Raw genomic sequence first — 110,982 nt, 5'->3', positions numbered from 1 at the left:
GTGAACGAAAGCGTGTACTTGATGTCCTGACCGGCAACAACATTCGAACCCGACACCGGATCAGAAGACTTCACCACAGCAATCTTCGGAGACAGAACCGGATGCTCCGTCGTCACCGGCGGAGGAGTGATCTCCGGACCCGTCGGCGGCTTCGCAGTACCGGTGACCTTGTTGTTGATCAGAACCCCGCCGGCAACACCGGCATTGACCTTGATCTGGTAGGTCAGAAGAACCGACTTACCGGCCTCGAGTGCACCGGTCCACGAGAGCGTCGTACCCGACAGGGTCGGAGCAGCAGCACCGTCGACACCGTCGACAGTCGCCTTGAGCGAACCGTCCACCAACGTCGCGTTGTCGAGAACCTTCGACAGATCATCGGTCAACACCACCGGATCAAGAGTCGTCTTACCGGTGTTCGTACCCGTCACCGTGTACGTGATCGTCTGACCAGCATTGACGCCAGTACCCGGCGCTGGATCCGCTGTCTTTGCGACAGTGAAACCGGGAACCGAGTGATTCGTCTCAACCGGCGGAGGAGTGATCTCCGGACCCGTCGGCGGCTTCGCAGTACCGGTGACCTTGTTGTTGATCAGAACCCCGCCGGCAACACCGTCGTTGACCTTCACGTCGTAGGTCAGGACAACCGACTTACCGGCCTCGAGCACACCAGTCCACGAGAGCGTCGTACCCGACAAAGTCGGAACAGCCACAGAAGCACCGTCAATGGTCGCCTTCAGCGAACCAGGAACGACAGCAGCATTATTGAGAACCGCACCCAGATCGTCATTGATCTGTACCGGATCAAGCTTCGTCTTGCCGGTGTTGGTGCCGGTGACGGTGTACTTGATCGACTCGCCGGCCTGAACCGTCGAACCGGAAATCGGATCGGCAGTCTTCGCCAGCGTAAAACCTGGAACCGAGTGATTCGTTTCCACCGGAGGAGGAGTGATGTCCGGACCGGTCGGCGGCTTCGCTGTACCGGTGACTTTGTTGTTCAGGACCGTTCCCGCGGCAACGCCGGCATTGACCTTCACCTGGTATGTCAGAACAACAGACTTACCGGCCGGGAGATTCGCGGACCACGACAAAGTGCTGCCCGACAGAGTCGGAGCAGCAACAGGAGCACCGTCGATGGTCGCCTTCAGCGAGCCCGGAACGATAGCAGCATTGTTGAGAACCGCACTCAGATCATCGGTGATCGTCGCGGGAGTCAGGGCCGTCTTGCCGGTGTTGGCACCGGTGACGGTGTACGTAATGGTGTCGCCGGCCTGAATCGTCGAACCGGAAACCGGATCAGCCGTCTTGGTCAGCGTGAAACCAGGCATGGGATGCGTCGTGCAGAGATTGGTTGCAGGATCACATGTTGTGGGGGGAGTTGTAGTCCCCGGAACCAGATAGTTGTTCAGAACTTTGTTGCCGCCGTCTTTGACAGTGACGGTGTATGTGACGGTCCCCTTGCCGCCGGCCGGCAACGTGCCGCCGACCTTGATCTTGTCGGCGCCGTTCAATGCGGCGGTGAGTCCGCCAGTTGCAGCACCGACCGCAACCGTTCCGTCATCAATGACGTCGGCGAGGTGATCCGTGTAGTCGATCGTCGCCGGCGCAGTACCGGGATTCTCGAAATTCAGGGTGTAGGTAATCGTGTTGCCGATGTTGACCGTCTCACCGGTAGGTGGTGACGACGACTTCTTCACGAGGACCGGGGTGTTGATGATTTTGCAGTATGCGTTGTCGCCCGGCGCCAATGCTGTCTGCGCGACTCCACCAACTTGAAGGTTCTTGGCCACACCGTTTACCTGGCAATCCCACTTCGTCGCGTAGTTCGCGGTCTTGGTTGCCGAGGTAGTGGGCTTCTCCCAGAATGTGACGGGGGTAGGTGTCGTGTCAGCGAGGAGCATCCGCCAACCGGTGGAAGCGGTGGTATCCGTAGCTCCGGTATCGGTACTCTTGAGCACCTGACCGTTCGCGGCATTTGCATCAGCGAAAGTGCCAGTGCTTGTTCCGATGGTGAAGTCGTCGCCGGGGCTGACCCGAGTGAGTTCCTTGTCGATCTTGACCCTGGGCAGCAAGATACCGAAGGCAACACCCTGTCGGGACGTGTCAGCTGTGGTGTTTCCGAAAGTGCCCGCGAAGGAAGTCGGCGCTGTCGCAGCCAGCACCACCGCACCAGGCGAGTAATTCTTACTGACGTTGTTGTCCCACCATGAATCGCATCGAACCGAAGTTGTACCTACCCCAGTCAGACCATCGGCTCCGCCGACAATGCCGTTGCACGCCCGAATCGGTGGCCAATTAGGATCACCGGACACACCCATGGTGCGATCGATCAGGCGAAAATTCTTGTCCGACTGGAATGACAGGAATTCTTTGTTGTTTGCGGCAACTGGGTCTGTCGATTCCGCATCCGCGACAACAAGTCCGTAGTTGTTGACAGGGCCGTTCGGACCATTCATGACAATGTTGTCGAGCTTGACCGTTCCGCCTGACTGGACGCGATTACCCCCAGTCATTGTTGGAACGGTTTGGTACAGAGCAGGTTTGACCGCCGACGGCACACCACTGTAGGCGACGTCCCCGAGCGCAGAAAGGCCCTGCAACGCCGGAAGCGGGTACGCAGCAACACCCGTGTGCGGCTTAGTCGTGGATCCGTCGATCGAGTTAACCAGCTTGGCGTTGAAGCTGATGGAGTAGATATCCGTCAGCTTGACTGTCATCGGCTGTCCAGCTGCTGAGGTTGCGGCAGCCTGGTTGAACGTCGACATATCGATCCAGCAGATGTTCTGCGAGAGATTGCCGGTATTGGGCGCACTGAACGCACAGCCCGTGGGCGGTTGCTCATCCGGCAGGACAGCAGCACGAGCCGGCGCCTGAGCCTGAACGGGACCGCCGAGCGTCGCGGCCGGCTGCGCTGACGCAACCACTGCCGTCGCGCCGGAGATACCGAGAATCATCGCGATGGCGGTCCATACCACCGTCCACGCTCGCACCCAGGGCGGGAGCCCTGCGGTGAATAAGGCCGACTTTGTCGGCGGTATGTCGTTAGGCATTTCTTACTCCCCAGGATGTGCCTGATCGATGTTCGGTGGACGGAGATGCGAGAGCGCTGGCGCGAACTCCCGATTGATCGGTTGGTTCGGGTCGATCCGCCTGTTTTCGGCTGATCGACCTCACACCGGACGCTGTTGCCGGTCCTGTCATTCGAGCTCCTCTTCGGAAACACCTGCGTGTTGGAAGAGCCGCCCTGAACAGGACCTTGGCCCTCGAAATCCGTGCAAATCGAGAGCAACCTTCCAGTTATCAGGATCAAGATAACAGATAACCGGGAGCTTGCCCATCGAAAGTCGGACAAAGCAGACCGATCGACGTTTTTGTTCGTAGATCGGACAAGCTTCGAGGAGCAGTGTTGTCCGAGCGGACAATTCAGCCCTCGGAGTGCGGCACCGCGGCGAACGCGATGACATTCAACGTTTCCGCTGACCAGATCGGGTGACGACCAACCTCGAGGAAGATATGGAATCTGGACAAATGCCCAATATGGATAAGGCCTGTTGGATGCGCCACAGACCCTCGAACGACGTTCGGAAACCCCGTCCTGCATGGAGTCCGATCACGCGTGCGAGCCCGTCGAAATTGATCGAATTGGTCCAGACCACACTCAGCGACGGCTGCCGGTAACGAAGCATCCCGAGGCTCCGATAATTGGATTGCGAGGCACCAACTTCGCCCGAAACCGGGCGGCCGCCTTCGATTCAAACCCAACTTCAAGTCCGTTTTGTAGCTTTTCAGGCAGAGCAGTTCTGCTCATTTTCTGCCGTAGCTATTTTCCGATCCTGCTCAGCTAGTCGAAAGTTCAGCGACCGTGGCTACCGCCCGGCAGAATTCTCGTAACTGACGAGCAACAACCGGACTAACCAGCCAAGCGTCACAAGAGTGCCAAAAAGGGCCCTTCCGCGTGCCTCGAGGCAAATGCATCGAGGGCGAAAGGGCCCGAACCGGGCACCACGGAGCCAAGGGCCCCGCCGCAAACTAGCTGCTGCCGAACCCCACACTGTTGGCGTAGCGATCGAAATCGCCCTGGGCTCCGCTGTAGACGTTGATATCAGTGTTTCCGGTGATTCCGGGGATGCGTCCGGTGCTGGTGTACTGCCAGAAAGTCCAGTTGGACCAACCGCCGGGTAGCGGCCCCGGTGCGTTCTGCCCGTTGTAATCGGCGATCCACAGCGGGTAGTGGTTGAACTCGGTGGTGTTGGCCATCTGAGTGCGCCAGAAGTTGGGATACGTGTAAATGATGGGCTGCCGCCCGGTAAGTGCCTGGACGGTGTTCAGGTAGCGATGAGTCCAGTCGATGACCTGTCCGGCGGGCAGTCCCTTCGCGTCCTCGAGATCCAGGACGGGCGGGAGGTCACCAGGTCCGTTGATACCCAGGACGATCGCCGAATAGAAGGCGGCCTGGGCTTCGGGGGACTGGCGAACGTCTGCGTAGTGGTAGGCCCCGCGCGAGACGCCGGCAGCACGCATGACCAGGCAATCCTGGATGAAGTACGGATTGACGTAGTTGAGCGACTCGGTGGCCTTGACCATCGCGAACTCGTGCCCTGACGCCTTGACCTGGAACCAGTCGATTCCGGTTCCGTCCACGTGCTGCCACGAAGAGACGTCCGGGCCGCGGGGAGCGTCGGCCGGGCCGCGGGGAGCGTCGGCCGGGCCGCGGGGAGCGTCGGCAGCGGCGAGGCCAGGTGCCGTGATCGCGATGGCAGCTGCCATCGCGATCGGGGTGAGCTTGCCCAGTGTCCTGACGATCCGTCGCTCGACCATTTCCCGAGACTAAGGTCGACTAGTCCGTTTTGTCCCCTAATTCAGGGAATGTTCACTCAACCGAGCCAATCGAGAACAGCCGCAGCGGTCCACGACTGTTGCATACTGCCGAGCGGCTCACCGGTGAAAGGCTCGTAGTATTCGGCAAAACTGCCATCGCTGGCCTGCCGCAACCCCTCCGAACGCAAGACGTGCGATCTCTCGGCCCACCCCCGACGCGCGAACGCCCACGAGAACAACCACGTGATCACCGGCCACACCGGGCCACGCCAATACTCCCGAGGACGGAAATCGCCGGAAACCGGAGACGTCGACGGTGGGACAGCAAACCGCATGTCCGGGTGACCACAGAATTTGGGCCCCTCGAAAGTGCGCAACAGAGCGCGCTCGGCATCGCGGCTCAGGCCGCCGCACAGCAACGGCGCAAACATCGCGATGGTCTCGGTATGAACCCATCGCCCGGTGCGAAGATCGAAATCCTTTGCTGCACCCGATCGTTCATCGGTGGTGGCAATCACGCCCTGCCGGAATCGATCTGCCCACCCGCGTAGATCTCGGACGTCGGAGTTCGGCCGGGAATGCTCCTCGCCGATCGTCGCCAGGACGTCGCACGCCATCGAGAAGACGGCACTGACAAACACGTCCTCGACGGCAAAACTCATGGCTGTGGCAAGCTGCGAGTCCTCGTACCGCACGGCCTTCATCTCTTCGAGAAGCCAAAGGTAGCGGTCGTATTCGTGATCCGTGGGCCGCTGAGACAGGTCCGTCACCACAGCGAGATCAGCACGCTGATACGCAGGAACTTGTCCCGCAACAACATTCGCGTACGCCAGATCCCACCGCGGAGAGTTGTCCATCCCAGATTCCCACCCGTGATAGAGCGCGATACGGCCGTTGCCGTCGAGATCGCGGGCCTCCGCCAACCACCGGTGCCACCGAACCAGATCGCTCCAGCGCCGGTCGAGGAACTCTTCTGCGACCGCACGCGTCGTACGTCCGTGCCGACGCGAATGATCGAGAATCCGCTGCACCGCGATCGCGTGAACGGGGGGTTGGGTGATTCCCGATGTAGCGGTACCCAAAGGAGCATGCGCTGCCAACGCATTGACATCCCACCGCGTCGGGCCGGGGAAGTAGCCGTCGACACCGTTCGCGAACACGATGTGCGGAATCATTCCGTTCTTCCACTGAGCCGAGAGCAAGGTATCGAGCTCTACTACCGCCCGTTCGACGCTGAGCGGCGCCAGACCTACCGCCACGAACGCGGCGTCCCAGCTCCACATGTGGGGATACAGCTTCGGGGCAGCGCTGGTCATCGTGCCCAGGTCGTTTCCGCGCAGCAGGTAGGCAGCTCGGGCGGCGAGCTGAGTCGGGGTAAATCCGCGGTCTGCCATAGATGTCTATTTTGCGACGCGTCGAGCCTTTGCGCTCACCGAGCACCTATCCGGCGCCGCAGCCGCAATAATGAAGGAAGTCCGTCAGGTGATCTCGGAGTGGAGGCCTAGTGCGCGAGAAGATCAAAGCACTGCTGTTCGACGTCCAGGGCACAGCGACCGATTTTCACAGCACACTGTGCCGAGAGGCCCGTCGAATCACCGACGCCGACGTGGACTGGCCAAGATTCGTCAATCTCTGGCGCGCTGAGTACTTCGCGAACACCTCCGAGGCCGACGATTCCACAGGCGAATGGGTGACAGTACATTCGGTGTACCGCGAGGCTCTGCGCAAGCTGTTGGCCCGCGAGAGCATCGAACTTTCCGATGCCGAACAGGAAGAACTCACCACCGCCTGGAAATTCCTGGACCCGTGGCCCGACACTGTCGCCGGCCTGACAACCCTGCGCCAGCAGTACACAATCGCTGCCTTGTCCAACGCCGACGTGAATGCCGCAGTCAGCATCTCCCGGCACGGAAATCTGCCATGGCATGCCGTCTTCACTGCCGAAATGGCCGGCGTCTTCAAACCAGATCCGAAGATCTACCACCTGGCTGCTCGATATCTCGGGTACGACCCGGCCGAGATCATGATGGTTGCCAGTCACAAATATGACATCCGGGCGGCCAAAGCTCTCGGATTCCGCACAGCCTTCATAGCTCGACCACTCGAATTCGGAGCCAGGGGCAATCCCGATGTGTCCTTCTCCGACGAGTTCGACATCAACGCCGAGGACTTTCTCGATCTGGCAGCGCAATTGGTCCACTGATCCCGTGCCTGCGCGTCGTTGCTGGTATTCCTACGTGGAGGAATATCGAAACGGACAGGCGGTTTGGAATTCATGGGCACCAAGGAAGACAGCGCTACCCGCGAACGCAAGGCCCTGCGGTACTCGCTTCTGGTCGCAACGGCGTTGGCTGTGCTCGCCGCATTCTGGGGCTGGATCTCGCAGTCCCAGGTGATCCTGCTCGACGGTGTGTACGCCCTCATCGGAATGGTGTTGACGGCGATCTCACTGCGGGTCTCGCGGATAGCCGACTCGGGCCCCACCGCACGCTTCCCGTTCGGAAAGGAGGCATTGATCCCGGTCGTCATCGCTGTCCAGGGCATGGCACTACTGGCGACGCTCGCCTACGCCGCAGTCGAGGCAGTTCGTGTCATCCTCGCGGGCGGAGCCGACGTCACCGCGGGGTCTCTGGTGGCATACGGCGCTGTCAGCGCAGTGGTGTCGATCATCATCTGGCGCTACGTCGGACAAGTCGACCGCACATCTGATCTGCTCGTCGCCGAAGCCAGGCAATGGGGAGCGTCGGCTGCCTTCAGCGCGCTGGTCGCGGTCGGTGCTGTCGTCGCAATGATCCTGGGCCGCACCGATTTTTCCGACGCCGACCGATATGTCGACTCCGTCTTGGTCCTCCTCGGCTGTGCGATGCTGGTCCCGCAACCGTACGCACTTCTGCGAACCGCACTGATCGAACTCCTCGAAGGTGCTCCCGGCGAAAACGTTCAGGCCCGCGTGCACGAAGCCATCGCCGTCGTCCGCGACGAATTCGGTTTGGACGAACCGACTCTCACCATGAGCAAGGTGGGTCGCAAGCTGTATGTCGAAGCGACGTTCATGGTCGCGCCACACAGCTGGGACATCGACGGTGAAGACGCAGTACGACGCTCGTTCGCCACCAGCCTCGCCGATCTCCCCTACGAACCGTGGCTGAACATCGAACTGACTACAGATCCGGCGCTGATGCTCTAGCGACGGAATCTGCTCTCGAACAACAGAATCACGACGGCCGGGCCCACCTCACCTTCTCGAAAAAGCCCTTGACTCGAAAGTATGTTCGAGTATGATGGGAGGTGGAACGGGGGGTTCTCATGACGATCAACATCACCGAAGATGCTGTCACCGACGTGGTCAACAACTCCGCCGTGGGTGTGCGCGGACGATTGTGGCGGCTTCACCCCAGCGACGTCCGCGAGATCGCCATCACCGCGTCAGCGGAAATCCTTCGCCTGGAAGCCATTCGATTGGCCGCTGTCGACACCCTGACGTTGAACCCGGACGAACAAGTACTCTGCTACCGCGGCACCGGACAATGGCTCGCGAACCACACCATGCTGCAGATCTCCACCGGCAGAAGAATCGCAGCCCTGGGCAAAGCGCTACGGTCGTTTCCCGAGATCGAAGACCAATTCGATGCCGGTGACCTCACTTTCGAGCACGCAGCACTGATCGTGGCGTTCTGCGAATCCCCACCCAAGGCAATGCCCGACGCCGCACTACCGTACTGCCGCGACACACTCCTCGCCGCAGCATCGGGAACCGAAGCAACCACCGTCAAACTGCGCTACGCCATCAGCGTCCTCGAGCACATGTTCGAATCCGACGACCCACCACCAAGCGAAGACACCGACCGCAACGAACTGCGCATCTCCCCCACCCTCAACGGAAGAGTCGCCGTCCGAGGCGATTTCGACGGAATGACCGGCGAAATGCTTCTCTCCGCCCTCTCCAACCTCTCCATGCCCACCCCCGCCGAAGACGGCACACCCGACAAACGACCCGCCGCCACACGCAACGCAGACGCCATGGCAGAACTCATCCGACGCTACCTCGACAACGCTGCCACCGGCATCGACGGCGGCCAACGCCCACACCTGAACGTACACATCAACGCCAAAGACCTGGCCTACCACCGTGAATGCGCCACAACGGGTGATGGCTCAACACCTGTCCCGTCCGAGGACGACGATCCCGGCATGCTCGATCTCGACTTTCACGATCTCGACAAACAAGATCTCGATGTCGGCCACATGCCCTGGATGGGACCACTGAGCGTCGGCCGCACCCGCATGATCGCCTGTGACTGCATGCTCTCCAGCGTCCTCCTCGACGGAAACGGTGCCCCACTCGATGTCACCCCACTCAAAAGGCTTGTCACCGCGGCACAACGCACCGCCCTGATCGCCCGCGACAAAGGGTGCGCCTTTCCCGGCTGCGACTGCGTCCCCGCCTGGACCGACGCCCACCACATCAAACACTGGGCCAAAGGAGGACCAACCGTCATGGACAACCTGGTCCTGCTCTGCCGAACCCACCACACCCTGATGCACCGAAAACCCGGATTCACCGGCAAATGGGAAATCCGAATGGGCACCGATCACCTGCCCTGGTTCATCCCACCACCGGGCATCGACCCCGACCGGAAACCCCGCCGCTCCACCACACGACTCTGAACCCGGAGGTCACCGAGCAAACGCCTCGGTGACCCATTCCGGCATGCTCTCAATTGCCTGCCCACTCCAAAAGATCTTCGGCGGTCCAGGTATTGATCACCCGATCGGCTTCGACACCGCACTTTTCGGCCCGGTCACAGCCGTAGCCCTGCCAAGCCAGCTGACCGGGGGCATGGGCGTCAGTGTCGATGGAGAAAAGACAATCGAGATCGCGGGCCAACTCGATCAAACGCGAAGGCGGGTCACGACGCTCCGGTCGGGAGTTGATCTCGACGGCGGTCCCTGATTCTCGGCAGGCCTCGAACACTTTCTCTGCGTCGAACTGCGACTCGGGCCGGGTTCCGCGAGCACCCTCGACAAGACGCCCGGTGCAGTGCCCGAGAATATCGACACGCGGATTTCGCACTGCAGCAAGCATTCTGCGGGTCATCGCCTCGCGTTCGGACCGCAGCTTGGAGTGGACGCTCGCCACCACGATGTCGAGTTCGTCGAGCAGATCGGGATCCTGGTCGAGTGAACCGTCCTCGAGGATGTCCACCTCGATTCCCGTGAGAATGCGGAAGGGAGCCAGTTCGGCATTCAACCCGGCTATCACGTCGAGTTGAGACCGTAGGCGCTCCGCGGACAGCCCGTTTGCAACTGTGAGGCGAGGCGAATGGTCGGTGAGGGCGCAGTAGTCATGGCCGAGTGCTGCTGCGCGTCGCATCATCTCTTCGATGGGGCTTCCACCATCGGACCAGTCGGAGTGGGTGTGGAGGTCGCCGCGCAGCGCTTGTCGCAATGGGCTGTCGCCGATGGGCTCAGCCTGCCCCCGCAGTTCCTCGAGATACTCGGGGATGCCGTCGTACGACTGAGCGATAATCGTGGCAGTCTTCGGCCCGATGCCGGTGAGGGCCTTCCAACTGTCGGCTTTCCGGCGAGACTCCTTCTGCTCGTCGGACAATCCTGAAAAGACCTCCGCAGCTCGGCGATAGGCCTTGACGCGGTGCGTTTCAGCGCGTGATCGTTCGAGCCAGTAGGCGATCTCCCGAAGCGCTTCATCCGGTTCCATGAGACCACTGTTCCGTCAGCAGCGGCTCGCGGCAACCCTTGATCCCCTTACGCTGTGAATATGGACGACCCGAGAGCACGATTTGAAGCCGCGCGGGTGGCTCACCTGGCAACGGCAGATGCGGCCGGCGTTCCGCACATCGTGCCGCTGGTATTCGTCTTGGTGGGCGGCACCGTCTATTCCTGTGTCGACCACAAACCGAAAACCACGACCGCTCTTCGCAGGCTCCGGAACATCACCGAGACGGGGCGCGCAAGCCTGCTGGTCGATCATTACGACGACGACTGGTCCGCGCTCTGGTGGGTCCGCGTCGACGGACATGCGGAGGTTCTCGACCCCGGCACCAAGGAGTCCGAGAGCGCGATCGATGCTTTGGCCGCAAAGTATCCGCAGTACGTAGATCACCGACCGCACGGACAGGTGATAGCTGTCCGCGATGTGGAGTGGTCGTCATGGTCCGCAGCAGCCTAAGGTTCTGTCCTAGTGTTCAAGGAGCGAAAGTGATTGCAACACTCTCAATTCGGACAAATTGGCGGGGGATCGATGAAACGACGGCAGTTACTTCAGCGCGCAGCCACAGGTCTGGCGCTGGTAGCGGGACCTCAGGTGATCGACATGGGTAGCAGTTCCGGAAGCAGTCAAGACGCAACAAGTCCGTTGAACGAACAGTTGTCGGTTGTTTCGCTCTCACACGTGAACGACCCGGCGACGACGCCGGTTTTTCCAGGCGACCCCGAGTTCACTCTCGACACAGCGGCCACCATCGCAGACGACGGCTACTACCTCCAGTACGTCAAGGAAGGTGAGCACACGGGCACGCATTGGGGCGCACCCGCACACTTCCAGGAAGGCGGCCTCACAGCCGACCAACTCGATCCGGCGGACCTCTTCCTCCCCGCAGTGAAGATCGACATCCGGGACAAGGCTGCCGCCGATTCGGACTATGCGCTCACGGTCGCGGACCTGCAGGAATGGGAAACGCGCAACGGCAAGATCCCCGATGGAGCGGCCGTAGTTCTCTGGACCGGGTGGGAATCGCGCTGGGGTAGCGAAGAATATGCCAACTCCGATGCCGAGGGCGTCACCCACCAGCCCGGCTTCTCGGTGGACGCGGCGCGGTGGCTGATAGACACCGGCCGTTTGGGCACCCGCGGAGCATTGGGAACCGACACGTTCGGTCCCGACCTCGGAAACGACGAAACCTACCCCGTCTCGACAATCCTGTACGACAAGCATCGAATCAGCCTGGAGAACTTGAACAATCTTGCCGCCCTGCCAACCACCGGGGCTAGCATCCTTGTCGGTGGTGCGATCAACAAGGCCGGATCGGGTTCACCGGCAACGATTTTCGCACTACTACGGCGATAACCATTTGCGACGGTCGCCGTAGACAACGACCGCGCCCTTCCCACTTCTCTTCGCCTCGTACATCGCCGCATCGGCCTGGCGAAGAAGAGTGTGCGCGCTGAGCGGTTCGTCCCCAAACTCGAACTGCGCGGACTCGAAATGCGCGACACCAACGCTCGCACCCACCGACACCGATGTGTCTGCAGTCTGATCGGACCTGAGTGCGTCGACGATCCGGCGAGCCACGACGACGGCGTCGTCGATCGTGCCCTGCAGGAGCACTGTGAACTCGTCGCCACCGAATCGGGCGACAAACGCACCCTCGGGAACCGCTTCGCGCAGACGTGCTGTGAGAGCAACCAGTAACCGGTCGCCGGCCGGGTGCCCGTATCGATCGTTGATCTGTTTGAAGTCGTCCAGATCGACAAGCATCAGCACCCAATCGGAGTTCGTCTGGCGATAGTCGTCGATGGCGCTCGCAAAGTGTTCGTCGAACGCGGCCCGGTTTGCAAGCTCGGTGAGTGGGTCGTGATGTGCTCGGTACCTCAGCTCGTCCTGGGCAGCGGAGATCTGTTGAAGGAGCGCGTCGTTCTCGAGGAGCGTGAGTATTTGGCGCACCAGCGCGAGAACCAACACGCCGACGCCGAGTATCACGACCACGGCATCGAGGTTGCCGACGATCAGCGCCTGAACAGTCACGATCGTCGCGATCACCGCGATCAACAGATACGGCAGCAGCAACTGAGTCCGATCGCTTCGCCACCGCTGCGGCGCGTTGCGGTTCCGAGGCTCGGTTCGCTTCGTCAGCGCCGCCAAGGCGATCAACGGCGGCCCCGCGATGAACCCGGCATCGGCGATGGTCGGCATACTCTCGGCGCCGATCGCCACCAAGTACGCGTACAGGCTGTCCGATAGGGAGAGCATCACCAACCCGCACCCGAGGAACGTCAGCGGTTCACGGATCTCTGCTACGGCCTTCGGTCCGATGACCATCAGCAAGACCATGGCGATCAGAACGAAGTCGGTGATCGGATACATCACCGCGACAAGAAACCCGAGAGATCCCGTCGGACCGGTATGAACGACGGCGCCCAGGGCCGTTGTCCACGTGAGGATGAACAATCCACCGACAACGACAAGGCCGTCGAGCGTCAGCACGAGCCAGAGATGGATCGGACCGATCGCCTCACGCCGGGGCGACTGACGCACCAACGACAGAAGCGCCGGCACGGCGAACACCGGGAACATGAAGAAACCGATATCCGCGATCGACGGCGACGGAAGTGGAACGTGGAGAACCGAGCGGTAGAACGCCCAGAAGAACATCCCGAGAGTCCAGCCGGCCATACCCAGAGCCATCAGAGTTCGCCAACGACGCTCGACGCCGTGATAGCGCCGCGATGTCCACCAACAGACCGCAGTTGCGGTGGCTCCGCCGACGAGCTGGGCGATATCGTCCACCAGAACCGAAGTTCGTGGGCTGAGCAGCCCGGATCCGGCGAGAGCGATGACCGCGACAACGACGCCGAGAACCAGCCACGTGCGTCGCGCTCGGAACTGCGTCATCGAAGAACCCATCGGTGTTCAAGGCGTCACCACCGATCGTCTTGCAGCCGGCATCGTTGCGGCCGGAATGTTCGTGGTGACGAATGCCCGTACGAACCTACCCGATTTGGTAGCGGATTGTTAACTGGACGAACGATCAGGAAGGCTCGTACGCCGCGGCGCTGTATTCCGCTCGGGTCCTACGCCGCTGCGAGGTCCATTTCGCGATCACCCCTTGCGACGGGCTGAACAGGTACACCAGAGCGAACACGATGCCCTGCGTCATGACGACCATGCCACCGGAAGCCGTGTCGAGGTAGTAGCTGACGTAGATACCGGCAATCGCGCAGACTGCGGAAACGACGGGAGCTATCACCAGCATCCGCGAAAACTTGTCGGTGAGGAGGTAGGCCGTCGCGCCGGGGATGATCAGCATCGCCACCACCAGCACGACGCCGACGGCTTGCAACGCCACAACGGACGTGAGTGCGAGGACGCCGAGTAGCAGCGCACCCAGGCGCTTGGGCGAAAGACCTATCGCGTTCGCATGGATCGGGTCGAAGGCGAACAACGTCAGATCACGACGCTTGATCAACAGAATGCTCAACGCCAACGCGCCAAGTATCGCGACCTGCAGAAGATCTGACGAGCTCACCCCCAGCAGGTTGCCGAAAATGATGTGGTTGAGATCGGTCTGGCTGGGGGTCACCGAGATGAGAACCAAACCGAACGCAAAGAGAGTCGTGAAGACGATACCGATCGCGGCGTCTTCCTTGACGCGACTGGTGTTACGGATCAGTCCGATCAGCGCTACGGCGATCAACCCGAAGATCAAGGCCCCGATAGCAAATGGTGCGCCGACGACGTAAGCGAGGACAACACCCGGCAGCACGGCGTGCGAGACGGCGTCGCCCATCAACGACCACCCGATGAGCACCAACCAACAACTGAGCACCGCGCAGACAACCGCTGCCACAACCGCAACGGCCAACGCGCGCACCATGAATCCGTACTGGAGAGGATCAAGTAGGAGTTCTACGAGGTTCATCGATCAGGTCCTGTCCATCACGTCGAGACCGAAAGCCAGGGCGAGGTTTTCCGGTTGCAGCACGGTGTCCGGGTCGGAATGCACCAGGACCTTGCGCATGAGCAGTACCGCCTCGTCGCAGAGTTTCGGCACAGCGTGGAGATCGTGGGTCGAGACCAAGATCGACCGGCCGTCGGAAGCCAACTCTCGTAGCAGCGTAGAAATCGTTGCCTCGGAACGCTTGTCGACGCCCGCAAACGGCTCGTCCAGCAACAGTATCGACGCGTCCTGCGCGATGCCGCGTGCGACGAACGCGCGCTTCTTCTGACCACCCGAGAGCTGACCGATCTGACGATCCGCAAATTCGGTGAGTTCCACCCGCTCGAGGGCCTCTGCCACCGCCTCGCGATCTGCACGCCGCGGACGTCGCAAGAACCCGAGGTGGCCGTACCTGCCCATCATCACGACGTCACGGACGCTGATCGGGAAGGTCCAGTCGACGTCTTCACTCTGCGGCACGTATCCGACGCGGCCGCTCTTGCGCGCAGTGGCTGCGTCGAGACCGGCGATTCTGACAGAACCGTTGTCCGGCTTGATCATCCCCATGATCACTTTGAACAGAGTCGACTTTCCTGAACCGTTCATACCGATCAGTCCGCAGACGCTACCCGAGTTCAACGTCAGATCGACGTGGTCCAGTGCGTGGACCTCGCCGTAGTGAACGCTGACGTTTTCGACGCGAATGGCATCGTTCATGATTTACCGCCGGTCAGACCGCCGAGGATGACATCGGTGTCGTGGCGAATCATGTCCAGGTAGGTGGGCACGGGACCGTCGGCTTCGGACAGCGAATCGACGTACAGCGTTCCGCCGAACTTCGCGCCGGTCGCCCCGACAACCTGCTGCATGGGGGCATCCGAGACCGTCGACTCGCAGAAGACGGCGGGAACGGAATTGGCTCGGACGAAGTCGATCGCGGCGATGATCTGCTGCGGCGTCGCCTGCTGCTCGGCATTGACCGGCCAGATATACGCCTCGCTGAGTCCCGCGTCCCTGGCCAGATAGGAGAACGCACCCTCGCAACTGACAAGTGCGCGCTGACCTGCGGGCAATGCCGCCAGGCCACTGACCAGGCCGTCCTGCACTGCTTGCAGTTCCGTCTTGTACTTCGCGCCGTTCTCCGCAAATGCCGAGGCGTTGTCCGGGTCGAGGTCGCTGAAAGCAGTCACCATGTTGTCGACGTAGATCTGTGTATTCAACGGAGACATCCATGCATGCGGATTGGGCTTGCCCGCATACGCGTCGCCGGCGATCGGAATGCCTTCGACGCCGTCGCTGACCACGACGTGTGGCACGTCCAGTCCGTTGACGAATTTCGCGAACCACGCCTCGAGGTTCATGCCGTTGTCGAGGATCAGATCGGCTTCGCTCGCCCGCCGAATGTCTCCGGGCGTCGGCTCGTAGCCGTGAATTTCGGCCCCCGCCTTGGTGATCGACTCGACGCGAAGATGATCGCCGGCAACGTTCTGGGCGATGTCCGACAGCACGGTGAACGTGGTGAGCACCACCGGGCGGTCGTCGTCGGAGCCAGAACTCACCGCAGAACAGCTGGACAGAAGCAGGGCGGCGAGGGCGGCAATTCCCAGGCGGCGGAAGTTCTTCGCGTCGCGTGTCGTCATGGTCGAACTCTAATATGTGGGTAAACAAATACACAAGTTCGTCTAGCCGAACAATCCTCACTCGATAGGCTCGCACCATGCGTCCTACTGCCTTGATCACCGGTTCCAGTCGCGGCCTCGGAGCTGCCATCGCACGCGAACTGGCGCCGACACACGACCTGCTGCTCGGTGCACGATCCGCACAGGCCCTCGAGCCGATCTGCGCCGAACTGCCCGGATCGACGCCCCTACCCCTCGACCTCACGGACTACGACGCCGTCGCCGCCGCCGCCTCGTCCATCACGACGCTCGACGTGCTGGTACACAACGCCGGCGTGGCCGACATCGGAACCATCGAGGAATCCTCGGTCGATCAGTGGCGACGCACCCTCGAGGCAAACGTCATCGCCGTCGCCGAACTCACGCGGGTTCTCCTGCCCGCGCTTCGTGCGGCTGGAGGTCACGTCGTGCTGATCAATTCGGGTGCCGGACTGCGCGCCAACGCCGGTTGGGGCTCGTATGCGGCCAGCAAGTTCGCCCTGCGCGCTTTCGGAGATGCGTTGCGCCTGGAAGAGCCGGCACTGCGGGTCACCTCCATTCACCCCGGACGGATCGACACCGACATGCAGCGCGACATCGTCGCGGGTGAGGGCGACGAGTACGACCCTGAGCGCTTCCTGAAAGCCTCCACTGTGGCGCGTGCCGTACTCACTGCCGTCGAAACACCGTCCGACGCACACCCCACGGAGATCGTGCTTCGACCTACCGGCCGGTAAATCCCCAGTTCGGCGGTAACGGAATGGTGACGATGGCCATCCGGATATCGCTTTTCCGGGCACTGGCCCGATACTGACATCAGTTGTCGGACAAAGAGACTGGACTTGTCTCAGGAGTTCATCGAGAGGTGGTGTGCGATGCATGATCATACGGATACATGGGGGATCCCCAGCCAGACTTTCCTTCAGTGGTACCTGGTGGCGGCTGCCGTCGCGATCGGACTCTCGCTGTACAGCCGAATGACTGCGCGCCGGTCACCGGTGGTCGTCGACGCTGTCCGTCGGCCGCTCACTCCTCCCGAGATCGGTGCCTTGACCAGTGACTACCAAGCGGTGCTGGCGTCGATGGCTATTCTGCGCAGCGCCGAGCTGATCAGCACCGAAGGCAAGACCAAGCTGGCACTCACTGCGGAGGACAAGAATCGTCTCGACTGGTTCACCCGTACGGTGCACAAGCGACTCGGCAACGGAAAGGTCCCGCTGCGGCAGGTGCGTCTGATGGGACGGCTGAACATCGCACTCGCACAACTACGTACGACGTTGATCGACGAGGGATATTTGCAACGCCAGCAGGACGGTCTGACCGCTGCCCTTCGGACCGTTCCGATCGTGGCGGTCATTGCTCTCGGCGTAGTCCGTCTCGTCGCCGGAATCGCCGGCGGTAAGCCGGTCGGGTTCCTGCTCCTCACCATCATCGTTCTCGCTCTGATGATTCCACTTCTTTGCATCAAGCGTCGTCGGACAGCTTTGGGAGACAGCGAGCTTCGACGCCTCAAGCACGAAAACTCGTACCTCTCACCGAAACTGCGGCCCGCGTACACGAGCTACGGTCCCTCGCTCGCCGGGCTGTCGGCGGCGCTCTTCGGTGCGGGCGCTCTGGTTCTGATCGATCCGGCGCTGGCGGGAGCGGTAGCTGCGGGCGCCGCGTACAGCCCGGGTGGCGGAAGTTCGAGCTACTACAGTTGTGGCTCCTCATCCGGATCATCCGGCTCGGACGGCGGTGGCGGCAGTGGGAGCAGTTGCGGCGGCGGGGGGTGTGGGGGATGAGCACGCATGCAGCCGACACCTGGGGGATCCCCAGCGAGGATTTCCTCTACGGCTACATAGCCGTTTCGGCCACGCTCATGGTTCTCACTCTGGGGTGGCGTCTGATGATCCGGGCACGCCGGCACGGGTACTCAACCGAGCACGGGTATTCCGCCGAGCAACTGACGCCTCCGGAAGTCGGAATGCTCACCGGCGAGTCACGCGCCATCGCAGCATCATTGGCAATCCTGCGTAGCGCTGACCTGATCACCACCGACGGCGCTGTCCTGCGCCCGTTGGGCCCTGGCGACGAGACCCTGGACTGGTACACCCTCACCGTGTACCAGCGCCTGGCCCAGCAGGCTCTACCCCATCGTCGGCGCCAACTCGCCGAGCGTATGACGGTGGAAACAGCTCGCCTACGAAACTCTTTGGCGGACCGGGGATACCTGACCTCCGACAGCGCCAGGCGTTCAATCTTTCTCTCCACAGTTCCGCTGAAGATCCTGGTGGCCGTGGGTATCGTCCGCATTGCTTTCGGACTGCACAACGACAAGCCCGTCGAGTTTCTGATTCTCGCCGTACTCGTCACCGGATTCAGCATCCCGCTGCTCGGGCTCAACTTCGATCGAACCACCTCTGGCAAGGCGGCACGTTCGGAACTGACCACGGCACACGCCTACCTGTCCCCGCGCAACAAGCCTGCCTTCTCCGCCTACGGACCACGTTTGGCGGGAATGTCCGCTGCTCTCTTCGCCGGTTCGGCGATGCTGATGATCAATCCCGCCTTGGCCTCCGCCGCCGGAATCGGTGCCGACGGCAGCGGAAGTAGCGGGGGTTCGGACGGTGGCGGTTCAGACGGGGGAGGCGGCAGCTGCAGCGGGGGTGGCGGATGTGGCGGCGGCGGTGGATGCGGGGGATAGCCGCGCCCGGGCGAGCATAAGCGCTGCGGCCTCGGTAGTGATGCCACGTTCCTCGCTCAACGAGTACACCTCGTCCAAGGTTCGACCGATCCCGCGGGTTCGTTCGACGACGTCGTCTTCGTTCCACCCCAAGACTTCTCGCCCCACGAGGTGAAAGGCTCCGCCTGCGTTCGCGACGAAATCAGGGGCACAGAGAACCCCGCGGTCTCGCAGAACCTCACCGGCAGCGGCATCGGTCAAGATGTTGTTTGCTGCGCCCGCCACGGCCAGAGTCGGAATCGACGCAGCCGCAGCGAAATCGATGATGCCTCCCATCGCGCAGGGGGCAAAGAGGTCACACGGTGTTCGGAGGACCTCGCCGGCAGGAACGACCGTGTGCCCCGCGAGAGAAGCCGCCTCGAGGCGCTGCGGGTCCGTATCGGCAACCAGCAGACGTGCCCCAGCCTGCGCCGCGAGACGGACGACGTCGCCGCCGACGGCGCCGAGCCCCTGTACCAGTACCGTTCGGCCGTCGAGTGTTCCGAGTCCTCGGCGACGCGCCGTGGCCTTCATCGCTTCGAACACACCCAGAGCGGTGGCGTGCGCGCTGGAACCGGCGCCACCGTTGTCAACCGAACGACCGAAGACGTATCTGGTGGTGCGACTGAGCTGATCCATGTCGGAAGAGTTGGTGTTGACGTCGGGACCGGTCCAGTAGTTTCCTTCGAGCTTGTCGATGTTCTCGGCGTGCATGTCGAGGATACGAGACCAGGTTGCGGCGTCGATCTGATTGCGCGGTGCGGGCAGTGCGATCACCGACTTCCCGCCACCCATCGGCAGGTCGGAGACAGCCATCTTCAAAGTCATCGCACCCGCGAGCTTCCCGGCGTCCGCCAGAGCGTGGCCGATCGAGGGATAGTGAGCGGCCCGCGTGCCACCCGACGCCGGTCCCAGACGGGTGGAGTCGATTCGAATCACGAATGTCGTGTCGGTCTCCCGATCATGGCGAGTGACGGTCAGTTCACCGTCCCAGCGCAGTTCGTCGTCGATACTCATTGAATCTCCTTTCCTGTCTACGGGTCAGTTGTGGGCGTGCAGTGGTGTTCCCGCGAGTGCGAGCATGGCCTCGCCCAACGCTTCGTTCTGACTGGGGTGCGCGTGGATGAAACGCCCCACTTCATCGGGAAGTGCTTCCCAGGCAACGGCCAACTGCGCCTCACCGATCAGTTCGCCGACGCGGTCTCCCACCAGGTGAACTCCGACAACAGGGCCTTTCGTTCCGCTTCGAATCACTTTGATTCCGCCGGTAGTTCGCAGGATCTGACTCTTGCCGTTACCTGCCAGGTCGTAGATGACGGTGGAGACGTCGGCGTACTGCGTGCGCGCCGCCTCTTCGTCGAGTCCGACCGATGCAACTTCGGGATGTGAGTACGTCACGCGAGAAATCAGATGTTCGGCGACCGGTATCGGATCCTTGCCGGCAATCTGTTCGGCCACAAAGATTCCCTGCTGGAAGCCTCGGTGCGCCAATGCAAGACCGGGCACGATGTCACCGACCGCGTACACACCGTCCACGGACGCACGGAGTCGTTCGTCGGCGACGACAAATTCATTCTCGAGACTGATTCCATTTTCTGCGAAACCGATACCGCTCGTGCGGGGCCCGCGGCCGACGGCGACCAGCAATACGTCGGTATCGAGTATTGTTCCGTCGCCCAGTTCGATGCGGACGGAATCGGCTGCTTCTTTCGCGGAATCGACCTTTGTGTCTGTCTTACAGACGATTCCACGTTTCCGGTATGCCCGCTCCAGCTGCTTCGACGACCACGGATCCTCGGCGGCGATCAGTCGGGGGAGTGCCTCGACGATCGTTACTTCGGCGCCGAACGAGCGCCAGAGGCTTGCGAACTCGACGCCGATGACACCGCCACCGAGTACCGTTGCGCTGGTGGGCACCCGGTCGAGTTCGAGTGCCTGGTCGCTGGTGACGATCCGTCGGCCGAGTTCTATGCCGGGGAGTTCCCGCGGATACGAGCCGGTGGCCAGAACGAGTGATGTTCCGGTGTAGCGGGTTCCGTCGACGTCGATGCTTCGCCCACCGACATACGTCCCGTATCCGTTGACGATGGTGATCTTGTGTTGCGCCAACAAACCTTGCAGACCGCTGTACAGCCGCTCGACTGTCCCGTTCCTGTAGTCGTGCACCTGCGCGATGTCGATGCCGTCAAAAGATGCCCGGACTCCGAATTGCTCACTGGTGCGTGCTGAGTCGGCGACCTCGGCGGAATGCAGCAGCGCCTTGGTCGGGATGCATCCGCGGTGCAGGCACGTTCCGCCGACCTTGTCCGCCTCGATCAGCGTGACCGACAACCCGAGTTGGGCGGCGCGGATCGCGCAGGCATAGCCTCCCGATCCTCCACCGAGGATCACGACGTCGCTGTGGGGTTCTGCAGTTGTCATCAGAGCCTTCCCAGGACGCGGATCGGGTTCTCGATGTAGTCACCGAACAGCCTCAGGAATCCGCCGGCTTCGCCCCCGTCACAGACGCGGTGGTCGAAGCTCAACGAGATCTGAGTGACCTTACGAACGGTCAACTCGCCGTTCACGACCCACGGCTTGTCGATGATGCGTCCGATCCCCAGAATTGCCGCCTCGGGGTGATTGATGATCGGAGTCGATCCGTCGACCCCGAATACCCCGTAGTTGTTGAGCGTGAACGTGCCGCCGGTCAGGCGGGCGGGTTCGAGCTTGCCGTCGCGGGCAAGGCCGGTGGTCACCCGAAGTGCCTGTGCGAGTTCGACTGTGCTCAGTGAATCGGCATTACGAATGACCGGTACCATCAATCCTTTCGGTGTCTGCGCGGCGATGCCCAAGTGGGTGCGGGCGTGTCGTACGATCTCGCCTCGAGCCGTGTCGACCGACGAGTTCAGTTCGGGGTACTGCGCCAATGCGGCGGTGGTCAGCCGAGCCAGGAGCGCCATCAGGCTGATCTTGTCGGAATCGGGCAGTGACTTGTTGATCTCGGCTCGCGCCGCCAAGAGTTCGGTGGCGTCGACGTCGACCCAGGTTGTCGCGTCAGGGATCTCGCGGCGGCTGGTGGACAGCTTGTCGGCAACTACCTTGCGTAGCCCCTTGATCGGAATTCTTTGGTCGGTCGCGTGTGACGTTTCCGTTTCCGGGCCGAAGTTTGCCCCGGCCTCGACGTCGGCGCGCGTGATGACTCCGCCAGCGCCCGATCCGGAAATCGTGGCTAGGTCGATACTGTTGTCAGAGGCCAGTTTACGAACAATCGGCGAGATCACACGTACCGACGGAGCCGCTCTGCGTCGGCGTCTCGGTGCATCCTCGCTGGTGCCGTAGCCGATCAGGACGTTGCCCGAACCGGCGCGTTCCTCTTCGCGGTAGCGCTCGTGGTTGGCCGAAACGACCGCGTCGACACTCTCGCCACCACTCACAGTGATCAGCGGTGTGCCCACCTTCAGGGTGTCCCCGTCTTTGCCGTGTAGTTCGATCACGGTCCCGGCGAACGGGATGGGCACATCCACAGCAGCTTTCGCGGTCTCGACCTCGACGACGATCTGATCGATGGTGACCACGTCGCCGACCTTGACGTGCCACTCCGCGATGTCGGCCTCCGCCAATCCTTCGCCGAGGTCGGGGAGCATGAATACCTGATTGGTCATGCCGTCACCGCCCAACGGGTGTCGGGAGTGTCGTTCCACTGCAGACGGTCGACGGCGTCCAGGACACGGTCGACGCTGGGCAGGTGGTGACGCTCGAGCTTGGGAGCGGGGTAGGGGATGTCGAAGCCGCTGACCCGGAGCACCGGGGCATGGAGATGGTGGAAACACCGTTCCTGCACGCGGGCAGCAATTTCTGCACCCACACCGGCAAAACCTTGCGCTTCCTGGATGACGATGCAGCGTCCGGTCTTTCGCACCGATGCGGTGACCGTCTCGTCGTCGAACGGCACTATCGAGCGGATGTCGATCACCTCGATGTCCCGGCCCTCGGCTGCAGCGGCCTCGGCGGACTTCAGTGCAACATCCACGGACGGACCGTAGGCGATGAGCGTCGCGTCACGACCGGGGCGACGGACGACGGCGCGACCGATCGGCTCACGTGCGGTCAGTTCGACATCTGCTCGCGCGAAGTACAGCTTCTTGGGCTCGAGGAAGATCACCGGGTCGGGGTCCTCTATCGCCGAACGTAGCAGCGAGTACGCGTCTTCCACCGTGGACGGCGCCACAACCTTCAGGCCGGGTGTGTGCGCGTAGTAGCCCTCACTGGAATCACAGTGATGCTCCACCCCGCCGATACCGCCGGCAAAAGGAACACGGATGACCATCGGAATCGACAGCGCGCCCTTGGTGCGGTTGCGAATCTTTGCGACATGGGAGGCGATCTGCTCGAATGCCGGATAGGCAAACGCGTCGAACTGCATTTCCACGACCGGACGAAAACCGGCCATGGCCATGCCGATTGCGAATCCGATGATGCCGGACTCGGCGAGGGGAGTGTCGAAGCATCGGTCGTCGCCGAAGTCGCGGGTGAGGCCGTCGGTGACGCGGAAAACGCCGCCCAGGGTGCCGACGTCCTCACCGAAGACGACAACGTTGTCGTCCGCAGCCAGAGAGTCGCGTAGCGCGGTGTTGAGGGCCTGAGCCATCGTGAGCATGGGCATGGTCAGTGTCCCCCTGTGTCAGCGGCTTCGGCGGCAAGTTCGGTTTCGAGTTGGGCTTGTTGCTCTCGCAATTGCGGTGTCTGCTCGGCGAAGACGTACCGGAACAGATCGAGCGGATCGTGCGGGCGGTCGACATTCATGCCGGCGCGCAGTGTGGCGGCCTCTGCCTCGGCCTCTTCGGTCAGTGATTCGACGAAGGCGTCGTCGATCAGATCGTGTGCGCACAGATACTTTTCGAGTCGCGGCAAGGGGTCTCGCCCGAGCCAGGCTTCCACCTCGGCGCTGTCGCGGTAGCGGGTGGCGTCGTCAGCATTGGTGTGTGCGTCGATGCGATAAGTGTGTGCCTCGACGATCACCGGTCCGTTTCCGCTGCGGACGAAGCGTGCCGCCTCGTCCATGACGGCCATCATCGCAACGGGATCGTTGCCGTCGACCTGCTCGCTGCCGATCCCGTAGCCGACGCCCTTGTGCGCCAACGTCGGTGCTGCACTTTGACGTGACAACGGCACGCTGATCGCAAATCCGTTGTTCTGCACCAGAAAGATCACCGGCGCTTTGAAGACGGCGGCGAAGTTCAGCGCCTCGTGGAAATCGCCCTCACTGGTGGCGCCGTCACCACAGAGCGCCAAGGCGACGGTGTTCAAGCCCCGTCGAGACTCCCCGTAGGCCACTCCGGCTGCATGCAGCAATTGCGTTGCCAGCGGGGTGCACTGCGGCGCACTGCGCAGTGCGACCGGGTCGTATCCGCAGTGCCAGTCGCCGGCGAGCATGCTCAGAATCTGCACCGGATCGACACCCCGGGCGGCCAACGCCATCGAATCCCGGTAGGTGGGGAAGAGCCAGTCACTCGGCTCCAGACTCATCGCTGCCGCGATCTGACATGCCTCCTGCCCTCGCGAGGACGGATACACGGCCAGGCGCCCCTGTTTGGTCAGCGCCGTCGCCTGCTGGTCGAAACGCCTGCCCAGGAACATCTTTCGATACATCGCGATCAGGCGATCGTCGCTCGGTTTTGCGTACCGGGCCTCGCTGCGCGTCAGTTCTCCGGCAGGGTCGAGGTACTGCACCGCGGAATCGGCCGGCAGGAACTTCTGATACCGCAGTTCCCCCAAGGGTTCGACAAGTGTCACTTCTACCTCCAGAAGACGTTGTGTCCATCAGTATTCGCACTTCGGCGACGTAATGGCAGCAAGCGTCGAGGATTCAAGACAAACGGCCTATCATGAGGATTCGGGCAGCAATATGTCCATCAACCGACTCGACTACCGAACCAGGAATGGACAGATGGCCACCGAACCGCACGCTCTCGATGCGATCGACCGTCGCATCATCGCCGAACTGACCGCAGACAGTCGCATCTCCATGCGTGCACTGGCCGAAAAGGCGCACATATCTCGCGCTCACGCCTACGTCCGCATCGAAAGGCTCGAGGACGCCGGAATCATCACCGGATTCACGACGCGGATCGCCCACGAGAAGGCCGGACTCGGCTCCTCGGCATACGTGGCACTCTCGATCAGGCAGCACTCGTGGCGAGGTCTGGCGGCGTCCTTGAAGGCCCTGCCGTTTGTCGAGCACTTCTCCCTCCTCGGCGGCGACTTCGACGTTCTGGTGCTGGTTCGAGCCCCGGACAACCAGGAACTACGCCACACCGTTCTCGAAGAACTCCAGGGACTCGACGGGGTTCTCTCGACCAAAACGTGGCTGATCTTCGAAGAAGGCAACGGTCCGGGACCCAACTGGTTGCCCGGCTGATCCGTCTATAGTCGCCGTTAGCAGTTGCACACGGGAGGTGACTCGAATGACCCTGCACGGCCTGGGAATCGGTTGGCGCCCCGAGGTCTCCGGAATCATCGCGCAACTCGACGGCCTGGCATTCTGCGAAGTCATTGCCGAATCCGTCGGAAACGAGATACCGCCGCACCTCGGCTCGCTCGGAGTTCCGGTGATCCCGCACGGAATCTCGCTCTCACTTGGCGGGGCCGAGGCGGTAGATCAGGCACGGATCGATCACCTTGCGCGTGCATCCCAGCTACTGGGCGCTCCCTTGGCGAGCGAGCACATCGCATTCGTGCGTGCAGGCGGCATCGAGGCCGGCCACCTGCTCCCACTTCCGCGCACCTACGAAGCCGTCGACGCCCTGGTACGCAACATCACCCGGACTCAGGACGGTCTACCGGTGCCGTTCGCCGTCGAAAACGTTGCCGCCCTGTTCGACTGGCCGGACGACGAGTTGACCGAAGGGGAGTTTCTCGCGGAGATCGTCGAGCGCACCGGAGCCCTGCTGGTTCTCGACATCGCGAACGTCTACGCCAACGCTCTCAATCGCGGGCGTGATCCGTGGACCGAACTGAGCCGGTTGCCGCTCGAACGAATCGCCTACTGCCACATCGCCGGTGGCAGTCTCGGCGACGGTAAATACCACGACACGCACACCGATCCGGTACCCGGAGCAGTGCTGGAACTACTCGCGCAATTCACCGCGGCCGGTCACCATCCCGCGATCATGCTCGAGCGAGACGGCAACTATCCGCCGGCAGTGGAATTGCTCGACGAGCTCGATGCCATCGCCGACGCAGCTGGTCTGGATCGCATAACCGCGGGCACCGACTGGTCACGCACATGAGCACGCTCGGTGAGCGTCAAGAGGCGCTTATTCGCGCACTGGTGGCGGGTGGCGAACTACCCGAAGGCTTCGACAAAGACGATGCCGCCGTTGTCTCGGCGGCACTGCTCCGAAAGCGCGCCGGAGAAGTGGCGCACCACCTTCCGGTCGTGCGCCACACTCTCGGCGATCGTTATCTTCAGTTGTTCACAGCGTGGGCGGACGGACGGCCGAAGTCGTCTTCGCATGCGGATGCCCAGGCCTTTGTCGCCCATCTTCAGGACATCGGCGAACTGCCTCGCCCGCCCTGGTATCAGAGGTTTCGAAAGCTCTCACGCAAGTGAGACAACAGCTTCGCTGGTGTACATGAGGAACGTCATCGATTCCTGGAAGTACAGCTCGACGGAGTTCGCATCGTGCGAGAGATAGCCGATGGACAGGTCCTGGCCCAGATGCAGTTCGTAGTCACCACCACGCGTCGACAGCAGGAAAGCGCCGTCGATGGCCGGGGCCCAGATGATCTCGCCGTCGAGAACGCGTCGCAGGTGCTCGCGGATGGGGTAGCCGTGATCGGAGGTCTCGTTGATCGCGGTGAACGCGTCGGCGTTCAGGAGCAATGAGTACGGTCCGTTGACACCGGCCAGGCGCAGCGACGTGATCGCCTGGCTGATGGCCTCCGGGTAATCCTTGGCATCGATGGGCAGCTTCAATTCCGGGTTGGAACCGCTCGCCCGCACGCCGGTAATGCTGGCTGCGGGGTATCCCTCGAAGATGGCGCGGTCCTCGGCGAAAGCGATCTGCTTGGCCGCGTCCTTGACGGGCTGCCAGTCGGAGTCCTTGGCGCCGCGCTCGACGTCGTCGATAGCCTGTCGGCTGATGGTGAACGGAACCCGCAGTTCGATGACCGGCTGGGACTGACGAGCATGTGCGATGACGCCGTCGGCCAAGGGATTGATCGGCACCTGATGCCCGAGTGGGATGGCCGCGAGATCGTCACCCGACGGTCCCTCCACATCCACGACACGACGACCGGCGACGTGACGCTTGAAGGTACGGCTCGCCTCTTCTTCGATCTCGGCCCAGGCTGCTGCCGAAATGGGTGCTAGGTCGCGGTGCAGGTTTGTCATTGCTGGGCACTCCTTTTGAGGCTGCCGATTCCGAGAGAACCGTCAGAGATGGGCGCTGTGAACGTCGCTTCGGGAACGAGCCTGGTCGGCAAGTCCGGGGGATCGTCGAGAAAGTCCGCCGTCGGAACAAAGAAATTGATTCCGGTGACGGCGGTGGAGAAATCGAGAATGCGGTCGTAATTGCCGACGGGATTCCCGATGAACATGTTGGTGAGCATCTGCTCGGTGACCGTCGGCGACGCCGAGTAACCGATGAAATAGGTACCCATCTCAGCGGAGCCGACGTGGCCGAACGGCATGTTGTCGCGCAGAATCTGGATCTGCTCACCGGATTCGTCTTCGATGACGGTGAGTGCGGTGTGGGAGTTGGCCGGCTTGGTGTCGTCGTCCATCTCGAGATCTTCGAGCTTGGAGCGTCCGATGACGTTCTCCTGCTCCTCGACGGGCAGGGAGTTCCACTCCGACATGTCGTGGAGGTACTTCTGGACGATGACGTAACTGCTGCCTGCGAAATCCGGATCCTCGTCACCGACGGTGACCGCGACGTAAGCGGCCTGCCCGGACGGGTTCTCGGTACCGTCGACAAAACCCATGAGGTCGCGTTGCTCGAAATACTTGAACCCGTGGACTTCGTCGATCACCGACGCGGCCCCGGCCAACCTGTTGGTCACGACCGTGGCGAACTCGAAGCACAGGTCCATCTGACGGGCCCGGATGTGAAACAACAGATCGCCCGGCGTGCGCGGGGCGTGGTGTTTGTCACCGGTCAACTCGACGAACGGATGCAATTCCGCCGGCCGTGGACCGTCGAAAAGTCGGTCCCACGCATCCGAACCGATGCCGACGACGGCAGCCAAGCCACCGGCGGGAACCCGGAATCCGATCGAGCGTTGCAGCCCGGAAATATCCGCCAGAACGTCGTGAACTGCCTGCTCACCACCCTCGTCGATGGTGAAAACCAGGAAGATCGCAGCTTCCGTGAGCGGGGTCAGCAACGGCTGCGATATCGCGGGAAGGGCCACTTCGGCCTCGTCGATCTCACTCGTTTCCGCCATGCAGACCAGTATGGACGATTCCGGCAGTCCCGGCATCAGTAGTGGGTAAGTCGCGTCAGGGTGTTGCGGCCTGGGCGCCCGCGTCGAAGCCGGCCGGAATCTCGAAGATCTTTCCGTCGAACCCGGCGCGGTAGAGATGCCCGGCCGCGAAACCGGAATTGCCACGCCCGTAGGTCAACACACTCGACGCCTGCAGGCCGCTGGTGAGCGAGCAGTACTGGCCGGGTCCGTCGATCCGCCACACCTCACCACTGATGTCCGTGGGAACAATTGCGCGATCTCGCGAGTCCAAGGTCAAACCATCTGGGGCAGAGAAGGTTTCGAGACCGCCGAGATCGACCAACGACTCCGAATATCCCGGATTGTCCACGGAGATGCGGCTGACACCCGGGTTTGCGAACGTGCGCGAGACGTAGAGCCAGCGATTATCGGCGCTCAGGGCAGCGCCGTTTGCACTCGGGAAGGTTGCCCACGCCGGGTCGACGGAACCATTCGGGCTGACCTTTCCGATCAGCGAACCGAAATCGTTGGTGGCGTAGATCGTCCCGTCGTGCGCGACGGCGAGGCCGTTTGCAGCGCTCAGACCACCGGCTATCGGCGTCACGGCGCCCGAGTTCACGTCCACCCGCGCGACCGACGCAGCACGCGTCAGATCGCCGATCAGCACGCCGGCGTTTGCTCCGGTTCCCACCAGCAGTGAACCGTCCGGGCTCCACGCGAGTGCGCCCGCACCGCCGGGAACCGTAGCGATCGGAACTGCGGCCTGACCAGGCCCGTCGACGCGGAAGATCCGCCCACTCACCAGGTCGGTCGTATACAGGCGCCCTTGCCCGTCCACGGTGACACCCTCGAGGGCCGCGCCCGGAATCTGGGCGCTGAGTATGGCGGGCGACGATCCAGGGCAGGGCGGAGCGGCCGCGGCACCGGACACGCCCAGAGCCAGAAGCGAACCGGCAACAAGAGCACCGGTGATACCTACCCGAATACCGCGATCGAAGATCCTGGTGCGCATCTGCGCAACGCTAGACCCTCTGTCCGATTTCGCCTAGAGACTCCGAAGGAAAGAGATCAAAAGTTCATTGACCTCGACAGCGCGTTCTTGTTGTACGAAGTGCCCCGCACCGCCGAGAAGATGTACACCCCGCAGGTCCGGGACGGTGTCCTTCATGCGGTCCAATGCCTTGGGACCGCTCATCGCGATGACCGGGTCTTCCGCGCCCGCAACGAAGAGCGTCGGGACCTCGACGTGCGCGCCGTCCAGATCCGCGCTGCGTTCCCAATTGGCGTCATACGCTCGGTACCAGTTCAAGCCACCGGTGAAACCTGTTGCAGTAAAGGTCTTTACATAGACATCCAAATCATCCTCGGTGAGCCACGACCACGGCAACGCCGGCGCCTCGGGAAGTACGTCGAGATAGCCGTTTCCTTCGGAGGGGTTCTTCCACACATCGAGGTACCGGTAAGCCCCGGACAAGGCATGGAAGAGCCGCTGTAGGAATTCACGTGGACGGGCGTCGAGTTCGCGCTCCGCGACACCCGGTTCCTGAAAATAGTGAATGTGCAGAAAGTGCTTGCGCGCCAAGGCGGCGTAGATCGTGGAGGGCTTGGCCGGGAATCTGTCCGGCGCATAGGGAACCGCCAAGGAGACCAGTCCCGCAACGCGATCGGGGTGACGAAGCGCTGTCGTCCACGCGACCGGAGCGCCGAAATCGTGTCCGACGAACACCGCTTTGTCGATTCCGAGAGCGTCGAGTAGGTCGATCAGTCGGTTCGCGACGGCGTCGTTGGTGTAGTCCTCGATCGCGTCGGGGCGGGTAGTGCCGCCGTAACCGGGCATGTCGAGTGCAATCGACCGAAAACCCGCTTCCGCCAACGCTGCTGACTGATGGCGATAGCTGTATCCGAGGCCGGGAAAGCCGTGGCACATGACCACAGCTGTCCCGGAACCGGAATCGTTGATCTGCCAACAGAGTCCGTCGACGTCGATCGTCTTGACCGTCATGTCAGGCGGTGATCATGTCTTCCTGGTTCCAGAATGCGCGCATCGACAGGATCTTGCCGTCGTCGTCGAAGGTCATGACGTCGATGGGCGCGATGGTCAGGGTCTGCTCGCCGAGCTTGGTGATCAACGAGAAGTGGAATGCCGCTTCGTTTCCGGCGATGCGGAGGGTCTGAAGGTGAGCTTCCTGGTCGAAATTCTCGATCACGGAGTAGAACTCGAGGATGGACTCGCGGGTGGTCCGCACGTCGGTACCAACCGGGTCTTCAACCGTTGCACCCTCGGCGTACAGGGCCACAACCTGGGCAGCAGTGCCCGTCGCAACGGTCTCGATGTAGGCGTCGACGGTCTTGCGGATTACCTCTGCGGACGGTGCCATGGTCTACCCCTCGTAGTTAGAACAGGTTCTAATTCTGAGGATAACCTACGACTCTGATCCACGGGTCAGGTTTCGAGCACCTTGCGCAGCCGAGCCTTCTTCCGGTTCTCCCGCACGATCCAGACGACATCGGCGTCGTCCGACGCCTCCAGGGAGACGAATGCCGGCAGGGCATTCTCCGGATCCGCCGCAACCGCGACACTCCAGCAGTATCCGAGCGCCTGCCGGAGAGTCCGTGTGTCGGCGTCACGACGGGAATCAGCCGGTTGCGAGACGATCCACTCGGTAGCGTCTCGGCACACCTGAACGGCCAGCGCAGCGTTGGTCTTGTCCTTCAGCAACCGTGGCTCGCAGATCCCCGCAGCCGCTGCGCGCAGCGTCAATGGATGGGCGGACCGCGACCACTGCTCGATGATCGCCCGGAACAATTCCGGATCCGTGTCACCTACCGCCTGAACGGCCATCGCGGCAGCTTCACGTGCACGCCACGACGCACTGGTGGTCGCCTCCGTCAAGCTGCGGAGAACGGATCTCTCGTGCGAGCGAACAAGGATGAATCCGAGCCCGACGATCCCACAGCAGCGGATGTATTCGTCCTCGGACTCCGCCGCCAGCAGGATGTCGTCGTCATCGGCGCCGCGCGCGAACTCGAGCATGAGCGCGAGGTTCGCGCGCGGGCCGGGCAATCCTGAACGCTCCGTCAGGTAACTCCACAGTTCGTCACCGTCCAGATCCGCGAACGTCATGGGAGTCCTGCTTTCTCGAGTGCGGGTGCACCCATCATTTCACCGAAAGCCCTCTCACGACGGGAGTTCGAAGCTCACTTGCTTCCGTCGTCGCGCATAGAGGAATCCACCGACAAACGCGAGCACCAGCACCCCGGTCATCACCACGGCCAGAATGTTGCCGCCCAGTAGGAGCGGAAGGTTTCCGGCAATGGCGATCGCGAATCCGATCAGCCCGACAAGGCCCAAGCTCGGGGCAAGTTTGGTGTGCCAGAATCGCTGATCGACCTTCGTACGATGAAAGAAGACGAGCACCGCAAGGCACGTGAGCAACATGAGAGCCACGATCCCCACCGTTGCAACGCCGGCGAACCACGCGAAGATCTGTGTCACCGGATCCAGACCGATGACGATGCAAGCTCCGAGAAGTACCAGAGCACAGCAGGATTGCACCACTGACGCGATGTGCGGCGAACCATGCACGCGGTGCGTCCGCCCACCTGCGCCCGGCAGAACGCCGGTGTTCGACAGAACGAAGATGTATCTGGCCAAGACATTGTGGAGAGACAGAACTGCGGCAAAGAGACTGGACACCAACAGAATTTGAATCAGGTGTGCTGTCACCGTTCCGGCAAAGTCGGTGGCAGTGGTGATCAGCATGCCGTCGGGGTCAGTACCCGCAATGTCCACTGCACCCTTGTCGCCCCAGGCTGTCACAACCGCCCAACTGGAGAGAGCGTAGAAGCCGCCGATGAGTATCAAGGCGGCGTATGTCGCTCGCGGGATAGTCCGCGCGGGATCCTTCGCTTCGTCACGGAAGATCGCCGTCGACTCGAACCCGATGTAACCGGCAAGCGCGAATACCAATGCGACGCCGGGGGATCCGGAGAATATTTCCGACGGAGAGAACATTGCTGTCGACGGGCCTTCCGGACCACCGTCGGCGATGATGAAAGCGTCGAGTACGACTACGATCCCGACCTCTGCGATCAACAGGATGCCGAGCACCTTGCCCGACAATTCGATATGACGAAATCCGAGGACGGCTACCAGAGCCAACGAGGTGAGCGAGAAGATCCACCACGGCACCTCCGGACCACCGTAGGAGGTGATCAACGAACTCATTGCCGGGCCGAGGTAGCCGTATACGGCCAATTGCACTGTGCTGTAACTGACGAGGGCCAACATCGCACTGCCGACGCCGGCACCACGGCCGAGACCATGTCCGATGTAGAGATAGAACGCTCCGGTTCCCGGGATGTAACGCGACATCGCGGTGAATCCGACGGCGAAGAGCAGAAGTACACCGGTTGTCACGGCGAAGGTCATGGGGAAGCCCGCACCGTTGCCACCGGAAATACCCAGCGGCACAAGACCACTGATCACAGTCAGGGGAGCAGCTGCGGCAACGACCATGAGGACTATCGAGCCGGTACCCAGCGAGCCTCGAAGAGTTCGGTCATCGCCGGATGCATCACGTGAAGCATTGACGGAAGTATGGGTCATACGTGCGATGTTAGAACCATTGAAGTCTCTTCGGGACCCAATTCACAAAACTTTTACTTGCGAAAAACGGGACGAGCCGTCCGTTCGTCGGGTTTTTGTCAGCCTTCTTCCTGCAGCGCCAGCCGCTTGAGCTCGTCTTTTGCGTGCAGAATGTGGCGTTCCATCGCCTCGGCCGCACGAGCACTGTCGCCTCGTTTGATCGCGTCGAAGATCTCCTTGTGCTCCACCCTCGAAGCCTCGACCTGATCCTCGAACACGAGATGATCGACGGGGACAAACATTTCGCCGCGAGCCTCGACCACAGCTGCCTCCAGCCTGCTGTTTCCCGCCGCCCTGGCGATACCGCCGTGGAACCTGGCGTCGCAAGCCCGGAACGACCCCCGACTCCCGGAAACCCCCAATTGCTCAATGGATTCGAGCAACTCGAGAAGATGACCATCGGTTCGCCGGACCGCCGCTAAGCTTGCCGTGCGCATTTCCAGCCCGATACGGAGGTCGACGATTTCGTCGATATCTGCTTCTCGCGCTTTCAACTGCCCAACCCAGTCTTCATAAGGCCTGGTCAACTCCGAAACGAACGATCCACCCGTTGCACCGCGTCGCACCTCGATGTATCCCATTGCCTGAAGGATTCGGATGGCTTCTCGCACACTGACTCGACCGACTTCGAGTTGCTGAGACAGTTCACGCTCGGACGGGAGGCGGTCACCGGGACTGAGTGCTCCGCTGTGAATGAGCAGTCGCAACCGTCGAGCGATATCCTCCCCCAACGTCGGTGCGCTGACCATGAATTCGATGGCCGGCAGCTTGTCGATCTGCACGTCTCGTACCCCCTACTCGGTGCCTGGACCGACTCTTCAGCTTCGTCCTCGTACGCTTCGTCACGGGCTGCGAAATCGAACGCGCCATTCGCAACTGTCCTTGAATAGATACAGCAGCAATAGATACAGCAGCGCGCGGCACTTCGAACCCGTTACTCCAACTTTACAAGCCAAACCCTAGCGAAAAGCCATTCAATGGTTCTATGCTCGCTCCTATGACCCAATTCACGATGACGGCGGAGGCACTCCCCGCCATGCCCCTGATCGGAGTCACCGGCCGCGTCGACCGCGGCGGGCCGTCACTACCCAACGTCGTCGGCGACGCGTTGATGGAAATGTTCTTCACCGATTTTCCGTCGAAGATCCGCGCCGCCGGTGGTCAACCGATCCTGCTGAGCATCCACAGTGATCCGCGCCGAATCGTCGAGCATCTCGACGCCCTCGTCCTCAGCGGTGGTTCCGACGTGGACCCCCGACGATACGGCCGCACCCCCGGCCCCAACTCGTCACCCATCGACCCCGCTCGGGACGAATTCGAGTTCGCCCTGGTCGATGCAGCCTGGGAAATCGGACTGCCAATCCTGGGAGTGTGCCGAGGACACCAAGTCGTCAACGTCGCCCGCGGCGGCACACTGGTTGCCGACCTTCCGACCGACGCCGGTGAGGCGCACAGCTTCTTCGGCTATCCGCGTTCCTACCGACCACAACAGGTCGCCCTGGAATCCGGATCCATCCCATACAGTCTGTACGGCAACAGCATTCACGTGAACAGCCTTCACCACCAAGCCGTGGACACCCCGGGGAGCGGGCTTCGGATCGTCGGACGCGCGCTCGACGGCGTCGCCGAAGCCATCCAGGCCGCCGATCGCCCCGTGGTGGGCGTGCAGTGGCACCCCGAATTCTTCGTCGAAATCGACCCGCTCTTCTCGTGGCTCGTCGACGCTGCAACCTCCCGTCGGACCAATTCTTCTCACCAGATCGATCATCACAGAATGGAAGACAACAATGTCACGTACGCATGAGAACAAGGTTGCCCTGATCACCGGTGCAGGCTCCGGAATCGGCCGCGGCATCGCGCTGCGCCTCGCCTCCGACGGTGCCCGCGTCGCGGTCGTGGACCTTCACATCGAAAGTGCAAAGGAGACCGTCGCACTTATCGAATCGCAGTACGGCACACCCGCGCTCGCCCTTGAGGCCGATGTGCGCGACCGCGCCGCCGTGAGCGCCGCTTTCGAAGCCACCGTCGCCGAATGGGGACGCTTCGACTACCTCGTCAACAACGCCGGCCTGATCACGATGAGTTCTCTCGAGAACCTCACCGACGAAGAGTGGGACCTCGTCCTCGACGTCAATCTCAAGGGCATGTTCATCGTCACGCAGATCGCCACCCCGTACTTCCGCGACGGCAACAGCGGCGCTGTGGTGAACTTGTCGACGGTGGAAGCGGACGTGGTCGTGTCCTCCCAGGGCTTCGCACAGGTCCACTACAACGCGTCGAAGGGTGGAGTGAAGATGCTGACGAAGGCTCTGGCCGTCGAACTCTCGCGGTACAACGTACGAGTCAACGCGATCGCCCCCGGGCCGGTCCCCACCGCCTTCCTGCCTGGCATCGACGTCTCCTCCGGCGAAGTTCTCGACTTCATGAAGTCCAGGCTCCTGGTGCCGCGCGTCGGCCGCCCCGAGGACATGGGTGCTGCAGTCTCCTTCCTGCTCTCCGACGACGCCTCCTACATCAGTGGAGTCCAGCTGCCCGTCGACGGCGGATGGCTTGCCCGATGAAAGGCCGGCTCACCACGGCCGAGCTCGCCGAGTCCGACATCGACACCGTCCTCATCGCCGGTATCGACCTCTACGGACGGTTGATCGGCAAACGAGTCCCGACGCGAATTTTCCTCGCGAACATCGACGAGGGCCTGCATGTGTGCACCTGTGTGTATGCCTGGGATGCCAGCCAACGCATGGACAAACTCGTTGTCGACTACGCCGGCGGACACACCGGCTGGCATGACTTCCGTCTGCGACCCGATCTGGGGACACTTCGACGTGCGTCGTGGCTCGAGTCCACTGCCATCGTCATCGCTGACTCGGTCGACGAACATACCGGCGAGATGGTCCCGATCGCACCGCGCACGATCCTGCGCAAACAGATCGACAAGCTCGAAGCTGACGGCCACACCGTCTACGCGGCAACGGAACTCGAGTTCCACCTCTACCGAGGTACCCCCGACGCATTGCGGCGCAGCGGCTATCGGGATCTCGAACCCACCACCCTGGTGCCCTCGGATTACACCATCACCGCCGGCAACGCGATGGAACCTTTCTTCCGCAAGGTACGAACCGCGTTGGAGGAGAGCGCGATTCCCGTGGAGGTCTCTCAGGTCGAATACGGCCTGGGCCAGTGGGAGATCAACCTCGAATACGGAACCGCCCTCGAGATGGCCGACCGCCATGTGCTATTCAAGCAGGTCGTCCACGACGTCGCTGCGGCAGAAGGGCTCACTGCTACCTTCATGGCACGTCCGAGCACCGACGGCATGGGCTCGTCGTGTCATATTCACGCGTCCATGCGGAGCGACGACACCTTCCCATTCCACGACGAAAGCGCAGAAAACACCGCGAGCGCCGAGCTGCTGCACGCCGTCGGCGGAGTTCTCGAGCACTGCCCGGAACTCATGCTGTTCTACACGCCGACCATCAACTCGATGCGCCGCACCAGAGCCAGCCACGATTTCTCGGGGAACGGCTTGACCTGGGGTTTCGACAACAGGACTACCACCTGCCGACTCATCACCGGTGCACCGTCCGCCAACCGTCTCGAAATGAGACTGCCAGGGGCGGACGCAAATCCGTATCTCGCACTCGCCGCCGTTCTGGCGTCGATGAACGACGGTCTGACACGAAAGCTCGATCCCGGCGCACCGGTACGACGCGACGGGTACAGCGACACAGACACACTCGAGAAGGTGAAGCAACAACCGCTGCCCGGCACACTGGACGAAGCGGCGCGTGCGCTCGAGGCCAGTGAGTTCGCACTCGCGGCGTTCGGCGCCGAGGTCGTATCGCACTATGCGGCGGTCGCCAAGGACGAATGGGATTCCTTCATGTCCGCGGTCACCGACTGGGAACGCGAACGCTACCTCGACAACATCTGACCTACAAACGATTTCGCCACGAAGGACAGTCATGACCACTTCATGCTCACTCGTGCCCCAGAACAACACGATCGACGGAAACGTCGAAACACCGGCTATCGACCTCGGCGAATTTCTCACCGATCCCGACACCGGAGAGAAACTGCAAGCCCAACTCTCGTCCTCCACCGAACAGGTGGAGAGGGCGATCACCGCCGCGACAGAACTTCACCGATCGGGTGTCTGGACCCGTCGATCGGTCGCCGACCGGGTGCGCCTACTCGAGAGAACGGCTGAACTTGTCGAAGAACGGACTGCGGCGATCGCTCGTGAGGACTCCAAGAACAACGGCCTTCCGCTTTCGATCAGCACACTTTTCGCTGGCGGACTTCCCGATCTGTTCCGCAGTGCTGCAACGCATCTGAAGAACTCCTCCGGGTTCGAGCAGCTGGCGTCAGGTGCACATTTACATCGGCTGGCGTGGGGCCCGACCGCTGTGATCGCACCGTGGAACGCACCGAGCTTCATCACCGCCAAGAAGACTGCATTCGCTTTGGCCGCAGGTGCTCCGGTCATCGCCAAGCCCTCCAACTGGGCACCGTCGGGTCCCAACGTGCTTGCCGAGGCGATCTCACGTGCCATCGCCGAAGTCGACGCGCCGAAAGCTCTGTTTCAACTCGTTCACGGAGGCGGGGACGTCGGGCATCTACTGGCCTCCGATCGACGAATCCGAGCACTGGCGTTCACCGGCGGCCGAGCAGCCGGTAGTTCCATCGCCGCTGCAGCTTCTACCGATTTCAAGGCTCTTCAACTCGAGCTCGGCAGCAACAACCCCGTGATCATCCGCGCCGACGCCGACATCGATCTGACTGCCACCGCACTCGTCGACGGGTTCACCAAACTCAACGGGCAATGGTGTGAGAGTCCGGGAAGCGTCTTCGTGCCGCCGCACCTTCACGACCGGCTTGTCGACGCAATACTCGACCGCACGGCCGAAATCGCACTCGGCCGAACCGATGACGCCAACACCACGATGGGTCCGCAGGCGAACGAGCCTCAACTCCAACGGATGCGGGATACCGTCGAGTTCCTCCGTGGCGTGGGCGGCACGGCCGTCTCGAGCACCCCCGTGCCTGACGATTCCGGATGGTTCTTCCCACCGACAGTGGTGCACGGAATCTCGTCGGAGCAGACCAAATCGGAGACCTTCGGGCCGATCCTGACGGTGCACCGAGCATCAACCGACGAGGAAGCTCTGCTTGAGGCCAACGCTCTCGATACCGGCCTGGCCGGATACGTGTTCGGCGCCGACGTCGACGCCGCTCGTGAACTTGCGACCCGAATCGATTGCGGTGAGAACAAGATCAACAGCACCAGCCTCCTGGACCTAGACGACCACTCGACCCAGAGTTTCTGGGGCGGAAGCGGTATCGGCGCACACGGCGACGCAGAGCTTCTCGACTTCTTCCGGGGATCGAGAATCATCGGGGTCGATGCGCCCGGACTTCCTCTCTAGGCGGAGGAGGTCGAGGAAATGGGTGAAGCGGCTCGGGTGGGCACCGATACGAGTCGGGTGGGCACCATGGTGGTCGAATGCCACGATACCGCGGCGGTTCTCGCACGTATTTCGTCGCTGGGGTGGAAGCTCGGCGTCGAGGTCGTCAGCCTGTCTACGTGGGTGTCCGTGACATCGCCGGGAGTCACCGGAATGTCGATCGCGTACCGTTGCCCGGCAACGATCTCCGACGCCATGTTGATCAAGCGTCTCAACAAGATCATCGGGATAGTTCGCATCAAGACGGACCACGGCCCGTTCGTTCCGGTGACACCACAGGTCGGCCTACACGTCACCGCGACTTTCCAACGCGTCGATCCAGTGGCGCTGGTGGCGTACCGGCACGGCGCAACTGTGTGCAGTCAAGCGAACAATGTTCTGTCGGTACAACTCACCACCACCCGATCGATCGCGGACACATTCGTATCTGATCTGGCACAGGTCGCAGAGCGTCCGCTGCGGGGTGAGATCTCGCTGCAGGAGATTCATCTTGCATGACGTCGAAGTGCACCACGGCGATGTGCGGCTACGGACGTTGGCCAGTAGCCGCACATCATCGTGTGATCAGTGAGCAGGGAGGAGGGACGTCTCCTGCTGCACACCGTCTTCTGCGCCGATCTGGACGATGTTTCGCGGCAGGAACACGGCTGCGATCGCGCCGAGAACTGCTGCAGCAGCACCGATCAGGAACGCGATACGCATGCCCTCGTCGGTGTAGAAGACAGCGCCCTCCATCGCCATCGCGATGTGCGAGTTCAAGACCGTGAAGGCGATGACGGGAAGCACTGCGGGGAAGATGCTCTGGAAGACCGCAACCATGCTCGCCGTGGTTGCCTGCAACTGCGGCGGCACTGCCTCGATGAGCAGGTTCGGGATGGAGGCGTAGCCCATACCCATACCGACACCGAAGATTCCGGCAAAGATGATGAGCAGAGGCTTGTTGTCGTGAATGGTGGCCGTCAACGTGAATCCGACTGCCATGAGGATCATTCCGATGATCATCAGCAGACGGGGCCGGATGTTGCGCCCCACGAGGAAGCCCACGATCAAACCACCGACCACCACCATGCCGCCAAGGGGCGCCTGGAAGATCGCGAATCCCTCTGCCGTCACGCCGAATCCGTATCCCAGGCCGAGAACTGCTGGGGTCATCACCATCATCGGCAGCAAGATCGTGAAGACTCCCGACGCGCCGTAGCAGAACCCGGCACCGACGGCGGTGAGCATCACCGAACGCTTGCCGAAGTAGCGCAGGTCGATCAAGGGCTCGCGGATGGCTCGGGCAGAGGCAACCCAAGCCACCAACAGTGCGACGCCGCCGATCAGGTAGGCCAGTGTCGAACCGTTCTTCCAGCCCCAGGTCGGTCCGAAGCTGACGCCGATCAGAATTCCGGCGATGCCCGACCCGAGCAGTACCGCACCGATCAGGTCCAGCGAAGAGCGAAGTCGGACAGTCGATTCCGCCGTCGAAGCGAAGATCATGCCGCCGAGGAGAACCAGCCCGACGACAAAGAACCAGAAGATGCTCCGGAACCCGTGGTTGTCGATCAACCAACCGGTGAGGAACGGCGCCGGGATCGCAATCAAACCCATACCGGAAGTCGCGATACTGACGGCCAAGGCAACAGTTTTCGGCGGAAAAACATCTCGAATGAGGGAGTAACTCAGGAACAGGCAGGGAACCAGCAGACCCGTCAGCGACCGGCCCAGAATCAGGATCGCGTAGCTCGGCGCTATCGCCGAAATGAAGGATCCGACCGCCGCGCCGGCGACAGCCAAGAGCAGGACTTTTCGTTTGCCGTACATGTCGGCGAGCTTGCCGAGCAGAGGAGACGCGACCGCCCCCAGCAGCAAGAACGACGTGAGCAGCCAAGCTCCCTGCGTCGTTTGATAGTGCACCGAGATCGCAGGGAGAGCAGTGGAGATCATCATGTAGCTCACTGCGAGCATCTCGAGAAGTAGAACAATCGACGCCAGGGAGAACACCAGTCGCGGAGTCCACCGCTCCGGTATCGATGTCGGTTCGGGCAAACTGGGAGACGAACCGTCGCTGTGGACATGAGACGCCATGGCTGGAAGATCCTTTCGGGAACACCTACGAATTCGATTGACCCTCTGTCGAATACCGTCGACGGGGGCCTAGCCGGGAAGTGCAATGGAACGACAGCTACCGATCTCGGTAACGTGTTACCTGCATCACAGCCCTCGCGTCGACCGCGCGCTACAGAATGTTCCGCGGAGCGGGACAATCAGGACAACGACTGATTGGCGACGGTGCACCAAAAGGACTGCGGCGGTTCGATTGTGAGCAAAGGCAACTACTCTGCGGAGTCGACGCGCGATTAACCCGGGCTGAAAAGCAGTGACTCACGCTTGCCCACACCACCACAGACAGAAATGTCAACGCCAGCGCCAGCAGTCCGACTACCCCCACTCCTGCAGCTACGCGCTCGTACGCCGCTCCAGCTACTGCCCCGACTGACATCCACGTGCACACCCAGGCCATCGCAGACGGCACTTGCGCAACGGCAAACCTCCGATAGCTCGTCCCGACGGATCCCACCAGACGCGGTGTTACGGTCCGGACTCCAGCCATCCACTGACACAGAACAATCGCTGCAGCGCCATGCCGTTCCACCAGGCTCAGAGCCCGTAACTCCATCGATTGAGAGAGTTCCATCAACCGCGACCATGCCCGCGACCGGTCGGCCCCACGGGCTCCCGTTCCCGCGAGTGGACTCACTCTCCTGAACCGGCGAGCACGTCGGCCTCGCACGTAGGCAATATGCCCTCCGGCAATTTCACCGGCGATCGCGACAAGACACGCTGCGACTGGGTGAACGGCACCCGTGCTTCCGAGATACCCGAAAGCAAGGACCGCCGTCACACCAGGAAGAATGATCCCGACCAACGTGCCCACTTCCGCCATGATCAGCATCCCACCCGCCGCGAGCAACCAAACCGGGGGCAGCCCGGTCAAGAGGTCAGCAGAAATTCGCACGAGTCATCGGCTGCCCACATCGGTACACAACCGCCGGCGGTGCGTTACGCCAAATAACCGGTCCACACGAGACGTCGGTGAACTTTTCGTTCAGTGCAATTCGGAATCCCTGGGCTCTCGGTAGCCAGCGCGCGTGGGGGTAAGCGAGAAGGCTCGCCTGCCCGCCATCCGTGAGCAGGGTCGCAATTTGATCCAGAATCAGACACTGCTTTCCGAGATCGATGAGCGACCACGGGAGCGCACAGACGATTGCGTCAACGCGTTCTACTCCAGCGGATTTCAACAGGGCGATCAGATCACAGGCGTCGCCCCAAATCGCCTCGATGCTTGGCCTCGTCCGACACAGATGCCTCACCAGTTCACGATCAACCTCGACCGCGATATGACGGCCGCTCCTCGGTATTCGTGAGGAGATGGCGTCCGAGACAGAACCTGTCCCCGGACCCAACTCGACGATCACAGGCGCGCCGACCGCTGGTACGACCGCCGCCAGTTCCGCTGCGACGGAGGGAGAACTCGGCGCGACCGCGCCCATGGTAAACGGCTTCCGGAGAACAGCTTTAGTGAATTGCCAACCTATGTTCTGGTTCGATGTCATCGCGTCAACAATCCTCAGAACGAGCCGCGCCCACATCGTCCCCTGGGGTTGAAATTCACACGATTCGCTCGGGGCTTGCCCCTAAGGGCCGATACCTAAGGGATTGAAACACTCTCTCAGGGCATCGCCTAAGGGTCACAAAATAATTCATCAATAGTGACTCCGTAATACCCGGCGCTCCCCTGCTCGAACAGATCGAAGTGAGGTGGTGTTCGCGTGCCGCGAAGCGATGACACTCGTTCTCCAAGTGGAGTATTCAGATTGTTCGAAGATCGCAGCTTGAATCGGAAACTGGATCGGAGATTCGATCCGGGCGATCACCCACGACGCCTGTGAAGACTGGCAGCACATCTGTGGCGCCCAGATACGCACCCAGATACGACTGTGCGCCGTTTCGGTAGCGGTAACTACCAAAACGGCGCACAGGGGCCGAAGGCCCTACAGAACTATGTTGACCATCTTGCCCGGCACAACGATCACCTTGCGGGGTGCGTTGCCCTCGAGCAGAGCGACGATCTTCTCGTCGGCCAGCGCAATCTCTTCGACAGCCTTGCGATCGGCATCCGCCGGGACGCTGATGCGGCTACGAACCTTGCCGTTGACCTGGATCGGGTACTCGACGGTATCCTCGACGAGCCACTTCTCCTCGACTGCCGGGAAGGGTCCGTGCGCAAGGGATTCCGTGTGACCCAGACGCGACCACAGCTCTTCCGCGAGGTGCGGCGCCAGGGGAGCGAGCATCAGCACCAGCGGCTCGACAGCAGCACGCGGCGCACCGCCCGGGAACGCCTTGGTGAGGTGGTTGTTGTACTCGATCAGCTTCGCGGCGGCCGTGTTGTCGCGCAGCGCCGTGTAATCCTCGATGACACCGGAAATCGCCTTGTTGAGCGCACGCAAAGTCTCTTCACCAGGAGCTTCGTCGGTGACACGGGGCTTGCCGGTCTCCTCGTCGATGACGACGCGCCACACTCGCTGCAGGAATCGCGCAGCACCGACGACGTCCTTGGTAGCCCACGGACGCGAGGTGTCCAGCGGACCCATCGACATCTCGTACACACGCAGAGTGTCTGCACCGAACTCGGCGCAGATCTCGTCCGGCGCAACGGCATTCTTCAGGCTCTTGCCCATCTTGCCGTACTCGCGGTTGACCTCGGCGCCTTCGTAGAAGAACTTGCCGTCACGCTCGACGACCTCCTCTGCCGGCACGTAGACGCCGCGGGCATCGGTGTACGCGAATGCCTGGATGTAGCCCTGGTTGTACAGGCGGCGGTACGGCTCGCTCGAGGACACGTAGCCCAGGTCGAACAGAACCTTGTGCCAGAAGCGCGAGTACAGCAGGTGCAGCACTGCGTGCTCGACGCCGCCGACGTACAGGTCGACTCCACCGGGATCGTTGGGGCCGTGCAGTTCCGGACGCGGGCCCGTCCAGTACGCCTCGTTCTGCGGGTCGCAGAAGGCGTCCTGGTTGGTGGGGTCGATGTAGCGCAGCTGGTACCACGAGCTACCTGCCCACTGCGGCATGACGTTGGTGTCGCGGTGGTAGGTCTGCAGACCGTCACCGAGATCGAGCTCGACGTTGACCCAGTCGGTCGCCTTGTTCAGCGGGGGAGAGGGCTCGGAGTTGGCGTCGTCCGGATCGAAGGACACGGGTGCGTAGTCCTCGACCTCCGGAAGCACCACGGGCAGAGCCGAATCCGGCAGAGCGTGTGCGTTGCCGTCCGCGTCGTAGACGATCGGGAAGGGCTCGCCCCAGTAACGCTGACGCGCGAAAAGCCAGTCGCGCAGCTTGTACTGGATGGTGCCCTTGCCCTGGCCGCTCTCCTCGAGGCGACTGATGACGGTCGCCTTGGCCTCGGCAACGTCCAGCCCGTCGAGGTAGTCGGAGTTCACCAGCGGGCCGTCACCGGAGTACGCAGCCTCCGAAACATTGCCACCGGCAATAACTTCGAGAATATCCAGACCGAACGCGTTCGCGAACTCCCAGTCACGGTGATCGTGTCCCGGAACTGCCATGATCGCACCGGTGCCGTAACCCGTCAGAACGTAGTCGGCGATGAAGATCGGAACCTTGTGTCCGTTGACCGGATTGACGGCGTAGGAACCGAGGAAGACGCCCGTCTTCTCCTTGTTTTCCTGGCGCTCCAGGTCGGTCTTGGCGGCAATCGACTTACGGTATGCAGCAACAGCTTCCGCTGGAGTCGTGGCACCGCCAGTCCAGCGCGCGTCGACACCTTCGGGCCACTCGTCCGCGACGAGCTTGTCCACCAAGTCGTGCTCAGGAGCCAGCGTCACGTAGGTGGCGCCGAACAGCGTGTCCGGACGGGTAGTGAACACATCGACGCCGTACTCGCCTGCCGCAAAGGTAACTTCGGCACCGTACGAGCGTCCGATCCAGTTGCGCTGCATGGCCTTGACCTTGTCCGGCCAATCCAGGTACTCGAGGTCGTCGACCAGGCGATCGGAGTACGCGGTGATGCGCATCATCCACTGCTGGAGATGCTTACGGAAGACTGGGAAGTTTCCGCGGTCACTACGACCGTCGGCGGTGACTTCCTCGTTGGCCAGGACGGTACCCAAACCGGGGCACCAGTTGACCATCGAATCCGACTGGTAGACAAGGCGGTACGAGTCCAGAACCTTGGCCTTCGCGGCCACGTCCAACGAAGCCCACTCGCGTCCGTCTTCCAGAGCGCGCTCACCGGAATCGAACTCGGCTTCCAACTCGGAGATACGACGCGCCTTGCCGGCTTCCTTGTCGTACCAGGCGCCATGGATCTGCAGGAAGATCCACTGCGTCCAGTGGTAGAAGTCGACATCCGTCGTCGCGAGACTACGACGCTCGTCGTGGCCCAGACCCAGGCGTCGCAGCTGGCGCTTCATGTTGGCGATGTTGGACTCGGTGGTGGTCCGTGGGTGGGTACCCGTCTGCACGGCGTACTGCTCGGCCGGGAGACCGAAGGCGTCGTAACCGAGGGTGTGCAGGACATTGCGGCCCTGCATGCGATGGAAGCGCGCGAAGACGTCCGTAGCGATGTATCCGAGCGGGTGACCGACATGCAGGCCCGAACCCGAGGGGTACGGGAACATGTCCTGCACGAAGAGCTTGTCGGCGGGAACACCGTCGGGCGAGGAGAGCGGACCGACCGGATTGGGCGCGTTGAACGTGCCTTCCTCACTCCAGCGGTCCTGCCAGTGCTGCTCGATCTGGCCGGCGAGCTCCGCGGTGTAGCGGTGCTGCGGAGTTGCGTCGGCTGGTGAATCGGGGGACTGCGGAGACTCGGTCACTGTGGTCGCTATCTACTTGGCTGACGGAAATACCGATAACCAGGGTAGAGCCTGCACGACCCGGGCATACCATCAACTCCACTCGCGCCTATCCTGTATGGGTGATCGTTGTCGCTGTGGTGCTATTCGTGCTCGCTGTCGCCGTCGGTGGAGTTGCTGTCGCCGGACTGATCGGCAAACTCCCGCGCAACCGCTGGGCCGGTGTCCGCACCGAGGATTCCCTGCGGAGCGAGGAGTCGTTCGCCCTCGCCAACAAGGTGGCCGGTCCGACCATGCTCGCGGCCGCTGGAATGTTGGTCATCGGCGGAGTCGCAGCACTGACCATCGGCGGAGTCTTCGGCATTGCCGTCGCGATCATCGCCGTCGTCGTCGCCGTCCTCACTGCCGGTTTCGGTGGAGGCATCGGCACCCGCGCAGCCGCCGCGCTCCCGCAGCAGAGCGGATGCGGTAACGACTGCAACTGCGGCGGACACTCCGAGCCTGCCGCCGACGAGCCGGTGGCGGAGACCCCCGAGGCCAAGGCGAACGCTGCCGCTTGCGGCACCGCTTCCTGCGGTGCCTGCGCGCTCAAGGATGCTTGCCAGCCGGCTCATTGATTCACGTGAAACATCGCGTGGTCGACCCGGCCGGGGTCGTATTCGGGCTAGTCGTTCCGCTGTTGTGTGCGGTCTTCGGCTTCGTCCTGACAAAAATTTGGGAGCCCCGCCTCCCGGAACAGATCGCGACTCACTGGACCACCACCTCGCCGGACGGATTCTCCACCCCGTCGGCCAACGCCTGGACCATTGCACTTCTGACGCTGCTCTTCGGTGGCGGTCTCAGTGCGATTGCTGCTCTTGCTCCCGCGATGCTGATGATGCGTCGCTTCATGTTGGTTGTCGGGCTGAGCGTGGTCGGGCTCATCACGACAGTGAACTTCGCTTTGCTCTACACCCAACTCGATGTCGCCGATCCGTCCACGACGTCACTCCCGCTGTGGTCTCTCGGTGTCGGCTTTGCAGTCGGCGGGGTGCTGGGGTGGATCGGCGCCTCCTTCCTGCGTGACTACCGCGTCCGCACTCTTGCCACGATCGAACCCTCGGCCGGGTTGCCGCGAAGCCGCTGCGCTCTCCCCATCTCCGACGACGTCGGATTCAGCACCAAGGGGTCGGTGATCCTCGCTGCGATCACTCTGTCGCCCGGAGTCGTCATGGCGTTGGCGACGCGGTCACTCTGGCCGCTGTTCATCTTCGGGGCACTCGGCCTGCTTGTCGTCAGCTTGGTTCGCTTCCGGGTGATCGTCGACGAACGGGAGATCCGGGTGATCAACATGGGGATGGCTGCGATGACCTACGACATCGACGAAGTTGTCGGAGCTGACATCGCGGAGATCAAACCGTTCGCGGACTTCGGCGGCTGGGGACTCAAGACCAAGGGTCGTCGCAACTACGGCGTCGTCACCCGCACCGGACCAGCGGTGGTCATCACGTTCGCTTGTGGCGACCGACTCACGATCACGACACCCGAAGCCGAAGACATCGCCGGGTCACTCAATCGATTGGCCGACGCCCGGACTCGCTAACCGCCGAGCCTGAACCGATCGCTTCCTGAGTCTTCTCGAGATACCCACACGCCGCAGCCCTGGCTTTGGTGACATCGCGTTCGGCGATGGCTTCGGCAACTCCCTGATGATGCGAAGACGTCAGCGACGGCGGATGCACCCCTTCGGTCACCTCGTAGGTGGCTCGAACTGTTTCGAGGATTCCGGCAAACAGATCTTTCAGCACGGGATTGTGGGCGGCATCGACAACGGCAATGTGAAACGCGAGATCGACGTCGACGAAGTTCTCCGCTGGGACATCACGCTTGGCGGCCAGTTCACGAAGTATCCGAACGTCGTCGTCGCTGCGACGCTCACACGCCAACCGGACCGCTTCCATCTCGAGCGCACGACGCACTTCGAAGACGTATTTCATCTCGTCGACGGACGCGTGTTTGCCGAGCAGTCCGCCGATGTCGGTCCGAGCGCGCACGAAGGTCCCTGATCCGCGACGGATCTCCAGGACTCCCGTCGAGGTCAATGTCTTGATCGCTTCGCGCACGGTGTTCCGGCCGACGCCGAGAACACTCATCAGCTCCGGCTCGGTCGGAACACGATTGCCCACTGTCCAGACGCCGTCGGAGATCTGCGCGCGCATCCAGTCGAGGGATTGCTCGTACGCGGACTCTTTGCGAACAACGGTCATCAGCTCATCCTCACAGCATTAGCGGCGATCATTCCACTCACCTACGATACGTAGGACGACCCATGTATTTTCGCACTCTGTCTTCAGGAGGGGCTTCCCACGTCCGCCACAGCTGTCGCCACCGAAGAACGCACACGCCGCACCAATCGACACTTCTACGGCGTGGGCTACGTCCTCACCGTGATCCTCTTGGGCGCGAACATGCCCACCTCCGTCTACGGGCTGTACCGGACCGAGTTCGGATTCACGCCCACCATCCAGACGCTGATCTACGGCGTCTACGTCGCCGGCCTCGTTCCGGCATTGCTGTTCTTCGGACCGCTGTCCGACGCCCTCGGCCGACGCACCGTGCTCCTTACTGCACTCGGTCTGAGCGTCGTCGGCACGCTCGTTCTGGCATTTGCCGACGCGACGGTGTGGTTGTTCGTCGGCCGGATTGCCCAGGGAATCGCGGTGGGCGCGGCCAGTGCGGCGGGCAGCGCCGCATTGGTGGAGCAGGAACCGAAGTTCGATCACCGACGTGCAGCGCTCGTATCGACGGTGACGGGCGCGTTGGGCGGTGCGCTCGGACCACTCGTGTCCGGTGCAATCGCCCAGTACCTTCCACAACCGCTGCGGTTGCCGTATCTGATCTTCCTCGTCGCGTTCATCCCGGCACTGATCGTGCTGCTGCTACTTCCGCGGATCGGGGACGTCACACGCCCGAAGCGGTTCTTCCAGATGCCACATGTTCCCGCCGCCATTCGCGAGACTTTCTGGCTCAGCTCGCTCGCCGTCGCGCTGTCGTGGGGCGCGGTCGGGCTCTTCCAGTCGGTGGTCCCGTCGTGGATGACCAGCCTGCTGAACATCGACAACCTTCTACTCGGCGGCGGGGCGGCCGCACTGGTGATGATCTGCTCGGTGGTCGCGCAACTCGGCGGAAGCCGCATGGACCCGCGCACGTCCGTCACCGCCGGCCTGGGAATCCTCGCTCTGGGAATGATCGGCCTCCTCGTGGTCGACCTCGTCCCGAGCCTGGCACTGCTTGGCGTCATCACCGTCGTGGTCGGCGCCGGGCACGGTCTGGCGTTTGCCGGCGGCATGAAGCGCGTCAACGCCGCCGCCCGGACCCACGCCCGCGAGAGCCACGGCGGAGTTCTGGCCGCGTTCTTCACCGTCAGCTACGCGGGACTGGCGATCCCGTCGATCATCGCGGGTATCGCCATCACCCTCCAGGGAATGCAGACGGCCATCATCGAGCTGTCGATCATCGGGACGCTGCTGTGCCTGGCGGTGATGGGCTTCAACCTTCGTGGGGCTCGAGAGCCCGCTGAAGCTCGCCGTTATCCTTAGCCAGGTGAAGTTTCTCAGTAGGTTCTACATCGACGGGTTCATCCTCGGCATCATCATCGCCGGCGTGCTCGGAAGTGTGTTCCCGGTATCGGGTACCGCGGAGAGCATTCTGAACTGGGCCACCAAGATCGCCATCGGCTTCTTGTTCCTGCTCTACGGCGCGCGACTCTCGCCGCAGGAAGCCTGGAAGGGCGTCAAGCACTGGCGACTGCACACCGTCGTCCTCGCCGCGACGTTCGTGCTGTTCCCATTGATCGGCCTAGCACTGCGATTCCTGTCGCCGACGCTGATCAGCGACGAGCTCTACACCGGCATCCTCTACATGTGCCTGGTGCCGTCGACGGTTCAGTCTTCGATCGCGTTCACCTCGATCGCCAAGGGGAACGTCGCGGGCGCGATCGTCAGTGCGTCGTTCTCCAACCTGATCGGCGTCTTCGTCACACCGCTGCTGGTGGTTCTGCTGATGAACACCACCGGCCAGGCGACGGTCGACTTCTCGTCGATCCTCGACATCGTCGTGCAGTTGCTGATCCCGTTCATCGTCGGTCAGCTGATCCGCCCGCTGGTGATCGGATGGCTGCAGAAGTACGCCGAACCCACCAAGTACGTCGATCGCGGATCGATCCTCCTCGTTGTCTTCGCCGCCTTCAGCGAAAGCATGAAAGAGGGGATCTGGAGCACCATCACGATCTGGCAGATCGTGATCCTCACAATCGTGTGCTGCCTGATTCTCGCGCTGGTTCTCGGCGTGACCACTCTCGCGGGGCGCAAGCTCGGGTTCGATCTTCCCGATCAGATCGTCATCATCTTCTGCGGGTCGAAGAAGTCCTTGGCAACGGGCCTACCGATGGCGGCTGTACTGTTCGCGGGCCAGCCCGTCGGCCTGATCGTGTTGCCGCTGATGATCTTCCATCAGATCCAACTGATCGTCTGTGCTGCGATGGCGCAACGCTTCGCGAATCGGGATCCGGTGAGCGTCAGCTAGCGAGCAACTCGCCTCGGGTCGCGTCGACGCAGCCACAACCGCCCTGCAGTTCAGCACAATCGATGGACAGCGCATGGCGGACCGATGCCAGGTCGACGCAGTTCACGCCGGTGCATTCGAGTGATCCGTCGGCATGCCGCAGCAAAGAATCGTGGCAGTGATCGACATCCGAAACACAATCCGCGCACTGGATCTGACGCTCAGCGATCATTGCTGCCACCTCTCTCGAAAACGATGACACAGGAATATCATCGACCTCCGACAAGTCAGTTTCGTTCCACCTCGATGGGGTGGCTGGCCAGCATCGCCACGGGTAGCGGCTGGCGTCGTAGCACCCGTGCCCAGACATCGACTCGGGGCGGCGTCAGCACATCCGACGGCAGCGAGCTGATCACCATCCAGTCTTCACGCTCGAGCTCCGAATCCAGCTGGCCCAGAGTCCAACCCGAGTAGCCGGCAAAAATGCGGATCCCTTCGACCAGAGGAGCAATGACCTCCGGGTCCGAGTCCAGATCCACCATGACTACCTTGCCGTCCACCCGCCGCAGGCCGGCGACGCCGTCGATCCGCGCACCGTTGCGAGCGATGCCCAGGCAAAGCGCCGAGTCACGCTTGACTGGTCCACCGATGTACAGGGCCGAAGGATGCGCGGTCAGCGGTGACCACTGCGGCAACACGTTCTGCACGGCCGTCTCACTCGGCCGATTGACGACGACGCCCAGGCTCCCGGCGTCGTTGTGCTCGATCATGTAGATGACGGTGCGGCGAAATGCGGGTTCCGTGAGATCGGTCGACGACACCAACAAACTGCCCGGACGAACCTCCGGTTCTATCCAGGCCATTCGATCCTCGGGTTCTTCTGCGTGCGCCACAAGGACATCATCTCACCGACAACTGCGCGCGGAGGAACGAGACACAAGCGTGTTCAGGTCAGACCCGCCACATCGGCAAGTAGTGCCAAATGCCGCTCGAAAATCTCGCTCGCGTCGGTGAACGTATCGCTTCCGTACTGCCCGAACACCTCGAAGTTCACCGAACCGAACAGCGATACCCAGACGAGAGTTGCGCGCACCGCGGCGTCCGGCGGCAGGTCGGTACCCAGTTCATTCCGCACTCCCTCGAGGTCCGCTGCCAACGTGTCACTCAGGCCCGGACCCTCTCGCACCGTCAGTGAACCCGCGCGATGGGCGGCGTCGATGATCCCGATCAGCCGGGTCACGACGAGGGTGCCGGGGCCGGTGGTCTGCTCGCCCGGAGCGTCGTAGCCGGGGACGGGGCTGCCGAACAACAGACCGTAGCGGGCCGGCTCCCGGATCGCCCAGCTGCGAACGGCGCGCCCGAGAGCAATGAACTGTCCGCGAAAATCCTCTGCTGCAACGGCATTCACGGCGGCGTCCACTTCCGCGCCCAGTTCCGTGTACCCGTCGACCACCAGCAAGGTCAGCAGTTCGTCCCGACTGGCGACATAGCGGTATACCGCTGAGGACACGACTCCCAGGTCACGCGCGACGGCCCGCAGAGACAAAGCGGCAGCGCCGACGGCAGCAAGATGCTCGCGTCCGATACGGGTGATGTCCTGCAGCGTCTGTTCGCGCGCCCGCTCACGGGGAGTTCCAACCATGAGTCCATCTTGCCCCATTCCCGAGAGCAGCATCAACAAAAGAGAGCACTGCTCTTGACAGCGTTCGGGTGCAGGTGCATTCTTGAAAACGAGAGCAGTGCTCTCAGTTCACTCGAAACAAGAAGGAGCACACCATGTCGAACCTCGAAATCGTCACCGGAGCAGGACCCGTCGGATCCGCCGTCGCACTACAGCTCGCCGAGCAGGGAATCAACGTCCGCATCCTGACCAGGTCCGGCAGCGGGCCCGAGCACCCGCTGATCGACCGCCGACGCGTCGACGTCTCGGATGCCGAGGCCCTGCGCTCGGTCAGCGAGGGCGCCACGGCCATCTACCACTGCATCCACGCCGCCTACAACGCAGCCGATTGGGAGCGGGAACTCCCGGCGGCCGAGAAGGTTGTGCTCGACGCAGCCGCATCCATCGGAGCCGTCGTGGTCTTCCCCGAAAGCCTCTACGCCTACAACTCCGACACCCTGATGACCGAATCCGATCCACGCAACGCCACCGGCGGCAAGCGCGGAGTGCGCACCGCGCTGCTGCGTGCTCGCGAGGCCTCTGCAACACCCACCGTCAGCGTCGTGGCCTCGGACTTCTTCGGTCCCCGCGTCCGCACTGCCCACGCCGGCGAGCGCATGGTTCCGAAAGTCATGGCAGGTAAGAAGATTCGTGTCATCGGTTCCGCAGATCAGCCGCACTCCTTCACCTACATCCCCGATCTCGCAGCAGCGATGATCGCGGCGGCACACAACCCCGAACTTTGGAACTCCGTCCTCCACGCACCCACCGGCCCCGCGCTCACTCAGCGCAAGATCGCCGAGGCCTTCGCCCGCGCCGCCGGGGCATCCCCCGCCAAGGTGGGTGTACTCCCCGCCTGGGTGCTCGACGCCGTCGGCAAGATCAACACCGACAGCCGCGAACTCGCGGAGATGAACTACCAGTTCACCAAGCCGTTCGTCATGGACTCGGGCGCCAGCGAAGTGCTGCTCGGACTCTCGCCGACGCCGCTCGATCAGGCCGCCGAAGAGACCGTCGCGTGGTGGCGCGAGGAACAGTCTCGCGCCGCTGCCGCGTGAAGTGGCTGCACACGCTACGCAGGTGCGTACCGCCAGGAAAGTCCGCCGTCACCGAGTCCCGCTACCCAGCCACCACCGAAAGGCCGACCCGTTTCCAGGGAATCTACGAGATCGGCGAGCATCGCGCTGATCGAAGTCCACTGAGGTCCGGCGGCGTCCGCGTTCTCACGGGCATACTCGGTCACACAGCCTGACAGCTCCCCTTGCCTTGTGTCGCAGAATAATTCGTATCCGTCGCGGCAGGCGAAGGTCGTGTAGTCCGGAAGAAACTTTCCGATCGGGGTTCCTGCCGGTTGAGCACGGTCCGACAATGAGGGAACACTCTCCGGGACATCTCGCAGCTCGTACGCTGCCGGGGCTCTGCGGTGATTGGCCAACAGCTCGTCCAGATTGAGCATGTCGTGTTGGGGAAGGAACTGCATCCAGGCGCCGGGGGCGAAGCCGTTCTGGACCGAGTAGAGGTCTTTCAATTCGGTTGGCCATGCGATTCCGCTCAGTGCCTCGACCCGGTCGATTTCCGATTGCGCGGCTCCGGGCGCGAACGCATCCAGTGCTTGCGGAAATCCGTTTTCGGAAAACCAGGCGGCGATCCGTTCCCATTGCCGGCGCACTGATGTTGGTTCGGTCACGCTGTGAGCGTGGATACCCTCAGTCGCTTTCTTTTGCACGCCTCCTGGCCGTGGGGGGATCGTGAGGTGCCTGTCATCGCTGTAGACGTCCCGTACTTCGACCTTGTCGCCTGACTTGAAGAGATGAATCGGCTCGAATTCCGCGACGGGCCAGATCTGGATGAAAGCTTCAGGGTCGGCTTGATCAAAGTCCCTGCCGCGCACCGAGGCTCGGATGCGGTAGAGGCCAATCGGTAGGCGCTCGAGGAATCCGAACTCGTGGACCCGTTCGCCTGTCAATCGAAGTGGTGGTAGACCAGCGACAACGCTCTCGAGCGTGCCTTCTTCGATGGTCTCCCAATCATCGAGAGCGGGAATTCCCGGGTCCACATCCAGCGTGTCGACGGTGATCCGGACCGGGCCGGCGGTCGAACTCAACGCCAAGCGAGCGACAACGGGACTCAAACCGATGACCTTGCCGTAAGTGTGGACATACGGTTCACGAGGTCGCGGACCGAGAACCAGAACCGGAACTTCGAAATCGACTTTCGCCGTGGTAGCCATGTCGTCATTCTCCAGCAGTCAGCCTTGACGCAAGAACGGAACGGGTGTTCACTTCTTCACATGGCCTATCGCCGCACTCCGGCAGTACAGGAAAGATTGGACGCCCAACGCGCCCGACTGCTCGAGGCCGCCACGACGGCAGTGGCAACCCACGGCTATGCGGGATGTTCCATCGCCGCGGTGGCCAAGAACGCCGGCGTCGGCACCGGGACGCTGTATCGACATTTCGACGGCAAGGGCGAATTGTTCGCCGAAGTGTTCCAATCAGTCTGCAGCCGTGAGGTATCCGCAGCTCGGGACGCCGGAGACAGCGCCCGACATCTGGAAGGCAACCACCGCTCCGCTGTATCAGCGTCGGTTCGGACCTTCGCCGAACGTGCCATGCGCGCACCGGTTCTCGCCTATGCACTGCTGGTGGAACCGGTAGATCCTCTCGTCGACGAACAGCGGTTGATGTTTCGCGAATCGTTCCGCGATTGCCTGGCCACCGCAATTCGCTCAGCAGTCGAATCCGGTGAGATACCGCCACAGGACGCCACTCTGACGGCAGCGTGCATCGTCGGGGCAATCGGCGAGGCCCTGATCCTTCCACTGCGCGGCGGCACCACCGATCCCGCTGCGATCGACGCCATTCTCGCCTTCACCCTTCGATCGTTAGGGAGCTTCGATGACACCCACGCATGGAGTCACCAATCAGGTTCCTCCCCTGATCGATTACGACGCAGCCGAATACGCGCCGATCCTCGAGGCACTCCACCGTGAAGGCGCATCGGATGCACTCGAAGAGGTTCATCGAGTAGGGATCCGCGCCGGAAGCGCGCAGGCCCAGGAGTGGGGCGATCTGGCCGAGGAGCACCCACCCGTCCTGAGAACCCACGACCGCTACGGCAACCGTATCGACGAGGTCCGCTACGACCCCGCCTATCACCAACTCATGAGCACCGCAGTGGAATTGGGACTGCACGGCGCTCCGTGGGTTGACCCGAATCCACACGCACACCTCGTCCGCGCCGCGAAGATGGCCGTGTGGGGTCAAACCGACGCCGGTCACGGCTGTCCCATCTCCATGACGTACGCCGTGATCCCCGCGCTGCGGCACAACGCGGATCTGGCCGCGCAGTACGAACCCCTCCTGACCACGCGGCACTACGATTCGGCGCTGAAAGCTCCCCTCACCAAACCCGGATTGATCGCCGGTATGTCGATGACAGAAAAACAGGGCGGTTCGGATGTTCGTGCCGGAACCACAAGGGCAGTGCCACAATCCGACGGCAGCTACCTGCTGACGGGCCACAAGTGGTTCACCTCCGCGCCGATGTCGGACGTGTTCCTCGTCCTCGCCCAGGCACCGGGTGGTCTGTCGTGCTTCTTCCTGCCTCGGGTCCTGCCGGACGGCTCGCTCAACAACATGTACCTGCAGCGTCTGAAGGACAAGTTGGGCAATCATTCCAACGCGAGTAGTGAGGTCGAGTACCGCGACGCTCTCGCGTGGATGGTCGGCGAAGAAGGCCGGGGCGTGCGCACCATCATCGAGATGGTCAACATGACCCGGTTGGACTGCACGATCGGCACGGCCACCGGCATGCGCGTCGGCACCATGCAGGCAGTTCACCACGCGACGCATCGAAGTGCTTTCGGCGCCAACCTGATCGACCAACCCTTGATGCGAAACGTTCTGGCAGATCTGGCGGTGGAATCGGAAGCGTCGACCACCGTCGCGATGTGGCTGGCCGCTCTGACCGACCGCGCAACCGCAGGCGATGCCCACGCCAGCGCACTACGACGCATTTCGTTGGCCGTGAGTAAGTACTTCGTCTGCAAGCGCGGACCGATCCACGCTGCCGAGGCACTCGAGTGTCTGGGCGGAAACGGATACGTGGAGGAATCCCGGATGCCGCGCCTCTATCGCGAGGCTCCGCTGCTTTCGGTGTGGGAGGGTTCCGGCAACGTCGCGGCGCTCGACACACTGCGGGCGATGGCCAAGCAACCCGAAACACTGCAGGTGTTCTTCGACGAGCTGAAACGAGCCAGTGGAGTGGACGGCCACTTCGATCAGGCCGTGCGGGATCTCCAGGTGGCATTCGGCGATTTCGACGACATCGAATACCGGGCACGAAAGATCGTCGGCGACATGGCGCTCGCTCTGCAGGCCTCGCTGTTGCTCCGCTACGGGCACCCCGCGGTGGCCGACGCGTTCTGCGCGAGTCGGCTCGGAAACAGCTGGGGGAGTGTGTTCGGAACGCTGCCGAGGGGTGTCGACGTCGCGCCGATCCTCGAGCGGGCCACCGTCAAGATCGGCGCCTGACCCACCCACTACAGTTTCCGCTTATGAACCGAGCCTCGAACCGCCGCGAGGCCTGGCAGCGCGTACTGCACACCCTGCGTGAATCACCCGGCCTCGGAAGGCTGGCGCTCGTCCGCTTTTCCAGCCAGTTCGGCGACGGAATGTTCCAGGCCGCGCTCGGCGGCGCAATCCTCTTCAACCCGGAACGCGAAACCGATCCGGTGGCGATAGCGGCCGGCTTTGCCGTACTGCTCCTTCCTTATTCGGTGATCGGCCCCTTTGCCGGCGCTCTGCTGGATCGTTGGGACCGCCGCCTGGTGCTCCTGTGGGCGAGCGTGCTCCGCGGGCTCTTCATCCTGACCACTGCGGTGCTGCTGGTCGCCGGCGGCGGTGACACTCTGTTGTTGACCTGTGCGCTTGCTGCAATCGGAGTCAGTCGCTTCGTCGGGGCAGGCGTATCCGCAGCCCTGCCGAAGGTCGTCCGACAATCGTGGCTGGTGGCAACCAATTCCGTTCTCACAACGGCTGGTTCGGTGGTAGCCGCTCTTGGTGCTTCGGCAGCGGTGGCGATCATCGGCATGATCGGCGCGGGGGATCGAGCGTCAGGCGCCGCCGTGGCCATCGCAGCACTGGGATCGGTGATCGCGGCCCTCGCCGCGGCCAGGTTCACGGCCCGCTCACTTGGTCCGGTCGCCGACGAAGTGGTCCGCGCCAGTGCCGTCCGTTCGGTGACGGCCGGACTGCGCACCGGGGCAACCGCTGTCTGGGAGGCGCCCGGCGTCACCACGGCGATGATCGGAATCGGAGCGCACCGCATCTGCTTCGGCATCAACACCCTCATCATGGTGCTGGTCCTACGCGACACCTCGAACGGCTCCCAATTACCCGGAGGGATGGCCGGATTCGGTGTCGCCGTCGGCGCCACGGCAATCGGAATGCTGATCGCGGCATTGATCACACCGTTCCTCATCCCGCGGATCGGTCGCTCACGGACGATCACCTACGCCCTGGTGTGCGCGGTTCTCGTCCAGCTCGTCTTCGTGACCACGCTGACTCAGGGGTCGCTGCTGATTGCCGCTTTCCTGCTCGGCATCGCCGGCCAGTCCGTGAAACTCAGCGGCGACGCGGCCATGCAGATCGACATCGACGACGACCGTCGTGGTCAGGTATTCGCCCTGCAGGACACCGTGTTCAACGTCGCGTTCATCGGTGCGATCGCGGCAGCGTCGACGGTGATCGCACCCGATGGCAAGAGCGTCGGCCTGGCCGTTGCCGGTGCGGGTGTCTATGCCGCCGGATTGTCAGCGGTGCTGATCAACCGCAAGAAACGAGAAACTAGCCCTGCTGGGTAGCCCACCACTTCAGCAGTTCGGCCTCGGCCTCGTCACGCTCGAGCGGGCCGCGATCCAGACGTAATTCCTTGAGGAACGTCCATGCCTTGCCCACCTGCGGGCCGGCCGGGATGTTGAGCAGTTCCATGATGGCGTTGCCGTCGAGGTCCGGACGCACGCGAGCAAGGTCTTCCTGCTCGGCGATGCGCGCGATCCGCTCTTCGATGTCGTCGTACGTGGCCTGCAGCTGCGCGGCGCGACGCTTGTTGCGTGTGGTGCAGTCGGCCCGCACGAGCTTGTGCAAGCGGGGGAGCAGCTCGCCCGCGTCGGTGACGTACCGCCGCACCGCCGAGTCGGTCCACTGTCCCTTGCCGTAGCCGTGAAAACGCAAGTGCAGGAACACGAGCTGTGAGACGTCGTCGACCATCTGCTTCGAGAACTTCAGTGCCCGCATGCGCTTGCGCACCAGCTTGGCGCCGACCACCTCGTGGTGGTGGAAGCTGACCCCACCGCCAGGCTCGTTACGCTTGGTATCCGGCTTTCCGATGTCGTGAAGCAGTGCTGCCCAACGCAATACGAGGTCCGGATCGCCTTCTTCGAGATCGATCGCCTGCTGGAGCACCGTGAGGGAGTGCTGGTAGACGTCCTTGTGCTGGTGATGCTCGTCGATCTCGAGCTTCATCTGCGGAACCTCGGGCAGCACGTATGCAGCCAGTCCGGAGTCGACCATCATGTTGATGCCGTCCACCGGGTACATGCCCAGCATCAGTTTGTTCAGCTCCACCTGCACACGCTCGGCGGTGATTCGCTCGATCTGCGACGCCATCTCCTTGATGGCCTCGAAAACACGATTGTTCAACGTGAAACCAAGCTGCGAGACGAACCGGGCAGCACGCAGCATCCGCAGCGGATCGTCGTTGAACGAGTTTTCCGGCGCCGACGGCGTATCGAGCTCTCCGGCCAACAGCGCGTCCATGCCGTTCAGCGGATCGACAAACGTGTAGGAACCGTCCGCGCCGATCTTCATCGCCATCGCGTTGACGGTGAAATCGCGGCGCACCAGATCGTCGGCCAACGTCGTGCCGTACTCGACTATCGGATTACGAGAGACGCGATCGTAAGCGTCGGCCCGGAAGGTCGTGATCTCGATCTCCTGGCCGTGCTTGATGGCGCTGATGGTCCCGAACTCGATGCCCGTGTCCCACTGCTTGTCCACCCAGCCCTTGAGCAGAGCCTGAACCTTCTCCGGCCTGGCGTCCGTCGTGAAGTCCAGATCGCCACTGAAGCGGCCGAGGATCGCGTCGCGAACACTGCCACCCACCAGGAACAGCTCGTGACCGGCCGCAGCAAAACGCTCACCGAGCGGGTTCAACACGTCGGACAACGTGCCGAGCGTTGCAGTGGCGTCGGCAAGCAGTCGTAGGCGGCGATCAGCGTCGGAGGTAGGGACAGTCACGTGAAAGGAGCTTACTTAAGGTGCGCAAATAGCAGAACGCGCATACGAACGCGATAGACCGCTTTGCGCGGGTTACCGGGCAACGCTGCAACGCCAACTAGTATCGATGAGGTGTCTGGTGCCGAACGAACAAACAGGAGTCGCCGCAACCCGCGGCGTCGACCTGCCGTCGGCAACCCCGATAAACCTTTGATGCGAACCGTCCGTGAAACTTCTGCGGGCGGCTTGGTCGTCGACGGCTGGGGCGGACCCCCGGAACGTCTCTGCGCTGCACTGATCGGCCGAACCGACCGCCGCGGACGCCTGCTCTGGTCGCTACCGAAGGGCCATATCGAACAAGGTGAGACCGCTGAGCAGACCGCGATGCGTGAGGTCGAAGAAGAAACCGGTATCCAGGGAACCGTCCTGGCACCGCTGGGCAGCATCGACTACTGGTTCGTGACCGAAGGTCGACGCGTCCACAAGACCGTGCACCACTACCTCCTCCGCTTTCTCGGCGGTGAACTCTCCGACGAGGACATCGAGGTCACCGAAGTCGCCTGGGTGCCGCTGACGGAATTGCACTCGCGCCTCGCATACGCCGACGAGCGCAAACTCGCAGAACTCGCGTCCCAGATGATCGCCGAGATGCCGCGAACGGAAATACGGCAAGAACAGCGCCCGAAGGAACCGGACGCCGGATGAGAATGGCACTGCGGCGGGCCGGTGTGGCCGCTCTGGTGATGGCCGCTGTCGGTTTCGGGCCTGCAACGACGGCCGTCGCATGGGCAGCGCCGTCCAGCCAGCCCAGTGAGCGCGCCCCGGCGCGAAACACCAACGATGCCAAATTTCTGCAGCTGACCATCGACTCCACCGCACCGACCACGGTGACGACCACCAGCGACCGCAACGTCGTGGTCAAGGGCACGGTGAAGAACGTCGGTGACCGTCCCGTCGAGGACGTCGGAGTGAGGCTGCAACGCGCTCCCGCGATCGACTCCAGTTCGGACGTGCGCGCAGCACTCGATTTCGACCAGGCCGTTTTCGACACGGTCGGCGAATTCGACACCGTTGCCACCACCCTCGACACCGGCCAGTCCAAGCAGTTCACGCTCACCCTGCCGCTCCGGAGCACTACCGGGTTGTCTCTCGACATCACCGAACCGGGCGTCTACCCGATGCTCGTCAACGTGAACGGCACCCCGGAGTACGGCGGTGCCGCCCGACTCGACGACGCACGCTTCCTGCTCCCCGTCCTCGGTGTGCCGGCCGCAGCCGAATCGAACGCCACAGCCGGAACCCCCAGTTCGTCCGCCACGGCGGTCGTTCCCCCCGACACGTCCGCCCCGATCGGCGTCACGCTCATGTGGCCGCTGGCCGACGCGCCACGACTCGTCGGCGGAATCCCCGGCGCGGTCAACGAGCCCGTACGCCTGATCGACGACGAACTTGCCACCGAACTTTCCGACGGCGGCCGTCTGGACGCGTTGGTCGATGCGGTGGAGAACGCCACCAAGCCCGAGAGCGATTCCGATCGCCGCGTCACGGATGCGCTCTGCCTGGCAATCGACCCCGACCTTCTGATCACCGTCGAGAACATGACTCGCGGATACCTCGTGGCCGACAACTCGTCCGACCCCACCGGGCCGTCGCACGAAGGCCGCGGCAGCGACGCCGCCAACCAGTGGCTCGGCCGGGTGAAGACGCTCGCGTCCTCGATGTGCACGACGGCGGTTCCGTTCGCGCAGTCCGATCTCGCCGCGGTCACCTCGGTGGCCAATCCGGAGTTGACGGCTACCGCGCTCACACGGCCGGCGGACATCGTCGACAACATCCTCGGTGTGACCTCACTGCGAGATTTCGTCTGGCCGGATTCGGGTGTCCTCGACTCGGCCACCGCAGAGGTGCTGAGCGTGAATCCCACCACAGCGATGGTGGCTGACACCTCCGTCGACTCGGCAGCCCCGCAACTGTCGTCGCGGATAACCGGCTCACTCGACGCGCTTGCGTTCGACACCTCGGCAGCCGCAGCCTTGGCCGCCACCGGCTCGGAGCCGCAGGTCCCGTCGTACATCCCCGACGACACCGCGCCGACCATCGACATCGAATCGCGCAGCGCCCGGCGCCAGGACGCGCTGGGAGCGATGGCGTGGGCCGCGCTGACGCCGACTTCTCTGCCGCGCAATCAGATCTTCGCGCCGCCGCAACTGTGGACCGCGGACAGCAACGACGCCACGGCGGTGCTCTCGATGCTCGCGACCCTCATCCGGTCCGGGCTCGCCTCACCTCAGGCCCTGCCGGCACTGCTCGGCAGGCAACCGGGCGCGACGGACGCCGCCACTCTCGACTACCCGGACCGGGCTACCCAGGACGGTCCGCAAACGTCCGTCGTCGAGACCGCAACCACCCAACTTCCGCGTATCGACGGGCTCGAAGCTTCGCTCGTGGACGATCCGGCGGCTTCGCTCACCCCCCGGGGATTCACGGCGCCACTCCGCGAAGATCTGCTCCGTTCGATGACCTTGGCCGATCGCCGCAACGTCGACTCCGCGTCGGTCAATCGGGCGGAGCGGGCCGCGACCATCCGCGCCGACAACGTCACCGAAGCCGTCGACGGGATGTACCGGGCCGTCAGTGTGGTGTCTCCGGGCGGCGTCTACACCCTCGCGTCGGGGCAGAGTCCGCTCCTGCTGGTGGCGCGCAACGAGCTGCCCATCGCCATCAACGTCGACCTGCGTGTGGAAGCCCCACCCGAGATGCAGATCAGTGACATCGGTCCCAAACAGCTTCCGCCGCGAGGTAGCCGACAGTTGACTGTGCCCGCGGAAATGAACGATTCTCGCAAGCTGGAAGTCAACTTCTCGCTGACCACGACAGATGGCCGCCAATTGGGTACGCCGACCAGCGTGACCGTACGGTCGAATGCGTACGGTCGTCCCCTGGCCGCCGTGACGGCGACAGCGGGAGGGTTGCTGCTGTTCCTGGCAGGGCGACGGCTGTGGCATCGATTCAAGGGTCAGCCGGACCCAGCAGATGAAGGGTACGAACGCTCATGACCGGGAATCCACCCGAGGAGGGTCGCCGCTCGGCGATCACCCGCAAGAGTGCCACGACCCGCTCGCATCCTCGGATGCCACCGTGGGAGCGCGGTTACCCGATCCAGCCGGTCAACCCGGACGCACGTTTCGACGACGCACCCACCATGACCATCCCGGTGATCCGCGACTACCCCCGGTACCGCGAAGCCGAGATGGAGTTTGCCGACCGGGCGACGACCACGTCGGACGAGTTCGACACCGACGCCCATGTCCAGGTCGGGGAACGCAAGGAGACGAACTCTCGACTCCTCGCGGCAACGGGTTCCATCGCGATCGCGACGCTGACGAGCCGTATCACGGGATTCGCCAAGCAGTTGATGATCCTGATGGTCCTCGGCCCGGCCATCGCCAGTTCATTCACCGTGGCCAGCCAGATTCCGAACATGATCGCGGAACTGGTTCTGGGCGCCGTGCTGACCGCCATCGTCGTCCCCGTGTTGGTTCGCGCCGAGCGGGAGGACGCCGATCACGGCGAAGCGTTTGTCCGACGCCTCTTCACGGCGTCGCTCGTTCTACTCGGCATGGCCGCGCTGCTCGCGACCCTGGCAGCACCCGTACTCACCAAATACGTCTTCCTGTCCGAAGACGGCAAGGTCAGCACCGACCTGACCACGGCGCTGTCTTATCTGCTTCTGCCGGCGATCCTGTTCTACGGGCTGTCGGCGCTGTTCACAGCGTTTCTGAACACCAGACAGATCTTCAAGCCCGGAGCCTGGGCTCCCGTACTCAACAATGTCGTCGTCCTCGTGGTGCTCGTGGTCTATCGCCTGACTCCGGGTGAGATCTCGCTTGATCCGGTCTCGATGGGCGATGCAAAGCTGCTCACCCTCGGCATCGGCATCACCATCGGCGTCATCGTGCAGGCAGCCAGCCTGATCCCCGCGCTTCGCCGCGAGAAGATCTCGCTCAAACCGCTGTGGGGTCTCGACGACCGCCTGCGCCAGTTCGGCGGCATGGCCGTCGCCATCGTCTTGTACGTCCTGATCAGCCAGATGGGCATGATCTTCGCGACCAAGATCTCCTCCCACGCCGACGAAGCCGGCCCTGCCATCTACAGCCAGGCCTGGTTGCTCCTGCAGCTCCCGTACGGCGTGCTCGGAGTGACGGTTCTGACGGCGATCATGCCGCGCCTGAGCCGCAACGCTGCTGCCGACGACACCCCGGCCGTCGTGGACGATCTTTCGGTCGCAACGCGTCTGACCATGATCACGCTGGTTCCGATCATCATGTTCCTGACCTTCATGGGTCCGCAGGTCGGTGAAGCGCTCTACGGTTACGGCCGCTTCGGACCCGAACAGGCCGAACGACTCGGCACCGCTGTGAGCTGGTCGGCATTCACGTTGATTCCGTACGCACTGGTCCTGATCCAACTTCGAGTGTTCTACGCCCGCGAACAAGCCTGGACGCCGACGTGGATCGTTCTCGGCATCACTGCAGTGAAAATCGCTTTCTCGGCGCTCGCTCCGGTCTTCGCGTCCAACAGCGATCAGGTCGTGATCCTGCTCGGTGCGGCCAACGGTCTCGGATACATCACCGGCGCCGTCATCGGCGGGTACCTCCTGCACCGCAGCCTCGGAAACCTGCAGATGGCCAACGTGGGCAAGACAGTCTGGTCCGTCGTACTCGCCTCGCTGGCCGGTTCGCTGACCATGCTCGCGGTCGACCGCGTCCTCGGATTCGATCAACTCACCGAGCGTTTCGGCGGACCCGGCTCGATGGTTCGCGTCGCCGTCGGCGGCATCCTGATGCTCGCGATCACCTTCACGATTCTCTACTTCAAGAAGGTTCCGGAGGTTCTGTCGGTAACGGTTGCGGTCTCCCGCAAGATTCGTTCACTGACAGGTCGCGCCGAACCGGACACACGTAACAACACCGACGACGACGTCACCGAGCTGATTCCTGCAATCAGAACGGAATCAAACGAGCAAGAACGACCGGGTGCGCTCCCGTACCCTGGTCATGGGCGTACAGGATCGCAACCCGCGCGTATTCGGGGACGGGCTATCGATGGAGAAGGAGCGAGGGTGAGCGACGACAACGTTTCCGGCAACAAGAGTGCCGGGACTTCTGCCGTGAAAGCGTCCGAACAGAAGTCAACGGCATCGTCGGGCACACCTGCATCCACGAGTTCCTCCGCATCTGCCGGCCAGAAGCCACAGCAGGGTCAGAAGCCACAGCAGCCCGCACAGCGACCGCAGCAGGGCCAAAGCCCGCAGGGTCAAAAGCCGCAGCCGCCGGTGCAGAAGGCCGCTCCGCCGGTACCTCCGGTCAGTGTGTCCAAGACACCTTCGGCGCCCGTGTCGAAGACACCTTCAGTGCCTGTCTCGAAGACACCCGCGCCGAAGACGCCTGCTCCGGACAAGAAGGCACCCGAATCTCAGAAGACGGCTGCCGCTCAGACACCACCGCCCGCTGCACCTCGCACACCTTCCGCCGGATCCGCATCACGACCGGCCCAGCGACCGATGCCACGTGGACCGAAGCTCATCCCGGGCGCATCTGTCGCCGGCGGACGCTACCGTCTGCTCGCGCCGCACGGCGGAACCCGCGGACTGCAGTTCTGGGAAGCTCTCGACGTCAAGCTCGACCGTGAAGTAGCCCTGACGTTCGTCGACGCCGATCAGCGCGGTGACGACGACAGCCAGTCCGGACCGCAGGCAGTTCTCTCACGCACTCTGCGCCTGGGACGAATCAACTCGCCCGGTCTGGCTCGCGTCCTCGACGTCGTCCGCGGAAGCTCGGGCGGCATCGTCGTCGCCGAATGGACTCCCGGCCGCTCGCTGCGTGAGATGGCCGAGACGACGCCGTCGCCGATCGGTGCAGCCCGCGCCATCCGCGCCCTCGCGGCGGCTGCCGAAGCTGCTCACCGCACCGGCGGTGCGCTGTCCATCGATCACCCGGACCGCGTTCGCATCAGCATCAACGGTGACGCCGTACTGGCGTTCCCGGCGACGCTTGCCGACGCCGATTCCACCAGCGACGTCCGCGGTCTCGGCGCCATGCTGTACTCGCTCATCACGGCTCGCTGGCCGCTGGCCGAACCGTCCGCCGGTCCCGTCGGTGGTTTGCTTCCCGCCGGCCGCGGCGCCGACGGGAACATCGTCGAGCCTCGGGTCGTCCGTCCGGAGGTTCCGTTCGACATCTCGGCCGTTGCGGTTCGAGCGTTGCAGTCGGAGAGTGGAATCCGCACTGCTGCCACCGTGCAGCACATCCTCGATCAGGCGTCCGTCGTCAACGACAAGACGGAAATGATTCCGGCACTTCGTCTCGGCCACCGCGAACAGGGTGCGTCGGGTCATGCACTGAACGACCCCGAAGCCATCGAGGCCGAGAAGAAGAAGTCGACGCGGATGCTCGCGGCACTGACGGCGCTCGGTGTCTTCACCGTGATCGTCCTGATTCTCCTTGTGGTGTGGGTAGCGAGCTTCCTCTCGGGTGGCAGTAACGACACCCCGCTCAGCGAGCAGAGTTTCGGACTGACCACCGAAGCCACTGCGCCCGAGAACAATTCACCGGCGCCCGCACCGGCGGCAGCAACCGTTCCGGTAGCTTCCTCGGCCGTAACGGTGTTCTCGCCCCAGGGAACGCCGGATCAGCCGGCAACAGCGAAGAACGCCATCGACGGCAATCCGGCCACCGCATGGTCGTCGGATTCGTACTTCCAGCCGTTCCCGTCGCTGAAGAACGGTGTCGGCCTGATGGTGACGCTTGCCGATGCCGCCAACCTGAAGAACGTTGCGATCACGTCTGATTCGCCGGGAACCGTCGTTGAAATCCGTTCTGCCCCTTCTGCGAATACTTCGCTGGATCAGACCAAGGAAATCGGATCGGGTGTCCTGAAGAACGGCGTGACCGACATTCCAGTCACGTCGGACGGCTCGGGTCAGTATGTCCTGGTTTGGATTACGCAGCTCAGCACCGAATCCGGACAAAACCAGACATCCATCTCGGAGATTGCATTCACTGCTGCAAAGTGATCGCCCTTGGCCCTTCTGAAACCTACCGACTGGGCTAATATCCGCCCGTGCACAGTTATCGGGGGGGCACCGGGGGCGGAGCCGGAAAATTCGAATCCAGAAGTTTCGAGAACAAGAATCTCGAGGCGACGGATTTCGAATTGTTGACTGCTCATGTCGAGGGCGATCGGCATGCGTTCCGTGAACTACTGACCAGGCATCAGGATCATCTATGGCACGTTGCCCGGCGAACGAGCTACTCGGACGAGGATGCGGCCGACGCTCTCCAGGAGGGTCTGCTGTCCGCGCACCGCAAGGCGGCGAAGTTTCGCGGTGACGCGGCGGTGCGCAGCTGGCTCCACACCATCGTGGTCAATGCCTGCCTCGACCGGATCCGACGCAACAAATCGCGGGCCGCGTTTTCTCTGTCTTCCGAGAATGCGGAGGAACCCCGCGATCACCGCGATTACGCGGCAGGAGTGGACATGAGCCTGACCGTCGAACAGGCACTGGCATCGCTGCCCCCTGAGCAGCGTGCTGCCGTCGTCGCCGTCGATGTCGAGGGGTATCCGGTGGCCGAGGCCGCCGAGAGGTTGGGAGTACCCGTAGGGACCGTGAAGAGTCGCTGCGCCCGCGCGCGTAAGCGCCTCGCCACCCAGTTGGAAGACTTTCGCGAAGGCGGGAACCATTCGTGAACCGGACGCGTCCTATCTTGTAAGCGTCCACACCGACTGCCGAGGGAGGGTTCATGACAGATCCGTCTGTTCGTGTTCCGTCGCCTCCGTATTCGGAAGACCTACTAGCGGATCTTCACGCCGGGGTTCTCGATCCCGAAACCAGTGCAGCCCTGTGGCCGCTGGTGCACGCAGACCCCGACGCCCATGCATTTGTCACTACTCTCGACAGCGTCACGGCATCACTCGCGACACTGAACTCGCGCGAGGCCTCTCACGAACGGATTCCGAATTCGCTTGCCGAGCGAATCAATTCGGCACTGGATCTACAGTCCAGCCAGGTCGAGCCGCCAGCACAGACTACCGTCGTGCCGTTCCGGCGACGCCCACAAGCGTGGGTTCTCGGTGCCGCAGCAGCCGTGTTGGCGGCCTTCGTGATCGTTGTTATCGGAACCCGAGATTCCGAACCTGCCGAAAGTGTTGTCGCTCAACCGAGCACACCGGCGACATCTGCTGTCGACGATCCAGATTCGGCGTCCCTGCTCACACTCGTCGGATCCAAAAACCTTGGACCACTGGATGATCCATCCAAACTTGCCGGATGCCTACGCGCCAACGACATCGACGAGGGCCGGCCTCTGCTCGGTTCCGGCGAGATTCGCATCGACGGGGCGCCGGCGATAGTCCTACTCTTCACGGGATCGCAGCCGCGTCAGATCACTGCACTGACTGTCGGCATCAACTGCAGCGACGGGAATCCGAATACGTTGTCGGTCAAGAACATCGGCTGACGTCGACGGTCAGCGCGGCGATGCCGCCGGGAGTAAGAGCTCGAGAATTCTCCCACGCAATGCGTCCGTATCATCCTCGACCGCTATCAGACTCGAAAACATCGCTGCCCCGGCCGCCAATACCAGCACGGCCTTGGCATCGAGCAGTGCCGATTCAGGATCTTCGGCGTTCTGAAGGAACAGTTGCGTACTCGGTCCACTGAACCCGCGCCACAATTCGTTGCGCAGGTCGTCGTGGTCGCGCAGGGCCGCCAGCAATCCTGGCGACGCGGCGCGAACCTCGGGACGGGAGAAGAGCTGAGCACTTCCCTCCACCACCCAACGGATCCAGCCGTCGCGATCGGTGCCCTCGAACGGTGTCAGGTCCGGTGTCGCCCCCAGGATCGACCCGAGAACAAGATGTGCCTTCGACGGCCATCGCCGCGACATCGAGGCTCGGCTGACTCCTGCCCGTGCCGCGATCGCCCGGAGACTGAGTTGATCCCAACCGACCTCGAGGAGCATCGCTCGGGTGACCTCGAGGACTGTGTCGTCGATGCGTGGGTCTCGTGGGCGACCTGATCCTGTGGCATTCATCGTGTCGAATTGTCGGACAGATTAGGAGTAGGCGCTATATCGTCGTAGTTACGAGTCCACTGGCATCGTAAAGATCAGGCCGCCGCAGGAAGTTGAAAATGACCACAGCGCCCACACCGTCGATATTCGAACCCGCACGTCTCGGCCCTCTGACCTTGCGCAACCGCATCGTCAAAGCTGCAACGTTCGAGGGCGTCATGCCCCGGGGAGCGGTCTCGGACGATTTGATCAACTTCCACGCCGAGGTGGCCCGCGGCGGGGCCGCGATGACCACTGTCGCCTACTGCGCCGTCTCACCAGGTGGACGAGTCCACCGCGACACCCTTGTCATGGACGAGCGCGCGCTGCCGGGACTACGCAGACTGACCGACGCCGTCCACGCCGAAGGCGCACTTGCTGCGGCGCAGATCGGCCACGCGGGACTGGTCGCCAACACGCTCTCCAACAAGACGAAGACTCTGGCGCCGTCGACCCGGCTGAGTCCGCCCGCGATGGGCCTCGTCAAGGGCGCGACACTCGCCGAACTCGACGGTGTCGTCTCCGACTTCGAACGGACCGCTCGCGTCGCCGTGGACGCAGGATTCGACGCCATCGAGGTCCATCTCGGCCACAACTACCTCCTCAGTTCGTTCATGAGCCCCAATCTGAACAAGCGCCACGATCGATACGGTGGCAGCGTCGCCAAGCGCGCCGAGTATCCGCGTCGAGTCGTCGAAGCGGTGCGACGGGCCGCTGGATCCAGCGTGGCGGTCACCGCGAAATTCAACATGTCCGATGGGGTGCCGAAAGGTCTGTGGCTCGACCAGAGCCTGCCGATCGCCCAGATCCTCGAAGCCGACGGCCATCTGGACGCGATGCAATTGACCGGTGGCAGTTCACTTCTCAACGGAATGTACTTCTTCCGCGGTGAGGTCCCACTGGCTGAGTTTGTCGCCTCCCAACCCAAACTCGTCGGGTACGGGCTGAAGTTCTACGGTCCCAAACTCTTTCCGACGTACCCGTTCGAGGAGGGCTTCTTCCTGCCCTTCGCCCGTCAGTTCCGACAGGCGCTGAGGATGCCACTGATCCTGCTCGGCGGCATCAACCGCGTCGACACCATCGAGCACGCACTGGATGAAGGATTCGAATTCGTCGCCATGGCGCGCGCGCTCCTCAGGGACCCACAACTGGTCAACAAATTCCGAGCCAAGAGCGTCGACGAGGGGTTGTGTATCCACTGCAACAAGTGCATGCCCACCATCTACACCGGCACACGCTGTGTGGTTCGGGACGCGCTGGTGGTTCGGGAGGCAGCGCGCCCCGCCCAGTGAGTCCCACACTGTGAGCTGCCGGCTGTGAGCCACTTTCCAGCCGAGTGCGGGAACAACACCCCTTATCCTGGTGTTGATCGGTACGGCTCTCCAAGAAGCGGAGGGTCTGCACTCACTATTGGAAGGCTCGCATGACCACCCAGCTGGAAAACACGCCCGCGGTCCATGACGTCATCATTGTCGGTTCCGGACCGGCCGGCTACACCGCTGGTGTCTACACCGCGCGCGCTGAGCTCCAGCCCCTGCTCTTCGAGGGAACCCAGTTCGGTGGCGCCCTCATGACCACCACCGAGGTCGAGAACTTCCCCGGATTCCGCGAAGGAATCATGGGCCCCGATCTGATGGAACAGATGCGTGAGCAGGCACTTCGCTTCGACACCGACATCCGCACCGAGGACGTCGAAGAGATCGATCTCAGCGGCCCGATCAAGACGGTCGTCGCGAACGGCGAAACGTACGCCGCGCACGCGATCATCCTCGCCATGGGCGCGGCAGCCCGTTACCTCGGCATTCCCGGTGAAGAACGCCTCCTCGGCCGCGGCGTCAGCGCCTGCGCCACCTGCGACGGCTTCTTCTTTCGTGACCAGGACATCGTCGTGGTCGGCGGCGGCGACTCCGCGATGGAAGAGGCAACCTTCCTGACCCGCTTCGCTCGCTCGGTCACCCTGGTGCACCGCCGCGAGGAATTCCGCGCCTCACGGATCATGCTCGAGCGCGCCAAGGCCAACGAGAAGATCCGCTTCCTGACCAACGCGGAGCCCGTCGAGGTCCTCGGCGAGAACAGCGTCACCGGGCTCGTCGTTCGTGACACCGTCACGGGTGAGACCTCCACACTCGAGATCACCGGCATGTTCGTCGCCATCGGCCATGACCCGCGCAGTGAGCTCGTCAAGGGCCAGGTCGATCTCGACGACGCCGGATACGTGCGCGTCGCTCCCGGTTCCACCGCGACCTCCGTCGACGGCGTCTTCGCTGCCGGTGACCTGGTCGATCACACGTACCGCCAGGCGATCACCGCTGCCGGCACCGGATGCTCCGCAGCAATCGACGCCGAACGCTGGCTGGCCGACCGCGGCGACATCACCGCCAACACGCTCGACGCTGCCGGCCATACGGTCGACGTCGTCGGCGCTCCCTGATTCATCAAGCTGTCGTACCCAACCCTCGAGGAGTAACAGTGTCGAATACCGTCACCATCACCGACGATTCCTTCAAGCAGGACGTCCTGGGCAGCGACAAGCCCGTTCTGGTCGATTTCTGGGCAACCTGGTGCGGCCCGTGCAAGATGGTCGCCCCGGTCCTCGAGGAGATCGCCGGTGAGAACAGCGAGAAGCTGACCGTCGCGAAGCTCGACATCGACGCCAACCCGGCGGCCGCCCGCGATTTCCAGGTCATGTCGATCCCGACGATGATCCTGTTCAAGGACGGCAAGCCGATCAAGACGATCGTCGGCGCCAAGGGCAAGGCCGCACTGCTCAAGGACCTCGCAGACGTTCTCTGACGGCTGGATGAGCATCGTGGATTCTCGCAATCCACAGAATTTCTGAGATAATCGATCGATGTGCCTGATCGGGTCTACGACCAGGCACATCGATCGAATTCGTTAACCGATCCGAGAGGCTTTCACGCATGCACAGACTCCGACACGGCGATCACGGCCCGGCCGTCGCCGAGATTCGGGGCACATTGACGAAGCTGGGATACCTCCATCACGGAACTTCCGGTATTCGACGTGAAAGCGCCGACGGTGCCCACTGGGTTGCACCCGACGCCATCTTCGATCATCAACTCGACAGCGCCGTTCGCGCCTTCCAGCAGCAGCGTGGGCTACTTGTCGACGGCATCGTGGGCCCGGCCACCTATCGGTCACTTCGCGAGGCCTCGTACCGCCTGGGCGCCCGTACGTTGATTTACCAGCTTTCTGCGCCGCTGTACGGCGACGACGTCGCAGCTCTGCAGGCCAAATTGCAGGACCTCGGCTTCTACGCAGGTCGGGTCGACGGTTTCTTCGGCCCGCAGACCCACGAATCTCTCTCGTCTTTCCAGCGTGAAATCGGGATTGCCGCCGACGGTATCTGCGGACCGCAGACACTCCGTTCGCTGGAACTTCTGGGAACCCGCGTCACCGGTGGTTCCCCACATGCGATCAGCGAAGAGGAACTGGTGCGGCGCAAGGGCCCGCAACTGGGCGGCAAGCGCATCGTCATCGATCCAGGCCTCGGTGGTCCGTCCACCGGCACCATCGTCAACGGCATCTCCGAAGCCGACATCCTGTGGGATCTGGCTATGCGCCTCGAGGGGCGGATGGCAGCAACCGGGATGGAAACCTTCCTCTCCCGCCCGCACAACGCCGATCCGAGCGAGGCCGAGCGCGCGCTGACGTCCAACGCATTCGACGCCGATCTGATGATCTCCCTGCGCTGCGACAGCAACTCGAGCCCGTCGGCGAACGGCGTCGCGAGCTTCCACTTCGGAAATTCGCACGGTTCGGTCTCGATGATCGGGCAGGTGTTGACCGGTTTCGTTCAGCGCGAGATCGTTGCGCGAACTCCGTTGCGGGACTGCAGAACTCACGGTCGAACGTGGGAGTTGTTGCGCCTGACCAACATGCCGACGGTACAGATCGATCTCGGCTACCTGTCCAACGCGTCCGACGTTGCGGTACTGACGAATCCGCGGATGCGTGACACCATCGCCGAGGCCATCTTGATCTCGGTCAAGCGGCTGTACCTACTGGGTCAAGACGATCAGCCGACCGGCACCTTCACCTTCGCCGAGCTTCTCGCAGAAGAACTTTCGGTAGCCGACCGCATTTCGTAGGTCCTGCGGTCGGCACCTGCTCACACTCTGGCGAGTTCGCTGATCTCCACCATTTCGAGAGCTGCGGCCTTCAGTAGACGGTCGAGGGCTTCTTCGACGTCGACTTTCCATTCGTGATCTCGATTGAGTTCGAGACGAAGGCGCGGATAACGATGGTGCGGAGCCACGACCTCGAAACCGTAGTCCTCGAGGAACTCGGCACTGATCATGCATTCTGCGGGTGAACATTCCAGAGCTGCCGTTGCACTGGCCACGTCGGAAGCTGGCCCCAAGTCGCCGCTACGGATACCGAATGCCTCGAGCGCACGAACTCCTCGTCGAACCAGATCTGTCACGACAGCGGCCAGCAGGCTCGGCCCTAGTTCTTCCTCTATGCCCGAGGGCTCGAGGCGAAGGCTTGTGAGAAGCACTGCGTCCGAGCTGACCGGGCTGGTGGGAAACAGTTGCGCGCGCGGGATCATGCGGGGAGGGGCGTACAACGCACTGCCGAGCGGCTTTCCGTCGCGGACGGCGACCTGTCCGCACGAACCCCACTCGAGCATGACCATCGACAGCCAGGCTTCCTTCTCGAATTCCTGATCACAGAATCCTCGGGCGTCATGAAGCGCGCCCGGGTCCATCTCCCAGAACACGCATCGGCGCGCATGGGCGGAAAGCTGATCGAGGCTGTCGAGTGTGAGAGAGGTGATGACGTGAGTCGACACTGACTAACTCACTCTCCGTAGGTCCCCGAAGCGGTTTTGATGTTCGCCCGCCGCTTTTTTCTTCTCCAGGATAGGCCAGCTGTACCGAGTCGGCAGTGGCGCGAGAGTTGATCGCTCTAATGTATTGCTGTTCAACATCTTTCGTCCCGGTTCAAGATTTCGAGAAGGTCGGACCGCCTAAATTCGTCACAGTGACGAAAATAGGTGGTGTGCCCGGTCATCGTCATTACGTCACCAAACGGGCATCCGAGTTCACTACGTCGATTTCTGCGCTTCCATCATTCCGACGATGCGTTGTAGGTCGTCGACCGAACCGAATTCGACCACAATCTTTCCCTTCCGCTTGCCCAGACTGACTGTCACCCGAGTGTCGAACGAGTCCGACAATCGCTCGGCCACATCCTGCAGACCCGGCATCACGATGGGCTTGCGCTTCTGTGGGGGAGCGATCTCATTATCCGCCCGGTTGGCCAGAGTGACTGCTTCCTCCGTCGCGCGAACAGACATTCCTTCCGCGACGATGCGCGCCGCCATGACCTCCTGAGCGTCGGCACCCGCCTCGAGGGACAGCAGTGCACGAGCATGGCCGGCCGAAAGTACACCGGCCGCAACGCGACGCTGAACCGCCACCGGCAGCTTCAGCAGACGAATCATGTTGGTCACGACGGGACGCGAACGTCCGATCCGATTGGCCAATTCTTCGTGGGTGACTTCGAACTCCTCGAGCAGTTGCTGATACGCCGCTGCCTCCTCGAGGGGGTTCAACTGCACTCGATGGATGTTCTCGAGGAGCGCGTCGCGCAGCATCGAGTCGTCATCTGTTTCACGAATGATCGCCGGAATTTTCTCCAGCCCGGCTTCCTGGCTCGCGCGCCAGCGACGCTCACCCATGACAAGTTGGTACTTGTCACCGTGACGACGGACCACGATCGGCTGCATCAAGCCGAACTCGCGGATCGAGTGAACCAACTCCGCGAGTGCTTCCTCGTCGAAAACGCTGCGAGGCTGCTTCGGGTTCGTCTCGATCAGGCTCGGTTCGATCTCGAGATAGACCGCGCCGGTCGGCTCGAGTTCGGTCTCCGGCTCAGCTTCTACCGGAGCCTTCGCAGCCGACGCCTTGGTGGCTTTCGGCGTTTTCGGGGCCGCTTTGGTCGGTGGGGGAGGGGAGGGGTTGCGCTTGTCGACGCCGATTACGACGTCCGCTGCAGCCGATCCCAGACCCGGCGCCGTGGCCGGCCCAGTGGGGATGAGAGCAGCCAAGCCGCGGCCCAATCCACCTTTGCGTGCTTGACTCATCTCACTGCTCCTGGGTCGTCGTGGTGGCAGAGCGGGCGGCAAGTTCACGGCCGGCGTCGAGGTAACTCATGGCGCCACGCGAACCCGGGTCGTAGTCGAGAACTGTCATCCCGTATCCGGGAGCCTCGGACACCTTCACGCTGCGCGGAATCACAGCGCGCAGAACGGCCTCACCGAAGTGCTTGCGTACTTCTTCGGCGACCTGGTCGGCCAGCTTGGTGCGCCCGTCGTACATCGTCAGAAGGACGGTGGAGACATGCAGATCCGGGTTGAGATGAGCCTGGACGAGTTCGATGTTGCGGAGCAACTGACCGACCCCCTCGAGGGCGTAGTACTCGCACTGGATCGGGATCAGAACTTCCTTGGCAGCGACCATCGCGTTGACGGTCAGCAGTCCCAGCGAGGGCGGGCAGTCGATGAGGACGAAGTCGACGTCAAGCTCTGCGAGCACCTTGTCGTTGAGCGCGCCTTTGAGTCGATTCTCGCGGGCAACCATGGAGACCAATTCGATCTCGGCGCCCGCCAGATCGATCGTTGCCGGGATGCAGAGAAGGCGCTCACTGTGCGGGCTGGTCTGGATCGCCTCCGGGGCCTTCACTTCGCCTATGAGCAACTCGTAGCTCGACGGGGTGCCCGAGGTATGGACGACGCCCAGAGCGGTGCTGGCGTTGCCCTGAGGGTCCAAATCGACCACAAGGACAGTGAGCCCTTGAAGAGCGAGCGCCGACGCAAGGTTCACCGTGGTCGTCGTCTTGCCGACGCCACCCTTCTGGTTCGCGATGGTGATCACGCGGCGGAACGCCGGCTTCGGCAGCGTCACCGAATGGGGATGAAGCACTTGGCTCGCTCGATGCGCGGCCGCCCCGATGGGGGTCTCCTCCGAGGAGATCGCCGCGTAGGGGGCGGTGAAATTGTCGTCGTCGTTGACGATCTGATCCGCACCCGCACTCGTGTGCTGCTTCGGTGTTTCACGTGAAACGGCGGATTCAGATCGACCCGACATTGACTGCTCCTTCGATTGGGAATCGATCACTAGGTGCTCTCATCATCTGTACATTGCTCTCGATTGCATGCGTGTAAATCATCAACGCTGGCGGCGCTTCGGGAGACGTTCGGCCTTCACCACAACAGTGGGGGTGCGGAGAATCTTGGCTCCGCATTCGAGTATTTCCAACTTACCTGCGCCCAACTTGGTGAGCGCCGTACGGTCTCGCTCGATCTCCTCGGCGGCACTCGAACCCTTGAGTGCCAACATCCGGCCGTGCTCGTGAATGAGTGGGAGGGACCAACGTGCCAACTTCTCGAGGGGCGCCACAGCTCGCGAGGTGACAACGTCCGCGCCGCCTGCTTCCTTCACGACGCCGGATTCCTCGGCACGCCCTCGAACAACCAAGACGTCCAAACCGTTGGACTCGATGAACTCCGCGAGGTACACCGAGCGTCGAAGCAACGGTTCGACCAGAGTCACCTTCAAGTCCGGGCGGGCGATTGCGAGAGGGATACCGGGTAGGCCGGCGCCGCTTCCAACGTCCACAACCGACTCGCCTTCGGCAATCAACTCACCGATGACGGCGCAATTGAGAAGGTGACGCTCCCACAGTCGAGGGACTTCACGGGGACCAATGAGCCCGCGCTCGACACCATCCGTCGCCAGGGATTGGTAATACCGTTCCGCGATCTCATATCTGTCACCGAACACTGCGCGCGCAGTCTCTTGTTCGTCCCAGTCAACCGACGCCGCACCATTCTGTTCCACGTGAAACATCCTCCCGCGTAAACCGCGAAATCAACAATCAAGACCGAAATCATTATCCGCTCTGGAGCCGACATGTGTTCGCTTCTGCACACCGACTCGCTGTGAGTCTGCCGACTCGTTCATTCTTTGGGAAGTATTCGGCCCAAAATTCAAGCGGGGGAGGGGAGGGGTTCACGTTCCACGTGAAACATTGCGCTGAAAATTCTTCCAATTCTGACGCGTTTCACGTGAAACATGGCCGGGCGATCGAATGCAGATAGGAGCGCAATTCTTAGTATCATCACAGTGACGAAACTGCCATGGGTAGTTACATGGATGGAATTCTGACCCAAAATGGGCAATTTTCAACGAAAAAGTGGTTGTAGAAAATTGCCGCCGTCGGACAGCCGAACGGACTCGGTCGGTCTGACGCAATCTGTTGTGCGACGCGGATGAGCTTCGAGTCCAAGTCCCGGACAGCATCGTTATCTCATCGCCGGTTGTTGCGAGCCATACATCCGTCGGCTTGACACTCCTGTTGCGGAACACCGGAGACTTGTCATCACAAAACGAGAATCAATCCAAGGAGCTTCGCACCTACCGATGCGCATCCGAGAGTTCACCCTCTCCGCTGGACTGATGGTGAACGCACTCCGCAGCATTGGGCTCGCCCTCGACTCCGTTCGCAGATGCATTGAGCAATCCGCACCACATAAATTTCTTCATCGAACTGCACCGTCGTTCCATGCCGGCTCGACACTGGGTGGGACTCGAACACGAGATCCGCCACTTGGCATCTCCGGAACGATCGTCGACTCCGGCGCACGACGAACCGTTCGCGACATTCGAAATATCCGAAGACGATCCGATCTCGGCGATCTAGGCGCCGAAGCCCCACAGATCGCGATGATCGAGCAAGCAAACGGTGACGGGCTGAAGTTGGTTCACGGCCGCATCCGTCAGGTTGGGGTTCGCGCTGACGATGGCACACCAGAAGCCATTGGGTCGTGATCGCCATCCAGTAGACATCCAATACCAATCTGGGATGGAGATCGAGGGCTCGGGGCAACATCCATCGATCCGGTTTCACGTGAAACGAAGGGCCGACTATTTCCGCTGGGGGAGGGGAGGGGCTCACATGTAGTACGCCGTGTTGTCGATCGATTATCCGAACGTGCACAGTGTGCCGCCGACAGCCAATGAGGCAATGAGGCAATGAGGCAATGAGGCAATGAGGCAAGCTGAGCATGACTGCTCTCCCGGATCGCCATGCCAGTGCAAGTGGAATGAATACGACGGCGACAACTCCCAGCGGCAACAACCAGCAGAGCCAATACTCCACCCCGCCCGGGCGGGAAAGACTGGACTTCCATTCTCTGCTGCAGTTCGAAGACCACGGGCCAACAACTCAGGCCGCACACGAGCATCCCGCTCAAAGCACTCAACATCGCCGCCCGCCTGCGAGATATGTTCGGGATCGAAGTCTCGGTCGCTACCCATTTTCGTATAACACCGTTGCAGCAGGATATGTGGGCCGAGTTGGAACCTGGCCACCTTTACCCCCTGGTACACGGCGGTCTCCGCGTCACCCCGTACACCGTCGGACAAGCTGGACAGAAAGGCCCGCGCCGGCACGACGGCAGCGAACCTCCGGTTGAGGCCCGGATCAGCCCGCCGGGGCCTCGAACACCATCCTGACCTCGGTCACTTGGTAGTTCGCCCGCTTGAACGCCGCGGCCATGGGTGTGTTGGGTACGTCCGTGGTCGCGGTGATGCGATTGGCGCCATCGGCTGCGTGAAAGCGGGTGATCTCGCAGAGGATGTCGTCCACGTAGCGGCACCCGCGTAGCTCGGGCACTACTCCGAGGTATCCGACGTTGCGGTGGTAGGGCGTCGCGGACGGGATCGCGAAGCCGACCAGCGTCCCGTCCATGGTCTCCGCCAGCCGCCACCACGATCGTTCGCCGGGGCACGACCGGTAGAACTCGAGATCGTCCCGGGCCTGGCTGACGATGTCCGTAGCCGCGATGCCTCGTTGCGTGGCGACGTCCAGGCTGCCGACAGCGACCCGCTGGAACACCGCGAGGAACTCCTCATCGGTGGCGGGACGGAAAGTCAGACGCTCGGAGGGGGCGGGCACACCGGCCGCAGGCGTCCACTCGAAACGCGGCCGCTCGATGATCTCGGTTAGTCCGGCCGCCTGGGCCGCCTCACGACGCCAGGACACGGCGTCTGCGACGGCGGAATTCGCGTCCTGCCCGGCGGTCGGCACGACCAGCACATACTCAGGTTTCGCATGGAACTCGGTGTGCGCCCGCGACATGAGTTCGGCGGCAAGCGCAGCACGATCCGGCACGTCAGCCAGCACGTGCAGGAAATCAAGGGCGAGCGGACGCTCACTGTCCTCACGCCCCACCACAGGGCACGCGCGACGATCCTGGAGCCGTCAACGGCGAACCAACTCCATTCCGGACGAAGCCGTCCGGCCGCCACCTCTTCCCGGAGCGAGTCAGTGTCGACGAACTCGACCGGATCGTTCATCGCGAACCCCACGGGCTCTTCCAGCTCGGCCCGTGTCGCGGGTCGTATCAGCAAGATTGCTTCCCTTCACGACGCTTCATTGACGACAGGTTCCGAAATAGAGATAGGCCGTGTCGACAACGATAGGCACCTGACCTTCACCGTGCCGCCGGATTCGGTTTCACGTGAAACACTCTCGGACACAAAAGCGGGCCCCGGAAAATCCGGGGCCCGCATTCGATCAAGGGGGGAGTGTCAGTCCTTGAGGACAACCACTCGACGAGACGGCTCAGCGCCTTCGCTCTCGCTGGAAACACCGGCGACCTTGGCGACGGCGTCGTGCACGATCTTGCGTTCGAACGGCGTCATCGGAGCAAGCTCTTCGCGTTCGCCGGTCTCGAGAACACGCTGTGCAGCTTCCGCACCGAGAGCACTGAGTGCCTCGCGCCGGCCCGCACGCCACCCGGCGATGTCGAGCATCAAGCGGCTGCGCTCTCCGGTCGACTGCTGAACTGCCAGACGAGTCAGCTCCTGGAGAGCATCCAGAACCTCACCCTTGCGTCCCACGAGCTTGGTCAGGTCGTCGCCGCCGTCGATGCTGACGATCGCCCGATCGCCCTCGACGTCAAGGTCGATGTCTCCGTCGAAATCGAGAACGTCGAGCAACTGCTCGAGGTAGTCGCCGGCGATCTCGCCCTCTTCGATCAGGTCGTCATCGGAATCGTCGATGTCTACATCCACATCGGTAACCGGCGCAGTGGTCTCGGTGCTCACGTCTGCGTTCTCTCCATCCACAACGATGTCAGCTTCACTGGACATTGGTCGTTCTCTTTCCTGGATCAGCGCCGTTTATTGCGCTTGGGGGAGTTGCCGCGGTTGCTCTGTGGCCGGTTCTGTTTCGGTTTCGACGTGGAACCACCACTGGAACCCGAGGGCCTCGGCTGTGGCTTCTTGAGCGAAACTTCCGGGGCGTCACCGTCGTCGTCGGCTGAATCCGCGGTCTTCAGCGCAGCCGGAGATCCCTTCTTCTTGCTGGGATCAGGACGGGCACCGGGCTTGGGCGCATTGTCGTTGCGGCGAGTGATCGCTTCCTGCTTCTTGGCTTCTTCTTCCGCGTCGATCTTGCGGAAGACGAGGTGCTGCTGACCGTAGGTCCAGATGTTGTTCGACACCCAGTACAGGAGGATCGCGATCGGAAGGAACGGTCCACCGACCAGAACACCGAGCGGGAAGACGTACAGGGCGAGCTTGTTCATGATCGCGGACTGCGGGTTCGCGGCAGCTGCTTCGCTCTGACGGGCAACAGAAGCGCGTGAGTTGAAGTGCGTCGCGATGCTGGCGATGATCATCAGCGGAGCGGCCACGAGAATGATGTTCAGCCGTGACGGAAGCTCGGGAACGTTCTCGGTGACGTAGGCCTGAAGCTGCGCAACCGGCGTCGTGATCGCGGCCGAGATGGGCGCGCCGAACAGACGAGCATCCAGGAACGACTGGACGTCAGTGGCCGAGAAGACGTAGTTCGGGGTGTTGAGGTTGTCCTCGGCGCTCATGCCCAGCTGGCCCATGCCGGTGCCGGTGCGGTTGAACGAGCGCAGGACGTGGAACAGACCGATGAACACCGGAGCCTGAGCCAAGACCGGGAGACAGCCCATGATCGGGTTGAATCCGTGCTCCTTCTGGAGCTTCTGCATCTCGACGGCCTGGCGCTGGCGGTCGCCCGAATACTTCTTCTGCAATGCCTTGATCTGTGGCTGCAGTTCCTGCATCTGACGCGTCGTGCGGACCTGCTTCACGAACGGCTTGTACAGAACCGCACGCAAGGTGAACACCAGGAACACCACGGAAAGCGCCCAGGCTATTCCGTTGTCCGGGCCGAGAATGAACCCGAAGACCTTGTGCCAGACCCACAGAATCGCGGATACCGGATAGTAGATGAAATTGAGCACGGCTCTAAGTACTCCTCTGTTCGTCCGTCGGACTGTGACACGCTGCGCGTGCTTCCGGACAGCTATGGCGGCTACCCGCATCACGGTCACGACGGGCAGGGACAGGGTCCCACCCTCCAGAATGCCAGGGGGCACACTTCGCCAACCGCACCACAGTCAAGAAAAGGCCTTTGATCGCCCCGTGAGTGCGCAGCGCTTCGACTGCGTATTCACTGCAGGTGGGGGTGAACCGGCAGGTCGGCATCCTCAAGGGCGACACATACGTCCGGTACAACTCGATACAGAAGATGAGAACAGTGGCGGGAGCGCGACGCACAGCCTTCAACACCGTGATAACACGGGAGGCTCTGGGAGTCTCGATCTGCTCAGAGAGCGGAGTACTCATGGCTCTTCACTTACCGACACCAATAGGTTCATTTTGGTCAGGCCCCCGCGCAACTGCTTGGCCAGTTCGGCTGAACTGGCGGTAGCTGCACCCGGAAGTGCGCGGATAACCACGTCTGTCTCCGGTGAAACCTGTCCGACGAAATCTGCACAGATATGACGAAGCCGGCGTGCGACTCGATGTCGAATCACCGCCGGCCCGACAGCCTTGCTCACGATCAGCCCGAACCGGGGACCGTGATTTGTTACTACCAGCGCCTCTACTTGCTCGCGATCGAACGCGTGCACGACAAGGTCGCGTCTTCCCATACGACGTCCACGTCGCACCGCCACGGAGAAATCCGCGTGGCGACGCAACCGGAACGGCTCAGGCAACACCCCGAGCTCCTGAACTCGAAATCAGATCAGGCGGTGAGGGAATCGCGGCCCTTACGGCGACGCGCCGAAACGATTGCACGACCCGCACGGGTACGCATACGAAGACGGAAGCCGTGAACACGCGCGCGGCGGCGATTATTCGGCTGGAACGTCCGCTTGCCCTTGGCCACGGTCAACACTCCTCGAAGTTCATTGACGCCTCCCGGCGTCATTCAGTGATCGACGCCTTACGGCGCCTTTGGATACAACAGGTACAGAACAATCAGCTTCACTCGTTGTGGCTTGGAAGACCGTTCCGACCTGACATATGTAGCCAGCACGAAGCGATCACCACCAGCGGGTGACCGTTCGAGGTTACTTACCACCGTTGCCAAGGTCAAACCAGCCCGATTCAGGGCCCTCCCGCGGCAACTGCGGCGACACGCCGACACTTCCATTATTCCGAAGATTCCGTTCGCGGTGTGCATACGGCCGTGACCTCGAGCGAGGCGGCAAGTGTGACCTTGGCAACAGTTCCGCTACGGAACGCAGGTGACCCGAAGGCAACCCGGACAGTTCCACCCGCGCACGCTCTCGACAAGGCCTCATCAGCACATACGGGCACGAGCACCGGACGCGACCCCGAATCCCGAGTTTCCACATTCATCCACAGGGCTGTGAGTGTTGACGCATCCCCGACACCAAGTGGCGAACGCCTCGAGTTCCGACAAAGTTGCAGGTAGATCAATTTCTCGGTCACTTTGACGAATTTGGTTGACGAAAAAACCGACTCAGTGCAGGTTTGTCCACATCTGTGGATAATTGTGTGGAAACACAGCCCAGGTGGCATATTCGTAGCCTGTTACGGGGTTCTCACCCCGGGTGGTAATCCACCGAATCATTCGACGCCGCAGCCATACGCTCGGCAGCTGCAGCACACCCACTGTCGGCGAAACACGGGAAGGAACCACGTGAACGACGATCCCAACGCGCTCGCACGGGTCTGGGTCGACGTGGTTGCAGAACTCACGAGTGATGACCCCGGAAGTAATCTTCCGGCTTTGAGCAGCAAGCAGAAGGCATTTGTCCGTCTGGTGAGGCCTCTCACACTTGCTCAGGGTTTTGCACTCCTCTCGGTTCCATCGCCATTTGCTCAAGAGACGATCGAGCGCGATCTACGCGAGCCGATCCTGCAGGCACTCGGACGCCACCTCGGTGGCCAGGTCGAGGGACTCGGTGTCCGCATTGCACTCGAAGACGATGCCGACGCACCCGCCGAACCGGTCGAGGAGCGCACGGGCAGCCGTCAGTTCGAGTCGGTCAACTCATCGGGCGCATACCGTCGGCGCAGATTCACCGAAGGCGACGGCGAACCTTCGGACTCCGAGACTGCCGAGACCGAAGAAGTCGACGACGACCGCGAAGCACTCGCGAGCGTTCACGAATCGTGGCCGTCGTACTTCACGAAGCCGCCCGCTACTCCTTCTGCTTCGGGGTCCGGCGCCAACAGCCTCAACGCGAAGTACACCTTCGACACTTTTGTGATCGGATCGTCCAACCGATTCGCTCATGCCGCTGCCGTCGCGATCGCGGAGGCGCCGGCGCGTGCCTACAACCCCTTGTTCATCTGGGGAGCTTCGGGCCTGGGCAAGACGCACCTTCTTCACGCCGCCGGCCACTACGCACAGCGACTGTTCCCCGGCATGCGGGTCAAGTACGTCTCGACCGAAGAATTCACCAACGACTTCATCAACAGTCTTCGTGACGACCGCAAGGTCGCGTTCAAGCGTCGCTACCGGGAAACGGATGTCCTGCTGGTCGACGACATCCAGTTCATCGAAGGCAAGGAAGGTATTCAGGAGGAGTTCTTCCATACCTTCAACACCTTGCACAACGCGAACAAGCAGATCGTCGTTTCCTCGGACCGTCCGCCCAAACAGTTGGCAACCCTCGAGGAGCGTCTGCGGACGCGCTTCGAATGGGGCCTGATCACCGACGTTCAGCCGCCTGAGCTCGAGACGCGTATCGCGATTCTGAGCAAGAAGGCGAGGATGGATCGCCTCGAGGTCCCGCACGACGTCCTCGAGTTGATCGCCAGCCGTATCGAGCGCAACATTCGTGAACTCGAGGGCGCGTTGATCCGCGTCACCGCTTTTGCCTCGCTCAACCGCCAGCCGTTGGATCTGACGTTGGCCGAGGTGGTCCTGCGCGATCTGATGCCCGATTCGTCGAGCCTCGAGATCAACGCGGCGACGATCATGGCGGTGACGGCCGAATACTTCAACATGTCGATCGACGACCTGTGTGGGCCGGGTAAGGCCCGGCCACTCGCTCAGGCCCGCCAGATCTCGATGTATTTGTGCCGTGAGCTCACTGATTTGTCCTTGCCGAAGATCGGTCAGACGTTCGGCCGTGACCACACGACGGTCATGTACGCCGACAAGAAGATCCGTAAGGAAATGACGGAACGCCGCAAGGTGTACGACCAGGTTCAGGAGTTGACCGCAAGGATCAAGCAGCGCTCCAAGCGTTGACCTGCACTTATTTCGATCGATGCCGCTCGAGGCAGAGGTTCCCTCGAGCGGCATCGGTGTATTCGAAGGGTTCCACGTGCGGTCCCCTCGAGGGCGGTTGTCCACCTCGAGGGACGACACGCCGGAGTCAGACACGCCGATGAGAACAAACTCTTCGTTTCTTGTGAAAAGTATTCACATCTGTGGATAAGTGTGTTGATAACTCCGAAAGTCTGTGGAGTTCTCGAGGAGGAATCCGAAAACTTTCAGAGAGTGCACAGAGGGGGTCGATTGGTCCTCGAGTCTGTCCTCGAGAAGTGCACAGGCCCTCGAGGGGACCTACCAGCGTCGACAACCGTTGCTCCACAGATTGCACAGGACTTATTACTACTACTGAGAATTTCCTAGGAAAAGCTCTTTGAAAATAGTTCTGGGGACAACTCCTGTTGAGAACCTCGCCTCAGGCTGCGCTCGCCGCGGCTTCGGCTTTCCACTTGCGCCCTCGAGGGCATACGGTGGGCATCGCTTGGTCTGTGTCAGACTTCAAGTGAGCTGATGCAGATCCGCAGCAGACGAACATGCCTACCGAGAGGAATAACCCGGCGATGGAGCTTGGAAGCCTGAAGTTTCGCGTTTCCCGGGAAGAGTTCGCTGATTCAGTAGCGTGGGTTGCTCGTAGCCTGCCCTCGAGGCCGCCCGTGCCGGTTCTCGGCGGAGTTCTTCTCGACGCAACCGAAGCCGGCCTCACCGTTTCCGGGTTCGACTACGAGGTATCCGCGCAGGTCCGCGTCTCGGCAGATGTCACAACTGCAGGTCAGGCACTCGTCTCCGGTCGCCTCCTCGCAGATATCACCAAGTCGCTTCCCAACAAGCCGGTCGATGTGACCCTCGAGGGCACTCGCGTGCTCATCTCGTGCGGAAGCGCCAAGTTCTCCCTGCCCACGATGCCGGTCGAGGACTACCCCCAGCTTCCGACGCTTCCGCAGCAGTCCGGGTCCATTCCCGTCGACCTGTTCTCCGAAGCCATCAGCCAGGTAGCTGTTGCAGCCGGCAAGGACGACACCCTTCCGATGCTCACGGGTATCCGTGTCGAGATCGAACAGAATTCGATCGTCCTCGCCGCTACCGACCGCTTCCGTCTCGCCGTACGTGAACTCGAGTGGACTCCGGCCAATCCCGACGTCCAGGCTGCTGTTCTCATCCCGGCCAAGACTTTGTCCGAGTCCGCGAAAACGCTTGCCGGCAATGCAAATTCGCCGGTCGAGTTGGCTCTCGGCTCCGGTACGACCATCGGAAACGACGGACTCCTCGGCATCGTCAACGACGGACGCCGCACCACGACGCGCCTCCTCGACGCCGAGTTCCCGAAGTTCCGTCAGTTGCTGCCTGCTCAGCACACCGCGATGGCAACGGTCGAGGTCACGCCTCTCATCGAAGCCATCAAGCGTGTAGCACTCGTCGCCGAGCGTGGCGCACAGGTTCGCATGCAGTTCTCCGCTGACGGCCTGCTCCTCTCTGCGGGTGGCGACGACGCCGGCCGCGCGGAAGAGACGCTCAACGCGTCGTTCCAGGGCGAAGCACTCACCATTGCGTTCAACCCCGGTTACCTGATCGACGGGTTGAACTCGCTTCACAGCGAAAACGTTCTGTTCGGCTTCACCACTCCCAGCCGTCCGGCTGTTCTTCGCCCCGCGGCCGAGGAAGAGCCCACGGCAGACGAGTCCGGTAACTTCGCTGCGCCCTCGAGCGAGTACACGTACCTGCTGATGCCGGTTCGCCTTCCGGGCTGAGTGGAACCCCGCACTTCAGTTCGCGCCTGACCAGGGAGAACAGTATGAAGATCGGACTCGTAGGTCTCGGCAAGATGGGCTTCAACATGCGTGAGCGCTTGCGCGCGCATGGCCTCGAGGTGATCGGATACGACCCTCGACCGGAAGTCACCGATGTCGGGTCACTTGCCGAACTCGCTGCTTCCCTCGAGGGACCTCGAGTCGTCTGGGTGATGGTTCCGGCCGGTGAAATCACCCAGAGCACCATTGCCGAACTGGCGGATGCCCTCGAGGGCGGTGATCTGGTCATCGACGGTGGGAACTCGCGTTACACCGACGACGCTGTCCATGCCGAGCTTCTGGGCGCCCGTGGGATCGGTTTCCTCGACTGCGGTGTCTCCGGTGGCATCTGGGGCCGTGAGAACGGCTACGGCCTGATGGTGGGCGGATCCGAGCCTGACGTCGAGAAGGCAATGCCGATCTTCGACGCCCTTCGCCCCGACGGTGAGGCTGCAGACGGCTTTGTCCACGCCGGTCCCGTCGGTGCTGGTCATTACGCGAAGATGGTGCACAACGGCATCGAATACGGCCTGATGCAGGCGTATGCCGAGGGGTACGAGCTCCTCGAGGCGGAAAGCCTGATCGCGGACGTTCCCGGCGTGCTCCGAGCTTGGTCGAAGGGGACCGTCGTACGTTCGTGGTTGCTCGATCTGCTTGTCGACGCCCTCGAGGAAGATCCGGAGCTTGCGCAGATCACAGGCTATACCGAGGATTCCGGCGAGGGCCGCTGGACGGTCGAGGAAGCTATCAAGCACGCTGTGCCCGCTCCCGTCATCTCCGCTGCTCTGTTCGCGAGATTTGCTTCACGACAGGATGATTCACCGGCCATGAAGGCTGTGTCCGCCTTGCGCAATCAGTTCGGCGGTCACGCGGTCAAGAGCGCTTCGCCCAAGAATTCGGCTTCTGGAAGCTAAGTGTTCGTTCGTAGATTTTCGCTGCGGGACTTCCGATCCTGGGATTCGCTGACGCTTGACCTCACACCGGGAACAACCGTTTTCCTCGGTTCGAACGGGCACGGTAAAACCAACGTCCTCGAGTCACTCGGGTATCTGTCGACGCTGTCGTCTCATCGAGTGTCCACGGACGCACCGATGATCCGCAGCGGTTCCGCCAGTGCTTTTGCCGGTGCAACGGTGGTCAACAACGGACGCGAACTGACCATCGACGTCGAACTGATCGAGGGAAAGTCCAACCGCGCCAGGATAAATCAGTCTCCGACGCGTCGCCCACGCGAAGTGTTGGGGATTTTGCAGTCGGTGATGTTCGCGCCGGAAGATCTGTCGTTGGTTCGCGGAGATCCTGGCGATCGTCGACGCTATCTCGACGAGTTGTTGACGTCCCGGATACCCCGAATGGCTGCTGTCCGTGCGGATTACGACAAAGTTCTGCGTCAGCGCTCAGCCCTACTCAAAACTGCCGGTGCGGCTTTGCGTCGCGGTTCTCGTGGTGGCGAGTCCGACAACGTCCTCTCCACCCTCGAGGTGTGGGACGGGCATCTGGCCGCTCACGGCGCACAATTGTTGGCCGGGCGCCTCGAGTTGGTCCATGATCTGGCGCCGCATCTGGCGGAGTCGTATCGTTCCATCGCACCCGAATCGCGGCCGGCGTCGATTCGATACAAGAGCAGTCTGGGGTCCTCGTTGGATCCCGAATTCACCGATCCTGCAAGGATTTCCGGTATCGACGACGTTGCATACCTCGAGGAGAGATTCCATCTCGAGTTGGCGCAGATGAGGTCGAAGGAAATCGATCGCGGAGTGTGTCTGGTCGGTCCGCATCGGGACGACCTGGAGCTGATTCTCGGCGACAGTCCGGCGAAAGGTTTTGCCAGCCATGGTGAATCGTGGTCTTTTGCGCTTTCGCTGAGACTGGCAGGTTTTGCTCTGTTGCGCGCGGACGGCAGCGACCCGGTCCTGATGCTCGACGATGTCTTCGCGGAATTGGACCGTCGTCGGCGTCGTGCGCTCGCCACCGTTGCCGCCACCGCAGAACAGGTACTGATCACAGCTGCTGTTCCCGAGGACGTACCGGACGAACTCGAGGCGGCCAAGTTCGGCGTCGAAGCCTCCGATACCGGAGACGGTCGGATATCCCGGATAGTGCCCGTAGGCTCGACGGATCAGGAGGTCGAGTTCGATGACTGAAGACAGCAGCGCGGCTCCGGAGCCCGAGCTCAAGGGGATCGATCTGGCGCGCCGTGCCCTCGAGGAGGCACGCGCGACAGCCAAAGCCAACGGCAAGGCCGTCGGGCAGGGGCGCTCGTCGCCCAAATACGGAAGTGGCCGTCCGCGTCGACGCAGCGGTTGGTCCGGCCCCGGCCCGGATGCGCGGGACCCTCAGCCGTTCGGTGCTCTCACCAGCGCTATCTCCAAATCGCGTGGGTGGTCCCCCAAGGTGTCCGAGGGCACGGTCCTCGGTCGGTGGCCGCAGGTCGTCGGAGAAGACATCTCCGCGCACGCCGAGCCGATCTCTCTGAAAGAAGGTGTTCTCAGCATCTCCGCCGAGTCGACGGCGTGGGCTACCCAGTTGCGCATGATGCAGTCCCAGATTCTGGCCAAGATCGCTGCTGCCGTCGGTGACGGCGTCGTGAAGACACTGCGGATCACCGGTCCGAGTGCGCCTAGCTGGCGCAAGGGAGAAAGGCATGTGAAAGGCCGCGGACCTCGCGATACGTACGGCTGAGGAAAACTCAACCAGGCCCTGGTTCTACCTATTACTTCGTGTTACAGTTAAAACTCGCTAGTGAGTGAACTGTGTCACAAGGCTGTCGTTCCCCACCGATCGGCAGGCATGAAGGAGTAGCTAGATGTCGCAGAAGATATCGACACCCGCTTCGTCGTTCGCCGAGCCGGATCACATCCTGTTGCAGGCTCGCAATGTCGAGTTCGACTGGTCCGATCTGCCCATGCACTGGATTCCGGGCGATCCGTTCAGCACACACGTTCTCAACGTGCTCCATCTGCTCCTCCCTGCCGGTGAGGAATGGTTTGTCGAGACCTTCAAGGAAGCTCTTCCCCTCATCGAGGACGAGAAGCTCCGTGAAGACGTCGTCGGATTCATCGGCCAAGAGGCGATGCACTCCAACGCGCACTCGGGCGTCCTGGTCCATCTCAAGGAGAACGGCCTCGATCCGACGCCGTACACCCAGCAGATGGAATGGACCTTTTCGAAACTGCTCGGACCGCGTCCGATGACAGGACTGCGTGCCGAGAATCACCTGGTGGAGCGCTTGGCGATCATCGCGGCAATCGAACACATCACGGCTTTTCTCGGCGACTGGGTGCTCAACGCCAAGGGACTCGACAAAGCCGGTATGCACCCGACCATGCTCGATCTGCTCCGCTGGCACGGTGCCGAGGAGGTAGAACACCGCTCCGTCGCGTACGACGTGATGCGCTACTTCGACAAGCGCGAGACACGCCGCATCCGAACCCAGATCGTCGTCACGCCGGTACTGGTGTGGCTGTGGATTCGTGGCACCAGGTTCCTGATGCGCAACGATCCCGAACTTGCCGCTCAGGCCCCCAGCCGTCGACGCCCCCACCTGTCCGATTTCATCGCGGCGGGTAAGCGAGGCACAGTTCCCACGTCGTTCGAGCTGGCCAAGCGGATGTCGACCTACTTCAGCAAGTCGTACCACCCCAGTAAAGAGGGCTCGACCGCCCAGGCGGTGCAATACCTGGCGTCGTCACCCGCAGCCCAGGCGGCCGCACGGTGATTTCACTCTCGAGGGTCAAGGACGTCATCTCCGGTCACGACGGGTTGCCGCGTTTTCCGGCTCCACCCGATCTGTCCGGGAAGAACCGTCCCGACCGCGCCATGCGCATCACGGAGTTGTTGGCGGACAAGTACCTTCGCGTGTTGACGGCCTACGACTACAACCCCGATATCGCGGGCCACAACCCCGACACGGCCATGAACATGGTGGTCAGCAAGCGTGAGGTGGTGGCGACTGACGAGAACGTCGTTCGCCTGCGCTTCGAATCCGCGGACGGCTCACCGATTCCGCCGTGGCATCCGGGTTCGCACCTGGACTTCCATCTACCTTCGGGTCTGCGGCGTCAGTATTCGCTGTGCGGTGACCCGGCCGATCGCACGGGATACAGCGTCGCGGTGCGCCGAATCCCCGACGGCGGTGGCGGTTCCATCGAGATGCACGCTCTCCAGCCTGGTGAGCACGTCACGGTACGCGGACCACGCAACGGCTTCCCGTTTGTCGGAGAAGGCAGCGCGTTGTTCGTCGCCGGCGGCATCGGTATCACGCCGATCATCGCAATGGTCCGTGCGGCAAGAGAATTGGGGATGAACTGGTACTTCGTGTACTCGGGCCGCTCCCGTGAATCCATGCCGTTCCTCGACGAGATCGCAACCTGGGATCCCGAGCGTGTCTTCGTGCGCCCGGACGACGAGTTCGGATTGCCCACCACCACAGACCTTCTCGGACGAGCGCCGGTCGGCGGCGCCGTGTACTGCTGTGGCCCGACGCCGATGCTCGATGCCGTCCGCCGCGGTTTCCGCGATACACCCTCCACCGCTTTGCATTTCGAGCGGTTCGGGGCTCCGCCGGTGATCGACGGCAAGGAATTCGAAGTGCAGCTTGTCAATTCGGGTCAGGTACTCACCGTGCCCGCCGACGAGTCCGCGCTCGACGTCATCAAGAAGACATTGCCCGGTGTCGGGTACTCGTGTCAGCAGGGTTTCTGCGGAACCTGTCGTGTGAAGGTACTCGCGGGTAAACCCGATCACCGCGAAAGGCGTCTGACCGACACCGAACAGGAAACGGAGATGCTCATCTGCGTATCCCGTTCCGACGGTGGACGTCTCGTTCTCGATCTCTAGATATTTCCCGACTCCGAAGGGTTCGACAATGTCGAAGCACTCTCCTGTCCATGCCGTGACCGCGCGTCGCGTGACCAACGGTTCCGTCAGCCTGGCCGTGTTCGAGCAGGGCAAGGCGGACGGCGAGACCATCGTCCTGGTGCATGGTTGGCCCGACACCCATGAATTGTGGAACCGCATCGTGCCTTTGCTGGCAGATGACTTCCGCGTCGTCAGCTACGACAGCCGCGGGGCCGGTGAGAGCACGATCCCCTCGAGGGTGCAGGACTACCAACTGAGCGCACTGGCCGGCGATCTTTTTGCCGTCATCGACGCGGTCAGCCCGGGCAAGCCGGTGCACGTCCTGGCACATGACTGGGGATCTGTGGAAACGTGGGAAGCGGTCTGCGAGCCGGGTGCCGAGGAGAAGATCGCGTCGTTCTCGTCCATCTCGGGCCCCAATCTCGATCATCTCGGCAAGTGGATCCGGGCGAGCGTGTCCAAGCGTCGTTTCCTCGGCCCAGCGGCGCAGGGAATTGCGTCGGCCTACACCGTTCTGTTCCAGATTCCCGGGCTGTGCACCCTCCCGTTGCGTCTGTGGTTCTCCAAGCACTGGCCGGCATTTCTGGGCTTCTTCGACGGTCTGGACCCCCGTGTGGTCAACACCGCGCCCACCATCGCCGACGACATGGTGAACGGACTCAAGCTTTATCGCGCGAACATCCGGCCGTCTCTCGGCAAGCCGCGGGATCGGTACACGGACGTGCCTGTTCAGCTCATTCTGAACAAGTACGACAAAGCCGTTCGTCCGGTGGGATACGAAGACACCGAAAAATGGGTCTCCGACCTGCAGCGACGTGAAATTGCCGCGGGACACTGGTCGCCGTTTTCACATCCGGGCGAGGTTGCCGAACATGCGCGGGCATTTATCGCGAGCCTGAGAGAGCGTCGCTCGGAGAAGCAAAGTTCCTAGCGTTTCACCTTCAGGGGATCGTAAAAATTCGTCTGCGGCGCAGCCAGGGGTGTCATTGGCCGCTTCTAGTCGGTGCTTACCAGTAAGATGGTCAACGGTAACTAGCGGCAACATTCTCGAACCCGCTCCGACGACACCCGCAAGGGCTTGCTGACGGCTGCGCTCGAGTATTGACGGAGAAGGAGAGCTACCCACCCGTGGCTGCCCAGAAGTCAGATACAAGCACTTCCAGCAAGGACTACAACGCGTCGTCCATCACCGTCCTCGAAGGACTCGAGGCGGTACGTAAGCGTCCAGGCATGTACATCGGTTCCACCGGTGAACGCGGTCTGCACCACCTCATTTGGGAGGTCGTCGACAACTCGGTCGACGAGGCGATGGCCGGACACGCCACCAAGGTCGAGGTCACCCTCCTCGAAGACGGCGGAATCCGCGTCATCGACGACGGCCGTGGCATCCCGGTCGGCATGCACGCCTCCGGAGTTCCCACCGTCGAGGTCGTGCTTACCCAGCTGCACGCCGGCGGCAAGTTCGACTCCGACTCCTATGCCGTCTCCGGTGGTCTGCACGGCGTCGGTATCTCGGTGGTCAACGCGCTCTCCACCAGGCTCGACGTCGACATCAAGGTCGACGGCTACCGGTGGCAGCAGACGTACACCGATTCCAAGCCGGGAGAGCTCGTACAGGGCGACCCGACGAAGGAGACCGGCACCACCGTCAGTTTCTGGGCCGATCCCGAGATCTTCGAGACCACCCGCTACAACTTCGAGACCGTTGCGCGTCGTCTGCAGGAAATGGCCTTCCTCAACAAGGGCCTGACCATCACGCTGACCGACGAGCGCGCCGAGGTCATCGACGACGAAGCTGCCGAGGTGGCCGAGGCTCCCAAGTCTGCTGCCGAAGAAGCCGAAGAAGCTGCTCAGGCAGCGCCGCGTAAGTCCAAGACCCGTATCTACCACTACCCCGGTGGACTCGAGGACTATGTCCGGCACATCAACAAGAGCAAGACCCCGATCCACAACTCGGTCGTCGGATTCACCGCCAAGGGCACCGGCCACGAGCTCGAGGTCGCAATGCAGTGGAACTCCGGCTACTCGGAGTCCGTGCACACCTTCGCCAACACGATCAACACCCACGAGGGTGGTACCCACGAAGAGGGCTTCCGCGCCGCACTGACCGCAACGGTCAACAAGTACGCGCTCGAGAAGAAGCTGCTCAAGGACAAGGATCCCAAGCTCACAGGTGACGACATCCGTGAGGGACTCGCGGCCATCATCTCGGTGAAGGTCGGTGAACCCCAGTTCGAGGGTCAGACCAAGACCAAGCTCGGCAACACCGAGGTCAAGTCCTTCGTGCAGAAGGCGTGCAACGAGCACCTCGCGCACTGGTTCGAGGCGAACCCCGCCGACGCGAAAACCATTGTGAACAAGGCTGTTTCGTCGGCGCAGGCCCGCGTCGCCGCACGTAAGGCGCGTGAGCTGGTCCGTCGTAAGAGCGCGACCGACCTCGGTGGCCTGCCAGGCAAGCTCGCCGATTGCCGCTCCAACGATCCGGAGAAGTCCGAGATCTACATCGTGGAGGGCGACTCCGCAGGCGGCTCGGCCAAGTCCGGCCGAGACTCGATGTACCAGGCGATCCTCCCGCTTCGCGGAAAGATCATCAACGTCGAGAAGGCGCGGATCGATCGCGTCCTCAAGAACACCGAAGTCCAGTCGATCATCACCGCGTTCGGCACGGGCATCCACGACGAGTTCGACATCGCCAAGCTGCGCTATCACAAGATCGTGCTCATGGCCGACGCCGACGTCGACGGTCAGCACATCGCAACGCTGCTGCTCACGCTGCTGTTCCGCTTCATGCGGCCGCTCGTCGAGCACGGCAAGGTCTACCTCGCGCAGCCGCCGCTGTACAAGCTCAAGTGGCAGAAGGGTGCGCAGCCGGAATTCGCGTACTCCGACCGCGAGCGCGACGCGATGGTCAAGGCCGGCCTCGAGTCCGGCAAGAAGATCAACAAGGACGACGGCATCCAGCGCTACAAAGGCCTCGGCGAGATGAACGCCAAGGAGCTGTGGGAAACCACGATGGACCCGACGGTGCGCGTTCTGCGTCTCGTCACGCTCGACGACGCGGCTGCTGCCGACGAGCTGTTCAGCGTGCTGATGGGCGAAGACGTCGAAGCACGACGCAGCTTCATCACCCGCAATGCCCGGGACGTTCGTTTCCTCGACGTGTAGGCCTGCGGCCCTGTGAGCGGTTGAGGAGTCCCCGGACTCCTTTTCCGCGCACAGGGGCTTGCCCCCTCTTTTAAGAAAGTGAGCTCATGACCGACACCACGTTGCCACCGGACGGTCCGCAACACGACCGGATCGAACCGGTCGACATCCAGCAGGAAATGCAGAACAGCTACATCGACTACGCCATGAGCGTCATCGTCGGTCGCGCTCTGCCGGATGTCCGCGACGGACTCAAGCCGGTGCACCGCCGCGTGCTCTACGCGATGTACGACAACGGATATCGCCCCGACCGCGGATACGTGAAGTCTGCCCGACCGGTCGCCGAGACCATGGGTAACTACCACCCCCACGGCGACTCCTCGATCTACGACACGTTGGTCCGTATGGCCCAGCCGTGGTCGCTGCGTTACCCGCTCGTCGACGGTCAGGGAAACTTCGGATCCCGCGGCAACGACGGCGCAGCCGCCATGCGTTACACCGAGTGCAGGCTCACGCCGCTCGCGATGGAAATGCTGCGCGAAATCGACCACGAGACAGTCGATTTCACACCGAACTACGACGGTAAGACGCAGGAACCGACGGTTCTGCCCAGCCGTATCCCGAACCTTCTGATCAACGGTTCCAACGGCATCGCCGTCGGTATGGCCACCAACATTCCGCCGCACAACCTGCGTGAAGTTGCCGAGGCCATCTACTGGGCGCTCGAGAACTTCGAGGCGGACGAGGAAGCCACCCTCGCGGCCGTCATGGAGCGCATCAAGGGACCCGACTTCCCGACGCACGGGCTCATCGTCGGTGGACAGGGCATCCAGGACGCCTACACCACCGGCCGTGGCTCCGTTCGTATGCGCGGCGTCGTCGAGATCGAAGAAGATGCCAAGGGCCGCACCACGATCGTCATCACCGAGCTGCCCTACCAGGTCAACCCGGACAACCTGATCACTTCCATCGCGGAGCAGGTTCGTGACGCCAAGATCGGTGGCATCTCCGACATCCACGACGAGTCCTCGGACCGCGTCGGCATGCGCATCGTCGTCACCGTCAAGCGTGACGCCGTTGCCAAGGTCGTGCTGAACAACCTTTACAAGCACACCCAGCTGCAGACCAGCTTCGGCTGCAACATGCTCTCCATCGTCGACGGAGTGCCGCGCACGCTGCGCCTCGACCAGATGATCCGTCTGTACACGACGCATCAGCTCGAGGTCATCGTTCGTCGTACCAGGTACCTGCTTCGCAAGGCACAGGAGCGCGCCCACATCCTGCGCGGTCTGGTCAAGGCCCTCGACGCTCTGGACGAGGTCATCGCCTTGATCCGTGCGTCGCAGACCGTCGACATCGCTCGCGCCGGATTGATGGAACTCCTCGACGTCGACGAGATCCAGGCCGATGCCATCCTCGGCATGCAGCTGCGTCGTCTGGCCGCCCTCGAGCGTCAGAAGATCGTCGACGAGTTGGCCGAGATCGAACTCGAAATCGCGGACCTCGAAGACATTCTGGCTCGCCCGGAGCGTCAGCGCGCGATCGTTCGTGACGAGCTCAAGGAAATCGTCGACAAGTACGGCGACGACCGTCGTACCCGCATCATCGCCGCCGACGGAGACGTCAACGACGAGGATCTGATCGCACGCGAAGACGTCGTCGTCACGATCACCGAGACCGGTTACGCCAAGCGCACCAAGACCGACCTGTACCGCTCGCAGAAGCGCGGCGGCAAGGGTGTTCAGGGTGCCGGCCTCAAGCAGGACGACATCGTCTCGCACTTCTTCGTCACGTCGACGCACGACTGGCTGCTGTTCTTCACCACGAAGGGCCGCGTCTACCGCGCCAAGGCTTACGAACTGCCCGAGGCGAGCCGTACAGCTCGCGGTCAGCACGTTGCCAACCTCCTGGCCTTCCAGCCGGACGAGCGCATCCAGTCCGTCATCCAGATCAAGACCTACGAAGACGCGCCCTACCTGGTGCTCGCCACTCGCAACGGTCTGGTCAAGAAGTCCAAGCTCACCGACTTCGATTCCAACCGCAGCGGTGGCATCGTCGCCATCAACCTGCGCGGTGAAGACGAACTGGTCGGCGCTGTCCTCTGCTCCGCCGAAGACGACCTCCTTCTCGTCTCGGCACAGGGCCAGTCGATCCGCTTCTCGGCCACCGACGAGGCACTGCGTCCGATGGGCCGCGCCACTTCCGGTGTCCAGGGCATGCGTTTCAACGGTGACGACGAGCTGCTCTCGCTCAACGTCGTTCGTGAAGGAACGTTCCTCCTGGTCGCCACGTCGGGCGGTTACTCCAAGCGAACCGGCATGGAGGACTACCCGGTGCAGGGTCGCGGCGGCAAGGGCGTGCTCACGATTCAGTACGACAAGAAACGTGGCACTCTGGTCGGTGCGCTCATCGTCGACGACGACGACGAGCTGTACGCGATCACCTCGGGCGGCGGCGTCATCAGGACGGCTGCCAAGCAGGTTCGTAAGGCGGGACGCCAGACCAAGGGCGTGCGTCTGATGAACCTCGGCGAAGGCGACACACTGCTCGCGATTGCGCGCAACGCCGACGAGCCCGAAGAGCTCGCTGCAGAGACCACCGACAACGCAGACAATGCCGATGGAGCTAAGGAGTCCTAGTGAGCACTCCCAACCAGCCGGGCAGTGACCAGAAGAGCGAAAGCACTTCAGGTTCGACGCCACCGAAGCCGGAGCAGGCAACTGCTCCGGCGGGGCCGCAGACCTCGAAACCTGCAGCTCCAGCGGACGGCGGACCCAAAGCTTCCGAGGCAGCTCCGGCGCCCAAGGCGCCGGAGCCGCCTCGCGGCCCGTCGGCTCAGAAGCCGGCGGGTGGGGCTTCCGACGCCGCGGGTGCGGCCAAGGGTCAAGCTCCTTCCGCTCCTTCTGTGGCTCCGGCTGCGCCGGTAACTCCGGCAAAGGGTGACGGTCAGGCTCCGCCGCAACCGGTTGCCAATCAGGCTCGTGGCAGCCAGGCGCCGCCGTGGCAACGCGGACCCCAGCCGTCGGGTCAGCCGCAGGGGCAGCCAGCTCAGAACCCCGCTGCTCAGAACCCGGCGTCCAAGGCCCCGGCGTCGAAGGCTCAGCCACCGCAGAATCAGGCTCCGCAAAGTCAGCCGCAGACCAACATCACGCGCCCAGCCGGCGCTGGTGCTCCTGCGGGTCGACCGGCAGCTCCTGCCGGGGGTAAGCCGCCTGCGGGTCCGCAGCGTCCTGCAGCGGCAGGCCCGGCGCAGGGTGGTCCGGCCAATAACCCCGCGCAGGGTGGTGCGCCGAAGGGACAGCCGCAATCGGGTCGCCCCGCTGCCGGTGCACAGACGGGTCGTCCTGCCGGCAACCCGTCGGCACGTCCCGTCGTGACGGGAACGGCGGCTGCCGCAGCTACCGGTGGCGTCGCCGGCGCGGCAGCAGCCAAGGCTGTTGCACCCTCGGGCGCAAATCCCAAGGCTGCAAACGCCACGGTCGCCAATCCCACGGTCGCTAATCCGAAAGCAAAAGCCGCCGCGATCGACGGGCCGACTCGGCACATCGATCGCAAGGATCTACCGAAGGACATGCCTGACCTCTCCGAGGCCAAGCATCCGTTGCCTGCTGCGGTGAAGGGTGAGAAAACTCACGCCGTATCGGCTTCGGTCGTGGACGGTGCGCCACTGCGCGCAACGGTCCAGATCCGTCGTATCGACCCGTGGTCCACGCTCAAGATCACATCCGTGATCTCGGTGTCGCTGTTCTTCGTGTGGATGGTGGCCGTCGGACTGCTCTACGTCGTTCTCGACGGCATGGGCGTCTGGGATCGCCTGAACAACGCGTTCACCGACATCGTTGCCGACGGCGGCTCCGACGGTCTGGTGACGGCCGGCCAGGTGTTCGGCTACGCCGCGCTGATCGGCATCGCGAACATGGTGCTTTTCACGGCACTCGTCACGATCGGATCGTTCATCTACAACCTCTGCAGCGACCTGGTTGGCGGCGTAGAGGTAACTCTCGCCGACCGCGACTGACCTGCGAAAACATTGCTCCGCCGGGCCCGTTTTGGTGTCAGCGGCCCGGTGGGGTAATCTTTGGAATCGGTTCAGGGGCCTATAGCTCAGGTGGTTAGAGCGCTTTACTGATAATGAAGAGGTCGGAGGTTCAAGTCCTCCTAGGCCCACTCCCATGTGCCGAAGAAGGGTTGCTGGAATGAAGGTTTTCCTGCTTGTCGGGGCCGGAATTCTGGTAGCTCTCGGGGTGTCCAAGCTGATCAAAAGTCAGCGCGGAGACAAGGTTTGGCACGATTTGGAAACAGGATAGAACCTAGGTACTCTGACTCCGGTCAGAAAACCGAACGGGGCCTTAGCTCAGTTGGTAGAGCGCTGCCTTTGCAAGGCAGATGTCAGGAGTTCGAATCTCCTAGGCTCCACAGTAAGAAAACACCCTCCCGGGATCCGGGAGGGTGTTTTTGTATGCCGACGTACCCGATCTCTGCTCGCCCCGGCTGGTGCCCGACTTGCCCGACTGGTGTGCCCCCATCTTTGAGCGAACGGCACTTTCGGCGCACTGAAGGCGATGAACATGCCGTTCGCTCGGAGTGGGGTGGCCAGAACCGCGCCCACTATGGACCGTTCGTCCCGAATTCTCCGGAAAGTCTAGTGGTCATAACCAGCCGGGCGTAGCGTGAGGAGAACCCAATTTCAGGAGGTTCGTAGTGCTTCACAACGACATTCCCAGCCACGGTGAAATTGCCGCACTCGCGGAGGTGGAGGGGCCCACCTGCATCACCATCGTTACTCCGACTGAAGATGCGCCGCAGGATTACGACAAAGCGCGCATAGCCTTCAAGGACCAGGTCCGCTCGGCACTCGCATCGGTGGAGGATCCGGCCGAGCGCAAGCAGTTCGAGGCCGAATACGCAGAGCTCGACGACGACGACGATTTCTGGCGCTTCCAGTCGCGCTCATTGGTCACGTACGCGACGCCGGAGCGTCTGGTGACCTTCCGCCTCCCCAACCGTCTGCAGGCGCTCGAAACGGTCAGCGATCGGTTTCATCTCAAGCCGCTGCTCCGTTCGGTGACGTTCCCCCAGACGGCGTTTGTTCTCGCTCTGGCAGAGGGTTCGGTGCGACTGATCGAGATCGCCGCCGATCAACCGGCCGACGAGGTTCGTGTTCAGGGAATGCCGAAGAACGCTGCGGATCACGCGGGCAAGTCGTCGATCAACAGTCGCACCGAGGCGGGTCGGCTCTCGGGTTCGGACAGCCGAAAGCTGCGCGTCAATCAGTACGCCCGTGCAGTCGATCACGAGGTCCGCGGTGTGCTCGCCGGCCGTGACGTCCCCTTGATTCTGGCCGCTGCGGAACCCATCGCGTCGGTGTATCGCTCCGTGAATTCGTACCGCCACCTGGTCGACAAAACCGTCGATGGAAACCCGGAAGCCTTGTCGACGCAGGAAGTGGCGGACGGTTCGCGTCCGGCGCTCGACGACTTCCATGCCGAGCAGCTGGCGGCGGTGCGGGACACCTTCAATGTGCGCACGGAACAGGGACGCACTCAGACGGACGTCGCCGACGTGGCAACAGCCGCGACGTACGGACAGGTCGACACCGTTTTCATCGACATCGATTCCGTCGTACCCGGAAGTCTCGATCCCCAGACGGGCGCTCTCACGACCGGTGAGTCGACCAACGGAAGCACCTACGGGGTCGTTGACGAGATCGCTCGTCGTGCGCTCCTGACGGGTGCGCGGGTGCTCGCTGTTCGCGCGGAGGACATTCCGGGCGGCGGCGCAGTTGCCGCGATTTTGCGCTTCGCCCCGTAAACAGACTGGACGCGTGTGCGCTTCGTGACCTGATTCGGGCACGGGGCGCATACGATTCCGGCATGAAACGTGTGTGGGAACGGCTGCGCCTCTACTGCAAGACGCTGCACCCGGTCGGGCTTGCCTTTGCTCTGGTCTTCTTCACCTGGTCGATGAGTCCGTCCCTGTTGCCGCGCGCGTGGTACCTGCAGGGCGTTGCGACGGGCATCTCGCTCGCGATGGGATACGGCGTCGGCGTGACGGTCGCCTGGATGATCCGCAAGTGCGGCGTCGAACCGCAGTGGTCGGATCGCACCAAGAAGATCGGCTGGCGAATCCTGTTGGTCGCGGCCGTCATTCTGGTGCCGACGTTCTTGGTCCTCGGTTCGTGGTGGCAGCAGATCGTTCGCGATCTCGTGGAAGCTCCACGCACCAATCAGGCGAATTATCTTCTGGTGCTGATGATTTCGCTCGGAATCTGGTTCATCCTGCTCGAGGCAGGCCGTGGTCTTCGTTTCACCACCAACAAGCTCACCGCCGTCGCACTACGGTTCGTTCCCCTCGAGGCGGCGAAGGTCGGCAGCTTGATCGTCATCTTCGCCCTCGGCATTTTCATCGTGAACGGTGCGCTGTACAACGGGCTGATCGCCTTCGCGAACTGGAGTTTCTCCGGTGCGGATCACGAAACACCGGACGGCATCGAACAGCCCATGATTGCAGAGCGCAGCGGTTCGCCGATGTCCGCTGAGGCTTGGGATTCTCTCGGCCAGGAGGGGCGCACCTTCATGGGTAGCGGTCCCACTGCAGCCGAGATCTCTGCATTGACCGGACGTGAAGCGAAGCAACCGATCCGGGTGTATGCCGGACGTGAATCCTCGGACTCGATCAACGGTGTCGCACAGCGGGTCGTAGACGAGTTGGAGCGCACCGGCGGATTCGACCGCGGAACTCTCGCAGTTGTCACGACCACCGGTCGCGGTTGGGTGAACGAGGACGTCGCGTCGGCGTTCGAGTACGTCGAGGGCGGGGACACGGCGATCGCGTCGATGCAGTACTCGTTCCTTCCGAGTCCGTTGGCCTTCATCGCAGACCGCGAGACGCCGATGATCGCCGGGCGGGCACTCTTCAACGCGGTCTACGCCAAGTGGATCGACCTGCCCGTGGAGACGCGTCCCGAACTGGTTGTCTTCGGTGAGAGCCTCGGCTCCTACGGTGGTCAGGCAGCATTTGCCGGCGCCCAAGACATGATGACGCGCGTCGACGGCGCACTGTGGGTCGGAACCCCCAACTTCACTGCTCAGTGGCAGGAAATCACGGACAGTCGTGACTCGGGCTCACCGGAGATTCTGCCGGTGATCGACGGTGGCCAGGCAATTCGGTTTGCCGGTGATCCGGAAGATCTGGAGCTGAAGTCGGACTGGGACGACGATCGCATCGTGTACTGGCAGCACGCCAGCGACCCGATCACGTGGTGGTCCTTCGACCTGCTGCTCAACAAGCCGGATTGGCTCAAAGAACCGCTGGGTCGCGACGTGGATCCGGGAATGACATGGGTTCCTCTCGTGACCTTCTGGCAGGTAACCCTCGACATGGTCTTCTCGGCTGACGTCCCGTCCGGGCACGGTCACAATTACGGCGAGGATGCAGCGGACATGTGGGCCAAGATCCTGCACCCCGAGGCCTGGACCTCTGCTGATACCGACAAGCTTCGTGCGCTGCTGACCACCAATCTGGAGCCCACGAAGTAGTCGTAAACGGTTGTATTTCAGCCTGTTAAGGCGAAAACCTCACGAAAAAGTGTTACGTGAGGTATGTGTTACTCTGCGTTCGCTGTGTGCCAAGCCACAGCGCAAGCGAACGTGGGGAGATCGAGACGTGAAGAGCAGAGCATGGTGGGCGGCCGGGGTCTCCGTCGCGGCACTGGTCATGGGTGCTGTGACGGCCCCTGCCGCAACGGCGGAGCCGGCGGATTTCTACACGCCGCCGTCGGAGCTTCCGGCAGGTGCCAACGGAGATCTCATCAAGAGTGAGCCGTCACCACTGCTGCTGAGCGTGCCCGGATCGAACGGTGCGTGGCCGGCAACCGCCACCAAGATCATGTACCGAAGCGAGGACGCCAAGGGCGCCCCCGTTGCCGTGACGGGCACCTATCTCGAACCGTCGAACCCGTGGACCGGGCAGGGGGCGCGTCCACTGGTTGCCGCAGCGGTGGGAACGCACGGGCAGGGCGATCAATGCGCTCCGTCCAAGCTGTTCAACACCGGTATCGAGTACCAGTTCCCGACGGACGTCATGGTCGGCTACGAGTCCATCTGGGTGAACACGTTGCTGCTCAACGGCATTGCCGTCGTTGTCACCGATTACGAGGGCCTCGGAACTCCGGGCGATCACACCTACGTCAACCGTGAAGCCGAAGCACACGCGGTTCTGGACTCGGTGCGAGCCGCTCAGCAACTCCCGAACACGAGCATTCCCGCCGACGGCCCCGTCGGACTGTGGGGTTACTCGCAAGGTGGTGGAGCTGCTGCTGCCGCAACGGAATTGAAGCCGTCGTACGCTCCGGAGCTTGATCTCAAGGGCACCTACGCAGGTGCACCGCCCGCCGATCTGGCGGCGACGCTGCAGCAGGTCGACGGCACGTTCCTCACCGGAGTGATCGGCTACGCGCTCAACGGGATCCTTGCCCAGTACCCCGAGGTTCAGCCGCTGCTCGACGCCGAGATCAACGATCGCGGCCGACAGATGTTGGCCGCCACCAAGAACCAGTGCGTCGCCGAAAGTGGATTGCAGTTCGGCTTCCAGCAGTCGTCGAGCTTCACCAATTCCGGTGAATCACTCTCCGCAGTTCTGGCGCGTCTACCCATGGCGCAGGCAATCCTCGACGAGCAGAAGATCGGCAAGCTGACGCCGGAGTCGCCCGTGCTCATTCAGCATGGCCGCTCCGACGACATCGTTCCGTTCGGCCAGGGGCAGCAACTGGCGCGAGACTGGTGCGGCAAGGGCGCGACGGTGCAGTTCTCCGTCAACGAACTGCCCCCGATCATTCCGGGACTGGCAATCAATCACGCGACGCCGTACCTGGTGGGTACCCCCGAATCCATCGGATACATGATCGATCGCTTCAACAACGTCCCGGCACCGTCCAACTGCTGAACGTGAACATCGAAAAGCCCCGGAACACAATCTGTTCCGGGGCTTTTCGTATGTCGACTAAGCGGTCTTCTCGGCCGAGTTCTCCTCGAGGCGAGGGGGTGCGGAAGCGACCGGCGGATGCTCGCGTCGGCGGCTCTTGAAGAACACCGCGCCACCGATCACCGCGACACCGGCGATGACGAACACCGTGACGCGCTTGCGGCCGCGAGGCTTCTCGGTGCGTTCCGTGGATTTCGTGGGGATGGCCTTTGCGCGCTCGACGCCCTTCTTGGCGAGGACTTTGCCCTGACGGCCCAGGAACAACCCGACCTGCCCAGCGCCGCGAGCGACCGACGTCGCGACCACCGCGGCGATACGGCGAGCGTTGTCGGCTGCCTCGGACTCCTTGATGCGAGCCGCTGTCTCTTCGAGGTAGGCGGCAGTCTCGTCGAAGGTGTCCTCGACGCGGGCGCGCGCGTGATCGAAGGTGTCGGGCAACTGCGTGCTGAGGGACTCGGTCACTCGTGTCATGACTTCACTGTGCCATAACAGTGGGGCGAGGACAGGGAGACTTTTGCGGGGCGACATCCGCGAGAACGCCGGCAATGGCACGATGGTGGTGTGACTTCAACTCATCAGACCGCAACCGCAACGCTGCACACGAACCGCGGCGACATCAAGATCGCTCTGTTCGGCAACCATGCGCCGAAGACCGTCGAGAACTTCGTCGGCCTCGCCGACGGCTCGAAGGAGTACACCACCGCAAACGCCGCCGGCACCAAGACCGGCCCGTTCTACGACGGTGCCATCTTCCACCGCGTCATCGACGGCTTCATGATCCAGGGTGGCGACCCCACCGGAACCGGCACCGGCGGCCCGGGCTACAAGTTCGGTGACGAGTTCCACCCGGAACTGCAGTTCGACCGTTCCTACCTGCTGGCCATGGCCAACGCAGGCCCGGGAACCAACGGCTCGCAGTTCTTCATCACCACCGGCCCGACGCCGCACCTGAACCGTCGCCACACCATCTTCGGTGAGGTTCTCGACGACGATTCCAAGAAGGTTGTCGACGCTATCTCCTCCACCGCCGTCGATCGTGGCGATCGTCCGGTCGAGCCCGTCGTGATCAACAGCATCACCATCTCCTGAACAGGTAAAACAAGCAGATGACGAACCCCGGTTGGGGCGGCGGTGCGAGTGAGGGCATCCCGCCCCAACCGCGGTGCGTCCGCCATCCAGATCGACCCACCGCACTTTCCTGCAATCGTTGTGGACGTCCGGCGTGCCCGGACTGCCTCCGAGAGGCGGCGGTGGGATACCAATGTGTTGACTGTGTAGCTGCCGGCCAACGCGATGTCCGCCCCGTTCGGGGCGTCGCCGGAAACACCGTGAGCCCCGCCCGTGCGATCCCGATCGTGACGTACACCTTGATGGGGCTCAACGTCCTGGCGTTCCTCGCCACCTTCGCGCAGTCGCGAAGCATCATGAACAATCAGGTCGGCTCGTCGATCTTCGCGAACTGGGCACTCAATCCGGGTCTGGTCGCCAGCGGTGACTGGTTCCGGCTCATCGGCTCCGGGTTCTTGCACTTCGGCATCTTGCACCTCGCGGTCAACATGTACGCCCTCTACATCCTGGGGCGCGACACCGAAATCGTGATGGGCCGCTCCCGGTACGTCGGCATCTACCTGGTTTCGCTCCTCGGCGGTTCCGCCTCGGTGATGGCGTTCCAGCCGGTGTTCTCCTCGCTCACGGCCCTGTCCTGGACCGCTGGAGCGTCGGGTGCAATCTTCGGCATCATGGGCGCACAGGCCGTCCTTCTACTGCGTTTGCGTCGAAGCCCGGTCCCGATCATCTCGGTGATCGCGATCAATGTGATCATCAGCATTTCGCTGCCCGGGATCTCGTTCTGGGGTCACGCGGGAGGTCTGGTGGCAGGTGCTGCAACGGCCGCTGCCTTCCTGTACGCCCCACAGTGGTTGGGCGCCGGTGAGAACCGCGTGAAGGCGGTGCGGATCGGCTGGATCGCTTTTGGTGCCGTCACAGTGGTGACGTTGGGAGTCATCGTGCTCCGCGTCGTCCAACTGCGCGAACAGCTGGGAATCAGCTAGCAAGAATCCTAGGGCCCAGCGGTTCTATGGATCAGCCGCCGATGATGGACTCGCAGGCGAATGTGATCTCGAAGCTCGACGTCTCCGTCGGGTTGCCCTTGTCCCGGGCGCCGATTCCCTCGCCCGTCACAACGAAGGTATTGCCGTCCTGCTTGGCACTGGCAGATCCGCCGGGCAGTCCCGGTGCGTATCCGGCGGTGTACGGCAGACCGTTCGATCCACCCTCGCTTCCGGCGATTCCAGCAGTCTGAACCGTGCCGGATTCATCGACGATGGCCGAGACGGTCAACATGCCGTAGGTGGGATTTTCCGCGTCGAGCAGTGTCATAACTGTCGTGCCGCCGTCCTTTGCGCACTTCGTCTCGAATTTGGCGTCGAGAGTCTTCCCGCCGACGGTGGCCGAGGATGTAGCGGACGAGGCGCCGGCAGCGCTCTTGTCGGAGTTGGTCTTGTCGGAGTCGCTGCCGCAGGCGGAGGCGAATAGGGCGACCGCCGCGATGGTGGCAGCGAGTGCGGTGGAGGACCGGCGGGTCATCGTGGTCCGAACCAACTTCGTCATGTTCTGTCCTTCAAGTCATGCGGTGCGTCCGCACTTGCTCTGGCTGTTTCGGCGACAACACTAGCCAGTGACTTGGTGCTCGTAGCTTTAAACCCCCAGCTCAGACGGGTTTGCCGCCTTCGACTGTTCAGGGACGTTCGTCGGGCTGCCCGGGATCATCTGCCGGATCTTTGGGAGCAATCGCACATGCAGAGACGGCTTCTGTAGAGATTGTCCACATAGGTTGGGCTCAGTCGTGCTTCTACTGTGGCTTGAGTCACTTCGTAGATAGCAACGCTGACCTTTTCCGAGGAGTACCCCTGCAATGACCTCCACCGATAGCACCACCACTGACGGTGGGGTTGCGCCGAGCGAGATCGAAACTCGCGTGGTCAAGAAGGTAGCGCGCCGGCTGATTCCCTTCCTGATCCTGCTCTATTTCGTGAACTATCTGGATCGTACGAACATCGCTTTCGCCAAGCTCACCATGAGCGCCGACCTCGGTATGACCGAGACGATGTTCGGGCTCGCATCCGGTCTCTTCTTCGTCGGCTATCTGCTGTTCGAGGTGCCGAGCAACCTGGCCCTGCACCGCTTCGGCGCCCGGCTGTGGATCGCGCGGATCATGCTCACCTGGGGCATCCTCGCCGCTGCGCTGGCATTCGTGCCGAATGTCGGCAGCCTCTATTTCCTCCGCATACTGCTGGGAATCGCCGAGGCCGGCTTCTTCCCCGGAGTTCTTCTCTACCTGACCTTCTGGTTCCCGAAGAAGTACCGCGTGCGCCTGATGGGTCTGTTCCTGCTGACGCTTCCGCTCTCGTCGGCGCTCGGTGCCCCGCTTTCGGCGGCCATCATCCAGTACGGCGACGGACTGTTCGGCCTCGCCGGATGGCGCGTGATGTACCTGATCGAGGGTCTGCCCGCCGTGATCTTGGCGTTTGTCGTCTGGTTCTACCTCACCGACCGTCCCGCCGACGCGAAGTGGTTGACCCTCGAGGAGCGCACCTGGCTGATGAAGTCCATGGCGGACGAGGAGAAAGAACTCGGCGACGCCGGTCACCAGTCGGCCGGTAAGACCCTGCGCGATCCCCGCGTCATCGGTTTCGGTCTGGTCTACTTCGGAATCACATACGGGCTTTACGCTTTGAGCTTCTTCCTGCCCAGCATCGTCGCGGGATTCAAGCAGACGTTCGACACCGATTTCTCGCTCGTCGAGACAGGCCTGATCGTGGCCGTCCCCTACGCGATCGGCGCTGTCGCGATGGTGCTGTGGAGCCGCCATTCCGACAAGACCGGTGAACGAATGTGGCACGTTGCAGCCCCGACGCTCCTGGGCGCGGTATCCATTCCGGTTGCGCTGTACCTGGATTCACCGTTCACCGTCATGATCGCGGTCTCGCTCACTGCTGTCGGCGTCCTCTGTGCTCTCCCCGTCTTCTGGTACCTGCCCACCACGTTCCTGACGGGAGCCAGTGCGGCCGCGGGTATCGCCATGATCAACTCGATCGGCAATGCGTCGGGCTTCGGTGCTCCGTACATCACCGGCTGGCTCACCGATGTGACCGGAAATGCCAAGGCAGGACTGTGGGTGGTGGGCGCCGTGATGCTCTGTGCCGCAATCCTTGTGGTGGCACTGGCAAAGCGATCGAGTAAGCCCGCTCAGATCTGACCGAGTTTCCCGGCACTGGCACGCAGCCGGATCAGGAGCGCAAGATCGAGCGCCTGGTCCGGCTGACGCCACTGTGTACCGATCAACCTGTCGATCGACTCGAGCCGTTGGTACAGGGTGTTGGCGTGAATCGCGAGCGCGGCGGCGGTCGCGGAGTGCTTGCAGTTGTGCGACAGGTACGACGCGAGGGTGTCCAAGAGCGGAACGCCGCGTCGTTGTTCCTCCTCGAGGAGAGGACCGAGGGACCGCTGCGTCAGCGATTCGAGTTCTTCGCGGCCGGTGCGGCTGAGGAGAATTCGGTAGATGCCGAGTGAACTTGCCGGTTCCACGTGGGAGGCCCGACCGAGAGTCTCGAGGACGTCGACGGTGTGCTGTGCCTCGACATACGCCCGCGCCAGACCTTCCGCTCCCACCGCGGGATCGGCGATTCCCACTGTCGGGTTCTCCGCCGGCTGAACCCACGCCGCCGCAACCTCTGCCGGTGACATTCCTGGAATCAAAGCGATGACCCGTGAACCATGCTCGGCAACAACAGTTCCCGAGGGAAATGCAATTTCCTCGATACTGCGACGCGCACGGTCGACGGCGTCGGCCGGGCGGGCCACCACGACGGTGTACGAGCGGTCGGGGTTGAGTCCAGCCAGGCGGAACTGACCGGTGACCTCGGCCGGCGTCGGCGCTGGCCTGGTGATCAGATCGACCAGAAATGCGTCGCGTGCTCGGCGAGTGGCTTCCCTGGCCGCCCGTTCGCCGACCAGTGCCAGCGCAATGGCGGGAGCAGACCTTTCGAGTGCCAATCTCATGGCGGCGGTGGGTTCATGACGCGAGAGTAGGAACAGAACTCCGAGTTGGTCACCGGCACTGCGCACTTCGGTGGCGAACAGGAACTGCTCACCGACGATCAGCGTCACTTCCTGCTCGCGTCGGTCAGCGGCAAAGATGTCGAAAACCCGATTAACGCTCTCGCTCACCCGTTGCAGTCCCGGTGGGATCTCGGATGTTCCGGTCACGAAGAACACCGGCGAACCCGTCGACGCCGAGGTTTCCTCCACGAGTTCACGGACTCCACCGCCGCGCAGGACAACTTGTGTGAGCGATCGGTCCCAGGTCAGTGTCTGTTCGAGAAGTGCTGTGCGCTTAGCAAGTTCGGTGTTCGCGGCGTTCACTTCCGCAACCGTCGCGCGATAGCGTTCGAGAGAACGGGCATTCTCGATGGCCACCGAGGCATGGGCTGCGAGTGCGGACAGCAACGCAACTTCTTCGTTGCCGAATCGGCGCTCTTGACGTTTGCACGCGCACAGGGCACCCAGGATCTTGCCGTTCAATGTCAGCGGCACAGCCAGCAGGCCGCGCATGTTCTCGGCTCGCGCTGCGTCGTCGGCCGGTCCGATATGTGCAAACGAGGGATCGTTTCGGTAGTCGGGAGACCAAGCAGGAGAAGAGTTCTCGACCACGCGACCGATCAGACCTTCGCGGAAGGGAACCGTGAGGCCGAGCAATTGGGAGGTGTACGCACCGCTCGTGACTTCGATGATCAAGATGTCGTCGTGAATGAGAGCAAGGTACGAAAGGTCCACGCCGAGTAGTCGTTTGGCCTGATCCACGATCTCCTGCAGGAGGGCGTGGTGATCGTGCATCGTGGTCAGCAGCGACGCGATGTCGTTGAGTGCCCCGAGTTCGGTGGCGCGCTGTCGGCGCTGAGCCAGGAGACTTCGTAGTTGAAGTGCCGATCGGGCTTCTCGCTCGATTTCGGCGGCGACCTCGGGGCCTGACCCAGCGGCCAACTGATCGCGGTGTTCGATCAGTTCCTCGGTGGATGCCTCGGCCAGGAGAAGCTGTAGCCAGTTCTCGTGCATCCGCGCTCCCTTGTCAGACCAACTTGTCAGACCAACTTGTCAGACCAACTTGTCAGACCAACTCGTCAGACCAATGATGAGTATGGAGAGAATGTCCATACGGTTTCCGGTTTCTCGGAGTAAATCTACATGGGGTGGTGTAGCGGCCGTCACTATCGTGGAGACATGACACTCCTCGAGGCGCTCGGCTCGCAGATCGATGCGGATCGACTGATCACCGACCCCGACATCATGGCGAGCTACATCCACGACGACGCCGAGTGGGCTCCCTACGAGATCCCTGTCGCGGTGGTCCGTCCGCGCACAGCCGAGCAGGTACAGACAGTTGTGCAGGCATGTATCGCCCACGGTGCGCCCGTCGTCACGCGCGGCGCCGGCACCGGTCTGTCGGGCGGAGCCAACGCAGTCGCCGGCGGCGTCGTGATCGCATTCGACGCGATGAACGCCATCAAGGAGATCAACACCCTCGAACGTTTGGCCGTGGTCGAACCCGGAGTGGTCAACGATCACCTCCGCGACGCCTGCGCCGAGCACGGCCTCTGGTATCCGCCCGATCCAGCCAGCGCGCCCTGGTCGACGATCGGAGGCAACGTCGCGACAAATGCCGGCGGCCTGTGTTGCGTCAAGTACGGCGTCACCAAGGACTACGTACTGGGCATGCAGGTGGTCACCGGAACCGGTGAGCTGGTTCGGCTCGGGCGTCGAACTGCCAAGGGAGTGGCTGGGTTTGATCTCTCGGCGCTCATGGTCGGCTCCGAAGGCACTCTCGGGGTGATCACCGAGGTGACCGTCAAGCTTCGTCCTCAGCGCGATCCCGAACGCACCATCGTCGGATACTTCGACTCCATCGTTGCTGCGGGCAAGGCCGTCGAGGCCGTCGCCGCAGACGGGCTCACGCCGTCGGCCCTCGAGCTGATCGATCGGCAGTGTCTCCTTGCCGTCGACGCCTGGAAGAACATGGGCCTCTCGGCTGACGCCGAGGTGGTCCTGCTCGGCCGCATCGACACACCTGGCGAGATCGGCGACGCCGAAGCCGAGCGAATGTTGGCCTGCTTCAACCGCTCTGGAGCTACCTGGAGCGCCAGATCCACCGACCAGGAAGAAGCCGACGCCCTGTTCTCCGCCCGGCGTCTGGCATACCCCGCCCTCGAGCGGCTCGGCCCGGTGCTCACCGAGGACATCTGCGTCCCCAAGGCGGCGGTCCCGGAGATGTTGGCGCGCATCGAGGCCATTTCGGCCCGGCACGACACGCACATCGCGAACATCGCGCACGCGGGTGACGGCAACCTGCACCCGCTGCTGATCACGCCACACGACGACGAAGCGGCGCGGAGGCGCGCTCAGGCCGCTTTTGCCGAGATCATCGACAACGCCCTCGAGTTGGGCGGAACCGTCACCGGTGAGCACGGCGTCGGCCTACTGAAAATGGGTGGCCTGGCCCAAGAACTGTCACCGGCCGTCGTCGCGATGCATCACGCGATCAAGGGCGCACTCGACCCTCACGGAATCATGAACCCGGGCAAGGTGATCTGAAAGGCTGGCTCCGTAACCGAATCGGTTTCCGGAGTTACGCCGTCGAAATGACGAGTTCCTACGCTCGAGTTGAACCGTTTGGCGAACTCGACGTATGGAGTGATGAATGTTCTCTTCCGATTTGACGCTGGCAAGTGTTGTTCCGCGGCGCGTGGAGACGGTCGAGGCCGTCCGGGCGGCAATCGCTCTCGACGGCGCCGCGGTCTTCGGTGGCCTGCACACCGAGGAAGATGCCGTTGCCTTCGCGTCGAAGTTGCTCGGTGAGAAGTGCATTCGCGTCGGCCGCCAGTTCGAGGCGAGCGCCAAAAGTCAGGATGCCGAAGCAGCTGTCGTCGACACGCAACCGGTGGACGAACGCGGCCGCAAGCGCTCGTTCGGTATCTCCGGCGAGCGGATGACCGCCCACAACGACGGTTTCGCGTTCGGCGATTACGCTCCCGACTATCTGTTTCTGTGGTGCAAGCGCCCGGCGTACCCGAGTGGCGGCGACTCGTTTCTCATCGACGCGGTCAAACTGACCCAATTGCTCGCCTTCGATCCCGCAACAGCGGAGCTGGCCGAATTCTGTTGGAGCACAGACATCGACCATTCGGAACCGAACTTCCCGCAGAACACATTCGCGCCGATCGCCCGGACGGTGCCGAGTGGACGCAACCAGGTTCGGTATCACCCATATCTCGCGCCGATCGCCGGCGAATCGGAAGAAGCGCAGTGGCCGCTGGTGAAGCAGTGGAGTGAGGCCGTGATTCACGTGCGAGACAGCGGGCCGATGTTCCGCGCCGAAGCCGGCGAGATGATCTGCATCGACAACTACCGGGTGCTTCACGGCCGCGACGGGTACACCGACCCCGGCCGTGAGCTGTACTCGATCTGGGGATGGTCGAGCGACGCAGTCGCGGTGCCGCAGCAGGCTCTCGACATCGTGCAGCCGGACCTCGCGGCACTGGCCATGTAACCCGCGCTTATTTCTCGGGCGGCACCAAACCGTGAACGGCGAGCACGTCCAGGACGTCCTCCGGTGACGTGCCGAGATCCCAGCGTCCGAAGATCAACAGCTTCTCCGTGTCGGTGGGACGGTCGACGATGTCGATCT

At 62.5% G+C, this 110,982-nt stretch carries 96 protein-coding genes, 2 tRNA genes and 1 pseudogene; 54 read left to right on the top strand and 45 right to left on the bottom strand.

The window, feature by feature from the left end:
• The 3 genes from ACYP01_RS28775 to ggh form a co-directional block, all read right to left on the bottom strand.
• A partial coding sequence (locus ACYP01_RS28775) for a DUF7927 domain-containing protein (protein ID WP_459683446.1) occupies positions 1 to 3,047 on the bottom strand: 3,047 nt, incomplete at its 3' end.
• Positions 3,048 to 4,026: 979 nt separating this feature from the next.
• Positions 4,027 to 4,815 carry a glycoside hydrolase family 25 protein gene (locus ACYP01_RS28770; RefSeq protein WP_459683444.1) on the bottom strand — a complete coding sequence of 263 codons (789 nt, stop codon included), beginning with the start codon at positions 4,813 to 4,815 and terminating at the stop codon, positions 4,027 to 4,029.
• A gap of 56 nt (positions 4,816 to 4,871) precedes the next feature.
• The gene (gene ggh / locus ACYP01_RS28765) at positions 4,872 to 6,209 is read right to left on the bottom strand and encodes a glucosylglycerate hydrolase (RefSeq protein ID WP_019746148.1); all 1,338 of its coding nucleotides are present in this window, start codon (positions 6,207 to 6,209) and stop codon (positions 4,872 to 4,874) included.
• A gap of 110 nt (positions 6,210 to 6,319) precedes the next feature.
• Between ggh and ACYP01_RS28760 the strand changes: the two genes are divergently transcribed.
• From ACYP01_RS28760 to ACYP01_RS28750, 3 genes are all read left to right on the top strand, one after another.
• Positions 6,320 to 7,018 (top strand): haloacid dehalogenase type II, encoded by a 699-nt coding sequence (locus tag ACYP01_RS28760; RefSeq protein WP_007735269.1) that lies wholly within the window; start codon positions 6,320 to 6,322, stop codon positions 7,016 to 7,018.
• A gap of 72 nt (positions 7,019 to 7,090) precedes the next feature.
• The gene (locus ACYP01_RS28755; protein WP_459683441.1) at positions 7,091 to 8,002 is read left to right on the top strand and encodes a cation transporter; all 912 of its coding nucleotides are present in this window, start codon (positions 7,091 to 7,093) and stop codon (positions 8,000 to 8,002) included.
• Between the two features lie 119 nt (positions 8,003 to 8,121).
• Entirely contained in the window at positions 8,122 to 9,483 is a 1,362-nt protein-coding gene (locus ACYP01_RS28750; protein WP_459683439.1) for an HNH endonuclease signature motif containing protein, read from the top strand.
• A 49-nt stretch (positions 9,484 to 9,532) separates the two neighbouring features.
• On the opposite strand, the gene ACYP01_RS28745 is transcribed toward ACYP01_RS28750, so the two are convergent.
• Entirely contained in the window at positions 9,533 to 10,534 is a 1,002-nt protein-coding gene (locus tag ACYP01_RS28745; RefSeq protein WP_003942580.1) for a PHP domain-containing protein, read from the bottom strand.
• Between the two features lie 60 nt (positions 10,535 to 10,594).
• On the opposite strand from ACYP01_RS28745, the gene ACYP01_RS28740 reads away from it, so the two are divergent.
• Both ACYP01_RS28740 and ACYP01_RS28735 read left to right on the top strand, forming a co-directional pair.
• On the top strand, positions 10,595 to 11,005 hold the full coding sequence (locus ACYP01_RS28740; RefSeq protein WP_030537452.1) for a TIGR03668 family PPOX class F420-dependent oxidoreductase: 411 nt from the start codon (positions 10,595 to 10,597) through the stop codon (positions 11,003 to 11,005).
• Positions 11,006 to 11,149: 144 nt separating this feature from the next.
• Positions 11,150 to 11,902, top strand: a complete 753-nt coding sequence (locus tag ACYP01_RS28735) for a cyclase family protein (RefSeq protein WP_007729041.1) — start codon at positions 11,150 to 11,152, stop codon at positions 11,900 to 11,902.
• Here ACYP01_RS28735 and ACYP01_RS28730 read toward each other — a convergent pair.
• The 4 genes from ACYP01_RS28730 to ACYP01_RS28715 all read right to left on the bottom strand — a co-directional run bounded on the left by ACYP01_RS28730 (position 11,891) and on the right by ACYP01_RS28715 (position 16,132).
• A complete protein-coding gene (locus ACYP01_RS28730) occupies positions 11,891 to 13,447 on the bottom strand; it encodes a diguanylate cyclase domain-containing protein (RefSeq protein WP_459683436.1) in 1,557 nt (518 codons plus the stop codon). The genes ACYP01_RS28735 and ACYP01_RS28730 overlap by 12 nt on opposite strands.
• A gap of 136 nt (positions 13,448 to 13,583) precedes the next feature.
• Positions 13,584 to 14,474 carry a metal ABC transporter permease gene (locus ACYP01_RS28725; RefSeq protein WP_003942568.1) on the bottom strand — a complete coding sequence of 297 codons (891 nt, stop codon included), beginning with the start codon at positions 14,472 to 14,474 and terminating at the stop codon, positions 13,584 to 13,586.
• Between the two features lie 3 nt (positions 14,475 to 14,477).
• Complete coding sequence (locus ACYP01_RS28720) at positions 14,478 to 15,209, bottom strand: metal ABC transporter ATP-binding protein (RefSeq protein WP_277377755.1); 732 nt, start codon at positions 15,207 to 15,209, stop codon at positions 14,478 to 14,480.
• Positions 15,206 to 16,132: a metal ABC transporter substrate-binding protein gene (locus ACYP01_RS28715; RefSeq protein WP_030537457.1), complete on the bottom strand. Its 927-nt coding sequence runs from the start codon at positions 16,130 to 16,132 to the stop codon at positions 15,206 to 15,208. Before ACYP01_RS28715 ends, ACYP01_RS28720 begins: the two co-directional genes overlap by 4 nt.
• Positions 16,133 to 16,209: 77 nt before the next feature.
• Here ACYP01_RS28715 and ACYP01_RS28710 point away from each other — a divergent pair, with 77 nt between their 5' ends.
• The 3 genes from ACYP01_RS28710 to ACYP01_RS28700 all read left to right on the top strand — a co-directional run bounded on the left by ACYP01_RS28710 (position 16,210) and on the right by ACYP01_RS28700 (position 18,836).
• Positions 16,210 to 16,887, top strand: coding sequence for an SDR family oxidoreductase (locus tag ACYP01_RS28710; RefSeq protein WP_007729052.1), 678 nt, complete (start codon positions 16,210 to 16,212; stop codon positions 16,885 to 16,887).
• Between the two features lie 138 nt (positions 16,888 to 17,025).
• Positions 17,026 to 17,934 (top strand): TIGR04222 domain-containing membrane protein, encoded by a 909-nt coding sequence (locus ACYP01_RS28705; RefSeq protein ID WP_459683432.1) that lies wholly within the window; start codon positions 17,026 to 17,028, stop codon positions 17,932 to 17,934.
• A complete protein-coding gene (locus ACYP01_RS28700; protein ID WP_459683430.1) occupies positions 17,931 to 18,836 on the top strand; it encodes a TIGR04222 domain-containing membrane protein in 906 nt (301 codons plus the stop codon). The genes ACYP01_RS28705 and ACYP01_RS28700 overlap by 4 nt, the downstream gene beginning before the upstream one ends.
• Here ACYP01_RS28700 and ACYP01_RS28695 read toward each other — a convergent pair.
• From ACYP01_RS28695 to pdhA, 5 genes are read right to left on the bottom strand one after another with little or no spacing between them, the layout of a single operon-like run.
• Entirely contained in the window at positions 18,768 to 19,871 is a 1,104-nt protein-coding gene (locus ACYP01_RS28695; RefSeq protein ID WP_459683428.1) for a Glu/Leu/Phe/Val dehydrogenase family protein, read from the bottom strand. The genes ACYP01_RS28700 and ACYP01_RS28695 overlap by 69 nt on opposite strands.
• A gap of 24 nt (positions 19,872 to 19,895) precedes the next feature.
• Positions 19,896 to 21,275 (bottom strand): dihydrolipoyl dehydrogenase, encoded by a 1,380-nt coding sequence (gene lpdA, locus ACYP01_RS28690; protein WP_459683426.1) that lies wholly within the window; start codon positions 21,273 to 21,275, stop codon positions 19,896 to 19,898.
• A complete protein-coding gene (locus ACYP01_RS28685; RefSeq protein WP_459683424.1) occupies positions 21,275 to 22,498 on the bottom strand; it encodes a dihydrolipoamide acetyltransferase family protein in 1,224 nt (407 codons plus the stop codon). Before ACYP01_RS28685 ends, lpdA begins: the two co-directional genes overlap by 1 nt.
• Entirely contained in the window at positions 22,495 to 23,499 is a 1,005-nt protein-coding gene (locus tag ACYP01_RS28680) for an alpha-ketoacid dehydrogenase subunit beta (protein ID WP_459683422.1), read from the bottom strand. The genes ACYP01_RS28685 and ACYP01_RS28680 overlap by 4 nt, the downstream gene beginning before the upstream one ends.
• A 2-nt stretch (positions 23,500 to 23,501) precedes the next feature.
• On the bottom strand, positions 23,502 to 24,629 hold the full coding sequence (gene pdhA, locus ACYP01_RS28675; protein ID WP_459683420.1) for a pyruvate dehydrogenase (acetyl-transferring) E1 component subunit alpha: 1,128 nt from the start codon (positions 24,627 to 24,629) through the stop codon (positions 23,502 to 23,504).
• A gap of 154 nt (positions 24,630 to 24,783) precedes the next feature.
• Between pdhA and ACYP01_RS28670 the strand changes: the two genes are divergently transcribed.
• Genes ACYP01_RS28670 through ACYP01_RS28660 form a run of 3 tightly spaced genes read left to right on the top strand, consistent with a single transcriptional unit; the run spans position 24,784 to position 26,448 of the window.
• Positions 24,784 to 25,254: an Lrp/AsnC family transcriptional regulator gene (locus tag ACYP01_RS28670; RefSeq protein ID WP_064113143.1), complete on the top strand. Its 471-nt coding sequence runs from the start codon at positions 24,784 to 24,786 to the stop codon at positions 25,252 to 25,254.
• A 46-nt stretch (positions 25,255 to 25,300) separates the two neighbouring features.
• Positions 25,301 to 26,125 (top strand): MbnB/TglH/ChrH family RiPP precursor modification enzyme, encoded by an 825-nt coding sequence (locus ACYP01_RS28665; protein ID WP_459683419.1) that lies wholly within the window; start codon positions 25,301 to 25,303, stop codon positions 26,123 to 26,125.
• Positions 26,122 to 26,448 (top strand): hypothetical protein, encoded by a 327-nt coding sequence (locus ACYP01_RS28660; RefSeq protein ID WP_459683417.1) that lies wholly within the window; start codon positions 26,122 to 26,124, stop codon positions 26,446 to 26,448. The genes ACYP01_RS28665 and ACYP01_RS28660 overlap by 4 nt, the downstream gene beginning before the upstream one ends.
• Here the strand turns inward: ACYP01_RS28660 and ACYP01_RS28655 are convergent.
• The 8 genes from ACYP01_RS28655 to ACYP01_RS28620 all read right to left on the bottom strand — a co-directional run bounded on the left by ACYP01_RS28655 (position 26,437) and on the right by ACYP01_RS28620 (position 33,716).
• Positions 26,437 to 27,231 carry a family 1 encapsulin nanocompartment shell protein gene (locus ACYP01_RS28655; protein WP_459683415.1) on the bottom strand — a complete coding sequence of 265 codons (795 nt, stop codon included), beginning with the start codon at positions 27,229 to 27,231 and terminating at the stop codon, positions 26,437 to 26,439. The two genes, ACYP01_RS28660 and ACYP01_RS28655, sit on opposite strands and share 12 nt — an antisense overlap.
• Positions 27,228 to 28,286, bottom strand: a complete 1,059-nt coding sequence (locus ACYP01_RS28650) for a Dyp-type peroxidase (RefSeq protein WP_459683413.1) — start codon at positions 28,284 to 28,286, stop codon at positions 27,228 to 27,230. The genes ACYP01_RS28655 and ACYP01_RS28650 overlap by 4 nt, the downstream gene beginning before the upstream one ends.
• Before the next feature lie 55 nt (positions 28,287 to 28,341).
• Entirely contained in the window at positions 28,342 to 29,298 is a 957-nt protein-coding gene (locus ACYP01_RS28645) for an SMP-30/gluconolactonase/LRE family protein (protein ID WP_118605317.1), read from the bottom strand.
• 33 nt (positions 29,299 to 29,331) lie between these two features.
• Positions 29,332 to 30,288 (bottom strand): alpha/beta fold hydrolase, encoded by a 957-nt coding sequence (locus ACYP01_RS28640; protein WP_459683410.1) that lies wholly within the window; start codon positions 30,286 to 30,288, stop codon positions 29,332 to 29,334.
• Position 30,289: 1 nt separating this feature from the next.
• Positions 30,290 to 30,664 (bottom strand): nuclear transport factor 2 family protein, encoded by a 375-nt coding sequence (locus ACYP01_RS28635; protein ID WP_003942502.1) that lies wholly within the window; start codon positions 30,662 to 30,664, stop codon positions 30,290 to 30,292.
• Between the two features lie 65 nt (positions 30,665 to 30,729).
• Complete coding sequence (locus tag ACYP01_RS28630) at positions 30,730 to 31,410, bottom strand: hypothetical protein (protein WP_459683408.1); 681 nt, start codon at positions 31,408 to 31,410, stop codon at positions 30,730 to 30,732.
• A gap of 54 nt (positions 31,411 to 31,464) precedes the next feature.
• On the bottom strand, positions 31,465 to 32,895 hold the full coding sequence (locus ACYP01_RS28625) for an APC family permease (RefSeq protein ID WP_459683406.1): 1,431 nt from the start codon (positions 32,893 to 32,895) through the stop codon (positions 31,465 to 31,467).
• Positions 32,896 to 32,993: 98 nt separating this feature from the next.
• Positions 32,994 to 33,716: a FadR/GntR family transcriptional regulator gene (locus tag ACYP01_RS28620; RefSeq protein ID WP_133728195.1), complete on the bottom strand. Its 723-nt coding sequence runs from the start codon at positions 33,714 to 33,716 to the stop codon at positions 32,994 to 32,996.
• A 215-nt stretch (positions 33,717 to 33,931) separates the two neighbouring features.
• On the opposite strand from ACYP01_RS28620, the gene ACYP01_RS28615 reads away from it, so the two are divergent.
• The 5 genes from ACYP01_RS28615 to ACYP01_RS28595 are packed head-to-tail and all read left to right on the top strand — an operon-like array spanning position 33,932 to position 38,900.
• The gene (locus ACYP01_RS28615; protein ID WP_225320216.1) at positions 33,932 to 34,738 is read left to right on the top strand and encodes a gamma-glutamyl-gamma-aminobutyrate hydrolase family protein; all 807 of its coding nucleotides are present in this window, start codon (positions 33,932 to 33,934) and stop codon (positions 34,736 to 34,738) included.
• Positions 34,722 to 35,495, top strand: a complete 774-nt coding sequence (locus ACYP01_RS28610) for an SDR family NAD(P)-dependent oxidoreductase (protein ID WP_021332597.1) — start codon at positions 34,722 to 34,724, stop codon at positions 35,493 to 35,495. Before ACYP01_RS28615 ends, ACYP01_RS28610 begins: the two co-directional genes overlap by 17 nt.
• Positions 35,492 to 36,868: a glutamine synthetase family protein gene (locus tag ACYP01_RS28605; RefSeq protein ID WP_459683402.1), complete on the top strand. Its 1,377-nt coding sequence runs from the start codon at positions 35,492 to 35,494 to the stop codon at positions 36,866 to 36,868. Before ACYP01_RS28610 ends, ACYP01_RS28605 begins: the two co-directional genes overlap by 4 nt.
• Before the next feature lie 31 nt (positions 36,869 to 36,899).
• A complete protein-coding gene (locus ACYP01_RS28600; RefSeq protein ID WP_459683400.1) occupies positions 36,900 to 38,363 on the top strand; it encodes an aldehyde dehydrogenase family protein in 1,464 nt (487 codons plus the stop codon).
• Between the two features lie 18 nt (positions 38,364 to 38,381).
• Entirely contained in the window at positions 38,382 to 38,900 is a 519-nt protein-coding gene (locus ACYP01_RS28595) for a hypothetical protein (protein ID WP_007729094.1), read from the top strand.
• A 66-nt stretch (positions 38,901 to 38,966) separates the two neighbouring features.
• Here ACYP01_RS28595 and ACYP01_RS28590 read toward each other — a convergent pair whose 3' ends face one another.
• From ACYP01_RS28590 to leuS, 3 genes are all read right to left on the bottom strand, one after another.
• Positions 38,967 to 40,472, bottom strand: a complete 1,506-nt coding sequence (locus tag ACYP01_RS28590) for an MFS transporter (RefSeq protein ID WP_058037563.1) — start codon at positions 40,470 to 40,472, stop codon at positions 38,967 to 38,969.
• A 151-nt stretch (positions 40,473 to 40,623) separates the two neighbouring features.
• On the bottom strand, positions 40,624 to 41,331 hold the full coding sequence (locus tag ACYP01_RS28585; protein WP_223304400.1) for a DedA family protein: 708 nt from the start codon (positions 41,329 to 41,331) through the stop codon (positions 40,624 to 40,626).
• A gap of 1,108 nt (positions 41,332 to 42,439) precedes the next feature.
• Positions 42,440 to 45,286 (bottom strand): leucine--tRNA ligase, encoded by a 2,847-nt coding sequence (gene leuS / locus ACYP01_RS28580; protein ID WP_021332602.1) that lies wholly within the window; start codon positions 45,284 to 45,286, stop codon positions 42,440 to 42,442.
• 101 nt (positions 45,287 to 45,387) lie between these two features.
• Here leuS and ACYP01_RS28575 point away from each other — a divergent pair, with 101 nt between their 5' ends.
• A complete protein-coding gene (locus tag ACYP01_RS28575; RefSeq protein ID WP_003942484.1) occupies positions 45,388 to 45,882 on the top strand; it encodes an SdpI family protein in 495 nt (164 codons plus the stop codon).
• 5 nt (positions 45,883 to 45,887) lie between these two features.
• On the top strand, positions 45,888 to 46,847 hold the full coding sequence (locus ACYP01_RS28570) for a DUF1648 domain-containing protein (protein ID WP_459683396.1): 960 nt from the start codon (positions 45,888 to 45,890) through the stop codon (positions 46,845 to 46,847).
• Here the strand turns inward: ACYP01_RS28570 and ACYP01_RS28565 are convergent.
• On the bottom strand, positions 46,816 to 47,511 hold the full coding sequence (locus ACYP01_RS28565) for a FadR/GntR family transcriptional regulator (RefSeq protein WP_314675438.1): 696 nt from the start codon (positions 47,509 to 47,511) through the stop codon (positions 46,816 to 46,818). The genes ACYP01_RS28570 and ACYP01_RS28565 overlap by 32 nt on opposite strands.
• Positions 47,512 to 47,673: 162 nt before the next feature.
• On the opposite strand from ACYP01_RS28565, the gene ACYP01_RS28560 reads away from it, so the two are divergent.
• On the top strand, positions 47,674 to 48,843 hold the full coding sequence (locus ACYP01_RS28560) for an MFS transporter (protein WP_459683394.1): 1,170 nt from the start codon (positions 47,674 to 47,676) through the stop codon (positions 48,841 to 48,843).
• Between the two features lie 4 nt (positions 48,844 to 48,847).
• On the top strand, positions 48,848 to 49,828 hold the full coding sequence (locus ACYP01_RS28555; RefSeq protein ID WP_003942582.1) for a bile acid:sodium symporter family protein: 981 nt from the start codon (positions 48,848 to 48,850) through the stop codon (positions 49,826 to 49,828).
• Here ACYP01_RS28555 and ACYP01_RS28550 read toward each other — a convergent pair.
• Genes ACYP01_RS28550 through ACYP01_RS28540 form a run of 3 tightly spaced genes read right to left on the bottom strand, consistent with a single transcriptional unit; the run spans position 49,821 to position 51,449 of the window.
• Positions 49,821 to 50,039 carry a hypothetical protein gene (locus ACYP01_RS28550; RefSeq protein ID WP_047272705.1) on the bottom strand — a complete coding sequence of 73 codons (219 nt, stop codon included), beginning with the start codon at positions 50,037 to 50,039 and terminating at the stop codon, positions 49,821 to 49,823. The two genes, ACYP01_RS28555 and ACYP01_RS28550, sit on opposite strands and share 8 nt — an antisense overlap.
• A gap of 55 nt (positions 50,040 to 50,094) precedes the next feature.
• Positions 50,095 to 50,700, bottom strand: coding sequence for a YqgE/AlgH family protein (locus ACYP01_RS28545; RefSeq protein ID WP_003942572.1), 606 nt, complete (start codon positions 50,698 to 50,700; stop codon positions 50,095 to 50,097).
• Positions 50,701 to 50,753: 53 nt separating this feature from the next.
• On the bottom strand, positions 50,754 to 51,449 hold the full coding sequence (locus ACYP01_RS28540; RefSeq protein ID WP_003942494.1) for a TetR/AcrR family transcriptional regulator: 696 nt from the start codon (positions 51,447 to 51,449) through the stop codon (positions 50,754 to 50,756).
• Between the two features lie 134 nt (positions 51,450 to 51,583).
• On the opposite strand from ACYP01_RS28540, the gene ACYP01_RS28535 reads away from it, so the two are divergent.
• Complete coding sequence (locus ACYP01_RS28535) at positions 51,584 to 52,525, top strand: NAD-dependent epimerase/dehydratase family protein (protein ID WP_459683390.1); 942 nt, start codon at positions 51,584 to 51,586, stop codon at positions 52,523 to 52,525.
• 14 nt (positions 52,526 to 52,539) lie between these two features.
• Here ACYP01_RS28535 and ACYP01_RS28530 read toward each other — a convergent pair whose 3' ends face one another.
• The gene (locus tag ACYP01_RS28530; RefSeq protein ID WP_234551185.1) at positions 52,540 to 53,697 is read right to left on the bottom strand and encodes an SMI1/KNR4 family protein; all 1,158 of its coding nucleotides are present in this window, start codon (positions 53,695 to 53,697) and stop codon (positions 52,540 to 52,542) included.
• A 60-nt stretch (positions 53,698 to 53,757) separates the two neighbouring features.
• Here ACYP01_RS28530 and ACYP01_RS28525 point away from each other — a divergent pair, with 60 nt between their 5' ends.
• The 3 genes from ACYP01_RS28525 to ACYP01_RS28515 are packed head-to-tail and all read left to right on the top strand — an operon-like array spanning position 53,758 to position 57,333.
• Complete coding sequence (locus ACYP01_RS28525) at positions 53,758 to 54,459, top strand: TetR/AcrR family transcriptional regulator (protein WP_459683387.1); 702 nt, start codon at positions 53,758 to 53,760, stop codon at positions 54,457 to 54,459.
• A complete protein-coding gene (locus ACYP01_RS28520) occupies positions 54,365 to 56,002 on the top strand; it encodes an acyl-CoA dehydrogenase family protein (RefSeq protein WP_459683385.1) in 1,638 nt (545 codons plus the stop codon). Before ACYP01_RS28525 ends, ACYP01_RS28520 begins: the two co-directional genes overlap by 95 nt.
• Positions 56,003 to 56,025: 23 nt before the next feature.
• Positions 56,026 to 57,333, top strand: coding sequence for an MFS transporter (locus ACYP01_RS28515; RefSeq protein WP_007729119.1), 1,308 nt, complete (start codon positions 56,026 to 56,028; stop codon positions 57,331 to 57,333).
• On the opposite strand, the gene ACYP01_RS28510 is transcribed toward ACYP01_RS28515, so the two are convergent.
• Positions 57,317 to 58,768 carry a CCA tRNA nucleotidyltransferase gene (locus tag ACYP01_RS28510; protein ID WP_003942535.1) on the bottom strand — a complete coding sequence of 484 codons (1,452 nt, stop codon included), beginning with the start codon at positions 58,766 to 58,768 and terminating at the stop codon, positions 57,317 to 57,319. The two genes, ACYP01_RS28515 and ACYP01_RS28510, sit on opposite strands and share 17 nt — an antisense overlap.
• 111 nt (positions 58,769 to 58,879) lie before the next feature.
• On the opposite strand from ACYP01_RS28510, the gene ACYP01_RS28505 reads away from it, so the two are divergent.
• From ACYP01_RS28505 to ACYP01_RS28485, 5 genes are read left to right on the top strand one after another with little or no spacing between them, the layout of a single operon-like run.
• Positions 58,880 to 59,452 (top strand): NUDIX hydrolase, encoded by a 573-nt coding sequence (locus ACYP01_RS28505; RefSeq protein ID WP_030537486.1) that lies wholly within the window; start codon positions 58,880 to 58,882, stop codon positions 59,450 to 59,452.
• Positions 59,449 to 61,803 carry a DUF6049 family protein gene (locus ACYP01_RS28500; protein ID WP_459683382.1) on the top strand — a complete coding sequence of 785 codons (2,355 nt, stop codon included), beginning with the start codon at positions 59,449 to 59,451 and terminating at the stop codon, positions 61,801 to 61,803. Before ACYP01_RS28505 ends, ACYP01_RS28500 begins: the two co-directional genes overlap by 4 nt.
• Entirely contained in the window at positions 61,800 to 65,822 is a 4,023-nt protein-coding gene (locus tag ACYP01_RS28495; RefSeq protein WP_459683380.1) for a murein biosynthesis integral membrane protein MurJ, read from the top strand. The genes ACYP01_RS28500 and ACYP01_RS28495 overlap by 4 nt, the downstream gene beginning before the upstream one ends.
• Before the next feature lie 47 nt (positions 65,823 to 65,869).
• Positions 65,870 to 66,496: an RNA polymerase sigma factor SigM gene (gene sigM, locus ACYP01_RS28490; RefSeq protein WP_459683378.1), complete on the top strand. Its 627-nt coding sequence runs from the start codon at positions 65,870 to 65,872 to the stop codon at positions 66,494 to 66,496.
• 53 nt (positions 66,497 to 66,549) lie between these two features.
• Positions 66,550 to 67,266, top strand: a complete 717-nt coding sequence (locus ACYP01_RS28485) for a hypothetical protein (protein ID WP_459683376.1) — start codon at positions 66,550 to 66,552, stop codon at positions 67,264 to 67,266.
• A 9-nt stretch (positions 67,267 to 67,275) separates the two neighbouring features.
• Here ACYP01_RS28485 and ACYP01_RS28480 read toward each other — a convergent pair whose 3' ends face one another.
• Positions 67,276 to 67,842: a helix-turn-helix domain-containing protein gene (locus tag ACYP01_RS28480; RefSeq protein WP_042920755.1), complete on the bottom strand. Its 567-nt coding sequence runs from the start codon at positions 67,840 to 67,842 to the stop codon at positions 67,276 to 67,278.
• Positions 67,843 to 67,940: 98 nt separating this feature from the next.
• Between ACYP01_RS28480 and nox the strand changes: the two genes are divergently transcribed.
• The 4 genes from nox (at position 67,941) to ACYP01_RS28460 (ending at position 71,972) form a co-directional block, all read left to right on the top strand.
• A complete protein-coding gene (gene nox, locus ACYP01_RS28475) occupies positions 67,941 to 69,152 on the top strand; it encodes a 4,4'-dithiodibutanoate disulfide reductase (protein WP_459683373.1) in 1,212 nt (403 codons plus the stop codon).
• 131 nt (positions 69,153 to 69,283) lie between these two features.
• Positions 69,284 to 70,291 (top strand): thioredoxin-disulfide reductase, encoded by a 1,008-nt coding sequence (trxB, locus tag ACYP01_RS28470; protein ID WP_003942521.1) that lies wholly within the window; start codon positions 69,284 to 69,286, stop codon positions 70,289 to 70,291.
• 38 nt (positions 70,292 to 70,329) lie between these two features.
• Positions 70,330 to 70,653: a thioredoxin gene (trxA, locus tag ACYP01_RS28465; RefSeq protein ID WP_003942530.1), complete on the top strand. Its 324-nt coding sequence runs from the start codon at positions 70,330 to 70,332 to the stop codon at positions 70,651 to 70,653.
• Between the two features lie 128 nt (positions 70,654 to 70,781).
• Positions 70,782 to 71,972 (top strand): N-acetylmuramoyl-L-alanine amidase, encoded by a 1,191-nt coding sequence (locus tag ACYP01_RS28460; RefSeq protein WP_003942558.1) that lies wholly within the window; start codon positions 70,782 to 70,784, stop codon positions 71,970 to 71,972.
• A gap of 20 nt (positions 71,973 to 71,992) precedes the next feature.
• Here the strand turns inward: ACYP01_RS28460 and ACYP01_RS28455 are convergent, their stop codons facing one another.
• From ACYP01_RS28455 to rpmH, 10 genes are all read right to left on the bottom strand, one after another.
• On the bottom strand, positions 71,993 to 72,676 hold the full coding sequence (locus ACYP01_RS28455; RefSeq protein WP_003942495.1) for a hypothetical protein: 684 nt from the start codon (positions 72,674 to 72,676) through the stop codon (positions 71,993 to 71,995).
• A gap of 255 nt (positions 72,677 to 72,931) precedes the next feature.
• A complete protein-coding gene (locus tag ACYP01_RS28450; protein WP_003942563.1) occupies positions 72,932 to 73,972 on the bottom strand; it encodes a ParB/RepB/Spo0J family partition protein in 1,041 nt (346 codons plus the stop codon).
• A 1-nt stretch (position 73,973) separates the two neighbouring features.
• The gene (locus ACYP01_RS28445) at positions 73,974 to 74,975 is read right to left on the bottom strand and encodes a ParA family protein (protein WP_003942510.1); all 1,002 of its coding nucleotides are present in this window, start codon (positions 74,973 to 74,975) and stop codon (positions 73,974 to 73,976) included.
• A gap of 81 nt (positions 74,976 to 75,056) precedes the next feature.
• Positions 75,057 to 75,737 carry a 16S rRNA (guanine(527)-N(7))-methyltransferase RsmG gene (rsmG, locus tag ACYP01_RS28440; protein WP_019746204.1) on the bottom strand — a complete coding sequence of 227 codons (681 nt, stop codon included), beginning with the start codon at positions 75,735 to 75,737 and terminating at the stop codon, positions 75,057 to 75,059.
• Positions 75,738 to 77,373: 1,636 nt separating this feature from the next.
• Positions 77,374 to 78,123, bottom strand: a complete 750-nt coding sequence (locus tag ACYP01_RS28435; RefSeq protein ID WP_459683368.1) for a GNAT family N-acetyltransferase — start codon at positions 78,121 to 78,123, stop codon at positions 77,374 to 77,376.
• 359 nt (positions 78,124 to 78,482) lie between these two features.
• Positions 78,483 to 79,046: a Jag family protein gene (locus tag ACYP01_RS28430; RefSeq protein WP_003942504.1), complete on the bottom strand. Its 564-nt coding sequence runs from the start codon at positions 79,044 to 79,046 to the stop codon at positions 78,483 to 78,485.
• A gap of 20 nt (positions 79,047 to 79,066) precedes the next feature.
• Positions 79,067 to 80,173: a membrane protein insertase YidC gene (gene yidC, locus ACYP01_RS28425; RefSeq protein WP_459683366.1), complete on the bottom strand. Its 1,107-nt coding sequence runs from the start codon at positions 80,171 to 80,173 to the stop codon at positions 79,067 to 79,069.
• Between the two features lie 4 nt (positions 80,174 to 80,177).
• The gene (gene yidD, locus ACYP01_RS28420) at positions 80,178 to 80,558 is read right to left on the bottom strand and encodes a membrane protein insertion efficiency factor YidD (protein ID WP_007729147.1); all 381 of its coding nucleotides are present in this window, start codon (positions 80,556 to 80,558) and stop codon (positions 80,178 to 80,180) included.
• On the bottom strand, positions 80,555 to 80,935 hold the full coding sequence (rnpA, locus tag ACYP01_RS28415) for a ribonuclease P protein component (protein ID WP_003942450.1): 381 nt from the start codon (positions 80,933 to 80,935) through the stop codon (positions 80,555 to 80,557). The genes yidD and rnpA overlap by 4 nt, the downstream gene beginning before the upstream one ends.
• A gap of 26 nt (positions 80,936 to 80,961) precedes the next feature.
• Positions 80,962 to 81,105 carry a 50S ribosomal protein L34 gene (gene rpmH / locus ACYP01_RS28410; protein WP_003942540.1) on the bottom strand — a complete coding sequence of 48 codons (144 nt, stop codon included), beginning with the start codon at positions 81,103 to 81,105 and terminating at the stop codon, positions 80,962 to 80,964.
• Between the two features lie 780 nt (positions 81,106 to 81,885).
• On the opposite strand from rpmH, the gene dnaA reads away from it, so the two are divergent.
• The 16 genes from dnaA to ACYP01_RS28330 all read left to right on the top strand — a co-directional run bounded on the left by dnaA (position 81,886) and on the right by ACYP01_RS28330 (position 102,203).
• Positions 81,886 to 83,448, top strand: a complete 1,563-nt coding sequence (gene dnaA / locus ACYP01_RS28405) for a chromosomal replication initiator protein DnaA (protein ID WP_003942491.1) — start codon at positions 81,886 to 81,888, stop codon at positions 83,446 to 83,448.
• A 584-nt stretch (positions 83,449 to 84,032) separates the two neighbouring features.
• Positions 84,033 to 85,217 (top strand): DNA polymerase III subunit beta, encoded by a 1,185-nt coding sequence (dnaN, locus tag ACYP01_RS28400; RefSeq protein ID WP_007729165.1) that lies wholly within the window; start codon positions 84,033 to 84,035, stop codon positions 85,215 to 85,217.
• A 44-nt stretch (positions 85,218 to 85,261) separates the two neighbouring features.
• Positions 85,262 to 86,170: a phosphogluconate dehydrogenase (NAD(+)-dependent, decarboxylating) gene (gene gnd, locus ACYP01_RS28395; protein ID WP_047272670.1), complete on the top strand. Its 909-nt coding sequence runs from the start codon at positions 85,262 to 85,264 to the stop codon at positions 86,168 to 86,170.
• On the top strand, positions 86,171 to 87,400 hold the full coding sequence (recF, locus tag ACYP01_RS28390) for a DNA replication/repair protein RecF (protein WP_054828073.1): 1,230 nt from the start codon (positions 86,171 to 86,173) through the stop codon (positions 87,398 to 87,400).
• Positions 87,393 to 87,938 (top strand): DUF721 family protein, encoded by a 546-nt coding sequence (locus tag ACYP01_RS28385; RefSeq protein WP_003942471.1) that lies wholly within the window; start codon positions 87,393 to 87,395, stop codon positions 87,936 to 87,938. Before recF ends, ACYP01_RS28385 begins: the two co-directional genes overlap by 8 nt.
• Before the next feature lie 124 nt (positions 87,939 to 88,062).
• Positions 88,063 to 88,974 (top strand): metal-dependent hydrolase, encoded by a 912-nt coding sequence (locus ACYP01_RS28380; protein WP_003942578.1) that lies wholly within the window; start codon positions 88,063 to 88,065, stop codon positions 88,972 to 88,974.
• Positions 88,974 to 90,095, top strand: coding sequence for a PDR/VanB family oxidoreductase (locus tag ACYP01_RS28375; protein WP_459683464.1), 1,122 nt, complete (start codon positions 88,974 to 88,976; stop codon positions 90,093 to 90,095). Before ACYP01_RS28380 ends, ACYP01_RS28375 begins: the two co-directional genes overlap by 1 nt.
• A gap of 28 nt (positions 90,096 to 90,123) precedes the next feature.
• Entirely contained in the window at positions 90,124 to 91,047 is a 924-nt protein-coding gene (locus ACYP01_RS28370; RefSeq protein WP_003942581.1) for an alpha/beta fold hydrolase, read from the top strand.
• Positions 91,048 to 91,244: 197 nt separating this feature from the next.
• Positions 91,245 to 93,281, top strand: a complete 2,037-nt coding sequence (gene gyrB / locus ACYP01_RS28365; RefSeq protein WP_003942515.1) for a DNA topoisomerase (ATP-hydrolyzing) subunit B — start codon at positions 91,245 to 91,247, stop codon at positions 93,279 to 93,281.
• Between the two features lie 86 nt (positions 93,282 to 93,367).
• Positions 93,368 to 95,899: a DNA gyrase subunit A gene (gyrA, locus tag ACYP01_RS28360; RefSeq protein WP_003942463.1), complete on the top strand. Its 2,532-nt coding sequence runs from the start codon at positions 93,368 to 93,370 to the stop codon at positions 95,897 to 95,899.
• Positions 95,899 to 97,278, top strand: coding sequence for a DUF3566 domain-containing protein (locus ACYP01_RS28355; protein ID WP_459683360.1), 1,380 nt, complete (start codon positions 95,899 to 95,901; stop codon positions 97,276 to 97,278). Before gyrA ends, ACYP01_RS28355 begins: the two co-directional genes overlap by 1 nt.
• Before the next feature lie 75 nt (positions 97,279 to 97,353).
• A tRNA-Ile gene (locus tag ACYP01_RS28350) sits at positions 97,354 to 97,427 on the top strand.
• Positions 97,428 to 97,603: 176 nt separating this feature from the next.
• Positions 97,604 to 97,676, top strand: a tRNA-Ala gene (locus ACYP01_RS28345).
• Positions 97,677 to 97,961: 285 nt separating this feature from the next.
• Complete coding sequence (locus ACYP01_RS28340) at positions 97,962 to 99,071, top strand: baeRF11 domain-containing protein (RefSeq protein WP_459683358.1); 1,110 nt, start codon at positions 97,962 to 97,964, stop codon at positions 99,069 to 99,071.
• A 62-nt stretch (positions 99,072 to 99,133) separates the two neighbouring features.
• Positions 99,134 to 100,798, top strand: a complete 1,665-nt coding sequence (locus ACYP01_RS28335; protein ID WP_007729186.1) for an alpha/beta hydrolase — start codon at positions 99,134 to 99,136, stop codon at positions 100,796 to 100,798.
• Positions 100,799 to 100,925: 127 nt separating this feature from the next.
• On the top strand, positions 100,926 to 102,203 hold the full coding sequence (locus tag ACYP01_RS28330) for a lipase family protein (protein ID WP_312638977.1): 1,278 nt from the start codon (positions 100,926 to 100,928) through the stop codon (positions 102,201 to 102,203).
• A gap of 57 nt (positions 102,204 to 102,260) precedes the next feature.
• Here the strand turns inward: ACYP01_RS28330 and ACYP01_RS28325 are convergent, their stop codons facing one another.
• Entirely contained in the window at positions 102,261 to 102,713 is a 453-nt protein-coding gene (locus tag ACYP01_RS28325; protein WP_039973062.1) for a hypothetical protein, read from the bottom strand.
• Between the two features lie 90 nt (positions 102,714 to 102,803).
• Between ACYP01_RS28325 and ACYP01_RS28320 the strand changes: the two genes are divergently transcribed.
• Entirely contained in the window at positions 102,804 to 103,331 is a 528-nt protein-coding gene (locus ACYP01_RS28320) for a peptidylprolyl isomerase (protein WP_007729190.1), read from the top strand.
• Between the two features lie 17 nt (positions 103,332 to 103,348).
• Positions 103,349 to 104,293 (top strand): rhomboid family intramembrane serine protease, encoded by a 945-nt coding sequence (locus tag ACYP01_RS28315; RefSeq protein WP_064075687.1) that lies wholly within the window; start codon positions 103,349 to 103,351, stop codon positions 104,291 to 104,293.
• A 31-nt stretch (positions 104,294 to 104,324) separates the two neighbouring features.
• On the opposite strand, the gene ACYP01_RS28310 is transcribed toward ACYP01_RS28315, so the two are convergent.
• On the bottom strand, positions 104,325 to 104,852 hold the full coding sequence (locus ACYP01_RS28310; protein WP_276117204.1) for a lipoprotein LpqH: 528 nt from the start codon (positions 104,850 to 104,852) through the stop codon (positions 104,325 to 104,327).
• 304 nt (positions 104,853 to 105,156) lie between these two features.
• Here ACYP01_RS28310 and ACYP01_RS28305 point away from each other — a divergent pair, with 304 nt between their 5' ends.
• Positions 105,157 to 106,500, top strand: a complete 1,344-nt coding sequence (locus ACYP01_RS28305; protein ID WP_459683353.1) for an MFS transporter — start codon at positions 105,157 to 105,159, stop codon at positions 106,498 to 106,500.
• Here ACYP01_RS28305 and ACYP01_RS28300 read toward each other — a convergent pair.
• Positions 106,491 to 108,356 (bottom strand): helix-turn-helix domain-containing protein, encoded by a 1,866-nt coding sequence (locus ACYP01_RS28300; protein WP_459683351.1) that lies wholly within the window; start codon positions 108,354 to 108,356, stop codon positions 106,491 to 106,493. The genes ACYP01_RS28305 and ACYP01_RS28300 overlap by 10 nt on opposite strands.
• A 165-nt stretch (positions 108,357 to 108,521) precedes the next feature.
• On the opposite strand from ACYP01_RS28300, the gene ACYP01_RS28295 reads away from it, so the two are divergent.
• Both ACYP01_RS28295 and ACYP01_RS28290 read left to right on the top strand, forming a co-directional pair.
• Positions 108,522 to 109,889: an FAD-binding oxidoreductase gene (locus ACYP01_RS28295; protein ID WP_459683349.1), complete on the top strand. Its 1,368-nt coding sequence runs from the start codon at positions 108,522 to 108,524 to the stop codon at positions 109,887 to 109,889.
• A gap of 106 nt (positions 109,890 to 109,995) precedes the next feature.
• Positions 109,996 to 110,844: a TauD/TfdA family dioxygenase gene (locus tag ACYP01_RS28290; protein WP_459683347.1), complete on the top strand. Its 849-nt coding sequence runs from the start codon at positions 109,996 to 109,998 to the stop codon at positions 110,842 to 110,844.
• Between the two features lie 7 nt (positions 110,845 to 110,851).
• Here the strand turns inward: ACYP01_RS28290 and ACYP01_RS28285 are convergent.
• Positions 110,852 to 110,982, bottom strand: a pseudogene (locus ACYP01_RS28285) (PH domain-containing protein); the annotation flags it as partial.

Source organism: Rhodococcus sp. no. 34 (assembly GCF_054589475.1).
The sequence above is the reverse complement of the archived record's forward strand: the minus strand, read 5'-3'. Positions and strand labels throughout refer to the sequence as shown.

Coding starts and splice junctions, on each gene's coding strand:
- ACYP01_RS28770 (WP_459683444.1), bottom strand. CDS start 4,815: ATGGTCGAGCGACGGATCGTCAGGACACTGGGCAAGCTCACCCCGATC.
- ggh (WP_019746148.1), bottom strand. CDS start 6,209: ATGGCAGACCGCGGATTTACCCCGACTCAGCTCGCCGCCCGAGCTGCC.
- ACYP01_RS28755 (WP_459683441.1), top strand. CDS start 7,091: ATGGGCACCAAGGAAGACAGCGCTACCCGCGAACGCAAGGCCCTGCGG.
- ACYP01_RS28750 (WP_459683439.1), top strand. CDS start 8,122: ATGACGATCAACATCACCGAAGATGCTGTCACCGACGTGGTCAACAAC.
- ACYP01_RS28745 (WP_003942580.1), bottom strand. CDS start 10,534: ATGGAACCGGATGAAGCGCTTCGGGAGATCGCCTACTGGCTCGAACGA.
- ACYP01_RS28740 (WP_030537452.1), top strand. CDS start 10,595: ATGGACGACCCGAGAGCACGATTTGAAGCCGCGCGGGTGGCTCACCTG.
- ACYP01_RS28735 (WP_007729041.1), top strand. CDS start 11,150: ATGGGTAGCAGTTCCGGAAGCAGTCAAGACGCAACAAGTCCGTTGAAC.
- ACYP01_RS28730 (WP_459683436.1), bottom strand. CDS start 13,447: ATGACGCAGTTCCGAGCGCGACGCACGTGGCTGGTTCTCGGCGTCGTT.
- ACYP01_RS28725 (WP_003942568.1), bottom strand. CDS start 14,474: ATGAACCTCGTAGAACTCCTACTTGATCCTCTCCAGTACGGATTCATG.
- ACYP01_RS28720 (WP_277377755.1), bottom strand. CDS start 15,209: ATGAACGATGCCATTCGCGTCGAAAACGTCAGCGTTCACTACGGCGAG.
- ACYP01_RS28715 (WP_030537457.1), bottom strand. CDS start 16,132: ATGACGACACGCGACGCGAAGAACTTCCGCCGCCTGGGAATTGCCGCC.
- ACYP01_RS28710 (WP_007729052.1), top strand. CDS start 16,210: ATGCGTCCTACTGCCTTGATCACCGGTTCCAGTCGCGGCCTCGGAGCT.
- ACYP01_RS28705 (WP_459683432.1), top strand. CDS start 17,026: ATGCATGATCATACGGATACATGGGGGATCCCCAGCCAGACTTTCCTT.
- ACYP01_RS28700 (WP_459683430.1), top strand. CDS start 17,931: ATGAGCACGCATGCAGCCGACACCTGGGGGATCCCCAGCGAGGATTTC.
- ACYP01_RS28695 (WP_459683428.1), bottom strand. CDS start 19,871: ATGAGTATCGACGACGAACTGCGCTGGGACGGTGAACTGACCGTCACT.
- lpdA (WP_459683426.1), bottom strand. CDS start 21,275: ATGACAACTGCAGAACCCCACAGCGACGTCGTGATCCTCGGTGGAGGA.
- ACYP01_RS28685 (WP_459683424.1), bottom strand. CDS start 22,498: ATGACCAATCAGGTATTCATGCTCCCCGACCTCGGCGAAGGATTGGCG.
- ACYP01_RS28680 (WP_459683422.1), bottom strand. CDS start 23,499: ATGCCCATGCTCACGATGGCTCAGGCCCTCAACACCGCGCTACGCGAC.
- ACYP01_RS28670 (WP_064113143.1), top strand. CDS start 24,784: ATGGCCACCGAACCGCACGCTCTCGATGCGATCGACCGTCGCATCATC.
- ACYP01_RS28665 (WP_459683419.1), top strand. CDS start 25,301: ATGACCCTGCACGGCCTGGGAATCGGTTGGCGCCCCGAGGTCTCCGGA.
- ACYP01_RS28660 (WP_459683417.1), top strand. CDS start 26,122: ATGAGCACGCTCGGTGAGCGTCAAGAGGCGCTTATTCGCGCACTGGTG.
- ACYP01_RS28655 (WP_459683415.1), bottom strand. CDS start 27,231: ATGACAAACCTGCACCGCGACCTAGCACCCATTTCGGCAGCAGCCTGG.
- ACYP01_RS28650 (WP_459683413.1), bottom strand. CDS start 28,286: ATGGCGGAAACGAGTGAGATCGACGAGGCCGAAGTGGCCCTTCCCGCG.
- ACYP01_RS28645 (WP_118605317.1), bottom strand. CDS start 29,298: ATGCGCACCAGGATCTTCGATCGCGGTATTCGGGTAGGTATCACCGGT.
- ACYP01_RS28640 (WP_459683410.1), bottom strand. CDS start 30,288: ATGACGGTCAAGACGATCGACGTCGACGGACTCTGTTGGCAGATCAAC.
- ACYP01_RS28635 (WP_003942502.1), bottom strand. CDS start 30,664: ATGGCACCGTCCGCAGAGGTAATCCGCAAGACCGTCGACGCCTACATC.
- ACYP01_RS28630 (WP_459683408.1), bottom strand. CDS start 31,410: ATGACGTTCGCGGATCTGGACGGTGACGAACTGTGGAGTTACCTGACG.
- ACYP01_RS28625 (WP_459683406.1), bottom strand. CDS start 32,895: ATGACCCATACTTCCGTCAATGCTTCACGTGATGCATCCGGCGATGAC.
- ACYP01_RS28615 (WP_225320216.1), top strand. CDS start 33,932: ATGACCCAATTCACGATGACGGCGGAGGCACTCCCCGCCATGCCCCTG.
- ACYP01_RS28610 (WP_021332597.1), top strand. CDS start 34,722: ATGTCACGTACGCATGAGAACAAGGTTGCCCTGATCACCGGTGCAGGC.
- ACYP01_RS28605 (WP_459683402.1), top strand. CDS start 35,492: ATGAAAGGCCGGCTCACCACGGCCGAGCTCGCCGAGTCCGACATCGAC.
- ACYP01_RS28600 (WP_459683400.1), top strand. CDS start 36,900: ATGACCACTTCATGCTCACTCGTGCCCCAGAACAACACGATCGACGGA.
- ACYP01_RS28595 (WP_007729094.1), top strand. CDS start 38,382: ATGGGTGAAGCGGCTCGGGTGGGCACCGATACGAGTCGGGTGGGCACC.
- ACYP01_RS28590 (WP_058037563.1), bottom strand. CDS start 40,472: ATGGCGTCTCATGTCCACAGCGACGGTTCGTCTCCCAGTTTGCCCGAA.
- ACYP01_RS28585 (WP_223304400.1), bottom strand. CDS start 41,331: ATGGCGGAAGTGGGCACGTTGGTCGGGATCATTCTTCCTGGTGTGACG.
- ACYP01_RS28565 (WP_314675438.1), bottom strand. CDS start 47,511: ATGACCGTTGTTCGCAAAGAGTCCGCGTACGAGCAATCCCTCGACTGG.
- ACYP01_RS28550 (WP_047272705.1), bottom strand. CDS start 50,039: ATGATCGCTGAGCGTCAGATCCAGTGCGCGGATTGTGTTTCGGATGTC.
- ACYP01_RS28540 (WP_003942494.1), bottom strand. CDS start 51,449: ATGGTTGGAACTCCCCGTGAGCGGGCGCGCGAACAGACGCTGCAGGAC.
- ACYP01_RS28535 (WP_459683390.1), top strand. CDS start 51,584: ATGTCGAACCTCGAAATCGTCACCGGAGCAGGACCCGTCGGATCCGCC.
- ACYP01_RS28530 (WP_234551185.1), bottom strand. CDS start 53,697: ATGGCTACCACGGCGAAAGTCGATTTCGAAGTTCCGGTTCTGGTTCTC.
- ACYP01_RS28525 (WP_459683387.1), top strand. CDS start 53,758: ATGGCCTATCGCCGCACTCCGGCAGTACAGGAAAGATTGGACGCCCAA.
- ACYP01_RS28520 (WP_459683385.1), top strand. CDS start 54,365: ATGACACCCACGCATGGAGTCACCAATCAGGTTCCTCCCCTGATCGAT.
- ACYP01_RS28515 (WP_007729119.1), top strand. CDS start 56,026: ATGAACCGAGCCTCGAACCGCCGCGAGGCCTGGCAGCGCGTACTGCAC.
- ACYP01_RS28500 (WP_459683382.1), top strand. CDS start 59,449: ATGAGAATGGCACTGCGGCGGGCCGGTGTGGCCGCTCTGGTGATGGCC.
- ACYP01_RS28495 (WP_459683380.1), top strand. CDS start 61,800: ATGACCGGGAATCCACCCGAGGAGGGTCGCCGCTCGGCGATCACCCGC.
- ACYP01_RS28485 (WP_459683376.1), top strand. CDS start 66,550: ATGACAGATCCGTCTGTTCGTGTTCCGTCGCCTCCGTATTCGGAAGAC.
- ACYP01_RS28480 (WP_042920755.1), bottom strand. CDS start 67,842: ATGAATGCCACAGGATCAGGTCGCCCACGAGACCCACGCATCGACGAC.
- nox (WP_459683373.1), top strand. CDS start 67,941: ATGACCACAGCGCCCACACCGTCGATATTCGAACCCGCACGTCTCGGC.
- trxB (WP_003942521.1), top strand. CDS start 69,284: ATGACCACCCAGCTGGAAAACACGCCCGCGGTCCATGACGTCATCATT.
- ACYP01_RS28460 (WP_003942558.1), top strand. CDS start 70,782: ATGCACAGACTCCGACACGGCGATCACGGCCCGGCCGTCGCCGAGATT.
- ACYP01_RS28450 (WP_003942563.1), bottom strand. CDS start 73,972: ATGAGTCAAGCACGCAAAGGTGGATTGGGCCGCGGCTTGGCTGCTCTC.
- ACYP01_RS28445 (WP_003942510.1), bottom strand. CDS start 74,975: ATGTCGGGTCGATCTGAATCCGCCGTTTCACGTGAAACACCGAAGCAG.
- rsmG (WP_019746204.1), bottom strand. CDS start 75,737: ATGTTTCACGTGGAACAGAATGGTGCGGCGTCGGTTGACTGGGACGAA.
- ACYP01_RS28430 (WP_003942504.1), bottom strand. CDS start 79,046: ATGTCCAGTGAAGCTGACATCGTTGTGGATGGAGAGAACGCAGACGTG.
- yidD (WP_007729147.1), bottom strand. CDS start 80,558: ATGAGTACTCCGCTCTCTGAGCAGATCGAGACTCCCAGAGCCTCCCGT.
- dnaN (WP_007729165.1), top strand. CDS start 84,033: ATGGAGCTTGGAAGCCTGAAGTTTCGCGTTTCCCGGGAAGAGTTCGCT.
- gnd (WP_047272670.1), top strand. CDS start 85,262: ATGAAGATCGGACTCGTAGGTCTCGGCAAGATGGGCTTCAACATGCGT.
- ACYP01_RS28385 (WP_003942471.1), top strand. CDS start 87,393: ATGACTGAAGACAGCAGCGCGGCTCCGGAGCCCGAGCTCAAGGGGATC.
- ACYP01_RS28380 (WP_003942578.1), top strand. CDS start 88,063: ATGTCGCAGAAGATATCGACACCCGCTTCGTCGTTCGCCGAGCCGGAT.
- ACYP01_RS28370 (WP_003942581.1), top strand. CDS start 90,124: ATGTCGAAGCACTCTCCTGTCCATGCCGTGACCGCGCGTCGCGTGACC.
- gyrA (WP_003942463.1), top strand. CDS start 93,368: ATGACCGACACCACGTTGCCACCGGACGGTCCGCAACACGACCGGATC.
- ACYP01_RS28335 (WP_007729186.1), top strand. CDS start 99,134: ATGAAACGTGTGTGGGAACGGCTGCGCCTCTACTGCAAGACGCTGCAC.
- ACYP01_RS28325 (WP_039973062.1), bottom strand. CDS start 102,713: ATGACACGAGTGACCGAGTCCCTCAGCACGCAGTTGCCCGACACCTTC.
- ACYP01_RS28315 (WP_064075687.1), top strand. CDS start 103,349: ATGACGAACCCCGGTTGGGGCGGCGGTGCGAGTGAGGGCATCCCGCCC.
- ACYP01_RS28310 (WP_276117204.1), bottom strand. CDS start 104,852: ATGACGAAGTTGGTTCGGACCACGATGACCCGCCGGTCCTCCACCGCA.
- ACYP01_RS28305 (WP_459683353.1), top strand. CDS start 105,157: ATGACCTCCACCGATAGCACCACCACTGACGGTGGGGTTGCGCCGAGC.
- ACYP01_RS28300 (WP_459683351.1), bottom strand. CDS start 108,356: ATGCACGAGAACTGGCTACAGCTTCTCCTGGCCGAGGCATCCACCGAG.
- ACYP01_RS28295 (WP_459683349.1), top strand. CDS start 108,522: ATGACACTCCTCGAGGCGCTCGGCTCGCAGATCGATGCGGATCGACTG.
- ACYP01_RS28290 (WP_459683347.1), top strand. CDS start 109,996: ATGTTCTCTTCCGATTTGACGCTGGCAAGTGTTGTTCCGCGGCGCGTG.